The organism is Pollutimonas subterranea (assembly GCF_002849655.1).
Taxonomy (GTDB): domain Bacteria; phylum Pseudomonadota; class Gammaproteobacteria; order Burkholderiales; family Burkholderiaceae_B; genus Pollutimonas; species Pollutimonas subterranea.
In genome coordinates this window covers 1-114,033 of record NZ_PDNW01000009.1, presented here as the reverse complement: position 1 = coordinate 114,033, position 114,033 = coordinate 1, and the positions used below count along the sequence as shown (strand labels likewise).

112 protein-coding genes, 3 tRNA genes and 2 pseudogenes (1 of these 117 only partly in view) are annotated in these 114,033 nt (G+C 57.1%); 51 read left to right on the top strand and 66 right to left on the bottom strand.

What is annotated here, in order from left to right:
- Both CR159_RS12090 and CR159_RS12085 read left to right on the top strand, forming a co-directional pair.
- Positions 1–63 carry the end of a PepSY-associated TM helix domain-containing protein gene (locus CR159_RS12090; protein WP_102074204.1) on the top strand. The gene continues 1,188 nt to the left of window position 1, outside the view, so only the last 63 of its 1,251 coding nucleotides appear in the window; its start codon lies off the left edge, out of view; it ends in the stop codon at positions 61–63.
- A complete protein-coding gene (locus CR159_RS12085) occupies positions 60–290 on the top strand; it encodes a DUF3820 family protein (protein ID WP_102074203.1) in 231 nt (76 codons plus the stop codon). Before CR159_RS12090 ends, CR159_RS12085 begins: the two co-directional genes overlap by 4 nt.
- A gap of 43 nt (positions 291–333) precedes the next feature.
- On the opposite strand, the gene CR159_RS12080 is transcribed toward CR159_RS12085, so the two are convergent.
- From CR159_RS12080 to CR159_RS12070, 3 genes are all read right to left on the bottom strand, one after another.
- Complete coding sequence (locus CR159_RS12080) at positions 334–720, bottom strand: flagellar protein FlhE (RefSeq protein ID WP_102074202.1); 387 nt, start codon at positions 718–720, stop codon at positions 334–336.
- Between the two features lie 125 nt (positions 721–845).
- Positions 846–1,010, bottom strand: a complete 165-nt coding sequence (locus CR159_RS12075; protein ID WP_102074201.1) for a DUF1328 domain-containing protein — start codon at positions 1,008–1,010, stop codon at positions 846–848.
- Positions 1,011–1,081: 71 nt separating this feature from the next.
- Entirely contained in the window at positions 1,082–1,282 is a 201-nt protein-coding gene (locus CR159_RS12070; protein ID WP_102074200.1) for a CsbD family protein, read from the bottom strand.
- A gap of 404 nt (positions 1,283–1,686) precedes the next feature.
- On the opposite strand from CR159_RS12070, the gene CR159_RS12065 reads away from it, so the two are divergent.
- The 6 genes from CR159_RS12065 to CR159_RS12040 all read left to right on the top strand — a co-directional run bounded on the left by CR159_RS12065 (position 1,687) and on the right by CR159_RS12040 (position 8,894).
- The gene (locus CR159_RS12065) at positions 1,687–3,408 is read left to right on the top strand and encodes a VRR-NUC domain-containing protein (RefSeq protein ID WP_102074199.1); all 1,722 of its coding nucleotides are present in this window, start codon (positions 1,687–1,689) and stop codon (positions 3,406–3,408) included.
- Entirely contained in the window at positions 3,405–5,678 is a 2,274-nt protein-coding gene (locus CR159_RS12060) for an ATP-dependent DNA helicase (protein ID WP_102074274.1), read from the top strand. The genes CR159_RS12065 and CR159_RS12060 overlap by 4 nt, the downstream gene beginning before the upstream one ends.
- 109 nt (positions 5,679–5,787) lie before the next feature.
- Entirely contained in the window at positions 5,788–6,048 is a 261-nt protein-coding gene (locus CR159_RS12055; RefSeq protein WP_102074198.1) for a DUF2249 domain-containing protein, read from the top strand.
- Positions 6,049–6,240: 192 nt separating this feature from the next.
- On the top strand, positions 6,241–7,959 hold the full coding sequence (locus CR159_RS12050) for a ribonucleoside triphosphate reductase (protein WP_102074197.1): 1,719 nt from the start codon (positions 6,241–6,243) through the stop codon (positions 7,957–7,959).
- A 31-nt stretch (positions 7,960–7,990) separates the two neighbouring features.
- Positions 7,991–8,182 carry an anaerobic ribonucleoside-triphosphate reductase gene (gene nrdD / locus CR159_RS12045; protein WP_102074196.1) on the top strand — a complete coding sequence of 64 codons (192 nt, stop codon included), beginning with the start codon at positions 7,991–7,993 and terminating at the stop codon, positions 8,180–8,182.
- The gene (locus CR159_RS12040) at positions 8,172–8,894 is read left to right on the top strand and encodes an anaerobic ribonucleoside-triphosphate reductase activating protein (RefSeq protein WP_439650534.1); all 723 of its coding nucleotides are present in this window, start codon (positions 8,172–8,174) and stop codon (positions 8,892–8,894) included. Before nrdD ends, CR159_RS12040 begins: the two co-directional genes overlap by 11 nt.
- A gap of 95 nt (positions 8,895–8,989) precedes the next feature.
- Here the strand turns inward: CR159_RS12040 and ubiT are convergent, their stop codons facing one another.
- From ubiT to CR159_RS12015, 5 genes are all read right to left on the bottom strand, one after another.
- On the bottom strand, positions 8,990–9,448 hold the full coding sequence (gene ubiT / locus CR159_RS12035; protein WP_102074195.1) for a ubiquinone anaerobic biosynthesis accessory factor UbiT: 459 nt from the start codon (positions 9,446–9,448) through the stop codon (positions 8,990–8,992).
- Between the two features lie 27 nt (positions 9,449–9,475).
- Entirely contained in the window at positions 9,476–10,093 is a 618-nt protein-coding gene (gene trhA / locus CR159_RS12030; protein WP_102074194.1) for a PAQR family membrane homeostasis protein TrhA, read from the bottom strand.
- Positions 10,094–10,110: 17 nt separating this feature from the next.
- Positions 10,111–10,998 carry a ubiquinone anaerobic biosynthesis protein UbiV gene (gene ubiV, locus CR159_RS12025; protein ID WP_102074193.1) on the bottom strand — a complete coding sequence of 296 codons (888 nt, stop codon included), beginning with the start codon at positions 10,996–10,998 and terminating at the stop codon, positions 10,111–10,113.
- A 61-nt stretch (positions 10,999–11,059) separates the two neighbouring features.
- A complete protein-coding gene (ubiU, locus tag CR159_RS12020; RefSeq protein WP_102074272.1) occupies positions 11,060–12,109 on the bottom strand; it encodes a ubiquinone anaerobic biosynthesis protein UbiU in 1,050 nt (349 codons plus the stop codon).
- 135 nt (positions 12,110–12,244) lie between these two features.
- Positions 12,245–13,450 (bottom strand): NAD(P)H-dependent flavin oxidoreductase, encoded by a 1,206-nt coding sequence (locus tag CR159_RS12015; RefSeq protein ID WP_199173306.1) that lies wholly within the window; start codon positions 13,448–13,450, stop codon positions 12,245–12,247.
- A 162-nt stretch (positions 13,451–13,612) separates the two neighbouring features.
- Here CR159_RS12015 and CR159_RS12010 point away from each other — a divergent pair, with 162 nt between their 5' ends.
- Positions 13,613–13,852 carry a DUF2249 domain-containing protein gene (locus tag CR159_RS12010; RefSeq protein WP_102074191.1) on the top strand — a complete coding sequence of 80 codons (240 nt, stop codon included), beginning with the start codon at positions 13,613–13,615 and terminating at the stop codon, positions 13,850–13,852.
- Positions 13,852–15,198 (top strand): hypothetical protein, encoded by a 1,347-nt coding sequence (locus CR159_RS12005; RefSeq protein WP_102074190.1) that lies wholly within the window; start codon positions 13,852–13,854, stop codon positions 15,196–15,198. Before CR159_RS12010 ends, CR159_RS12005 begins: the two co-directional genes overlap by 1 nt.
- A 28-nt stretch (positions 15,199–15,226) precedes the next feature.
- Here the strand turns inward: CR159_RS12005 and CR159_RS12000 are convergent, their stop codons facing one another.
- Positions 15,227–15,907 (bottom strand): Crp/Fnr family transcriptional regulator, encoded by a 681-nt coding sequence (locus tag CR159_RS12000; RefSeq protein WP_102074189.1) that lies wholly within the window; start codon positions 15,905–15,907, stop codon positions 15,227–15,229.
- 68 nt (positions 15,908–15,975) lie between these two features.
- Here CR159_RS12000 and CR159_RS11995 point away from each other — a divergent pair, with 68 nt between their 5' ends.
- On the top strand, positions 15,976–16,374 hold the full coding sequence (locus CR159_RS11995; protein ID WP_102074188.1) for a YbaN family protein: 399 nt from the start codon (positions 15,976–15,978) through the stop codon (positions 16,372–16,374).
- On the opposite strand, the gene hemN is transcribed toward CR159_RS11995, so the two are convergent.
- Complete coding sequence (hemN, locus tag CR159_RS11990) at positions 16,367–17,800, bottom strand: oxygen-independent coproporphyrinogen III oxidase (RefSeq protein WP_102074187.1); 1,434 nt, start codon at positions 17,798–17,800, stop codon at positions 16,367–16,369. The two genes, CR159_RS11995 and hemN, sit on opposite strands and share 8 nt — an antisense overlap.
- Positions 17,801–18,038: 238 nt before the next feature.
- Between hemN and CR159_RS11985 the strand changes: the two genes are divergently transcribed.
- From CR159_RS11985 to CR159_RS11955, 7 genes are all read left to right on the top strand, one after another.
- On the top strand, positions 18,039–20,969 hold the full coding sequence (locus CR159_RS11985) for a monovalent cation/H+ antiporter subunit A (protein ID WP_102074186.1): 2,931 nt from the start codon (positions 18,039–18,041) through the stop codon (positions 20,967–20,969).
- A complete protein-coding gene (locus CR159_RS11980; RefSeq protein ID WP_102074185.1) occupies positions 20,969–21,313 on the top strand; it encodes a Na+/H+ antiporter subunit C in 345 nt (114 codons plus the stop codon). Before CR159_RS11985 ends, CR159_RS11980 begins: the two co-directional genes overlap by 1 nt.
- Positions 21,310–22,947, top strand: coding sequence for a monovalent cation/H+ antiporter subunit D (locus tag CR159_RS11975; protein WP_102074184.1), 1,638 nt, complete (start codon positions 21,310–21,312; stop codon positions 22,945–22,947). The genes CR159_RS11980 and CR159_RS11975 overlap by 4 nt, the downstream gene beginning before the upstream one ends.
- Complete coding sequence (locus CR159_RS11970; RefSeq protein WP_102074183.1) at positions 22,944–23,432, top strand: Na+/H+ antiporter subunit E; 489 nt, start codon at positions 22,944–22,946, stop codon at positions 23,430–23,432. The genes CR159_RS11975 and CR159_RS11970 overlap by 4 nt, the downstream gene beginning before the upstream one ends.
- Positions 23,429–23,710: a K+/H+ antiporter subunit F gene (locus CR159_RS11965; protein ID WP_102074182.1), complete on the top strand. Its 282-nt coding sequence runs from the start codon at positions 23,429–23,431 to the stop codon at positions 23,708–23,710. The genes CR159_RS11970 and CR159_RS11965 overlap by 4 nt, the downstream gene beginning before the upstream one ends.
- Positions 23,707–24,042: a monovalent cation/H(+) antiporter subunit G gene (gene mnhG / locus CR159_RS11960; RefSeq protein ID WP_102074181.1), complete on the top strand. Its 336-nt coding sequence runs from the start codon at positions 23,707–23,709 to the stop codon at positions 24,040–24,042. Before CR159_RS11965 ends, mnhG begins: the two co-directional genes overlap by 4 nt.
- A gap of 164 nt (positions 24,043–24,206) precedes the next feature.
- Complete coding sequence (locus tag CR159_RS11955) at positions 24,207–24,755, top strand: hypothetical protein (protein ID WP_199173305.1); 549 nt, start codon at positions 24,207–24,209, stop codon at positions 24,753–24,755.
- A 6-nt stretch (positions 24,756–24,761) separates the two neighbouring features.
- On the opposite strand, the gene CR159_RS11950 is transcribed toward CR159_RS11955, so the two are convergent.
- The 12 genes from CR159_RS11950 to rnr all read right to left on the bottom strand — a co-directional run bounded on the left by CR159_RS11950 (position 24,762) and on the right by rnr (position 36,750).
- Positions 24,762–26,666, bottom strand: coding sequence for a potassium transporter Kup (locus CR159_RS11950; protein WP_102074180.1), 1,905 nt, complete (start codon positions 26,664–26,666; stop codon positions 24,762–24,764).
- The gene (locus tag CR159_RS11945) at positions 26,663–27,727 is read right to left on the bottom strand and encodes a sensor histidine kinase (RefSeq protein WP_102074179.1); all 1,065 of its coding nucleotides are present in this window, start codon (positions 27,725–27,727) and stop codon (positions 26,663–26,665) included. Before CR159_RS11945 ends, CR159_RS11950 begins: the two co-directional genes overlap by 4 nt.
- Before the next feature lie 16 nt (positions 27,728–27,743).
- Positions 27,744–28,418, bottom strand: coding sequence for a response regulator transcription factor (locus CR159_RS11940; protein ID WP_102074178.1), 675 nt, complete (start codon positions 28,416–28,418; stop codon positions 27,744–27,746).
- A 107-nt stretch (positions 28,419–28,525) separates the two neighbouring features.
- Positions 28,526–29,002, bottom strand: coding sequence for an ExbD/TolR family protein (locus tag CR159_RS11935; RefSeq protein WP_102074177.1), 477 nt, complete (start codon positions 29,000–29,002; stop codon positions 28,526–28,528).
- On the bottom strand, positions 29,002–29,808 hold the full coding sequence (locus CR159_RS11930) for a MotA/TolQ/ExbB proton channel family protein (protein WP_439650535.1): 807 nt from the start codon (positions 29,806–29,808) through the stop codon (positions 29,002–29,004). The genes CR159_RS11935 and CR159_RS11930 overlap by 1 nt, the downstream gene beginning before the upstream one ends.
- Positions 29,809–29,842: 34 nt before the next feature.
- Positions 29,843–30,760, bottom strand: a complete 918-nt coding sequence (locus tag CR159_RS11925) for an energy transducer TonB (RefSeq protein WP_233208286.1) — start codon at positions 30,758–30,760, stop codon at positions 29,843–29,845.
- Between the two features lie 126 nt (positions 30,761–30,886).
- Entirely contained in the window at positions 30,887–31,255 is a 369-nt protein-coding gene (locus CR159_RS11920; RefSeq protein WP_102074174.1) for an RNA-binding S4 domain-containing protein, read from the bottom strand.
- Between the two features lie 86 nt (positions 31,256–31,341).
- Positions 31,342–31,417 (bottom strand) — tRNA-Val (locus CR159_RS11915).
- Between the two features lie 85 nt (positions 31,418–31,502).
- Positions 31,503–31,775, bottom strand: a complete 273-nt coding sequence (locus tag CR159_RS11910) for an HU family DNA-binding protein (RefSeq protein ID WP_102074173.1) — start codon at positions 31,773–31,775, stop codon at positions 31,503–31,505.
- 351 nt (positions 31,776–32,126) lie between these two features.
- On the bottom strand, positions 32,127–33,356 hold the full coding sequence (locus tag CR159_RS11905; RefSeq protein ID WP_102074172.1) for a cystathionine gamma-synthase family protein: 1,230 nt from the start codon (positions 33,354–33,356) through the stop codon (positions 32,127–32,129).
- A 108-nt stretch (positions 33,357–33,464) separates the two neighbouring features.
- On the bottom strand, positions 33,465–34,211 hold the full coding sequence (gene rlmB, locus CR159_RS11900; protein ID WP_102074171.1) for a 23S rRNA (guanosine(2251)-2'-O)-methyltransferase RlmB: 747 nt from the start codon (positions 34,209–34,211) through the stop codon (positions 33,465–33,467).
- 103 nt (positions 34,212–34,314) lie between these two features.
- A complete protein-coding gene (gene rnr / locus CR159_RS11895; protein WP_102074170.1) occupies positions 34,315–36,750 on the bottom strand; it encodes a ribonuclease R in 2,436 nt (811 codons plus the stop codon).
- 102 nt (positions 36,751–36,852) lie between these two features.
- Between rnr and CR159_RS11890 the strand changes: the two genes are divergently transcribed.
- Positions 36,853–36,937: transfer RNA gene (locus tag CR159_RS11890), tRNA-Leu, on the top strand.
- 68 nt (positions 36,938–37,005) lie between these two features.
- Here the strand turns inward: CR159_RS11890 and CR159_RS11885 are convergent.
- Positions 37,006–37,437, bottom strand: coding sequence for a GNAT family N-acetyltransferase (locus tag CR159_RS11885; protein ID WP_233208285.1), 432 nt, complete (start codon positions 37,435–37,437; stop codon positions 37,006–37,008).
- 66 nt (positions 37,438–37,503) lie between these two features.
- Entirely contained in the window at positions 37,504–37,830 is a 327-nt protein-coding gene (gene sugE / locus CR159_RS11880; protein ID WP_102074169.1) for a quaternary ammonium compound efflux SMR transporter SugE, read from the bottom strand.
- Between the two features lie 138 nt (positions 37,831–37,968).
- Between sugE and CR159_RS11875 the strand changes: the two genes are divergently transcribed.
- From CR159_RS11875 to CR159_RS11865, 3 genes are all read left to right on the top strand, one after another.
- Positions 37,969–39,666 (top strand): FMN-binding glutamate synthase family protein, encoded by a 1,698-nt coding sequence (locus CR159_RS11875; RefSeq protein WP_102074168.1) that lies wholly within the window; start codon positions 37,969–37,971, stop codon positions 39,664–39,666.
- Positions 39,667–40,054: 388 nt separating this feature from the next.
- Positions 40,055–40,131, top strand: a tRNA-Met gene (locus tag CR159_RS11870).
- A gap of 447 nt (positions 40,132–40,578) precedes the next feature.
- Entirely contained in the window at positions 40,579–41,589 is a 1,011-nt protein-coding gene (locus CR159_RS11865) for a virulence RhuM family protein/type II toxin-antitoxin system death-on-curing family toxin (RefSeq protein ID WP_102074167.1), read from the top strand.
- A 224-nt stretch (positions 41,590–41,813) separates the two neighbouring features.
- Here CR159_RS11865 and CR159_RS11860 read toward each other — a convergent pair whose 3' ends face one another.
- A complete protein-coding gene (locus tag CR159_RS11860; RefSeq protein ID WP_102074166.1) occupies positions 41,814–43,316 on the bottom strand; it encodes a Fic family protein in 1,503 nt (500 codons plus the stop codon).
- A gap of 452 nt (positions 43,317–43,768) precedes the next feature.
- Here CR159_RS11860 and CR159_RS11855 point away from each other — a divergent pair, with 452 nt between their 5' ends.
- The 3 genes from CR159_RS11855 to CR159_RS11845 all read left to right on the top strand — a co-directional run bounded on the left by CR159_RS11855 (position 43,769) and on the right by CR159_RS11845 (position 45,734).
- Positions 43,769–44,683: an ion transporter gene (locus CR159_RS11855; RefSeq protein WP_102074165.1), complete on the top strand. Its 915-nt coding sequence runs from the start codon at positions 43,769–43,771 to the stop codon at positions 44,681–44,683.
- Positions 44,684–44,804: 121 nt separating this feature from the next.
- Positions 44,805–45,287, top strand: a complete 483-nt coding sequence (locus tag CR159_RS11850) for a hypothetical protein (RefSeq protein WP_102074164.1) — start codon at positions 44,805–44,807, stop codon at positions 45,285–45,287.
- Between the two features lie 45 nt (positions 45,288–45,332).
- Positions 45,333–45,734, top strand: a complete 402-nt coding sequence (locus tag CR159_RS11845) for a YkvA family protein (RefSeq protein ID WP_102074163.1) — start codon at positions 45,333–45,335, stop codon at positions 45,732–45,734.
- A 115-nt stretch (positions 45,735–45,849) separates the two neighbouring features.
- Here CR159_RS11845 and betT read toward each other — a convergent pair.
- Both betT and CR159_RS11835 read right to left on the bottom strand, forming a co-directional pair.
- Positions 45,850–48,060 (bottom strand): annotated as a pseudogene (gene betT / locus CR159_RS11840) (choline BCCT transporter BetT); the annotation flags it as partial.
- Positions 48,061–48,209: 149 nt separating this feature from the next.
- Positions 48,210–49,316 carry an alpha/beta fold hydrolase gene (locus tag CR159_RS11835; RefSeq protein ID WP_199173304.1) on the bottom strand — a complete coding sequence of 369 codons (1,107 nt, stop codon included), beginning with the start codon at positions 49,314–49,316 and terminating at the stop codon, positions 48,210–48,212.
- A 351-nt stretch (positions 49,317–49,667) separates the two neighbouring features.
- Between CR159_RS11835 and CR159_RS11830 the strand changes: the two genes are divergently transcribed.
- Entirely contained in the window at positions 49,668–51,647 is a 1,980-nt protein-coding gene (locus CR159_RS11830) for a metallophosphoesterase family protein (RefSeq protein ID WP_233208284.1), read from the top strand.
- An 11-nt stretch (positions 51,648–51,658) separates the two neighbouring features.
- Here the strand turns inward: CR159_RS11830 and CR159_RS11825 are convergent, their stop codons facing one another.
- From CR159_RS11825 to CR159_RS11780, 10 genes are all read right to left on the bottom strand, one after another.
- Positions 51,659–52,636 (bottom strand): META domain-containing protein, encoded by a 978-nt coding sequence (locus CR159_RS11825; protein ID WP_158238537.1) that lies wholly within the window; start codon positions 52,634–52,636, stop codon positions 51,659–51,661.
- A gap of 352 nt (positions 52,637–52,988) precedes the next feature.
- Entirely contained in the window at positions 52,989–53,885 is an 897-nt protein-coding gene (locus CR159_RS11820) for a TIR domain-containing protein (protein WP_102074159.1), read from the bottom strand.
- 186 nt (positions 53,886–54,071) lie between these two features.
- Positions 54,072–54,908, bottom strand: coding sequence for a hypothetical protein (locus tag CR159_RS11815; RefSeq protein ID WP_102074158.1), 837 nt, complete (start codon positions 54,906–54,908; stop codon positions 54,072–54,074).
- Complete coding sequence (locus tag CR159_RS11810; protein WP_102074157.1) at positions 54,905–56,095, bottom strand: toll/interleukin-1 receptor domain-containing protein; 1,191 nt, start codon at positions 56,093–56,095, stop codon at positions 54,905–54,907. Before CR159_RS11810 ends, CR159_RS11815 begins: the two co-directional genes overlap by 4 nt.
- Positions 56,096–56,101: 6 nt before the next feature.
- Positions 56,102–56,644, bottom strand: a complete 543-nt coding sequence (locus CR159_RS11805) for a TIR domain-containing protein (RefSeq protein WP_102074156.1) — start codon at positions 56,642–56,644, stop codon at positions 56,102–56,104.
- A 225-nt stretch (positions 56,645–56,869) separates the two neighbouring features.
- Positions 56,870–57,634, bottom strand: a complete 765-nt coding sequence (locus CR159_RS11800; RefSeq protein WP_102074155.1) for a DUF1883 domain-containing protein — start codon at positions 57,632–57,634, stop codon at positions 56,870–56,872.
- 460 nt (positions 57,635–58,094) lie between these two features.
- Positions 58,095–58,835 (bottom strand): dienelactone hydrolase family protein, encoded by a 741-nt coding sequence (locus CR159_RS11795; protein WP_102074154.1) that lies wholly within the window; start codon positions 58,833–58,835, stop codon positions 58,095–58,097.
- Between the two features lie 114 nt (positions 58,836–58,949).
- On the bottom strand, positions 58,950–60,368 hold the full coding sequence (locus tag CR159_RS11790) for a 3-deoxy-D-arabino-heptulosonate 7-phosphate synthase (protein ID WP_102074153.1): 1,419 nt from the start codon (positions 60,366–60,368) through the stop codon (positions 58,950–58,952).
- Positions 60,369–60,401: 33 nt separating this feature from the next.
- On the bottom strand, positions 60,402–61,190 hold the full coding sequence (locus CR159_RS11785) for an alpha/beta fold hydrolase (protein ID WP_102074152.1): 789 nt from the start codon (positions 61,188–61,190) through the stop codon (positions 60,402–60,404).
- Between the two features lie 68 nt (positions 61,191–61,258).
- Positions 61,259–62,146, bottom strand: coding sequence for a LysR family transcriptional regulator (locus CR159_RS11780; RefSeq protein ID WP_102074269.1), 888 nt, complete (start codon positions 62,144–62,146; stop codon positions 61,259–61,261).
- 209 nt (positions 62,147–62,355) lie between these two features.
- Between CR159_RS11780 and CR159_RS11775 the strand changes: the two genes are divergently transcribed.
- Positions 62,356–63,291 (top strand): Bug family tripartite tricarboxylate transporter substrate binding protein, encoded by a 936-nt coding sequence (locus CR159_RS11775; protein WP_102074268.1) that lies wholly within the window; start codon positions 62,356–62,358, stop codon positions 63,289–63,291.
- A 108-nt stretch (positions 63,292–63,399) separates the two neighbouring features.
- On the opposite strand, the gene CR159_RS11770 is transcribed toward CR159_RS11775, so the two are convergent.
- Both CR159_RS11770 and CR159_RS11765 read right to left on the bottom strand, forming a co-directional pair.
- Positions 63,400–64,518, bottom strand: coding sequence for a muconate/chloromuconate family cycloisomerase (locus CR159_RS11770; protein WP_102074151.1), 1,119 nt, complete (start codon positions 64,516–64,518; stop codon positions 63,400–63,402).
- Positions 64,519–64,723: 205 nt separating this feature from the next.
- A complete protein-coding gene (locus tag CR159_RS11765) occupies positions 64,724–65,773 on the bottom strand; it encodes an asparaginase (protein ID WP_102074150.1) in 1,050 nt (349 codons plus the stop codon).
- Between the two features lie 306 nt (positions 65,774–66,079).
- Between CR159_RS11765 and CR159_RS11760 the strand changes: the two genes are divergently transcribed.
- Both CR159_RS11760 and CR159_RS11755 read left to right on the top strand, forming a co-directional pair.
- The gene (locus CR159_RS11760; protein ID WP_233208283.1) at positions 66,080–67,591 is read left to right on the top strand and encodes an iron-containing redox enzyme family protein; all 1,512 of its coding nucleotides are present in this window, start codon (positions 66,080–66,082) and stop codon (positions 67,589–67,591) included.
- A 39-nt stretch (positions 67,592–67,630) separates the two neighbouring features.
- Complete coding sequence (locus tag CR159_RS11755) at positions 67,631–68,626, top strand: methyltransferase (protein ID WP_102074149.1); 996 nt, start codon at positions 67,631–67,633, stop codon at positions 68,624–68,626.
- A gap of 23 nt (positions 68,627–68,649) precedes the next feature.
- Here CR159_RS11755 and CR159_RS11750 read toward each other — a convergent pair whose 3' ends face one another.
- Positions 68,650–70,227, bottom strand: coding sequence for an FAD-dependent oxidoreductase (locus CR159_RS11750; protein WP_102074148.1), 1,578 nt, complete (start codon positions 70,225–70,227; stop codon positions 68,650–68,652).
- A 117-nt stretch (positions 70,228–70,344) separates the two neighbouring features.
- Between CR159_RS11750 and CR159_RS11745 the strand changes: the two genes are divergently transcribed.
- Positions 70,345–71,214, top strand: a complete 870-nt coding sequence (locus CR159_RS11745; protein WP_233208282.1) for a cyanophycinase — start codon at positions 70,345–70,347, stop codon at positions 71,212–71,214.
- Positions 71,215–71,217: 3 nt separating this feature from the next.
- Positions 71,218–74,010: a cyanophycin synthetase gene (gene cphA, locus CR159_RS11740; RefSeq protein WP_102074146.1), complete on the top strand. Its 2,793-nt coding sequence runs from the start codon at positions 71,218–71,220 to the stop codon at positions 74,008–74,010.
- Here the strand turns inward: cphA and CR159_RS11735 are convergent.
- Complete coding sequence (locus tag CR159_RS11735; RefSeq protein ID WP_102074145.1) at positions 73,904–74,974, bottom strand: PA0069 family radical SAM protein; 1,071 nt, start codon at positions 74,972–74,974, stop codon at positions 73,904–73,906. The genes cphA and CR159_RS11735 overlap by 107 nt on opposite strands.
- Before the next feature lie 42 nt (positions 74,975–75,016).
- A complete protein-coding gene (locus tag CR159_RS11730) occupies positions 75,017–76,573 on the bottom strand; it encodes a sensor domain-containing diguanylate cyclase (protein WP_102074144.1) in 1,557 nt (518 codons plus the stop codon).
- A 266-nt stretch (positions 76,574–76,839) separates the two neighbouring features.
- Here CR159_RS11730 and CR159_RS11725 point away from each other — a divergent pair, with 266 nt between their 5' ends.
- The 6 genes from CR159_RS11725 to CR159_RS11700 all read left to right on the top strand — a co-directional run bounded on the left by CR159_RS11725 (position 76,840) and on the right by CR159_RS11700 (position 82,719).
- Positions 76,840–77,970, top strand: a complete 1,131-nt coding sequence (locus CR159_RS11725; protein ID WP_102074143.1) for an aminotransferase class V-fold PLP-dependent enzyme — start codon at positions 76,840–76,842, stop codon at positions 77,968–77,970.
- A gap of 3 nt (positions 77,971–77,973) precedes the next feature.
- Positions 77,974–78,318 (top strand): hypothetical protein, encoded by a 345-nt coding sequence (locus CR159_RS11720; RefSeq protein WP_102074142.1) that lies wholly within the window; start codon positions 77,974–77,976, stop codon positions 78,316–78,318.
- A gap of 70 nt (positions 78,319–78,388) precedes the next feature.
- Complete coding sequence (locus CR159_RS11715) at positions 78,389–78,577, top strand: hypothetical protein (RefSeq protein ID WP_102074141.1); 189 nt, start codon at positions 78,389–78,391, stop codon at positions 78,575–78,577.
- 383 nt (positions 78,578–78,960) lie between these two features.
- The gene (locus tag CR159_RS11710; RefSeq protein WP_102074140.1) at positions 78,961–80,124 is read left to right on the top strand and encodes a TRAP transporter substrate-binding protein; all 1,164 of its coding nucleotides are present in this window, start codon (positions 78,961–78,963) and stop codon (positions 80,122–80,124) included.
- Between the two features lie 82 nt (positions 80,125–80,206).
- Positions 80,207–80,833, top strand: coding sequence for a TRAP transporter small permease subunit (locus tag CR159_RS11705; protein ID WP_102074139.1), 627 nt, complete (start codon positions 80,207–80,209; stop codon positions 80,831–80,833).
- Entirely contained in the window at positions 80,830–82,719 is a 1,890-nt protein-coding gene (locus tag CR159_RS11700) for a TRAP transporter large permease (RefSeq protein ID WP_102074138.1), read from the top strand. Before CR159_RS11705 ends, CR159_RS11700 begins: the two co-directional genes overlap by 4 nt.
- A 19-nt stretch (positions 82,720–82,738) precedes the next feature.
- Here CR159_RS11700 and CR159_RS11695 read toward each other — a convergent pair whose 3' ends face one another.
- On the bottom strand, positions 82,739–83,491 hold the full coding sequence (locus tag CR159_RS11695) for a MetQ/NlpA family ABC transporter substrate-binding protein (protein WP_102074266.1): 753 nt from the start codon (positions 83,489–83,491) through the stop codon (positions 82,739–82,741).
- Positions 83,492–83,747: 256 nt separating this feature from the next.
- Between CR159_RS11695 and CR159_RS11690 the strand changes: the two genes are divergently transcribed.
- The 3 genes and pseudogenes from CR159_RS11690 (at position 83,748) to CR159_RS11680 (ending at position 85,349) form a co-directional block, all read left to right on the top strand.
- Complete coding sequence (locus CR159_RS11690) at positions 83,748–84,821, top strand: DUF6817 domain-containing protein (protein ID WP_102074265.1); 1,074 nt, start codon at positions 83,748–83,750, stop codon at positions 84,819–84,821.
- Positions 84,822–84,845: 24 nt separating this feature from the next.
- A pseudogene (locus CR159_RS11685) lies at positions 84,846–84,947 on the top strand (type II toxin-antitoxin system HicA family toxin); the annotation flags it as partial.
- Positions 84,948–84,956: 9 nt separating this feature from the next.
- A complete protein-coding gene (locus CR159_RS11680) occupies positions 84,957–85,349 on the top strand; it encodes a type II toxin-antitoxin system HicB family antitoxin (RefSeq protein ID WP_102074137.1) in 393 nt (130 codons plus the stop codon).
- 52 nt (positions 85,350–85,401) lie between these two features.
- Here CR159_RS11680 and CR159_RS11675 read toward each other — a convergent pair whose 3' ends face one another.
- Positions 85,402–86,541, bottom strand: coding sequence for a hypothetical protein (locus CR159_RS11675; RefSeq protein ID WP_102074136.1), 1,140 nt, complete (start codon positions 86,539–86,541; stop codon positions 85,402–85,404).
- Positions 86,542–86,862: 321 nt separating this feature from the next.
- Between CR159_RS11675 and CR159_RS11670 the strand changes: the two genes are divergently transcribed.
- Positions 86,863–88,515 (top strand): methyl-accepting chemotaxis protein, encoded by a 1,653-nt coding sequence (locus CR159_RS11670; RefSeq protein WP_102074135.1) that lies wholly within the window; start codon positions 86,863–86,865, stop codon positions 88,513–88,515.
- Positions 88,516–88,567: 52 nt separating this feature from the next.
- Here CR159_RS11670 and CR159_RS11665 read toward each other — a convergent pair whose 3' ends face one another.
- Positions 88,568–90,313 (bottom strand): methyl-accepting chemotaxis protein, encoded by a 1,746-nt coding sequence (locus tag CR159_RS11665; RefSeq protein ID WP_102074134.1) that lies wholly within the window; start codon positions 90,311–90,313, stop codon positions 88,568–88,570.
- Positions 90,314–90,539: 226 nt separating this feature from the next.
- Between CR159_RS11665 and CR159_RS11660 the strand changes: the two genes are divergently transcribed.
- Entirely contained in the window at positions 90,540–90,953 is a 414-nt protein-coding gene (locus CR159_RS11660; protein ID WP_102074133.1) for a hemerythrin domain-containing protein, read from the top strand.
- A 19-nt stretch (positions 90,954–90,972) separates the two neighbouring features.
- Here CR159_RS11660 and CR159_RS11655 read toward each other — a convergent pair whose 3' ends face one another.
- From CR159_RS11655 to CR159_RS11620, 8 genes are all read right to left on the bottom strand, one after another.
- Complete coding sequence (locus CR159_RS11655) at positions 90,973–92,256, bottom strand: DUF445 domain-containing protein (RefSeq protein ID WP_102074132.1); 1,284 nt, start codon at positions 92,254–92,256, stop codon at positions 90,973–90,975.
- Positions 92,257–92,658 (bottom strand): GNAT family N-acetyltransferase, encoded by a 402-nt coding sequence (locus CR159_RS11650; protein ID WP_102074131.1) that lies wholly within the window; start codon positions 92,656–92,658, stop codon positions 92,257–92,259.
- Positions 92,659–92,852: 194 nt separating this feature from the next.
- Complete coding sequence (locus CR159_RS11645; protein WP_369406252.1) at positions 92,853–93,101, bottom strand: type II toxin-antitoxin system VapC family toxin; 249 nt, start codon at positions 93,099–93,101, stop codon at positions 92,853–92,855.
- A complete protein-coding gene (locus CR159_RS11640) occupies positions 93,098–93,343 on the bottom strand; it encodes a type II toxin-antitoxin system Phd/YefM family antitoxin (RefSeq protein WP_102074130.1) in 246 nt (81 codons plus the stop codon). Before CR159_RS11640 ends, CR159_RS11645 begins: the two co-directional genes overlap by 4 nt.
- 155 nt (positions 93,344–93,498) lie before the next feature.
- Positions 93,499–93,975, bottom strand: a complete 477-nt coding sequence (locus CR159_RS11635; protein WP_102074129.1) for an RES family NAD+ phosphorylase — start codon at positions 93,973–93,975, stop codon at positions 93,499–93,501.
- Positions 93,975–94,415, bottom strand: a complete 441-nt coding sequence (locus CR159_RS11630; RefSeq protein WP_102074128.1) for an Xre family toxin-antitoxin system antitoxin — start codon at positions 94,413–94,415, stop codon at positions 93,975–93,977. The genes CR159_RS11635 and CR159_RS11630 overlap by 1 nt, the downstream gene beginning before the upstream one ends.
- 330 nt (positions 94,416–94,745) lie before the next feature.
- On the bottom strand, positions 94,746–95,660 hold the full coding sequence (locus CR159_RS11625) for a beta-keto acid cleavage family enzyme (protein WP_102074127.1): 915 nt from the start codon (positions 95,658–95,660) through the stop codon (positions 94,746–94,748).
- A gap of 35 nt (positions 95,661–95,695) precedes the next feature.
- The gene (locus CR159_RS11620) at positions 95,696–96,910 is read right to left on the bottom strand and encodes an ABC transporter substrate-binding protein (RefSeq protein ID WP_102074126.1); all 1,215 of its coding nucleotides are present in this window, start codon (positions 96,908–96,910) and stop codon (positions 95,696–95,698) included.
- A gap of 191 nt (positions 96,911–97,101) precedes the next feature.
- Here CR159_RS11620 and CR159_RS11615 point away from each other — a divergent pair, with 191 nt between their 5' ends.
- The 3 genes from CR159_RS11615 (at position 97,102) to CR159_RS11605 (ending at position 98,868) form a co-directional block, all read left to right on the top strand.
- Complete coding sequence (locus CR159_RS11615; protein ID WP_102074125.1) at positions 97,102–98,049, top strand: 3-hydroxyacyl-CoA dehydrogenase NAD-binding domain-containing protein; 948 nt, start codon at positions 97,102–97,104, stop codon at positions 98,047–98,049.
- 181 nt (positions 98,050–98,230) lie between these two features.
- Positions 98,231–98,572, top strand: coding sequence for a type II toxin-antitoxin system RelE/ParE family toxin (locus CR159_RS11610; protein WP_102074124.1), 342 nt, complete (start codon positions 98,231–98,233; stop codon positions 98,570–98,572).
- A 2-nt stretch (positions 98,573–98,574) separates the two neighbouring features.
- Positions 98,575–98,868, top strand: coding sequence for a helix-turn-helix domain-containing protein (locus CR159_RS11605; protein WP_102074123.1), 294 nt, complete (start codon positions 98,575–98,577; stop codon positions 98,866–98,868).
- Between the two features lie 120 nt (positions 98,869–98,988).
- On the opposite strand, the gene CR159_RS11600 is transcribed toward CR159_RS11605, so the two are convergent.
- From CR159_RS11600 to CR159_RS11580, 5 genes are read right to left on the bottom strand one after another with little or no spacing between them, the layout of a single operon-like run.
- On the bottom strand, positions 98,989–100,131 hold the full coding sequence (locus CR159_RS11600) for a mandelate racemase/muconate lactonizing enzyme family protein (RefSeq protein ID WP_102074122.1): 1,143 nt from the start codon (positions 100,129–100,131) through the stop codon (positions 98,989–98,991).
- A gap of 18 nt (positions 100,132–100,149) precedes the next feature.
- The gene (locus tag CR159_RS11595; RefSeq protein ID WP_102074121.1) at positions 100,150–101,109 is read right to left on the bottom strand and encodes an NAD(P)-dependent oxidoreductase; all 960 of its coding nucleotides are present in this window, start codon (positions 101,107–101,109) and stop codon (positions 100,150–100,152) included.
- Entirely contained in the window at positions 101,110–101,994 is an 885-nt protein-coding gene (locus CR159_RS11590) for a fumarylacetoacetate hydrolase family protein (protein WP_233208281.1), read from the bottom strand.
- A gap of 6 nt (positions 101,995–102,000) precedes the next feature.
- Positions 102,001–103,140, bottom strand: a complete 1,140-nt coding sequence (locus CR159_RS11585) for a mandelate racemase/muconate lactonizing enzyme family protein (protein WP_102074120.1) — start codon at positions 103,138–103,140, stop codon at positions 102,001–102,003.
- The gene (locus CR159_RS11580; protein ID WP_102074119.1) at positions 103,137–104,120 is read right to left on the bottom strand and encodes a Bug family tripartite tricarboxylate transporter substrate binding protein; all 984 of its coding nucleotides are present in this window, start codon (positions 104,118–104,120) and stop codon (positions 103,137–103,139) included. The genes CR159_RS11585 and CR159_RS11580 overlap by 4 nt, the downstream gene beginning before the upstream one ends.
- A gap of 165 nt (positions 104,121–104,285) precedes the next feature.
- Between CR159_RS11580 and CR159_RS11575 the strand changes: the two genes are divergently transcribed.
- Genes CR159_RS11575 through CR159_RS11565 form a run of 3 tightly spaced genes read left to right on the top strand, consistent with a single transcriptional unit; the run spans position 104,286 to position 105,662 of the window.
- Complete coding sequence (locus CR159_RS11575) at positions 104,286–104,984, top strand: GntR family transcriptional regulator (RefSeq protein WP_233208280.1); 699 nt, start codon at positions 104,286–104,288, stop codon at positions 104,982–104,984.
- Between the two features lie 39 nt (positions 104,985–105,023).
- Positions 105,024–105,314: a nucleotidyltransferase family protein gene (locus tag CR159_RS11570; RefSeq protein WP_102074118.1), complete on the top strand. Its 291-nt coding sequence runs from the start codon at positions 105,024–105,026 to the stop codon at positions 105,312–105,314.
- A gap of 60 nt (positions 105,315–105,374) precedes the next feature.
- Positions 105,375–105,662, top strand: a complete 288-nt coding sequence (locus CR159_RS11565) for a helix-turn-helix domain-containing protein (RefSeq protein WP_102074117.1) — start codon at positions 105,375–105,377, stop codon at positions 105,660–105,662.
- A 107-nt stretch (positions 105,663–105,769) separates the two neighbouring features.
- On the opposite strand, the gene CR159_RS11560 is transcribed toward CR159_RS11565, so the two are convergent.
- Together CR159_RS11560 and CR159_RS11555 are read right to left on the bottom strand one after the other, a co-directional pair.
- The gene (locus CR159_RS11560; protein ID WP_199173302.1) at positions 105,770–106,093 is read right to left on the bottom strand and encodes a type II toxin-antitoxin system PemK/MazF family toxin; all 324 of its coding nucleotides are present in this window, start codon (positions 106,091–106,093) and stop codon (positions 105,770–105,772) included.
- The gene (locus CR159_RS11555) at positions 106,090–106,305 is read right to left on the bottom strand and encodes an antitoxin MazE family protein (protein WP_102074116.1); all 216 of its coding nucleotides are present in this window, start codon (positions 106,303–106,305) and stop codon (positions 106,090–106,092) included. The genes CR159_RS11560 and CR159_RS11555 overlap by 4 nt, the downstream gene beginning before the upstream one ends.
- Positions 106,306–106,514: 209 nt before the next feature.
- On the opposite strand from CR159_RS11555, the gene CR159_RS11550 reads away from it, so the two are divergent.
- Both CR159_RS11550 and CR159_RS11545 read left to right on the top strand, forming a co-directional pair.
- Positions 106,515–107,162 carry a hypothetical protein gene (locus tag CR159_RS11550; RefSeq protein ID WP_102074115.1) on the top strand — a complete coding sequence of 216 codons (648 nt, stop codon included), beginning with the start codon at positions 106,515–106,517 and terminating at the stop codon, positions 107,160–107,162.
- Between the two features lie 44 nt (positions 107,163–107,206).
- Positions 107,207–107,866, top strand: a complete 660-nt coding sequence (locus CR159_RS11545; protein WP_102074114.1) for an RES family NAD+ phosphorylase — start codon at positions 107,207–107,209, stop codon at positions 107,864–107,866.
- 289 nt (positions 107,867–108,155) lie between these two features.
- Here the strand turns inward: CR159_RS11545 and CR159_RS21420 are convergent, their stop codons facing one another.
- Positions 108,156–108,371, bottom strand: a complete 216-nt coding sequence (locus tag CR159_RS21420; protein WP_143705460.1) for a hypothetical protein — start codon at positions 108,369–108,371, stop codon at positions 108,156–108,158.
- A 181-nt stretch (positions 108,372–108,552) separates the two neighbouring features.
- Here CR159_RS21420 and CR159_RS11535 point away from each other — a divergent pair, with 181 nt between their 5' ends.
- Positions 108,553–108,849, top strand: a complete 297-nt coding sequence (locus CR159_RS11535; protein ID WP_102074112.1) for a HigA family addiction module antitoxin — start codon at positions 108,553–108,555, stop codon at positions 108,847–108,849.
- Positions 108,850–109,038: 189 nt separating this feature from the next.
- On the opposite strand, the gene CR159_RS11530 is transcribed toward CR159_RS11535, so the two are convergent.
- The 5 genes from CR159_RS11530 to CR159_RS11510 form a co-directional block, all read right to left on the bottom strand.
- Positions 109,039–109,920, bottom strand: a complete 882-nt coding sequence (locus CR159_RS11530; protein WP_102074111.1) for an amidohydrolase family protein — start codon at positions 109,918–109,920, stop codon at positions 109,039–109,041.
- 5 nt (positions 109,921–109,925) lie between these two features.
- Positions 109,926–111,083, bottom strand: coding sequence for an iron-containing alcohol dehydrogenase (locus tag CR159_RS11525; RefSeq protein WP_102074110.1), 1,158 nt, complete (start codon positions 111,081–111,083; stop codon positions 109,926–109,928).
- Between the two features lie 24 nt (positions 111,084–111,107).
- On the bottom strand, positions 111,108–112,925 hold the full coding sequence (locus tag CR159_RS21870; protein ID WP_199173301.1) for a tripartite tricarboxylate transporter substrate-binding protein: 1,818 nt from the start codon (positions 112,923–112,925) through the stop codon (positions 111,108–111,110).
- Positions 112,926–112,977: 52 nt separating this feature from the next.
- Complete coding sequence (locus CR159_RS11515; RefSeq protein ID WP_233208279.1) at positions 112,978–113,709, bottom strand: enoyl-CoA hydratase/isomerase family protein; 732 nt, start codon at positions 113,707–113,709, stop codon at positions 112,978–112,980.
- 48 nt (positions 113,710–113,757) lie between these two features.
- On the bottom strand, positions 113,758–114,033 hold a 276-nt coding region (locus CR159_RS11510; RefSeq protein WP_158238536.1), incomplete at its 5' end, for an ATP-binding protein.

Sequence of the window (114,033 nt, the reverse complement as noted above, 5' to 3'; positions counted from 1 at the left end):
ATCGTAATTTGGGAACGCAAGCGCCGCTCCCGTCGACTGCGTGGGCACACGCCTGCATCATGAAACCCGAAGACCTTGAACTGCTCGTCAGTCGCACAATGCCTTACGGAAAGTACAAGGGCAGGATCATCGCAGACCTGCCCGGAAACTATCTGAATTGGTTCGCACGGGAAGGATTCCCGTCCGGTGAAATCGGCCGGTTATTGATGCTGATGCAGGAAATCGATCACAATGGGCTGGGCAAATTGCTGGATCCGTTGCGCAAGCGCGGAGATTCCAGCAAACACTGATTGCCGTACGGCTCTTGTGTTGCTTGGCGCCCACTGAACCATTCTAGGGTTCGTACCACACTACCACGCTGCCCTTTACAAACACAGGTGACGGCAGTGGCCCTGGCCGGGCATCCACTGCGGTGTGCACCAGGTACATGGACTTGTCAGCATCGAGGCCGTCAAACTCATGTGTACTGACGCTGGCGCCGGTCAAGTTGACACAGCGCTCGCTGCCGTTCCAGCACAAGCGGGTCTGTATCCGCGCATTCCCGTGGTAAGAACGCGTTGCCTGGACGCGGGTGATTCGCGATGCCGGTGTCAGGGTTGCAGAAGCTTTCGGCGTGTACCGCGCAGCGACGGCCACGTTCTTATAGTTGATGGCCGGACTGACCGCATCTTGCGTCCATGCGCGATCACCCGCGTGCACCGGCCGCCAGCATAACAACATGGCGAGCCCACCAGCAGCGACTAGTCTTCGATATCCTGTTGACTGCACGTTTTACTCATTGAATTCGACAAAAAGGCCCGCAAGCCGAAAGCCTGCGGACCTCATAGTACACCTGCCGACAAGCGCTATTTCTTTCGGAAAAAACCGCTTAACAAAGCAAGCACGGCAAGCACGATGAAGATGAAAAACAGGATTTGTGCGATGGACGCAGCCCCGGCCGCGATACCGCCGAACCCCAGAACACCGGCAATGATGGCGATAATGAAAAAGACTACAGCATAGTAAAGCATATTATTTCCCCTTCTTCTTTTAGTCTTCCAGCGACATTCAGCACTTCGTTGTTCTCGTGGATAGTGGGCCCTTAACGATTATTGTCGAAGAACTCGTTGACTTCGCGCTCTGCCTCTTCGCGCGTGCGGCCGTATCGCTCCTGGATCAGGCCGGCCAGTTGTTCCGCGTTACCATTGACCCGGGTAAGTTCGTCGTCGGTCAGGTCGCCCCATGCCGCCTTTGCCTTGCCCGACAACTGCTTCCATTGGCCTTCGAGTGTATCTTTATTCATGGCTTACTCCCTTGATTGACAACACGGTTCGACGCTCAAGCAACGCGCCGACCAGAAGGCGTGAAAACATAATGAATGTGTTCACGCTTGGTACTAGCCTATCTGCTTGCGTTGATTCTGGTCAAGGCGCCAAAGCCGGGAATGTAAGTGGGAGATTACAGACGCTTGAGGTTTCCCCTCGCAGCCGAGACGCTGTTGAATGTCGTCTTTTTCCTTACGCAGCGGGGCCGGAGCCTGTCTTACCGTAGTGCTTCACAAGGCGATGGCTCCGGCCTGCAATCCCGGCGCCGGTAACAATCACTTAAGCTAAAGGCGTTCCGGTAACAAGCGCGCCTGGCTCGCAAACTGATAAACTGTATATATACCCAGTTCATCCGGCGCTTGTCTCTGCATTCCTACTTCCCATGTTTTCTACAAATACACTGGCGGATCCCTGGTACTATCTGGAAAATTTCGAGTTCGTCCTTCGATGGATCGAAAAACGCTACAGTGACCTGCTTCTTCCCGCAGAGCAGGACCAGATCTCACGTTATTTGCTGTTGCCGCGCGCCGCCCGCGGTCTGCTGGTGCGCATGGTCATGCGCAAAGGCAGCCTGTTCAGGGCGTCCAAGCTGAACTATGCCGAGATCGGCGACACGCTTCCGGCTGCGCAAGCCCTGGTCGACCAGGGATGGATAAACCAGGACCCGGCCCTTACGCTTGACGAACTGTTCGGGCTGCTCAGCAAGGCGGAGATCTCGACGATATTCCGGCCGCAACTGGTAGCGGGCAAGGCCACCACGGCCGTGAAAAGTGCACAACTGGCGTACCTGCGCACGAGCTTTCCAGATTCCCACCAACTTTCACAATGGATCAGCCTGGGCGCATCCGCGGGATGCCAGGCAGACGAACTGCTGCGCGAGGTGATATACCAGGAAAACATGAACGCGCTGGCAGATCGCTTTCGGCTGATGTTTTTTGGAAATATGAGGCAGGACTGGAGCGAGTTCGTGCTGGCCGACCTGGGTCGCTATGTCTACGAGAAAGTGGATTTCTCCAGGACTTCACGCGCTTTCCAGTCGCGTGGAGACATTGACGCTTATTTGCAGCTGCACCACAGCAAAGAACGGTTCGCTGCCGGGGTTGCGGCGGATGACGCCGCCGTCATCGCCGAAATCACCGGGTCCATGGCGCTACGCCATGACAACGACTGGATCGAGACGAGACGCGGAAAACTGCTGTTTCACATCGGCCGCTACCATGAGCGCCTGGGCAACTGGGCCGACGCGCTAGGCTGCTATGCATCGTGCGCCTATCCGCTGGCGCGAGCGCGCCGCATACGTGTTCTTGAACGCGCGGGCCGCTACGACGAAGCACTGGACATCGGAAAGCTCGCCATACAAGCACCCGAAAGCGAAGCCGAGCAACAGCTTTTGGCACGCATGATGCCGCGCTTGCTGCGCCGTACAGGCAAGCCACCGCCGTGCCGCCCGCGCGCACGTCCCGCGCCGCACACCCGCCTGCTCCTGCCGGCACCTGACCCATGTGTTCGCGTGGAGCAGCAGATTCGCGATCATCTACGGACCCAGGAACCCGACACACTGGTTTTCTATGTCGAGAACACGCTCATCAATGCCTTGTTCGGGCTGTTGTGCTGGGAGGCGATTTTCGCGGCCATCCCCGGTGCCTTTTTTCATCCCTTCCAGCCAGGCCCGGCCGACCTGCTGCATGCCGATTTCCATCATCGTCGCGCGCCTCATTTCAACAGCAGCATGGCCCAGCTCGGCTCCGGCCAGTACAAAGACACCATTCTGCAGAATTTCGCTTGCAAAGCCGGCATACAGTCACCCTTTGTCGCCTGGGATGTCGTCACCACCGATGTCCTGAACCATGCCCTGGCCTGCATCCCAGCCGGACATCTGGACATTGCGTTCAAGCGGCTGATGCACGACGTGCGCAGCAATCGATCCGGCTTGCCGGACCTGATCCAGTTCTGGCCGGCGGAACAACGCTACCAGATGATAGAGGTCAAAGGGCCCGGCGACCGTCTTCAAGACAACCAGATACGCTGGCTGGATTATTTTCACAGTCACGATCTGCCGGTATCCGTGTGCTATGTGCAGCACGAGCCATGTGCCGTGCCATGAACTATACCGTTGCCGTACGGACCCTGTGCGAATTCACCGCCAAGCGCGGCGACCTCGACCTGCGTTTCACGCCTTCACCCACCGCGCAGGAGGGAATCGAAGGCCACGCGGTGGTACGCGCGGGGCGGGCACCGGGTTACCAGTCCGAAATAAGCCTTTCTGGCGAGTTTGCCAATTTACGCGTGCGCGGGCGCGCTGACGGCTATGACCCCGGCCTTAATCAGCTGGAGGAAATCAAGACATTCCGCGGCGACCTGGACGCCATGCCGTCTAACCATCGCGCCTTGCATTGGGCGCAGGCCAAGATCTACGGCCATCTGCTTTGTCAAAAGTACGGCCTCGACGATATCAAGGTGGCGCTGGTCTATTACGACATCATCCAGCGCAAGGAAACCACAATGGTGCAGGATTGCCCTGCGACCATGCTGGAAGATTACTTCCAGCAACAGTGCCGCCTGTTCATCGACTGGGCCCAACAGGAAATGAGCCATCGATCCAGCCGTGACCTGAAACTGGAAGCATTGCCGTTCCCGCATGCATCGTTTCGCCGCGGCCAGCGGCCGCTATCGGAAAGCGTTTACAAGGCGGCCAGGCAGAATCGATGCCTGATGGCCCAAGCTCCTACAGGCATCGGCAAGACCATCGGCACCCTGTTCCCCCTGCTCAAGGCCGCGCCCGGCGTGCAGCTGGACAAGATATTTTTCCTGACCGCCAAGACCTCGGGGCGACAGCTTGCCCTGGATGCCCTGGCCACGCTGGAGCAAAGCCCGTCAGCCGGCAGCTTGCGCGTCCTGGAATTGACCGCCAAGGAAAAGACCTGCGAGTATCCCGGGCAAGCCTGCCACGGTGAGGCCTGCCCTCTGGCCCAGGGCTTTTACGATCGCCTTCCGGCTGCCCGCCAGGCCGCCGTAACGGCCGGCGCGCTTCATAGAGGCAGGCTGCGCGAAATTGCCTTGCAACACCAGGTTTGCCCGTATTGGCTGGGACAAGACCTTGCCCGATGGAGCGATGTCATCGTCTGTGACTACAACTATTTTTTCGATGGCTCCGCGTTGCTGTACAGCCTGGCGACGAACAATCAATGGACGGTAGGCGTGCTTGTCGACGAGGCGCACAACCTGCTGGAACGCGCACGAAAAATGTACAGCAGCGAACTGAACGAATACGACCTCAAGACGCTGCGACAAACTGCGCCCCCTGCCCTGAAGAAAACATTGACCAGTCTTGCCCGATGCTGGCGTGATACCTGGCGGGACCAAACTGCCAGCTACCAGGCCTACGACGAGGTCCCGTTCAAGTTCCAGGCCGCACTGCTGCGGACCGGCAGCGCCATGGCCGAGTACCTGGCCGCCCATCCGCAAGACACCAACAGCGCGCTGCAGCGCTTTCACTTCGACATCCTGCATTTTTCGCGGCTTGCCGAAGTCTTTGGAAGCCATTCGCTCTTCGATATCACCCTGCGCGGTGGCGATATTTCGTCAGGCGCGGCCAGCTCGGTGATGTGCCTGCGCAATGTCGTGCCCGCGCCCTTCCTCGAGCCGCGCTTCGCCGCCAGCCGGGCCACGACGCTGTTTTCCGCGACCCTGAGCCCCTGGACGTTCTATCGAGATACTCTCGGCTTGCCCGACAACACCGCATGGGTGGACGTGGAATCGCCGTTCGAGGCCAGCCAGCTGCACGTACGCGTGGTCCCGCAAATATCTACACGCTATCAGCACCGCGCGCAGTCCCTGGTTCCAATCGCCGAGCTCATGGCCGCACAGTATCGCGACCAGCCCGGGAACTATCTGAGCTACTTCAGCAGCTTCGAATACCTTCAGCAAGTGCTCGGCGAATTCGCCCGGCGGTTTCCAGAAATACCCGTCTGGGAGCAGGCGCGCAGCATGAGCGAAGCGGCAAAAGGCGAATTCCTGGAACGCTTCAAGGTGGACGGCGCCGGTATCGGGTTCGCCGTGCTGGGTGGTGCATTCGCCGAAGGCATAGACTTGCCGGGCCGCCAGTTGATCGGGGCATTCGTGTCCACATTGGGGCTGGCGCAAACCAATCCCGTCAATGAAGGGCTACGCCGGCGTATGGCGGCGGCCTTCGGCCAGGACAAGGGCTATGACTACACCTACCTCTACCCTGGCATCCAGAAAGTCGTACAGGCGGCAGGCCGCGTAATCCGCAGCCATAGCGACCAGGGTGTGGTCTACCTGATCGATGATCGTTTCGCCCAGGCGCGCGTGCGCCGACTGCTGCCGGCATGGTGGCACGTGCAGTCGGTTTAAGACAGCTTTTTGCCCTTATTCGGAATGTGGTTCCCAGGGGTTTTTCGGCTTGGCCTTCCTATAATCCACGGCACCGGTTGATTCAACCCGGACCTACCAGGAGCTTACTGTGACCGATACCACCCTCCCCATCCTTGCACATAACGTTCATCCCTTCGACGCCCGTGGCGTCGCGAAGCGATTCCGTCACGCTGCCATTTTCGGCGCGCTTTCCGCTCTGCAACCCGGGGAAACCATGCGGTTCTGCAACGATCACGATCCCTTGCCGTTGCTAGCGCAGCTCCAGGGCCATTTTGGCGACCAGATCGAATTCGAGTACCTGTCACGCCAGCCGGGGGAGATCATCATCGACTTCCATATCGTCGCCTGATACCAGAGCGACGCGCCTAACCGCGTCGACTCCAGGCAATACAGAAACGCGCGCTTCCTTCACGGAGCGCGTTTTTTATCTGCGCTTAACTTGAATCAAGTATTCCACAATTCTAGCCGCATTCGGCTTGACCATACTATATATAGTATTTATTCTTCGCATAACCACAACATATAGTTATACGGAGTTTTTATGCCACATATCGACGTCGCGTCGTCCATCAACGAATATCTCGAACAAGTGGATTGGCGGGTCAATGCCAACGCCAACCAGGGATACTCGCTAGGTGGCCTGATCCTGAACGTCTCCGGCAAGGTCATTGCCAATTACTGGCTCAGTCATGTGTACCCCCCCGCCGTGGGCCAGGCGCATCGCGATGCCGACCTGCATGTGCATGACCTGGACATGCTGTCAGGCTATTGCGCAGGATGGTCGTTGCGCACACTGTTAAATGAAGGCCTCAATGGCGTGCCCGGCAAGGTCGAGTCCGGCCCGCCCAAGCATATGTCCAGCGCGGTCGGACAAATCGTTAACTTCCTGGGAACGCTGCAAAACGAATGGGCGGGCGCGCAAGCCTTCAGCTCCTTCGATACCTACATGGCGCCCTTCATTCGCCAGGACCAGCTCAGTTACGCCGAGGTCAAGCAGTACATGCAGGAACTGATTTTCAATCTGAATGTGCCCTCGCGCTGGGGCACACAGACACCTTTTACCAACCTCACCTTCGATTGGGTATGCCCTGAAGACCTGCGCCAGCAGGTACCCTGCATTGGCGGTAAAGAAGTCGACTACACCTACGGCGAGTTGCAGGCCGAGATGGATATGATCAACCGCGCTTACATTGAAGTCATGATGGCGGGTGACGCCAAGGGCCGTGTCTTCACATTCCCCATCCCCACTTACAACATCACCGACGACTTCGATTGGCACAGCCCCAATGCCGAGCTCCTGTTCCAGATGACAGCCAAGTACGGCCTGCCCTACTTCCAGAATTTCATTAATTCAGAACTGAAACCCAACATGATCCGGTCCATGTGCTGCCGCCTGCAGCTGGACCTGCGTGAACTCCTCAAGCGCGGCAACGGCTTGTTCGGCTCGGCGGAACAAACCGGTTCACTGGGCGTGGTGACCATCAATTGCGCCCGGCTGGGCTACCTGCATGCGGGCGACGAAAGCGCCCTGTTCCAGCGCCTGGACGAGCTGCTGGAGCTGGGCAAGATCAGCCTTGAGATCAAGCGGCAAGTCATACAGCGGTATATGGATAACGGCTTGTTCCCTTATACCAAGCGATACCTTGGCACGCTGCGCAACCACTTTTCCACCCTGGGCGTGAATGGCGTGAACGAAATGATCCGCAATTTCAGCCATGGCCAGCACGACATCACCACTGTGTCGGGCTACGAGCTGGCCGTGAGGCTTCTTGATCACGTCCGGGCACGCATGGTGGCCTTCCAGGAAGAGACTGGCCATATGTACAACCTTGAGGCAACGCCCGCTGAAGGAACGACCTACCGCTTTGCCAAGGAAGACCGAAAGCGCTATCCGGACATCCTGCAAGCCGGAACCGCGCACATGCCTTACTACACCAACTCCTCACAGCTGCCGGTCGGCTACACCGACGACCCCTTCGAGGCGCTGGAGCGCCAGGACGACCTGCAGCGCAAGTATACCGGCGGCACCGTGCTGCACTTGTACATGAACGAGCCACTGTCCTCGGCCGATGCATGCCGCAAACTGGTACAGCGCGCATTAGGTCGTTTCAAGCTGCCCTATATCACCGTCACGCCCACCTTTTCCATCTGTCCGGTCCACGGCTATCTGGGCGGAAGCCATCACTTCTGCCCCAAGTGCGACGATGAACTGATCGCGCGCAAAGCCATTACTGAACGACCCAGCGCCGTGGCCGCGTAATCGTTTTTTTTCAACCAAGGAGAAACCCACCATGAAATCCACCCAAACACCTACTTTCCCCGCGCCAACTCACATAGCGTTATCCGACGACGAACGCCAGGCTTGCGAAATCTGGACCCGCGTCATGGGCTATCACCGCCCCATGTCATCATTCAATATCGGAAAGAAAGGCGAATTCCACGAACGCAAGTACTTCACTGAAGAGGTCCAGCTTGTCGCCTGAGGTCGTGCATCACAGGCGTACCCTGAAGGTGGGCGGCGTAACGCCGTTCACGGCCACCGATTATCCCGGCCAGTTGGCAGCAGCGGTATTCGTACAGGGGTGTCCGTGGCGCTGCGGCTATTGCCACAATCCGCATTTGCAAACACGCACTGCCGGCAGCCCCATTGCCTGGTCCAACGTAATCGGATTGCTCAAACGCCGGGTCGGCCTTATTGACGCGGTGGTATTTAGTGGCGGCGAGCCGTCCATGGATCCTTTACTGGGCGATGCTATCGCACAAGTGCAGGCGCTGGGCTACAAAGTCGGCATGCACAGTGGGGGCACGCATCCAGTGCGCCTGAAAAGCGTGCTTCCTTCCCTGGACTGGATAGGCTTGGATATAAAAGCCGAGTTTGCCGATTACTCCACCGTCACGCGCGTGGCAAACAGCGGACTTCAAGCAAGGGCAAGCCTGGAGGCAGTGCTGGCCAGTGGCGTTGCATATGAATGCCGTACGACCGCGCATCCGGCTTTGCTGCCGGAGCCTGTATTGCTGCGGTTGGCGCGTACCCTGGCCGATATGCGCGTCACGAACTACGCCCTACAGGTGTTTCGCACACAAGGCTGCAGCGACGTCGCCTTGAACACCAGCATGTCAAACACCTACCCCAGCGTTGGCGTCATTGAACAGATTGCCGGATTGTTCCCGAGCTTTCAGCTGCGCCGCAGTTAACCCGCTCACGCCGCGCCATTCAACCAGCATGGGGGAATGGCGCGGCTCTTTTTCCGACAGGTGGCGCGTTAAACAGAGCTGCGCGACGACGCTGACTAGCCGGCCTTGCGCCCAAACAACCTGGCTGGCAGTAAATTGCTTGGCGAAAACACTGACAGGTCTATGGAGTCGAGCGTGTTCTTTACCAGCAAGCCAAGCTCGGTATCGCCCTCCATGATAAGCCGCCGGCTGAAAAACAAGGTGTCCGGATCTTCCTTGCGTTGCACCAGCAAGAGGAAATCATGGACGCTGGCGCTGATGGCCAGGTCAGTCGCGCCAGTATGACGGGCAGCCGAAAATGAACCATCGCGCCAGATGAAGTCGAACCCCACGCCGGCATCCTTTGCCTGGATACGCAGCTTCTTGCCATCGAGCAGGCGCAAAGTGTCCGGAGGCAGATGGCGCGCCAGCGCCAGGTTAAGCCCTGCTACAAAAAGGACGGAGCCCGGGTAAGGCGGCAACTTCGACAGCACCTTTTGCAACGGGGCTGGAAACGAGTAGGCAGAGGGGCTCATTGATAATTCCTTATGAAGACCCATGGCTCAAGCGACATAGGACACAACCGTAAAATAGTGGCATACGCTGCCGCCCAGCACGAACAAATGCCATACGCCATGACCGTGGCGCCACTTTTCGTCGAAGACATAGAAAACAATACCGATGGTGTAGACCAGGCCGCCGGCGGCCAGCCACAAAAAACCTTCCCACGAGAGCGCCTGCACCAATGGGACTGCGGCAACGACCGCCAGCCAGCCCATGAGTACGTAGATGACCAACGAAAGAATGCGGTGTCCTTTGGCCAGCCAGATTTCCTGGACGATGCCAAACACGGCCAAGCCCCAGACGGCGCCAAACAGCGACCAGCCCCAGGCGCCGCGCAAACTGACCAGCGCAAAAGGGGTATAACTGCCCGCAATAAGCAAGTAGATAGCGCAGTGGTCGAATTTGCACCAGATCTTCTTTGCCCGGCCCCGCAGGCTGTGATAAAGCGTGGACGCCAGGTATAGGCAAATCAGCATGGCGCCGTAGACACTAAAGCTTACGATCTTCCAGGGGTCGCCCGCCCGCGCGGCAAGGACAATGAGCGCCACCGCGCCGACCGTCGCCAGCGCCGCGCCTGCCAAATGACTGATGCTGTTGAATTTTTCGCCGTAATACATGACTTATTACCTTGCTTTCAAGCCACCAATAATTCCAGGCCGGGCTTGCCGTGCCAGTAGCCATTACAGGGGGCGGCCGGCATTAGGGGCAGGAGACGATCGTAAGCCTGGGCTATGGTTTGCGTCCCGTGGATTACGCTGTGAAACATGTCCACGACATTGGCGGTGTGTTCAGCTTGCGGACTTAGCCGCAGGATATCCACGCCCATATCGCCCATGGTAGCTATTTCATGCAGCAAGGTATAGACCAGGGCCGATTGCGTTTGCGTGCCGTTGAGCACCAGGAACGGCTGCCCTTCGCGTGTTTCAAGCAGTAGCCCATTGGGGTGGTCCATGCACACGTACTGACAGTTGTCCTTGGGTATATTGCGGTTGCGCGCCGTAAAACAGCGCGCGGAAAATGCCAACGGCATACGCCCGTAGGCGAAAATTTCCGTCTCCATGCCGGACGGGCGATCGTGTTGCATTTGCGCCAGGCCTTCCCGGCCCATCTCCAGGGGCATCACCCAGCGACGCGCGCCCAGGCCTGCAAGGAGGTTCAGGGTGGGCCCGCTGTAGACATTCAAGTAAGGCCCGGCAATGAACGGCTTGCCTTCAAGGCAATGCACGGCTCCCATATCGTTGGCCTCGACGGCGTAGCGGCCGTTCTCTGTGATTTTCCGCAGCGTGGCCAGGTCGTTGCCGGACTCCAGCAGCACCTGCGTGGACAGAACGACTTCTTTTCCGGCATCGGCAAGCATGCCGGCGACATCCAGCCAATCGGGCAGACGCAATTCGTGGCGGCGGGAACAAACCGTTTCACCCAAGTAGACAATATCGACCGGCGTATCAATCATGGATTCGTAGAATTGCATGACGGTCGAGCGCGACCAATAATATTGCACGGGTCCCAAAGCGATTTTCACAGTCCTGCCTCCTGCATGTTGACGCTTGTTCCTTGTGAGCGACTTATAACCATATGGGTTTTCATTTCCATGGGCGGTGATAGGCACCGAGCGTATGCTGCTGGCCTTCGGCGACCTTGTTGAGTTCTGCCATCCAGGAAGGTTTCACCGAGTAGCGTTGTTGGCTGGCCAGGCACTGATCGATGGCATCGCGCCACACCCGCGTAACCTGGGCCACATAGGCCGGGCTGCGCTGCCGTCCTTCAATCTTTATGGCTCGCACGCCCATTTTCATCAGCTTGGGAAGGAGTTCGAGTGTATTCAGGCTGGTGGGCTCTTCGAGCGCGTAGTAGTTTTCATCGGCGACGTCGAAACGGCCTTTGCACAAGGTGGGATAGCCCGCATTTTCTCCGTCGGCATAGCGGTCGATAAGCACGCCGTTCAAGCGCGATTCCAGGCCTTGCGGCGTTTGTTGCCAGCGTACCGACTTGGCCGGGGAACAGACCCCGTGGGTGTTGGGCGACTCGCCCGTCGCGTAGGAAGACAGGGCGCACCGCCCTTCCACCATGACGCACAGGCTGCCAAAGCCGAACACTTCGATTTCGACCGGAGTTTTTTCAGTGACCTGCTCGACCTGGGTCAGCGACAGCACCCGAGGCAACACCGCGCGAACCACCCCAAAATGCTCGCGGTAGAAATTGATGGCTTCGTAGTTCGTGGCCGAACCCTGTACGGACAGATGCAGGCGCAGCTGAGGGTGATGCTGGCTTGCGTACTGCATGAGGCCCGGGTCAGCGACGATCATTGCGTCGATCCCCGAATCGGCGGCACGATCGACTGCGGTCCGCCACAACGCCCAACCAGAAGGCTGAGGATAGGTGTTCAGTGCCACGAAGACCTTGCGCCGGTGCGCATGGGCATAACGTATGCCCTCGTTGATGGCGGCCTCATCGAAATTCAGTCCGGCAAAATTGCGCGCATTGGTGACGTCGCGAAAGCCAAGATACACGCAATCCGCGCCGTTATCGATGGCCGACTTAAGAGCGGGCAAGCTGCCGGCGGGACAGACCAGTTCCATGGGCGCCGCGGAGGACGTTGCGTGATCGGGCTGGGTAGAAAGCGTTAGCGTCATGGTGTCGCCTTGATACATGTAAAGCTATTCAAGATGTTGGGCACAACAGTGCCCGTCCCGAAGGAACGTCGCCGACGGATCTTTCCGGTGGCGTTCTTTGGGATACTGTTTACGGAGTACGGAAGTAAAGCGGAATCAGGCCGGGACGAGCGCCTGGTCGGACCTTACCGTGGGAGACGCGACTGCGGCCAATGCCGGCCTGATGCCGGTCAGCAGGTATTCGATCAGTTCGCGTACTGACCGTATGGAATTGCCGAAGGGAAGCTTTTCGGAACCGCGAAAGAACAGGCCGCGCCGGATATCGCCTGCCAAAGCAAAGGCAAGTTGGGTATCGATGCAGAATTGCCCGTGTTTGCTGATTCCGTCGCGCAAGCCACATTGGGCGAGGCAATCGAAGCCGACAGTGCAGGCCTTAGGCTTGGCCATGCGCTGCAGTTTTTCTTCTTTTTCGAGATAGTTGGCCAGCCAGGGCGTGCGTACCGCACGTGCCGGCAAACCCGCCACGCTCATGAAGGTGACAATATCTTCGGGACGGGCCTCGACCAGCACTTTCTTGAAATTGGGATGCGCATCGCCTTCTTCGGTTACCGCGAACGGTGTGCCCAACTGTACGGCATTGGCCCCCATGCCCATGAGCTTTACAACTTGTTCGTGGCTATGTATGCCACCGCCGGTGATGAGCGGAATGTTCTCGCGTTCCAGGCCCAGGTCCTTGAGCAACTGCAGCGTGCCCTCGAGCACAACGGGAAAAGCAAAGTTGGGATTGTTGACCGCGTCGGCGCTGGGTGCGCCCAGGTGACCGGCGGCGTAGCGGGGATTCTCGATGACGATGGCGTCGGGAAGGCGGTTCTTGCGCATCCATTTCTTGAGGATGACACCGATGCCCCGAACGTCGGACAGAATGGGCACCAGGGCCACTTTGGGAAAGTTGGTGGTGAGTTCAGGAAGGTCTAGCGGAAGACCTGCACCCACCACGACGGCATCGGCATTGCTTTCGCATGCCTGACGAACGTAGGCGGCATATTCGGCCACGGCTTTCATGATGTTGACTGCCACTACGCCGTTGCCGCGGGACATTTTCTTGGCCGCGTTGACTTCGCGGTCGAGAGCGACTAGATTGGCTGAGTCGATAAGGGCCTTATCGCGTGAACGACCCGTCTGGACCATGAGGTCGGGATGATGGCGGCGCAAGTCGACGCTGGAAATGGTACCGAAGGCACCCAGCGAGGCTACCGTTCCTGCCAATCGATGGGCGGATACACCCACACCCATTCCGCCCTGCACGATGGGTAACAGGGACTTGCCTTTCAGCTTGAGTAGTTCTAGAGCGGAGTGCAGCACGATAAGAGTCCTTCGTAAAATAGAGGCGTGAAAGCGCAGTAGCCACTATGCAGGCGAACGGCATCGTATTCCTTAATAAATATCAAGGTTAGGTCGTTTACGTAGATGTAAAAATGCTCTGTTTCAATATAGCGACGAGCAGCAACCTGAGCAGCGAAGCCCATGACTACCCCGCAATCCGAAAACGAAATCCTGCTCGATACACGCGGTCTTCCGCCTCCCGAACCCCTGGAATTAGTGCTGGAAGCACTTGGCGACCTTCAACCCCATCAATGCCTGCGCATGCTGGTCGACCGCGAGCCCCGGCCCCTGTACGCCATCCTCGACGACAACAACTTCCAGTACGAAACCACTACCTCTCCCGACTACCGCTACGAACTGCTGATCTGGCATAAACGCTGATGCGCCGCGCCCTGGCTTTCGACAATTCCCCGAGGCTTTCAGTACCTCTGCGCTTTTTCCTGACGGTACCCGTGTTCGCCCTGCTGGCAAGCATATTGTTGCTGGTGGCCGGTCCGCAGGCATTTGCATCGCGCTGGACGCCCTACACGTTGGCGCTGACCCATCTGTTCACGCTGGGCGTGCTGGCCAGCGCCATGGCCGGTGCGTTCATGCAGATCCTCCCTGTTGCAAGCGGCGTAAACGTCCTGGCCCCGCGCCTTACCTCGACCGTGGTGCACGCCATGCTTACGCTGGGCACGCTCTTGCTTGCAGCCGCTTTTCTGCTTGGATACCCGTTGCTTTTCAGTTTGGCCTTGGCGGCGCTGCTGCTGGCCTTCGCCTGGCTATTGGTGGCGTGCGCCGGGGGCTTATGGCTCCATCGGACCCTCGCGGCGAAAGGCGCCGAAGACGTGCTGCTGGCAAGCCGGCTCGCCCTTGCCGCACTATTCATTACGGTCGCACTCGGCGGCACGCTAGCCGCCGCCTTCGCGTGGCCCGGCCTGCCGGTGCAGCTGGTGCTGCTGACCAATATTCATGCCGCCTGGGGCTTGCTGGGCTGGGTGGGCCTGCTGGTCGCCGGCATGGCTTACCAGGTCGTACCCATATTCCAGGTAACCGAGCTCTATCCACGTCCAATTACGCGCTGGATGGCGCCCTCGATCTTTATCCTGCTGGCCGCCTGGACAGCCGGCCTGGCACTCGGCCTTTCGCATGCCGGAGGTATGGCTGCCACGCTCATTCTGCTTGGCTATGCGATATTTGCAGGCGCGACGCTTTACCTGCTTTATACGCGCAAGCGACCCAAGCCGGATGCCACGACCTTGTTCTGGCGCACGGCCATGTTAAGCCTGTCGGGATGTGCGCTGCTATGGCCTGTACAGCACGTCACAGGCACCGACTACTCAATTGCGCTCGGTATGCTGTTTATTGTGGGCTTTGCCTGGTCCGCCATCAACGGGATGCTCTACAAGATTTTCCCCTTCCTGCTCTGGTACCACGCGCAGAACAAGCTGCCGGTTGCACTGCGGGTGGTACCCAAGGTCAAAGACATCATTCCCAACCATGTCGCAACACGACAGTTCTACGCGCATGCTTGCGCCGTGCCTTTGCTGATCGCAGCGGCAGTCTGGCCGTACCCATTCACCCGCCCCGCTGCCCTGGCCATGGCAATATCGGTGTGCTGGCTGGGGTGGAACATAGCTGGCGCAATCCGCCTGTTCCTGAACGCGAAGAAGAAAATCGCCATAGGCCTTGAGGAGCATGCCGCGCAGCAAGCGCAAACGGCGGCAACACGGGCACCCGGGTAGAGAGCCGGTGAAAATCCGCCCCCATCCGCTAACTTTGATAAGCGCTTAGCTTGTCCGAATCGAGTATCGTGATTTCACGGCCTTTCACCTTGATCAGGCCGTTTGCGTTCAGGTCGTGGAGAATGCGTGAGAAATGCTCCGGCGTCAGGTTCAAACGCGACGCGATGACGGTCTTGCTGGTTTCCAGCCTTAACTGCTGACCGTCTTCGCAAGGCTCGCCTTTCAGCAGATAGCCGATCACGCGCTCGGTGCCGGAGCGCAATGAATAAGCCTCGACGTCGCTGATCAATGCGTGCAGCCGCTGGCTCAGGCCGGCCAACATTTTGCGAGCCAGACCGGGACGTCGATCAAGTTCGCCGTACAACACTCCTTTGTCGACATGCAGCAGTAAAGTGTCGGCCAAGGCTTGCGCCGTGACGATATAGGTCTTGTCCATGAACATGAGGGCTTCGCCGAAGCTGTCGCCGGGCCCGATAAGCCGCACCACCTTCTCGCCCCCCATGGGTGAGACAAACATCAGCTTGATCTGTCCATAGACCACGGTATGGAAGCCCACGCAAGGATCGCCGCGGTGGAAAACGATTTCGCCGCGCGCCGCCTGCACCTCTGTCGTGCCTAGCGCGATGTTGTCGAGTTCTTCGGCGCCCAGCTCGTTGAACAATGGCACCCGGGACAGAAAATCCTGGATACGTATCTTGTTTGTACTCATATTGCTAGAATCCCATAACGGTGCTGTGTTTGCCCAGTCACAGCTAAAACCTGAAGCAGAACAACATAGTGATCAAAATCCTGTTCAATATTGCGGGAACAGTGGCGTTGACGCTTGCCGTACTTGGCATATTTCTTCCACTGCTACCCACCACACCTTTCCTGCTTCTAGCATCGGCCTGCTATGTGCGCGGCTCGGAACGTCTACACCGGTGGCTGATGCGTAACAAGTTATTCGGCCCCTACCTCGTCAATCTGCAAAATGGCGCCGGCATCCCGCTGCGCGCGAAAATCGTTGCCATGATTTTCCTTTGGACGTCGCTGGCCATATCGGCCTGGTTCGTCCCGTATGCATGGGTACGCGCCTTCCTGCTGGTCCCGGGCGTGGGCGTGACCATCTACCTGTTACGCGCCAAGACGCTGGTTCGCGCCAATGGGACCGTCGACCAGCGCCCGCACCCTAGATAAGCTTGGAATAGGTAGATACCGTAGGCTGGCCCATGAACTTGTCGAACACCATGCCGATGGCGCGTACAAACAGGCGACCTTTGGGCGTGATGGTAATGCCTTGTTCATTGGTCTGCATAAGGCCGGCTTCTTCGTATTGCTGGAGCCGGGCAAGCTCTGGCGCGAAATATTCGGTGAATTCAATACCATGCCGGGCGTTGATCGCAGCAAAATCCAGGGGCATGCTGCACATCAGGGTCATGATGATCTGACGACGCAGGACGTCGTCGGGCGTCAGGTCGTAACCCTTTTCCGTCGGCAAGCGCCCCTGGTCGAGGTACTGGTAGTAGGCGTTAAGCGTGCGCACCGACTGGCTGTACGAATTGCCGACCTTGCCAATGGCGGAAACCCCCAGTCCGACCAAGTCGCATTCCGCGCGGGTGGTATACCCCTGGAAGTTGCGGTGCAGGCTGCCGTCCAGACGTGCCTTGTTCAATTCGTCGTCGGGCTTGGCGAAGTGATCCAGGCCAATATAGACATAGCCGGCCTCGAGCAATCGACGGGTGGACATCAGGAAAATCTGCAGACGGTCTTCGGCCGTGGGCAGATCGCTGGCGATAATCAGCCGTTGCGCCTTGAACCGGCTGGGCAAGTGTGCGTAGTTATATAAGGCGATGCGATCTGGAGAAAGACGGATCACCTGGTCCAGCGTGCGATTGAAACTGGCCAGCGACTGCTTGGGCAGGCCATAGATAAGGTCTACATTCACCGACTGGAAGCCGGCGCTGCGGCTGGCGACAAGCGCTTTCTCGACCATTTCAAGCGGCTGTATGCGGTTTACGGCCGCCTGGACCGCGGGATCGAAATCCTGCACTCCAAAGCTCGTACGGTTGAAACCCAGCCCGGCCAACATGGACAAGGTGGCGTCGGTGACCGTGCGCGGGTCGATCTCTACCCCCAGCTCTGCATCGGGCGCCATATCGAAATGCCCGCGCAATGATTCCATCAGCTGGGTAAGTTCGGCTGCGCTGAGGAATGTAGGCGTCCCGCCGCCAAGATGCAGTTGCACGGTTTTTCGGTCGGGGCCAAGATGCTGGGCCGTCAGGGCGATTTCCTTGTCCAGATAGCGCAGGTATTCGGCGGCACGGCTGTGATCCTGGGTAATGATCTTGTTGCAGCCACAGAAATAACAGAGCGACTCACAGAAAGGCAGGTGCACGTAGACGGATAACGGCGGATTGCCGGCGGCTGTCGCACGCTCGGCCAGGTAGCGGGTGTAAGCGGGTTCGGTGAAATCGGCCTTGAAACGGTCAGCCGTGGGATAGGACGTATAGCGCGGACCGGAACTATCGAAACGGCGTATCAGTGCTTCTGAAATTTCAATGTCGGGAAAGGCGACAGTACCCGAGCTTTCAGGCATGGTATCAACGTTATTGGTGGCACTCATTACTTACTCCGTTTATGGCTGCGACGCCGTTGGAGGCGTCCATGCATGCCAATGAATATGCGGCTTGCATCACTCTGACATTGTCATGACATAGATCAAAACCGTTCTTGATCTACGTCAAGCGGGAGAGCAAACCCCGAATTAAGCCAGTAAAACAGAAAAACCGGCCAGCTGTCGCAGAGCTGAAAGCAACATATCGTATTATTAGGGCTTAGTTTCATTCAAGCTTCCTGCCCTGATGCTCTTAGCACTTATTCTCGCACTGCCTTTTGCAGGCAGCATTATCGCTGCGCTGCTACCTGCGAACGCCCGAAACCTGGAGGCCTGGCTGGCCGGATCCGTCGCTATTGTCAGCGCAATACTCGTGATCTGGCAACTGCCCGACGTCGTTGATGGCAATGTAGTCAAGACCACCGTTCCCTGGATACCGAGCCTGGGCGTAGACCTGACCCTGCGCATGGATGGCTATGCATGGCTGTTTGCGACGATCATTACCACCATGGGTGCATTGATTGTGCTGTACGCCCGCTATTATCTTTCGCCTCAAGATCCGGTACCCCGGTTTTTTGCATTCTTCCAGGCCTTCATGGGATCGATGCTTGGCGTGGTGCTGTCGGGCAACCTGATCCAGCTTGTTGTCTTCTGGGAACTGACCAGTCTTTCGTCCTTCATGCTGATTGCGTATTGGCATCACAGGCTCGATGCGCGCCGCGGGGCACGCATGTCGCTGGTCATTACCGGTGCCGGGGGCTTGTGCCTGTTGGGCGGCATGCTGATGCTGGGCCATGTGGTGGGCAGCTATGACCTCGACGTCGTGCTGGCCTCTGGCGACCTGATCCGCAACCACCCCTGGTACACCATCATGCTGGTGCTGGTGGCGCTGGGCGCGTTGACCAAAAGTGCACAATTCCCCTTCCACGTCTGGCTCCCCAATGCAATGGCGGCGCCCACTCCAGTGTCGGCATACCTGCACTCGGCCACCATGGTCAAGGCAGGCGTCTTCCTGCTGGCGCGTTTCTGGCCCGTCCTGGCGGGTACGCCGGAATGGGCCTGGATCATAGGCGGAGCGGGATTGTGTTCGTTGATGCTGGGTGCTTATGCGGCCACCTTCCAGCTGGACATGAAAGGAGTGCTGGCCTACTCCACCATCAGTCACTTGGGCCTGATCACGCTGCTGCTCGGCATGAACAGCGACCTCGCCCTGGTGGCGGCGGTATTTCACATGATCAACCATGCGACGTTCAAGGCCTCGCTGTTCATGGCGGCAGGCGTGGTCGATCACGAAACAGGAACCCGCGACCTCACCCGCCTGTCCGGCCTGTATCGAAGCATGCCGATTACCGCCACACTGGCCATCGTAGCGGCGGCCTCCATGGCAGGCGTTCCTTTGCTTAATGGTTTCATCTCCAAGGAAATGTTCTTTGCCGAAACCATATTCGCGAGCGGCGATTGGTTCACCAGCTATGGCCTGCCCATCGCGGCAGTCGTGGCCGGCGCCTTCAGCGTAGCCTATTCACTTCGATTCATTATGCAGGTCTTCTTTGGCCCGGAGCCACACGATCTGCCTCGCGCCCCCCACGAGCCCCAGCTGCTGATGCTCATTCCCAGCGGCATTCTGGTGCTGATTTGCCTCGTTGTGGGCATCATGCCCAGCGTTACGCTCGGTCCGTTTCTGCACAGCGCAACCGTCGCCATCCTGGGCGCCGATACACCCCAGTACGATCTTCGCGTCTGGCATGGCTTCAATCTGCCGCTGGCCATGAGCTTCCTGGCATTGGGCGGGGGCATCGGACTGCTATGGCTGCTGCGCAGCCGCCACCGTAACCGGCCTGGAAAGACCCCACTCATATACCGGTTCGACGGCCGGCATACATTCGAATCCATGCTGGAAGGCCTGGACATATTGGCCTCCTTCCTGCTTGACTGGGCACGCTCGCCGCGACTGCAGCCGCAACTACTGCTTATCGTGGTAGCTACCTTTGTGGTTGCCATGTTGCCGCTGCTGGGAGGCTCCTGGTTTCAGCCCGAGTTCACGACGCCGATCAACCCGTACTTCGTACTGATGTGGGTGGCCGGCGGCGCCTGTGCCATAGGGGCCGCAAACCAGGCGAAATACCATCGCGCGGCGTCGCTGCTTATGGCCGGCGGCGCCGGTCTTGCCACCGCACTGACCTTTGCCTGGCTGTCGGCACCCGATCTGGCGCTTACACAACTTGCTGTTGAAGTCGTCACCACCGTGCTGATTTTGCTTGGTTTAAGGTGGTTGCCGCCGCGCGTCATGACGGAAGACGAACCTCCCGTCCAGAGCGTGGTGCGCGCATTTATACGCCGATTCCGCGACTTGATCATTGCCATTGTGACCGGCGCCGGACTCTCGGCCATCGCCTATGCTGTCCTGACACGCACCCATCCCGAGGGAATCTCGTCGTTCTTTGTCGAGCAATCCGTGCCTATGGGCGGCGGCGCCAATGTCGTCAATGTAATCCTGGTGGACTTCCGCGGCTTCGACACCTTCGGCGAAATCACCGTGCTGGCCATCGTGGCACTGACCGTCTATGCCTTGCTGCGGCGCTTCCGTCCGCCACCAGAGAGCATGAGTTTGCCCAACGCACGCACACTACTGCCCAGTAACGGCAAATTACTGGATCACTTTGGCGAGCCCGACCCCAAGGCCCTGATCCCGGAAGGCGTCATGAAGCTGCCGGCCGTGTTGGTGCGCTTGTTGCTGCCCATCGCCACCCTGATCTCGCTTTATTTCCTGCTTCGCGGCCACAACTTGCCGGGCGGCGGTTTCGTGGGCGGGCTCATCATGGCCACGGCTATCATCCTGCAGTACATGGTGGGCGGGGTTATCTGGGTCGAGGCACGCCAGAGCCTGCACCCGCAAAACCTGATTGCCATCGGCCTCTTATCGGCAGGAACCGCGGCAATGGGGGTATGGTGGGCGTCCAAGCCTTTCCTCTCCGCCGTGAGTTTGGATATATCGCTACCGGTCATCGGCCATGTGCATCTATCCACCGTGCTGTTATTCGACCTGGGCGTTTATTTGCTGGTGGTCGGGGCGACGGTGCTGATACTGGTCGCCCTGGCCCACCAATCTCTAAGGCTCCATCGCAAATATTCACAGGGCGCTGTCCCGTCTGTATCGCCAGAACAAGGAGCCCATTAATGGAAGCTGTACTTTCAATTGCCATTGGGGTGCTTGCCGGATCCGGCATCTGGCTGCTGCTGCGTCCCCGAACGTTCCAGGTCATCATGGGCCTGACCCTGATCTCATATGCGGTCAATCTGTTCATTTTCGCCATGGGCCGCGTTACGCTGGGCGCCCCGCCCGTCATCAACCCGGAATGGGGCGCGGACGCCGCCCACTATGCCGATCCACTACCGCAGGTATTAGTGCTTACCGCCATCGTCATCGCCTTTGCGACAACGGCATTGTTCCTCGTTGTGATGTTGGCTTCGCGCGGCCTGTCTGACACTGACCATGTCGATGGACGGGAGACCAGGTCGTGAATCAGTGGTTTCAGCATTTCCCTATTCTTCCGGTCGCGATCCCCTTGCTGGCCGGTGCGTCCATGCTCATGCTGCGCGATTCGCGGCGGCGCACGCGCCTGACCTTCGGCTTCATCTCCATCGTCGCACAGTTGGCCGTTGCGATTGTCCTTCTCTGTCTGGCGGCGGGATACATTCCCAACAACTGGCCCAATGGCGTGGGCGTCTACCTGCTGGGCGACTGGCCTGCGCCATTCGGTATCGTGGCGGTCGTCGATCGCTTGTCCACCATTATGTTGCTGTTGACGGCCATACTGGGCTGCGCGGCATGGATTTACTCGACGGCACGCTGGGACCGGGCCGGGGTGCACTACCACCCCCTGTTCCAATTCCTTTTAATGGGACTCAACGGCGCTTTCCTTACCGGCGATCTATTCAACCTTTTCGTGTTCTTCGAAGTCCTGCTGGCCGCCTCCTACGGACTCACGCTACATGGATCGGGCAAGGCGCGCGTAGCTGCCGGGTTGCATTACATTGTGGTAAACCTGCTGGCCTCCTTCCTGCTGCTTATTGCCATGGCACTTATCTATGGCGTGACCGGAACCCTGAACATGGCCGACCTGGCGGCACGCGCCGGCGAGCTGAGTGGCCCCGATCGTGTGTTGTTCGAGGCGGGTGCCGCCGTTCTTGGCATAGCCTTCCTGATAAAGGCCGCCGCCTGGCCTCTGAACTTTTGGCTTCCGGCCACCTATGCCAATGCCTGTCCGCCGGTCGCCGGGCTTTTCGTGATCATGACGAAAGTGGGCATTTACGCGCTGCTGCGTATCGGTTCGCTGCTGGTGCCGACCGGCGCACCGGCGGCGTTCGGCGGCGAATGGATGTTTCCACTCGGCATGTTGACCCTGGGATTTGGCGCGATCGGACTCCTGGCCGCTCCCCAGGTTGAACGACAGGCAGGCTATTGCGTGATCCTTTCGTCCGGAACGCTACTGGCGGCCCTGGGCATGCCAGGCGTGACGCTTACCGGCCCCGCCCTGTTTTACCTGATCAGCTCGGTTCTGGCGTTGGGTGCCTTTTTCATGCTGCTGGAAATGATCGAACGAACCCAGTCCTTTGGCGCCGATCTGCTGGCGGTAAGCCTTGAAGCGTTCGACCTTGAAGATCCGGAGCCTGCCGACCGTTCCGACGATGTGGTGGGTATTGCCATTCCGGCCGCCCTGGCATTCCTGGGCATGGCCTTTATTGCATGTGCCTTGCTTATCATAGGATTGCCGCCCCTATCGGGTTTTGTGGCCAAGTTCTCTTTATTGTCCGCCGCCCTGCAAACCTCTGCCACCGACACGCCTTCCCCTGCGGCATGGATGCTGGTGGCCGGTGTGCTGATATCGGGACTGGCGGGTATTATTGCGCTTAGCCGTACGGGTATGCGCCTGTTCTGGAGCGCCGAAGACTCCGTCACGCCGCGCCTGCGTGTAAGCGAAGCGGGCCCGGTCGGTGTTCTTATACTCGCCTGCGTTGCCTTGGCTTTCTGGGCCGGTCCGGTCATGAGCTACATGGAAGAAACGGCCAACTATCTTGACCAGCCCTCCGCATACATCAATGCCGTGCTCACGCAGAATCCCATGCGGGGCATCGCACCGGGAGCGCTCCCATGAAGCGATACCTGAATCAACTGGTCTTGCCCCTGGTGCTCCTGGCCCTGTGGCTGTTTCTCAACGATTCCCTATCGCCCGGCCAGATTGCACTCGGCGCCGCGTTGGCGCTATTGCTGGCATGGGCTGCAAAGCGACTGCGTCCCATGCAGGCCTATCCGAAAAAACCACTGACCGCCGCCAGGCTGATAGGCCATGTCGTGAAGGACATCGTGCGATCCAACATCGCCGTCGCCCTCATCATCTGCAAGGGCAATAAGGTCGACGACTTCTCGGGATTCCTGAAGATTCCGCTGCGCATGCGCGATCCTCATGGGCTGGCTGCGCTGGCCTGCATCGTGACCTACACCCCAGGGACGGTATGGTCCGACTATTCTGAACAAGACGGCATCCTGACTCTGCATGTGCTTGATCTCAAGGACGAAGACCACTGGCGCCACATTATTCAGGATCGTTATGAAAGTCCCTTGATGGAGATATTTGAATGAGCAATCTTATCTATTGGGCCGCGGACTTCGCGCTGGGGTGCTTCGTGCTGTCCCTGGGATGCGCCACCCTGCGTCTATTGCGCGGCCCCACCGCCTCTGACCGGGTACTGGCTTTAGATACCATGTATATCAATGGCATGCTGACCCTGCTTGTCCTTGGCCTGCAGTTCAATTCCAGCTCCTATTTCGATATTGCCCTGCTGATCAGTATCTTTGGCTTTGTCAGTACAGTGGCCATGGCGAAGTTCCTGCTGCGCGGGGAGGTCATCGAGCCATGATGGATACCTTGCCCATTTGGATCGCCATTCCGGCGTCACTATTCCTTGTCATCAGCGGTCTGCTTACACTGATAGGTTCGGTGGGGCTGTTGCGCCTGAAGCAGTTTTACTGCCGCATCCACGCCCCGACGCTGGGCAATACGCTAGGCGTCTTCGGCATGGTAATGGCCTCGATCCTGGTGAGCTCAACGCTTGAAGAGCGCGTTGTCGTGCACCAAATACTGCTTACCGTTTTCCTGGTTATTACCGCTCCCGTCTCCACCATGCTTCTTATGCGCGCCGCCATCCGGCGAAAGCTCCGCGTGGAGCAGAAAGGAAACGATGGCGAGTGACACGCGAACGTTTTGCGCTAGTGCTGCAGGTACGCCGCTTGCTGTAACACGTTGTCGTCGTCCGCATGGCGTCTGTTTTGGTATGCGCCGACAGGTAGGTCGATATACTGTCCGCATTGGCAGTTCCCCCGCGATTCGACATTTAACAAAGGAGTACATCCACGATGCATACTCGATCAACAATATTGTCTTCCCGCATGTTGGCGGCATATGCCCTGGGGGCATGCCTGGCCGCCCCATTGGCAATGGCCGCAAGTTCCGTCGCAACCATGAGTGCCGCCGACATCGAAGCGCGGTACAAGACAGATGTTGCACGTTGCAATGCAGGCCAAACCAATCAGGATAAGCCCACTTGCATACGGGAAGCCGGCGCGGCGCGCGAAGAGGCCAACCGTAATCGTTTGAACAATGGCAACCCGCAAGCCTATGACACAAACGAGAAGGCCAGGTGCGATGCCCTGCCTATGGACCAACGCGACGAATGCATGTTGCAAATGTCCGGCGTCGGCACCACTACCCAGGGCAGCGTCGGCGGTGGCGGCGTCCTGCGTGAAACCACCATCACTACCACTGAAACGCCCGCGCCGGCGCCTGGAACAGTTCCTGGAATGGCACCGGCGCCCGGGCTCACTCCCAATCCGCCTGCCGTCGTACCCGCACCTTCACTGACGCCCGTTCCACCCGGCACGGTTCCCGGCACCGGCCCGAAATAAAGCCGGCTATAACTCCATCTGCATGCCCATTTCCACCACCCGGTTCGGCGGGATGCGGTAGAAACGGGTACTGCGGCTGGCGTTGCGCGCCATAAAGGCGAACAAATAGCGGCGCCATGCCGTATACCACGGCAGTGTGCGTCGCACTATGACCGTTTGCCGCGACAGGAAGTAAGAGGTCTGCATCGGATCCAGATTCAATTCGGGATGCGCTTCAGCGATCTGCTCCAAGACTTGCGGCACGTTCGGCTCCTGTTTGAAGCCCCAGCGCGCCACGGCCTGCCAGCCACTGCGACTCAGCCGCTCGAGCTGATAGCGCTCGCTGGCCGGCACATACGGCACGTCCGCGCTTTCAACCGTCAGGAATATAGCCTGCTCATGCAGAATCTTGTTATGTTTGAGGTTATGCAGCAAGGCGGGCGGGACCGTATTGACGATCATGCTCATGAAGACCGCGGTGCCGGGCACACGCGTCGGCGGATACTCTTCCAGCCCTTCCATGAAGGTCTTCAGCGGCTGCTGGTCGCCGGCCAGCTTGTCGTGCATCGTCTGCCTGCCCTGCTTCCACGTAATCATCAAGGTCAAGAGGCACGCGCCGACCAGCAACGGCACCCAGCCTCCGTCATGGATCTTCAATGTATTGGACGAGAAAAGCAGAACATCAATCACCAGGAAGACACTGATCAGGCATAGCCAAAGCCAGCGCCTGGATCCATGCGCGTAGCGCGGCACGACCGCGAACGCCAGCAACGACGTCATCAGCATGGTCCCCGTTACGGCAAAACCGTAAGCATGGGCCAGCCCCTCCGAGGTCCTGAACGCCAGGACAAGCACCAGCACCGCGATGAACAACAATATGTTCACGCGCGGAAGGTATATTTGCCCCTCTTCGCGGGCCGACGTATGCAGGATGACCATGCGCGGCCAGAAGCCCAGCTGCACCGCCTGGCGCGTAACCGAAAACGCCCCGGAAATTACCGATTGCGACGCAATGATGGTAGCCATCGTGGCAAGACCCACCAAAGGCACGAGCGCCCACCCGGGAGCCAAATGAAAGAAGGGGTTCTTCGCGGTCAGCGGGTCCGCCAGAATCACGGCCCCCTGGCCAAAGTAGCAAAGGACTAATGCGGGAAGCACCGCTGCGAACCATACACGCCGTATGGCGGAGCGGCCAAAATGGCCCATGTCGGCATAGATGGTTTCAGCGCCTGTGAGCGCCAGCACGATAGCGCCCAGCAGCAGGAAAATTTCCCACGGTGCGTTGGCAATGAAAGCAAAGGCCCACATTGGATTGATCGCCCGCAGGACGCCGGGTTCGAGCGCAATGCGCCAGGCGCCCAGGCCACCGAGTGTGAGGAACCAGACCAGCATGACGGGACCGAACAGCTTGCCCACAGCACCGGTTCCACGCGACTGGATCATGAAAAGTCCGGCCAGGACGACAATGGCCAAGGGCACGACCCATCGCTCCAGCGCAGGAGAAATCAGTTCAATGCCTTCCATGGCCGACAATACGGAGATCGCCGGCGTGACCATGCTGTCGCCATAGAACAGACAGGCGCCGATAAGGCCCAATACGATCAACCGCCATCGTCGGGGACCGGTCACACCCCGGAGCGCGAGCTCCATCAATGCCAGGGTACCGCCCTCGCCCCGATTATCGGAACGCAGCATGATGATCATGTACTTGAGCGAGACAACCATCATCAGCATCCAGAACAACAACGACAGCAGTCCCAGGACCTCCGCCTCGCCGGGATTGTTCAACTGCGCAAGGGCGGCCTTGATGGTATACAGCGGGCTGGTCCCGATGTCGCCATAGACCACGCCCAACGCGCCAAGCATCATGGCGGCAGTAGGTGTCGCGGGCAGTTTGGCATGCCCTTCCTGGTTCACTGGAGCGTGGTTCATTGTGGATCTTGTCTTCTAAGCTTGGCGCCAATGCGCGGACCGGGGAACACCACGGCTATACGAGTACCCGGAAACGCCGGGCGGCTTGCGAGATTCCACCAACCGCCGTGGGCCCGTGCAATCTCGCGGACAATCGCCAGCCCAAGCCCCGAGCCGCCGGCTCCGGCCCGCGGCGAGCGGTAGAAGGCTCCAAACACACGATTCCCATCTTGCGGATCAATGCCTGGACCGTCATCCTCCACCGTCAAGGTCGGGGGATTGGGCGCCACCCGCAGCGTGATGCTGCGGGCTCCTACGCCGTAGCGCAGCGAATTGTCGATCAGGTTGCTCAACAGCTCTTCGAGCAACAAGGTGTCGGCGTCCACCCATACCGGCTCATCAGGCGCCACCAACTGGATATCGACGTGCCGGGCTCGGGCTGCGGGTATCCATTCGGCCCCGCTGTTGCGAACCCACTCGCACAGGTCGGTGCGCAGGAAGCTGTCTTGTGGACGAATCGTGGAATCAGCGCGCGCCAGCACAAGCAATTGCTGGCCCAGTCGTATCATGCGATCGGTGACTGTCTTGATGCGCTCGGCCCGCTCCCGCACGTCGTCGGGCAACTGCCTGGTGAGCATAAGCTCGGATTCCATCTTCAGGCCGGCCAGCGGCGTGCGCAACTGGTGCGCCGCATGCCCGATGAAGCGCTTCTGCGCCTGCATGGAATCGTCCAGGCGAAGCAGCAGGTCATTCACGTGATTCACCATGGGCGCCACTTCGGCCGGCAAACCAGTGGTATCCAGAACCTGCAGGTCGTCGATGGAACGTTGGCTGATCTCTAGGGAAAGGCGATTGACTGAGGCCAGGCCGGAGCGCACGCCAGAGATCAGGACCCATGCAAAGACAGAAACCAGGATGACCTGGCTAAGTACCATCGTCCAGAAAATATCCCGCAACAGCCATTCTTCCATGGTCATCTTGCGTGTCATCACCCAGGTCGCGCTCAGGTCAAGCAGCACCAGTACGATGATGGCCGGGAGCAAGCGAAGAACCAGATGCCGCGCCAGTGAGCCGGGCGGCATCAGTTTGCCGTTCAAGTCAGGCGGCACTTTCAACTTCTAGCAGATAACCGAAGCCCCGTACGGTTTGTATGGCAGTGCCGGTGCCTTCCAGCCTTTTTCTCAGGCGATAGACATAGACTTCGACCGCATTTTCGCTGAAGTCAGCATCCCAGGCCGAGAGCGAATTAACGATTTGTCGCTTGGTGACCACTCGCCCCACACGGGCCATGAGCATTTCAAGCACGGATAATTCACGTACCGACAGTGAGATGCGCTCGCCGTTGACGCGGACTTCGCGGCCCACCGTATCGAACTGCAAGGGTCCCGCTTCGATATAAGGTTGCGCCTGACCGGTACGCCGGCGACCGAACGCCCGGACACGTGCGGCGAGCTCGGGTAATTCGAAAGGCTTGGTGACGTAGTCGTCGGCGCCGGCATCGAGGCCGGCTACGCGGTCTTCGACGCCGTCGCGTGCGGTAAGAATGAGAACGGGAACCTGATGATTGCCGGATCGCAGCTTTTGCAGTACATCCAGGCCGCTTTGGCCGGGTAGATTCAGGTCCAGCAAAAGCAGGTCGTAATTCTGGCCAGTCACGGCGCCGAGCACCTGATCGCCGTCTTGCAGCCAGTCGACCGCATACCCTTGTTCGACAAGGAATTCCTGCAAGGCATGGCCCAAGGTTGTGTCGTCTTCGATTACTAGAACTCTCATACCTCAATTCTATATCGAAGCGCCTTGCAAGGCACCGTCGCCCGGCGATTTAACCGCAGCCGTTACAACCCTGACAAACGGCTTAGCAAGGCATGCACACCCCCTACCTAATTCGCCGGGAGCGTTGCTCCGCCTTCCGCGCCAGCCGGGCCGGCTTCCTTTGCATCGCTGGAGCCGGGTCGCGTGATGAAGCCCAGGCGCTTGAGACCAGCCGCCTTGGCACTGCTCATCACTTGCGCAAGCGTTTCATAGCGCGTATTCAGGTCGGCCCTGATACGCAATTCCGGCTGTGGGTCGAGAGCCGCTTCGGCCGCGAATTTGCGGGTCAGATCATCGCTGGTTACCGGTTGCTCGTTCCAGAACATCTGCCCCTGTGCATCCACCGCTAAGTCGATAGTCTTGGGTTCTTGCTCGACCGGTTGGGAGGATGCCTGCGGCACATTGATCTTGATGGAATGGCTGAGCAGCGGCGCCGTGATGATGAAGATCACCAGCAGCACCAGCATCACGTCGATAAGCGGGACCATATTGATCTCGGAGACCGTATGGCTTGCCCCTTTGTTGTCAAAGCTGCCGAATGCCATTATTCACCCTTGCCGGCGGCGAGCACGACGCGACGTGCCTTATTGGACGAGTCAGACACTTGCTGGCCCGTGCTCAGGAAAGTAAAAAGATCATGCGCGAAGACATCGAGTCGAGCCAGATAGACGCGATTGCTGCGCACGAAACCGTTATATGCCAATACCGCTGGAATTGCCACGGCCAGGCCCAATCCTGTCATGATCAGCGCTTCGCCGACCGGGCCGGCAATGCGATTCACCGTCACGCCGTCGGACAAGCCGATTCCAACCAAAGCATGATAAACACCCCACACCGTGCCGAACAAGCCGACAAATGGTGCGGTTGAGCCGATGGAGGCCAATATGGTGAGTCCGTTTTCAAGACGTGCCGTTTCTTCGTCGATCACCTTGCGTATGGTGCGCGTCACGAAGGCGCCGGTGGAGCCTTTCTCTTCCAGCTTCACCGCGCCATACTTGGCATGATGGTTACGCGCGTGAATGGCATGGATGGCCAAGTGTGCGAAGGGCTCGTTGGCGCCGTGCGTCGCAATCTCGTTCTCGACCTGTTCCAGTGAGCTGGCCGCCCAGAATTCCGTCAGGAATTTCTTCGATCGCATACCGATGCGGATATTGATGAACGTCTTGACGAAGATGAGATACCAACTGGTCAGCGACATGACGATCAGAAAGCCGAACAAGGTCTTGCCGACAATATCGCTTTGTGAAATGAAGTGCAGCATGCCGTCACCACCCGCCGCTTCCGCCGCCGTGACACCCATGGCCGCCCCGGCCGCAGGCGGGACATCGCCGAGCTGGGCAATCACTTGCATGGTGCTATCGAGAAAATCCAACATTCGTTATGTCCTATAAAACAAAATCAAAAGGAATATCGGCCATAGCCTGGTAGGCGATACCGTTTTCCGTATAAGGTTTGAAGCGAGCACTGCTGGCCGCTTTTACCGCAGCCATATCCAGGCGTTCATGACCGGAAGAGGACCTTACCGATGCGTTGAGCACACTGCCCTGGGCGGAAATCAAAACGCGCACCACAACCCGTCCTTGCTCGCCCCGACGCTCGGAAACGCGCGGATAAACCGGGTTAGGCCGTTTCCCAAGGTAATCCACTTTTCCTATCATGCGCGGACGATTCGGGTCTACCGGTGCCGTGGGCGCCTTGGGCACTGCCGGCGCAGCCGCCTTGCCTACCGGCGCCGCCGCGACAACCGGCGCGACGGGCTTCGCAGGCGCCTTGACCACTGGCTTGGGCTTGGGTTTAGGCTTAGGTTTCGGCTTGGGTTCCGGTTTCGGTTCGGGCTTAGGCTCCGGCTTCGGTTCCGGCTTGGGCTCGGGAGGAGGCTCCGGCGTTATGGCCTCGGGTTCCGGTTCTACGACAGGCTCGGGTTCGGGTTCGGGTTCCGGTACCGGCTCAGGTTCGGGCTCGACAACTGGCTCTGGTTCCGGTTCCGGTTCTATCACGGGTTCTGGTTCAGGCTCTGGTTCTATTACTGGTTCGGGCTCGGGAGGCTCCGGTTCGACGACAGGCTCCGGCTCTGGTATGGGTTCCGCGACGGCCACCTCTTGAACAGGCTCAAGATCGGTGTCGACATTGACCGCGGCATCGACGACTTCGTCGGCGATCTCGACAAAACGCACCTCTACCGTTTCCGGCAAGTCTATTTCGGGCTTGACGGGGGGCGAAGACAATACAGCGCCAAGCACGGCCAGATGCAATCCCACTGCAACGGCAACCCCGGCCACTTTGATAAGCACGGGTCGGGACATCGGTTCAACTTGGGAACGCGGCATTAGTGGGCAATTGAAATATGGACAACGCAAAGCCGGACCGGCACCACGCTGCGGATTGAAACAAGAGCAAAATATTAGCAGAAATGCGAACTATTCGCAATATCAGTCTTCGTGAAACGAAGCCAGCTGTCGCCTGTCCCGCTTGGTGGGGCGTCCCTTTCGTTCGCCCAACGGCATAGGAGCCAGTTTCATGAGCTCTGCTTGACGGGCGCGCTCGACAATACTGGCTGGAGTCTCGGCATATAGCAGCCGGGCTTCTGTTGCAGGGCGACGCTGGTCATTCAATGCTTGCACGATGACTTCCCAGTCTTGGTCGCCGGCGCGAATATGCAGGCGATCGCCTGGCTTGATGGCCTTTGCAGGCTTGGCGGTAGCGCCATTGACCTTGACCTTGCTCCCGTCTATGGCGGCGCCGGCCATACCGCGCGTCTTAAAGAAACGTGCCGCCCAGAGCCACTTGTCTAGCCGCATAAACCCTCCTTGGGTGAGCGCAAGCGAAAAAAAAGCACCTAAGTTGCCTTAGGTGCTTGATTTTACTGCTATCTGCGACCAATGAGTGGTGGGTGCTACAGGGTTCGAACCTGTGACCTACGCCTTGTAAGGGCGCCGCTCTACCAACTGAGCTAAGCACCCGTTGCTCGGGTACCACCTACTTGGTGCAAAACGCGAAGACAGAATTATAGCCTAGCGCGTTTGCCAATGCAACTGGACGCAAGTCTTAGTTAACCGCATCTTTCAGGGCCTTGCCTGGACGGAACTTGGGCACGCGGGCCTTCTTGATCTTGATCTCTTCGCCGGTGCGTGGATTACGGCCGGTACGTGCGGCGCGTTCGGAAACGGCAAAGGTGCCAAAGCCAACCAGAGTCACGGAGCCTTTCTTTTTTAGTGTAGTTTTTACGGCCCCGATGAATGCCTCGAGCGCGCGGCCCGCATCTGCTTTCGATAAATCTGCTTTGGTGGAAATGTGTTCGATTAGCTCTGTTTTGTTCATTAAGGATTACCCCTAAAAATTATTGTAGCCAAGTTGATCCCGGTGAGGACTGACTTGGCGCTTGATGGAAACATACGTGACGCGTTTTTGTGCGAATCGTATTGCCAGCCGATATGAGGGTGGCGCAACCGGGTGGCGTTGCTGCTTCTGAAAGCACACTCAGCTGACTACCGCGTATTAAGCCTTTGAAAGACTGGCCTGTCAAGCGGAAAGGCCTGAAAACCCGCATCATTGCTGACTTTTTCAAATCTGTACGACAACGTTAACAAATGTGGAAAAGTTGGCGCCAGGACTATCGGCGAGCCAAAATCTATGGTAATTGTAACGTCGCCTGATATTCAAACACGGACTCTACTCAAGCGCCTGCATAAAGTCGTCGATCAGATCTTGCGTATCTTCGATGCCCACCGACACGCGTAGAAAATTATCCGAAATACCCATCAACGCCCTGCGTTCAGCGCCCATCTCATGGTATATGGTTTGGGCCATGGGCAACACCAGGGTGCGATTATCGCCAAGATGAGTGGCCAATATCAGGACTTTCAGACGATTCAGGAAATCAAACAGATCGACGTCGTCGATAAGCTCAATGCCCATCAGCGCGCCGAAACGATGGCCAAACAGCTGCGTGGCCCGCACATGCTGCGGGTGCTCGGGCAGACCAGGGTAATGGATGCTGGCAACCTTGGGGTGTTGGCTAAGAAACCTCGCCAAGGCAAGTGCGTTTGAGCATGCCCGATCCATGCGCAAAGCCAATGTTTCGGCACCTGCCGCAATACGATGAGCGGCTTCCGCGGCAAGTGTGCCGCCCATGTCGCGCAAACCCTTCTTCTTTATTTGTGTCAATCCCCAGGAACTGGGTTTGCCATTGCGGTAAGGCTGCGCAATGTTGGCATACTCGCTCCAGTCGTACAGTCCGGTATCGGTCACCGCTCCGCCCAGGGCGTTGCCGTGTCCGCCTATGTGCTTGGACAGCGAGTTGACAACCAGCGACGCGCCGACCGATATACCCTGGCATAACCAGGGCGTTGCGAGGGTATTGTCGACGACATAGACCAGGTTTTTTTCCTTGCACCATGCGCCGATGGCAACCAGGTCGGCCACCTGTGTACCCGGATTGGCAAGCGTCTCGGTAAAGACCATTTTGGTTTCAGGCCGTAAGGCGGCGACGACGTTATCAACATCGGTCGCATCCACGACGGTAACAATCACGCCAAGGTCGGCAAGGGTGCCAAGCAGGCTATTGGTATTGCCAAAAATGTGCTGGCTGCTGATCAAGTGGTCGCCCGCCTTGAGCAGTGCAAAAAAAGTTGCCGCCAGGGCCGCCATACCGGTGGCGAAACTGACGGTTGCGACCCCACCCTCCATCTGCGTGATTTTTGCCTCAAGAGCTGTCGTGGTGGGCGTTCCCTGCCGCGCATAGGTAAACCCAGGCTTGCCCTGGAACACAGCCGCCAGTTCACGCGCATCGGAAAACGCGTACTGCGACGAGGGATGCATGGGCTTGTGTATGGCGCCGTGTTCCACCGACGCACGGCGGTCTGAATGAAGAATCGTAGTGGTAAAACCGTTTTTAGCCATGGTCAGGAATAGAAGAAGTAGAGGGCAAACAAGATTGGGACCACGAAGCAGCGATCATGGCCCTGAAGGACGTCCATGCCCGACGTCACAGGACATGGCCTTGCGGGTTCAGGATCGGCGCTGGCGCACTGTTTCGTACAAACACACGGCGCTGGCTACGCTGACATTCAAGCTCTCGACCGAACCCAGCATTGGAATATGCACGAGTTCGTCGCAGGTCTCGCGGGTAAGCCGGCGCATGCCTTCGCCTTCAGCACCCATCACCCATGCCATGGGGCGGCGCGCGTCGACCTGATGGATGGTGGAGGTAGCCTGATCGTCGGTACCGATGATCCACACATTGCGCTCCTTGAGCTGACGCATCGTACGTGCCAGATTGGTCACCATGATGTATGGCACCGTTTCTGCGGCGCCGCTGGCAACCCGTTGCACCGTGGTGTTCAAGCCCACTGCCTTGTCGCGCGGAGCAATCACGGCGTGCACGCCCGCGGCATCGGCGGTGCGCAGGCATGCGCCAAGGTTGTGCGGGTCGGTGACGCCGTCCAGAAGCAAGAACAGTGGCGGTTCTGGTTTGTCCTCCAGCCAGTCGAGTACCTCGTCGACGTCGGCCGCCAATGTGTGGGGTTCGGCCAGCGCAACGACACCCTGGTGACGAGTGCCACGAGCCAGCCCGTCAAGGCGGTCGACAGCCACCGGATGAACCCGGATATTGGCCGACTGCGCCTGCTCGATAAACGTCTGCATGCGCTTGTCGCGCCGCGACGCTTCGACGTAGAGTTCTTTGATGGATCCCGGGGCGTGGCGCAAGCGGGCGATCACGGCGTGAAAGCCGGCCAAAACCTGATGAGACGACATGTATATCCTTATGGGGTTTATTGACAGCAAGCGTCGCACTAGCCCGCTACACATGCATTTTAACCCCCAGGACCACCATCGCCGCGCCGGGCACGTACTGGCGCTAGCGTCTTCGCACCGTCTTGCCCGGAGACACCGCCTTGGCTCCGCGTTTGGCCGCCGCGCGCCGCTGCCGGGAAGTCGTGCCTTTGAGGGCCTCGGGCTTGGTGGCGGCCGCCTTCTTCTTACGGGGTATGACCTCTTCGGTTTCGATGGATGCCTTCAATGCCTTGAACGTGGTTCCTTTTACCAACCGGAATTCAATACGCCGGGCTTCGAGGTCGACACGCGCCACCTGCACCTGCACCGCGTCAGTCAGGCGATAGCGTATGCCCGTGCGCTCACCGCGCAACTCGTTCATGGCTTCGTTGTACTGGAAGTAGTCCGAACCCAATTCGGACACATGAACCATGCCTTCCACGAAAAGCGTATCGAGCGTAATAAATATGCCAAATGGCGCCACTCCGGTTACGCGGCCGCTGAACTCTTCGCCGACATGTTCCTTGACAAACCAGCACTTGAGCCATGCCTCGACATCGCGCGAGGCATCGTCCGCACGGCGCTCGCGGGCCGACAGCAGCACCCCCAGCTTTTCCCAGATGGCATGTTCGCGTTCATCTTTGGGCAGTGCGGCAAGACTGCCGATATCGGCGACCTGCGGTACGTACTTCTTGCTGTGGAGAATGCCTTTGATGACCCGGTGCGTAAGGAGGTCAGGATAGCGGCGTATGGGCGAGGTGAAATGCGCATAATGATCGTAAGACAAGCCAAAGTGGCCCACCTGCTCAGGACTATAGATGGCCTGTTGCAGGGACCGCAGACACATGGTCTGGATAATGGCAAAGTCGGGACGATTGCGCGCCGCCTGTACCAGTTTGGCGTAATCGTCGGTAGACGGATCTTCACCGCCTTCGAGCGTCAGGCCAAGATTGCGCAAGTAATCACGCAAGTTCTTAAGCTTTTCAGGCGTCGGGCCTTCGTGCACCCGGTATAGTCCCGAGCGTCTGTTGCGCGTCATGAATTCAGCCGCACAGGTATTGGCGGCCAACATACATTCTTCAATCAGCTTGTGCGCGTCGTTGCGCGTATAGGCCTCGATCTTTTCGATACGGCCCAGCGGGTTGCAGACAATCCGCGTTTCCAGGGTGTCGAAGTCAATGGCACCGCGCTTCTTGCGCGCCTGCGCGAATAATTGATAGAGCTCGTACAGGTTTTGTACGTGCGGAAGCACCGCCAGCATGGCTTGTCCCGCAGGCCCCGTAGGCTGTTGCAGTGCCGACCAGACATCGGTGTAAGTCGTACGTGCGTGCGAGTGGATGACGGCATCGTAAAACTGGTATGCAGTGATGCTACCGGCCTTCGCGCCGGTGGCGGCAATGACCATATCGCAGACCAGCACCAATCGGTCAACGTCGGGGTTCAGCGAACATATGCCGTTGGAAAGTGCTTCCGGCAGCATGGGAATGACCCGCCGCGGAAAGTAAACGCTGGTGCCGCGCTCGATGGCGTCATTATCGAGCGCATCGCCCGGACGCACATAATGGCTGACATCGGCAATGGCCACCAGCAGGCGCCAGCCGGGCTTCTTGCGTTTTTCCGTACCCAGTTCGACCGGCGTGCAAAACACGGCGTCGTCGAAATCACGCGCGTCTTCGCCGTCTATCGTCACGAACGGCACTTCCCGCAGATCGATGCGCCCCTTGATGTCGGCGGGCCTGACGGTGGCGGGAAGCTTTTCGGCTTGCTGCAAGGTAGCGGCTGAGAATTCATGCGGGACATCGAACTTGCGCACGGCAATTTCGATTTCCATGCCCGGGTCATCAATTTCGCCCAGTACTTCCACGACGCGGCCCAATGGCTGAGTATGGCGCGTAGGCTGCTGGACGATTTCGACGGTGACCACTTGGCCGGGTTCGGCCTCGCCGATATCGGACGCGGGAATAAGAATGTCGTGCTTGATGCGCTGATCTTCCGGCACCACGATATACGACGCCCGCTCTTTCAGAAAACGTCCCACCAGCTTGTTGGTGCGCCGTTCGATGACTTCAACGATAGTGGCTTCGGCTTTGCCCCGATACTCGCCGTCGGGCTTGGCCAAAACGCGGTCGCCATGCAGCACTTTAAGCATCTCGCGTGGCGACAGGAACAAATCAGGTCCGCCATCGTCGCGCAACAAAAAGCCGAATCCGTCGCGATGGCCTTGAACACGTCCAGCGATAAACTCCAGTTTGTTGTTCAGCACCACCTGCCCTTGTGGGTTGAAGAAAATCTGGCCGTCGCGCTCCATGGCGTTCAGACGACGATCGAAGCCTACGGATAAAGGCACGGAGGTACCCAGTGCTTTTGCCAAGTCTTCAGACGACATGGGCGTTTCCGAGGATCGAAGATACTGCATGATTACTTCGCGGCTAGGCACTTCGGGGTCGAAATCCGGTGGCAAATTGTGCGTGCCAGCGGAGCTTCCTTTGCCTGTCGAGTCGTTTTTGGAACGTTTGTTCAAAAGTGATTTCCGTTAGATTAAAAAATACGTTATACTTTGCGCCTCTTAAAGATGTAATGCAAAACGCAGCAGTAGTTCGTAAAGCGATAGCATACACTTTATGCCCAGGTGGCGGAATTGGTAGACGCGCATGGTTCAGGTCCATGTGCCTTCGGGTGTGGAGGTTCGAGTCCTCTCCTGGGCACCATACAATTCTGGCGAAAGGCCCGTGAATTCTTATTCACGGGCCTTTTTTCATACGGCGCAGCATTGTGGTCAAGCAGTCAGTACATGACGCATGGTTACATGCTCAATACCGGCATCCATATACGTGTCGCCTTCAGCCACAAAGCCATGTGCCATATAGAACGCGAGCGCATGCAATTGGGCCGCCAACACGACTTCAAGATAATGCTGACGCCGCGCTTCATCCACCAGCGCCGTCAACAACTGCGATCCAACCCCCTGCCCCCGGTACGGCGCCCGCACTGCAAGACGCCCGATATGCGCGTTGCGTAGCAGCCGCCCTGTTCCGATTACCACGCCATTGTTGTCATAAGCCAGCGCATGGATGCAATATTGATCCTCCATATCCAGCTCAAGTTCGGTCGGAACATTTTGCTCCTGCACGAATACCTCGTGCCGAATTACCATTGCATCCTGCATGCAGGATGCCCAATCTCCCAGAATGACCTTGATGAGGCTCAACGCAAGACTCCGAAAATTAAATGTGTGGACCGGTACGCCGGAACAATGACGAACTGCCAGTAGGCGTCATGCCGCCAGTTTCAAGCCGATGATCCCTGCAATGATGAGCCCGACGCTGATCAAGCGCGCAGGACTCGCGGAATCTCCGAACAGGAAAATACCTAATATAACTGTTCCCACCGCGCCAACACCTACCCAAACGGCGTAAGCCGTACCGACCGGCAACTGCCTCATCGCCAAACCCAATAGCAACACGCTGACCACCATAGCGAGGATGGTCCCCACACTAGGCCATAACCGGGTGAAACCGACGGTGTATTTAAGGCCAATGGCCCAGCCGACTTCCAATAGACCCGCAATGAACAGCACTATCCACGACGTTGACACTGACATGATGATTGCTCTCCTATTTTATCAACCTGGTTACGACCGCCGGCAAGCATATTCGCGTCTACATGAGAAGATGAATGCTGGTGTGACCGCAGCCACCTCTGGTATCGTCCCCAATCGCAACCGAAACTAGGATATTCCATGGACCGCTGGTTAACGCGTTATTCGGCATTTTATTTTGTCATTGCCTGTACCATTGCCTGCTTCGCCTTCAGCCTGTTCATTAACGACTGGTGGCTCATCCCGGCGTTGATTTTCGCTGCGCTTACCGCGCTGGGCATCTGGGATTTGCGTCAAACGCGTCATGCAATTCGCCGCAACTATCCGGTCATCGGCAACTTACGGTTTTTCTTCGAGTCCATACGGCCGGAAATGCGCCAGTATTTCATCGAAGACGACAATGATGCCCTGCCGTTTTCTCGCGTGGACCGCTCACTGGTGTACCAACGCGCCAAACAAGAGATCGACAAGAGACCGTTCGGCACACAGCATGACGTATACCAGAGGGATTACGAATGGATCAATCATTCGATGGAACCTTCCCACCCGCAGGGCAGCGACTTTCGCATCACCGTGGGTGGCCCCGACTGCACCCGTCCCCATTCCTTGTCGGTGTTGAATATTTCCGCCATGAGCTTTGGCGCGCTGTCAGCCAATGCCGTCCTCGCTCTGAATAAAGGAGCTTCCCTGGGAAATTTTGCCCACGACACCGGAGAAGGCGGCATAAGCACCTATCACCTGGAGCACAACGGCTCGCTGATCTGGAATATTGGCTCCGGCTATTTCGGTTGCGGCGACGCCAAGGGTCAGTTCTCCGACGAAGCCTTTGCCCAACGAGCCCGGCAAGACAGCGTCAAAATGATAGAAATAAAGCTATCACAAGGGGCAAAGCCCGGCCACGGCGGCATATTGCCCGGCCCAAAAGTGACGCCCGAAATCGCTCATGCTCGAGGTGTTCCAGCCTGGCAGGACTGCAACTCGCCAGCCCGGCACAGCGCATTCACGACGCCTATCGAGCTGATGCATTTCATCACGCGATTGCGCAACCTGTCAGGCGGCAAGCCGGTCGGGTTCAAATTGTGCATCGGCCACCCATGGGAATGGTTTGCCATCGCCAAAGCCATGCTGAAGACCGGTATAACGCCTGATTTCATCGTCGTGGACGGCGCGGAAGGCGGAACAGGTGCCGCTCCTATCGAGTTTGTGGACCATGTGGGCACGCCCTTGCGCGAAGCACTGCGCCTGGTGCACAACACCCTGGTCGGGATCGGTTTGCGCGACCGCATCAAGCTGGGTGCCTCTGGAAAAATAATCAGCGCATTCGATATGGCGCGCGTCATGGCCCTGGGCGCGGACTGGTGCAACAGCGCCCGTGGCTTCATGTTTGCGATCGGCTGCATACAGGCCCAGGCATGCCATACCGGCAAATGCCCCACTGGCGTCACCACCCAGGATCCCAAGCGTCAAAAAGCCTTGGTCGTCGAAGATAAATCAGTGCGGGTCGCGAGCTTTCATGCCAACACCCTGAAAGCTCTGGCCGAGATGCTCGGTGCCGCCGGGCTGGAACACCCCGGTGAACTGCGGCCACACCATATTGCCAAGCGCATTTCCAACGGTGAAGTCAGGGTGCTGTCCGCTTTGTTTCCAGACCTGGAAGATGGCGAGCTGCTGGAAGGAAAATTCCGCCTGACCATCTTCCGCACCGCCTGGCCCATGGCGCAAGCCGAATCGTTCGCACCCCTGTATAGCCTTAGCGCCGCCTTGTCAGGCAATACCAATAGCCCCATGCCGGAAGATGCAAGCGAAGCGAACAAGACTCACGCCGCACTATCAGCGTGAAATGCTTTGTGAACCGACACCGGCGTCGATGGTGCCGTAAACCTGCACACCAGAACGTGTAGAGGTCGATGAGCCATCGTTAGCCGGACCGCCTGCGCAGGCGCCAAGCAAGAAAACAAGAGAAGTAATACCCAGCACACGCCTCATTAGTAATAACCCTTATTTCAAAGTTGGAAACTCGGAACTATTATGACTTCACTGCCTCACGGCAGCGCAACTATCTTCCGAGGTAGTTCATTTGACATCACCACACTCGGTAATGTCCACTGCCTTCGCGGCAGTAAGGCCCCGCCAAAAGGCGGGGCCTTTACGTTGGTGCTTGCCGTGGTGATTTAATGTCTGGAACTTGCACACGCGTTTAAAAATTTATGCTATAGTTTCGTGCTTTGGCGCATTAGCTCAGCCGGTTAGAGCGACGGAATCATAATCCGCAGGTCCCCTGTTCGAATCAGGGATGCGCCACCAGAATTTCTGATTTTTATCAGGCATTTACGCCAACCTCTTACCAGGTTGGCGTTGTTGTTTTTGGCATATCTGTCAACCAAGTGTCGGCAGCCTAAACGCGAGATCATCTCCATCTTCGTATGGAACTCGCAGTGATCCCGTTGGATTCGCGGGCTCTTCCCCATAGACGGGGGGCGTGCACTCATCACACTCGGTTAATCACACCGTCCCAACCGCATAGGGCCGCCGCTTCTTCATTACCCAGGCTGCAGATGTAAGCAAGCAGCTTTCTTCGGCACCGCCCGTGTACTAATCTATTGACTCAGCTGCCCAGGCTAGTAAGTAAAGAGATGCCATGCCATTGCGTCAGACCAAAAGATATCAAAATGATTGGTAGCCTATGATGCGAGCAGAGGCCGTTTCAAATGCATAATAATGGCTTGAAATAGATACGCATAGGCAGTACTGATGATTGATCAACAAATCCAGATATTTGTTAGCCAAGACGGCAAGGCTCAGCTTGAAGTAGCGCTGAATCAGGATACCGTCTGGCTTAGTCAGGGCCAAATGGCCACTCTTTTTGATACCTCTGCCGACAATATCAGCCTGCACCTGAGGAACATCTATCAGGAGGAGGAACTGAATGTAGCGGCAACTACCGAGGAATCCTCGGTAGTTCGCCAGGAGGGCCGACGCAATGTCCGCAGACAGATCAAGCATTACAACTTAGACGCCATTGTTTCGGTCGGCTACCGAGTCAGTTCGAAACGAGCAACACAATTCCGCCAGTGGGCCACCCAAGTGCTTAAAGACCATCTGGTACAAGGCTACAGCGTGAATCAGCACCGGTTGATCGAACGTGGCGCTGAGTTTCAACAGGCGGTAAATCTGCTCAGTCGTACGCTCACCAACCAGGGATTGATGTCCGCCGAAGGTGAGGCAGTGGCCAGAGTCATCAGCGACTATGCACGTTCATGGAGCTTGTTGCAGGGCTACGATGAACAGGCGCTTGAGGAAATATCCCTCAGCCAGGCGGACATGCGCCCCTTGATTCTGGGCGAGGCGCTGGCCGCAATTGCCGAACTAAAACAGGCCTTGATTACTAAAGGCGAAGCGACCGAACTATTTGGGCTGGTGCGCGGCGATGGCCTGGCCTCCGCGCTGGCAACGATTGAGCAGGGTTTTGCCGACGAGCTGTTTTACCCCAATGTTGCTAGCCGTGCTGCCCATTTGCTATATTTTTTAGTGAAAAACCATGCACTAGCTGATGGCAATAAGCGTTGTGGTTCTTTCCTGTTTCTTTGGTATCTGCGCCGTAATCAGCATTTGCTGGCCCACCCCGTGGAGCGGCTAATCAACGACAACACCCTTGTCGCCCTGGCGCTTCTGGTGGCTGAAAGCCTGCCTGAACAAAAGGCGTTGATGATCCGACTGATTGAGCACTTTATCCTGTTAGGAGAACCGAAGAATAAAGACTAGAGTCTGTAGCAAGATGGTGTCAATCAAATGTCAACGGCATGGCGAAATAAAGCACCCTTATAGCGAGCCATTCAATACGTAAACCATTGATTCGCAAAGTAAAGCATAACCAATCGTGATTACATATCGCTTGCCTGTGAGCCTACGGAAGGTCTACAGGATAGCAAGCTAATGACAAGCATCACGCAATGGCTGAAAGCTCAGTAAGCCGGGGCGAGGCCGCATTAAGCCCCTTCTGCGTTGACCTCGGGGAACACCAGTCGGTAGTTTCGTAGGTCTTCTTCAAAGGCATTGCACCTCTTGAGCACCTCATAGAGGTCGGGCCGGGGCTGGGTGTAATCAAAGGCCACCGTCCAGGCATAGATGCGAGTCATGGCTCGGATGTAGGGTGTCGCGTCGGCATGATTCGATAGGCTCTTCAGCGGCAACAGATAGTCCTCGCGATAGACCGTCGGCACAATGATGCGCGACAGTCCGGCAGCGCTTAGTACGCTGTTCATGGCCAGTCGCGCTGTTCTGCCGTTGCCATCTTTGAAGGGGTGAACCTCGGAGACAACAAACATAGTCATCAGCGCACGGGCAAGGGGGTCCTCCAGCGCTTGAATCCGCTCGAAGCCTTCCCGCAGCGTGCCCTGTACAAGTTCATGGGCCACGAATAGCGTCGCCCCGGCCTGGTTGTTCTGGTTCTTCCATTCGCCTGGGCTCTTGTCCAACCTGGACTGCATCACCAGCGCGTTGACGCTCTTGAGCCAATGCAGGAAGTCGTCCGCCGAGCTTGCCGGTTGGTCGCGCCAAGGGGCTTGCATCGCGGCCTGGAAGGTACCCAGAATGTCGTGAGAGTCCTCCGTCCGGTTCGGTATGAGCTTGCCTTCAAACACGATTTCCTCGGCCTCGCTGACCAGGAATGTGGTGCCTTCGATATAGTTCGAGAAGTAGGACTCAAAAAAAGCGAAGTTCTCGCGTGCGACTCCTGTTTCCGCTGTGGCGGTCACCTCCGGCAAGGCCCGGGCCCGTAGGCCGCTGAACAGGGTGTCGAACAGCACTAGACGGTCGGAGTCATAGGGACGGCCGGCGGCGCGTGCGAGCGCCTGCTTACCGTGTAACTTTTTGCTTTCGTGGGTACCCAGCAAGGCGCCCATGATGCCATCCAGACGCTTGAACTCCTTTTCCCGGCCAATCTTGTTCGCTAACGTGCGGCAGGCATCCCTGAGCTGGTTGAACCGATGCTCCCCCCGAATCGAAAGAAGTTTGTCGAGCTCGACCTCGAGCGTCTCCTGGGGAAGCACTCTTACACTCACACCACGGCCAGTCGCCATGTTCTCCAACAACCAGCGGGATTGGCTGGCCAGGAAAAGGTTCTTGTAGGGCATGTCGCCATCGACCGCGCCGGGTCCCGGAATAACCTTGATGGTGAGTCCGGGCAGCTCGAGCGTTCGTGGTCGATTTCCGCGTGTTATATAGAGGCGTCCTTCGACGGGCTTCGCGTCATACCCGCTCCGATAGCTGAGGACGCCACCAGGCAGCAGGTGGCTAACGATGGTCAACCAATGGCGCAGCACAACCATTTCCGGGGGGCTGGCCAGGTTGCTGGTGTAGATTCCCTGGTAGAGTTTGCGTAATTGCCCCGCGCTGGCTAACCGGAGAACTTTGCGGTCTGCTGCAGGGTCACCCTCACCAGTAAAGACAGTCTCTGGCAATGAAAGGTCGGTTTTCTGTTTGATTCCCATGCCACACTCAACATATCTGTCTGAAAACCCTTTTATTGTCTCACTATTTGTCTAAAAAATGTATTAATCGACAGATATAAGGTTTGTCGGCCTACAGGTTGATTCAGCATACACCCCTGGCCAAATTGTCTTAAAAACGTATGATTCAATCACTGCTTGTCGGATTTATGTCTTACTCTTCTTAAGAATGTTCATTTTGCCCATTTTTAGCACCCATCAATACATCACATAGAGGCTAAGTTTCGTAATCGAAATTATCGGAAAATATCCTAAGCGTCAGGGATGCGCCACCAAGAATACCGGTAACCGTACCCTGCTCCTTACATCCGGCATAAGCGACCTTGATCGGCTGTTACGGCACGGCGATACTGTGGAATGCAACAGGAAATATAGCCGCGCACTGACGCCTTCGGGGTATTGCAATGGTGCGTATTGTTAATGGAAATGCGTAAATGAAAACCCAAGCACCGAAAGATAGTCCGCCACGCACGCTGGCCAGGTCAGATGGCGCCACATATTTTGGCAAGCCGGAGTCACCATTCCGCGACCGTTTGTTCGTGATTATTTTTGAAGCCGATACGAGAGCCGGTCGGTGGTTCGATTTTGTGCTGATCGCAGCCATATTGCTCAGTGTGGCAGTAGTGATGCTGGATAGCGTTGCCACAATAAACATACGATATGGCGCGAGCCTGCGCGCTTTCGAGTGGATTTTTACTGTAGCTTTCACTTTTGAATATATCGCCCGCCTGGCATGCGTGAAGCACCCATTCAGGTACGCAAAAAGCTTTTACGGAATAGTGGATCTGTTGGCCATTCTGCCCAGTTATGCCGCTTTTTTTATTCCGGAACTACATGCTCTCTTCGACCTGCGTCTATTGCGGTTACTACGGATCTTCCGGCTTCTGAAGCTCGCTGCTTACATGGAGGAGTACGCGATGTTAGGCAGCGCCCTCTTGGCCAGTAAGCGCAAGATCATTATTTTTTTATCGGTCGTTGCAATAATCGTGATTGTTAATGGTACGTTGCTTTACGTGATAGAAGGCGGTCCGGGCTCTGCCTTCAGCAGCATTCCCACTTCGGTTTATTTTGCCATTACGGCAGTCACGACTGTGGGTTTTGGAGATATAACGCCACAAACGGATCTCGGGAGAGCAATCACCTCAATTAATATGCTCGTGGGCTGGAGCATTCTGGCTGTTCCTACCGGAATCATCAGTTCAGAAATGACCGCCCAACGATTTATTATCCGGCCGAATACTCGTACCTGCCCGGAATGCCTTACGACTGGGCTCGATGAAACAGCAAAGTTTTGTCGAAACTGTGGCACAAAGCTGCCTCCGTTCGCGCAAGACCTCAATGAGCGCTAACTCTCGCTTGTTGGGGGACACGGCATTATCAGGATCTCGGCTGCCTCGGAATAAAGAAATAATACACCATGGCCTTCGATCAATCCTATCATCGCAGCGAGCTGCTATAAGGGAACGCACCTTGAAATTCAAACGGGAAGCCTGGCGAGCCCTGCAACCGTCGCCCGTCCATGAAGGCGAGTATGAGGTCAAACTGGACACCGGCGACGTCATCCGCGCCGTGTACCAGCAACAACAATGGACGCAAGATGCCAGTCGCTTTACCCGGTGGCGCGGGCGACTACTCAAAGGCCTGAACAAACCCAAGCTGCGCCGCAGCGCCCTGGACCGGTATCGTGCCGATGCGTCACCAACATACGCTCCAGCGGCGGACGGCGCCCACTTTCTCGCGCGCCGCGCCGTCTCGCTCGATGTTCCACTACGCGCCTATCAGTATTACCTTGTCCTGCAGACCCTGGATCCTACCCTTCTAGACAAGGTCGATAGGCAATGGATCGAGCGTTTCCTGGCCGCCCCTTCACTGTCGAAAGAAAAACTTCAGGCCAGGCACCATAAGGTGGACGTATTTTTCAAGAAGCGTGGCGGGCATCCCGCGCGAGGCTGACGCCGATAATCTCCACCACGCGCCAGCCGATATCAAACAAACCCCATGACCCTTCTTGAAACGCTTCGCGCCTGGGCGCACCGCCTCAAGCGCGACGGCGTAACGCTGTGGTTTGCCTACCGGCATCCAAATACTCCTCTGCTCGCCAAGGCGTTGTGCGTAATCGTCGTGGCGTATGCCCTCAGCCCCATCGACCTGATTCCAGACTTCATCCCCGTCTTGGGTTATCTGGACGACGTCATCCTACTGCCAATGCTGATCTGGCCGGCCATCCAACTCGTTCCAGAACAAGTGCTAGCAGAGTGCCGGCTCAAGGCAGCCGAATGGATGGAACGCGAGGGACGCAAACCACGCAGCCAGTGGGGCGTCGTTTTCGTCGTTGTGGTATGGGCGGCCGTCGCCTGGGCTGTGTGGCACTACGCGATAGAGCCGTTTCGCGGCCTGTAGCGCTATATAGATGCCCCCCGATTCGCCCGCAGCGTCACTTCTTCGTTTCACCCAGATTCTGGATATCTCCCGCGTCTTTAGGCACGGCAGACTGTTGGTCTTTGGGCAACACCGACGGTGTGAGCACTGACGCCGTGGCGGTTTCCGTGGAGAAGGTCAGGAACGCAAGATGAGCCTCATATCGCTCCAGCACATCATCAATCACTTGCTGCTTGGTGAGGCCCATCAAGTCATAGCCGCCTGAACCGGTCTGCGTGAACACCTCGAGCCGGTAATAGACGTCAGTCTCACGCGTCATCCGCCCACCGTACATCGGCACCGGCGCCTCGACGATGGCGACCTGGTAGTGAAAGGCGCGGAACGTATCCATCAACACCTGCAACAGAGGCTCTTCGATACCGTTCGCGTTCAGCATGGCGCTGCGCTCGACTTTGTAGCCCTGGTTCCGGAACTCGGCGGCGACGTCGTCGAGCGCCGGACGCACCGTGCGCTCGAGAAACTGGGTGGCCTGCCGCAGCGTCGGGAACGCACGTAGCTGTTCAAGCCGCTGCTTCCAGGACCGCTCGGGCACATGGCCGCCGGTCGCGGCCATGGACGGCTTTCGCAACACCTGCCCCTCGCGCTCGGCCCGCTCCATCCGCAGTACCTTGTAGAAGGACGCCATTGTCAGGTAGGCGATGATAGTTACCGGCAATGCGAAGATAAGCGTCGCGTACTCCATCGTCGTTACGCCGCCTGCGAACAGCATCGCCACGGTGAGTACCGCGGTAAGCATGGCCCAGAAGATGCGCAGCCACTTCGGCCCGTCGTGCGAGGGATCCGGAATCGAGGCCGAGAAATTGGACATGACCATCGCACCTGAGTTAGCGCTCGTGAGATAAAAAAGCAAGCCTGACAAGGTCGCCAGCGCGATAAGAAACATGGCGCCCGGAAACATCTCCAGCAGCGCATACCAACCGCGTTCCGGGCTCTGGATCGCCAGCTCGGCGAACATCGTGTTGCCCTGGAGCACGTGATACAAGGCCGAATTGCCGAACAGCGAGACGATGATGAAGTCGCACAGCACCGGTGCGGTGATCGCCGCAATCACAAACTCGCGCAGCGTTCGCCCCCTCGAGATGCGTGCAAGAAACACCCCGACGAAAGGTCCCCACGCAAGCCAGAACGCCCAGAAGAACAGCGTCCATCCGCCCATCCACTCGGCGCCGCCGGGCTCATAGGCAAAGGTCTGCATTGTGCGTTCAGGAAGCGTAACAATGAACCGGCCGATGTTCTCGGCTAGAGCATTCAAGAGAAATGCCGTCTGTCCGGTAACGAGGATGTAGATCATCATTGCCACGGCGCTCCAGAGATTGAGTTCGGAGATCCAGCGGATGCCGCGGTCCACGCCCGACGTGGTGGCCGCGATGGTCAGGACCACCGCGCCGATGACCAGCGCGATCTGCAGCGTCAGACCCTGTTCCAGGCCAAAAAGTAGCGAGAAACCGACGCTCAGCAGTACGACGCCGATGCCCATCGAAGTGGCGACGCCGAATACGGTACCGACCAGGGCGATGATGCTGATACCGTCGCCCAAGGGGCCTCGCACGCGCTTGCCGAGCAGCGGGTACAGGGCGGCCCGAATCGACAGGGGCATACCCCATCGATAAGCGAAATACCCCATGGCCATGCCAAGCAGTGCATACACCGACCAGCCCGCGATGCCATAGTGAAACATCGTCCAGACAACCGCGTCCCGCATCGCGGCCGATGTACCGCCCTCACCGGAAGGCGGATACAGATACTGCGCGACTGGACCTGTCACCGAGTAGAACAGCATGTCGATTCCGACACCTGCGGCGAACAGCATTGCGACCCAGGTCCCAAGCTTGTACTGCGGTCGGGAATGGTCGGGCCCGAGCCGCACGTCGCCTTCCTTGGAAAACGCGACCCAGAGCACGAACCCTGTCACAAGAGTCATCGTGAGCACGTAGTACCATCCGAGGCTTGACGCGATCCAATCGACGGCCATCTTCATCGTCGTGCGGGCCTCGTTGGGCACGCGGATGGCCCAGATCGAAAAGGCCAGGATCACTATCGACGAAATCAGCAAAACGCCCCAGTTGATATGGGCCGTGCGGTGCTCAAGCAGCTCTTGGGGACCCTTGCTGAGATCACTGCGCGACACCGGCGCATCGTCGTCGATTTGCCGCTCATGCCGGCGTTGCGTGCCACCGAATCGGTCGCGCACCAGCGGCGGATGTGGCGTCCCGGTCCCGGCATCCGGCGCTTGCGCCTTGGGTTGCGAGGCGTTGGAGCTTTCTTCGTCGGATGGCTCGATCGGCATGGGTTTACCCCTCTGTGCGAGTTACTTATGAATATGCATTATGAGCCCAGCAGGCTTAGCGCACACCTCTTGAACGTCAGCTGTAAATCCTGATGTTGCAAAACCGGCGGCTTTGGCGAAATTACGCCACAACCGTCAATCGGCTAGCTTTACGATGGGAAGCGTCGTTCCAGCCATGAGGTGACCAGTTGGGTGAATTCCTGTGGTTTTTCCTCCGGGGTCCAATGCCAGCAGTCGGCAATAACATGCTTCTCCAGATCGTTTACGTAGGCGTCCATGCCATTTGTCATGCTTGGCCTGAGTACCACGTCATGAGCCGCCGAAATCATCATGGACGGGACGCGAATGGTCTGATCGACATCGAGCCCTGCCTTCCAGTTGCGCGACAGGTTGCGATACCAGTTGATGGCAGGTGTAAAACCAGTGCGCTCGAAGTGCTCGACGTAGAATTCCAGCTCCCCGGCATTCAAGACATCTCGCCCTGGCAACTTGGCAGGCAGGGGTTGTCCGTAATATTCCATGTGCGCGACTGCTGGTGGCAGCTTGCCCCACTCCGCAGACGTGATGAGATCTTTACGCATTGAACCGCGCACGGTGCCACGCGGATCGCGATTCATCACGGTGTCGGCCGTTTTGCCATTCAGAAACTTCAGTACGTACATTTCCGAGCTGTAAATTTCCCGCATCTGCACGATTGGATCGACATTGGGGTCCGCGACGAAAGTCTTGCCTTCGGGCAACGCAGGATTAACAAGATCCGGGTGCAGCCACAGCATCCAGTGCGGAATGAAAGGCGTATTGGCGCTGATCACCCCTGCAACCCGCACTTCATGAAATAGCGGCATCTGCCAAGCCAGCAATCCTCCCCAGTCATGCCCGACGAAGACTGCTTTCTTGACATCAAGTGCGTCCAGCAGACCCACAATGTCTCCCGTCAGGTGAGCAATATCATAAGACTCAACGTCCTTCGGTGTATCGCTGAGCCCGTAGCCGCGCAGGTCGGGCACGATGACGCGATAACCGGCGGCGGCAAGTGCCGGAATCTGATGGCGCCAGGAAAACGCCAATCCAGGAAATCCGTGCAGCAGGACCACGGCCGGACCGGACCCTGCCTCATAAACCGCCAGGTTGATGCCGTTGGTCTTGACCATACGTACGGGTGGCATTGTTGCCTGCTGGGCAAACACTGGCATCATCGAAGTCGCAGCGGCTGCACCGAACCCCAAAAGTAATCTTCTACGGGATATATCGATCATCAAATCACCTTTGCATTTCACGAGGAGTTGAATGGCGGATCGTCTGTAGCGAAATGGGATGCAATAACAGTGCCGGATTTTCTAGCATCATGCCCGAAATCTACCAAAGGTAGCTAGCAACAATACTAATACCCTGCGCCTCACCTGCGTGCGGTGCGACACCATTGCAGTGCGACGACATGCCGTCCTGAAACTTAATGCCGTGAATGGGGTCCATTGATAATGGTCATCGACGCCGAAGCATATTCCATGTCGATACGCACGGATGTACTCGGCCGTGCGCCTTTATACGCCCCGGGGCATCCGTTTACACTAGCTCAGTCTTTCTCGCAATAGATTGCCATACTCCGATTGATTCAAACTCCGACTTCCAGTTCCCTGCCGCCGGTACTTGCCGGCCCCATCTTGCGACGCCTTGAGCCAGGCCGCCTCGTGCTGTGGCTCGTCGGCAGCGCACCGCTGCGCCTGACGCTGCAGCTCGAGCCCACCGGTGAGCCAGCCAGGCAATTGGCCCTTGACGCCACATGCTGCCGGGTCCTTCCTATCGGCCGCCATGCCTATTTGCACTTAATCGACGTGAGCCTGCCCGAGCCGCTGCCGCAGGATACGGTGATTCATTACGACCTGATCGCCGCGCTGGACGGCGGCGTCGACGCCAACATCGCCCAATGGGCGCCGCACCTGCTGCATGATGGCGCGACGCGGCCCAGCCTGGTGCTGCGCAGCCGCGCCGACGACATACTTTTTGGCTCGTGCCGCAAGCCGCATCATCCCTCGCGCGACGGGCTCGCACGCGCCGACGATTTGTTGGCCGAACGTATCGACCGGGCCGACGCGCGGCCTGCCATGCTCATGATGTGTGGCGACCAGGTCTATGCCGATGACGTGGCCGGTCCCATGCTGGCTGCAATCCATGCACTGATCCGTCGTCTTGGCCTATATGGCGAGTGCCTTGAAGGCGCTGTCGTCGCGGACAGCGTAGCGCTTTACGCCCACCCTGCGAGCTATTACCGCCGCGAAGACCTGTTGCCCGCATTCAAGTCCAACGAGGCGCTGCGCGAGCGTTTCTTCGGCGGCGTGGAGAAGCCGATCTTCACCACGGCCAATGCGCACAACCACCTTGTCACGCTGGCCGAGGTGATGGCTATGTATCTGCTGGTCTGGTCACCGGTGCCATGGCAACTGGTGCCCCAGCCACCGATTCCCGTACTGGACGCCGAGCATGCGCGCCGCTGGCGCAACGAAGCCAAAGCCCTGCAAGGCTTCCGTAGCGATCTGCCGAACGCCGCACGCCTGCTCGCCCACGTTCAAACCCTGATGATCTTTGACGATCACGACATCACCGACGACTGGAATCTTTCGGCCAAGTGGGAAACCACCGCCTATGAGCATCCATTTTCGCGGCGCATCGTGGGCAATGCCCTGATGGCCTACATGCTGTGCCAAGGCTGGGGAAACCGTCCCGATGTCTTTGGCGCGCTGCTTGACGACATGGACGCACTGACAGCCGCGCCAGACGCCGTTGACCGGCTCGACGCCGCCGCGCAGGACGCGCTGATCGGTCGGCTGCTATCGTTTGGCCAGTGGGACTACGTGTTGCGCACGCAACCGACTGTCATCGTGCTCGATACACGCACGCGTCGCTGGCGCAGCCGACGATTGCCCAGCCGCCCCTCGGGACTCATGGACTGGGAGTCGCTGACCGATCTGCAGCATGAATTGCTTGATGAAACGGCGGCCGTAATTGTTTCGCCAACGCCCATGTTTGGCGTCAAGCTGATCGAGGTCGTACAACGGGTATTCGCCTTCGGGGGTCAGGCACTGACCGTCGATGCCGAAAATTGGATGGCACATCGCGGCGCAGCCAGTGTCATGCTCAACATATTTCGCCATTCCCGCACTCCGGGCAATTACGTTATTTTGTCGGGCGACGTGCACTACTCCTTCGCCTACGATGTGCAGGTTCGCGACCGGGACCGCACGCCGCATATCTGGCAGATCACAAGCAGCGGCATCAAGAACGAATTTCCGCGAAGGCTGCTCGACTGGCTGGATCGCCTCAACCGTTGGCTTTACGCACCGCGCTCACCGCTGAACTGGTTTACCCAGCGCCGGGACCTCAAAATTCTTCCGCGCCTGCCTGACCAACGCCATCGTGGCGAACGCTTATGGAACAGTGCGGGAATCGGCCAAGTGTGGCTTGACACGCAAGGCCGGCCCGCCCGCATCGTGCAGCACAATGCCGATGGCCGCCCTTCCACTCACTTCCTTGAGCCCAACCAGCCCGCCTCCGCAACGGCGACTACCGAGCAACCAAGCGCCAGCGCCTAGCGACGCCAGGCTCACATCGCTTGTGCTTCTACCCGAATATCGGCGCCGTCCGAATGCAAAAGCAGCTGCTGTGCGTCTGAGTCCTCAAACGAGAACCTGCTGACGGACGCCAGCATTTTCAAGAAACCAGACTCTTGCGCCATCAGTTCGGGAGGACACGCCCTGCGGGTGCTGCCCATGTCCTTAAGGCGTAATACTTCTCCGGTCAGGGTGTACTGACCAAAAAAGAGGTTACATCCGCTGCTGCCCGCAATTTTATTGTTTGCAAGAAAGCGAATATGCGCCAATGTGGCGTCGTTGATCACTTGCTGGCCGATATGTGTGACGCGCCAAGTCACACCCTGCAGAAGGCGCTCGGGATCGCCGCCGCAACCGCGCAGAGTCTTCGATTGATAATGCAGCGTTGTTTGCTGCGGATATGGCATACCGCTCATGCTGTCGACACACAGCCCATCGCTTGCTTCGAGCCGCCAGGCGTCTGTTCCTTCACCCGCTACCAGCGTTTGCCCTTGCACAGACGTTGCGGCAATTTCCGCGTCGCGCACCAAGTCGGGCTCTTCGGGGCGCTTAAGCGTTGCACGCCAACCGTCGTACGCCACGGCCCAGAACGGTTCATTACCCGAAGCTCGATAAGGCGGAATAATGGCGCCTGACGGAGCGCATAATGGTAGCTCCTGGCCTGACCAGGTGACGGTAGCGAACGAGCCCTTGCTCCAAAACACTGTGGTGTCGTCTCCGGGAGCGACATAGCGCGCGCCGGACGCCGACATGGCTTGCATCAGCGTGCGCGTTTCATTATTGACGACAATTTCTGCCAGCTTGCCAATAAAGCGCACCTGGAGAGGCTGGCGAGCGCAATACAGGGCCTCGAAGGGATGACTGGTTTCAGTAACTTCGGTAATGCGAAGTTGCGAGGTTGCACCATTGTTGTCTGCGGCGACTGCAGGCGCCGAGATCAGGGCGATAGGGAGGGCTAAAGCAAGCAACATCTTCATTGTTGGGCTGGATATTGGCATTTTCCGTGGATCGATCCGTTCAATGATTGGCGTGGTTGGAGGCGAGCCGTCGACGATGTTGCGATTGAGGTTCCATGTTCGAATAGGTCAATCATAGCAAGCAGGTCTGTCAGGAGGTCGGGACGGTGAAGGCAAGAAAATGAGTTGAGGGCCGCTTGCGACCCAAAGCGGACTATGGCGTCAAGCAGAAATCGCCCAGAACCTGCTTTATCCGACTGTCCGGTCACACCGGATGGCACTGTGGCTGCTGAGAACTATTGCCCGGTGCGCTTAACGATTGCACAGTAGGGTCACGGCGGTCGCGTAATCGATCCGCTCATTGAGCTTACCGTTCCAGCACTACTTCCGCTAGCTCCGTAGCAATTTCCTCGATCGTCATAAGCGACGAATTGAGCGCAACCTTGTCGGCCAGGGTGGGGCTGAATTTGATAACTTCGCTTTTGGACGTTTTGTGCCAAATAGGGAGGATCATCTTCCTGCCATTCATTTCCAGAGCGGTCATCCCGTCCAATTCATACTGAGGCCACTGCTTAGCGAAGAACGCTGACGACAAGACCAAGGTGCCAAAACGAGAGTTCGATAGCCCCTGGTCGATCTTCTTGCGCAGGCTGTCTCCGACTCTGAGAGTGAATTTGTCGTACCAAACCTTCACGTCCAGTGCTTGTAGGGCTTTTACAAGCGGCTCGACCAAGTCGTCTTTATCGTCAGAAGCGTGAGAAATAAACAGGTCGTACTGAATCTCTGGTTCATCATCTAGAGAGGCTACTGAGGAAAGGTCCTCAGTAAGCTTGCTGCTCACAGCGTGCTCTGCATTGAGCTGACGTTGCAAAAGCAATTGAGCTGCTTGCCCTTGTCGAACAAGGTCGTTCTCCTTTCGGATTTCGCGTTCCCTTGCTGTTGAAATGCGTTTGCGTTCACGCTCTTCCTCCTTTGCTAGATCCAGCTTCGCTTTCAATAGCTGGCTGTTCTTGTCAGCCTCCTTTTTTGCAAGTGTTGCTTTTTTGCTCGCAACCGAAGCCACATCTTTTTGTTTGCGCTCAATTTCACTGAGCTTGCTATTCAAGGTACTTGGTGACGTGTTCTTTGTTATTGAACGCCGGACCTGGCCAATACGACCGATCAGGTCGGCTTCTTTTTTTACCTCCTGACTAATGCCCCGGGAAATGTCCGCCAGCTGCCGTTGTAAGCGGTTGATAGTGGTTGTAAGCGAGGAAATTGACATCCCTGACCTCAATGTGGTGCCTCTGTCCGCAGCAAAGTGACGGGAGAAACTGAAAAATGGAAAAAATAACCGTGTGTAAGTTGTCGCCACGCATCATCTGGAAGCAAGCTAATTTTTTGCGCTGTTTTCGTCCTAGCAATGAGACGGGGGATCGGCACCGCTGAAACGCGCTCCCTCAGCTGCTGGCTAGGTTGCGATATCTGATCCTTTTGCTTTGACCAATTGCATCATCCCGCGCAGGATTAGGGTTATGGCTTGGTCGACGTGCGGGGTACATGCGAGCGTTGCATTTTCCTCGTCGGTCAAACCGTTGTTCAGGTCCGCAGTGGTGAACACGGCAAATTCACTACGATGAGCCCATCCAAGATTGGATGTAGGTCGAGGCTGTATTAGACCTAAGGTTCCGGCGATATCACGAGTACACCCTCCAAAACCACCGATCAGGAAAGTCGGCATACCTGCCCTCAAAGAAAGAAGCGCCTCTTCGGCAATACCCGGCATAGTCCCCTTGTAGCCTTCTACTCGACCACCAACAACGATTCTTGCGTCAGAGTTCGACATCATGGTGATACGCATAGACGTAAGTCCGTCTGCCCAATCTTGCTCTGTAGGTACTTGAGGCGGAATGCCGCGACGCTCTTCAATGGGTAACCCGCTACCGTCAATTCGCAGGCAAATGAGCTCCGCTGAATCCTCAATCTCGGTGATTTGCGTTTCCAGGTCAGCCATTGCCTGCTGGATGTGGACCGGCCAAGCGAGATAGTTTGTCACTCCGCTACGGCTATCACCTTCGTTTGCGTCTCGGCGATGCCGGGCAACAAGTTCGAATAGTAGGTCGCTGAATCCATGTTGTCGTAGATCCCCTCCATAGATCAGCCTCGCTCCGAGCGCGAGCAAATGACGGGCTATTTCGACCATGGCATCTTGCAAATGTTCGTCGCCCAGGCCTAAGACAGACATGTCTGGGCTTTCCGAAATGGAGATCGCTATGGTCTTCTGTCCTAGAGTCTCTTGGTAGCTCATCGCACAGCCCCCGCTTTCCATTCCGTCAGGCTACGTAGCTGGACCCGAGGTGATATCTCTGCGAATAGCCGCTCTTCTTCTGCACTGAGTGGTGGATCCGGATAAACAATCACCGGATGCGGTACATCCGCCTCGGATGGCAGGCTCGCAAGCGAAATGAGCTCTGGGGGTCTGGGCACGAAAATGACTGTGGGATCGAGGTCTTCCTCGGATAGCTCAAGCGCAATACGGCAACGCCATAGGAAGTTTTTCAGAACCTCGTCGAGCAGCCGGGCAATTACGAAGTCTATGCGATTGGCACCGCCTGGTTCCAGCCGGACCACCGGAACGTTGCCCATATAGGGAAAGCCGCGCTCGTCGATGTCGCTAATACTATTGGCTACAACAAGAGGTACGTGCCAGCGCTTCGCCTCAATAATCTCTTTGCGACACCATTCACGTGACGAGTAAGAATCAGTGTGGATGGCGACCATCGCGCTCACTCGCACCTTGTGGATCAGTACTTTCTGAAAATGAAGACCGGCTGGAATGTCATAGACATCGAAGAAGCTGTCCATCCCTGGCATGTTGTAGAGCCTGCTTCGAACGTTTCGGGCAATCTCTTCGCCATGCTGGTCGTGTTTTGAATGGCTAAGGAATATTTGCACCTTCTTTAAGTAGGCCTCAAGTGCTTCCTCTTCCTCTTCGGGACGCGCGAGGTGTTCTAGGTAGTGTCGTAACAAACGGCAAAATGCATATGTCAATGCAGCAGTCAATCGACGACCACGTTCGGCAAGTTCGCCCTCCCAGCGCGCCCAGAGCAACGCTTGCTCATTAGTTCCTAGGCGCGCTAGCACACCGGTATCAATTTCGACGGGGAAGACCCTCGTTCCTAAGCCCGCCGCCTCAGTGCGATGGCAGAGTTCTTGGACGTAGGCCGTCCAGGCAGTATCGCCGACGAGGTTGTTGTCCGCGAGGACTACAATGGCCGCAGTGTCCGCGTCCGCGAGGTCAATTGGCAGAGGTTGGGTGGATTCCGGTACCACAACATATCTGTATATGACGCTGAGTCCAGTACCACCTGCGATATTTTCGTACAGCTTTCGGCGAAAATGTTGCCGAAGGATTTCGGCGATTGCAAGGCCGTCAGAAAAAGCCGGGTGCCATACGACGTACACCACTAGGAACGGGCGGGTTGAGTCAGTCATCTGCGCTCATCCGTTGCGAACCCGGCGTGCCCGAGTGTTATTGATTTTTGAAGCACTTCGGTTTTTTGCCTCTGCAATGTACTGTCCAAGCCGGGTTGTGCTAGCTGTGATTTGCTCCCACGTAAGCCATGACGCGAAGCCGGAGTTGATATTGTCAAGGAGCCGATCAGGGACAAGGACATATTGATTGTCAGGGGTTAAGCGGGCAGTGGGTAGGCGTACGCCAATGAGCGCGTGGCCTTTTTCAAGTGTCGCCGAGATTTCCCAGTCGATGTACTTCCGCTTCGGGCTTTCCGCCCCAACAAGCACGATCGTACAAGAGGTACCTATGATGTGGTTTTCCCGAATACGGCGCATCACGTAATTGACGTCATCGCTATCGATGCTGCGTTCAAGGGAGTTGTCGTAGATCACGTTGTAGGTATCGTGAAATGCTGTTGAAAAAGCGTCGTAGTAAGCTTGGTCACCCTGATGGTGATAGCTCACGAATATTTTGTGTTTCACCAGTGCCTGGGGGCGGGAAACGCCACCGAAAATCCCATAATTCATCAGCTTTCCTTCGAAATTACCGTCGATTGAAGTGCTATTCCGCACGTTATTGGCCCGTGCTCAGTTTGTCCAGCATGATAGGTCACGTCTTGGATGATTAGGTGAATCCGCCCCAGTAACACGTAATCAACGAATGACTGCTACGAAGCGGTCTTTTACACCAATGCTTTGCGAAAGCCGTAATGGACGGCAGCATTTGACTGATCCTGCAGCGCTTAGCCACGTTCATCTCCGGCTCTCGATAAGCTCGCTAATTTCGCCCGCAATTTCGTCGATGGTGTATGTTGCAGTACTCCGAGCGACCTTGTCGGCGAGAGATGGGCTGTAGTCAATCACCTGCTGTTTGGTGATGTTGTGCCAGATGGGTAGCAATATTTGCTCGCCCGATACGGTGCGAGTGACGATGCCATCCAATTCGTAGTTCGTCCAGCCTTTGGAAATGAAAGAGGGTGACAGAACAACAAGCCCTACCTTGCTCGTTGCAAGCCCTCTGTCAATTTTTTGCCTCAGGCTATCCCCTATACGCAGCGTGAATTCGTCATACCAGACTTTCAGCCCCTCTGCAGTCAAGGCATTTGCGAGCGGCCTCACGATATCATCTTTGTCTTCAGAGGCATGTGAGATGAAAACATCGTGAGACTCCCCGCCACTTTCTATCGATGGTGGCGTATCGCGGACCAGTGATGGTAATGACGATAGTGGCGCTTCTCGTAACTCCGGTAGCGGGCCGGGAAGCACTCGGACCGATGCCCGAGTGCTTCCTCGTAGGCCTTGCATGTCAATTGCCACATGCCAGCGACCCGCCCTTGGAATTTGCAACCGCAGCGGTGATCGTTTGGCTAGTCCACCAATGAATCTGTGCTGCCGACCAGACTTGTAGCTTGAGAAGTTGGAACTATCCAGAAGTCGCACGTTGGCGCCATTCGTTAATGTGACTTCGACAATTTCGCCACCCTGGAGGTGACCAAGGTCGTTGTGGATGAATTGCATTTCTCACGTCTCCTCGTTGAGTATTTGGATGGGCAGCACGAAAGCAAGAGCGCGGATAAGCGATTGACGGAGGCAGACGTGCAACCTTGTTGGAGGGGCGTCCTTGGGGGTGTATCGTGCCTCGGCGTGGGAGCATGTTGCCCAGCCGCTTTTCTTGCGCTACCGTAACTGCCCTTGTTAGCAACCAAGGAATCTCATGTTACGTCAGATTGCAGATTTTGTAATGATCAGTGACGTTTTGTTTTGTCGTCTGATAAATTGGCTGAGTGGGGGCAAGGTCGGTGAGCCCCGTAAATTACGAGCTGATATAGGCTCAGTAGCAGTGCAGAATTAAGCAGCCCACCCAGCAAAGCTCAAGGATGCGGCGATATGTCGTATGTCCGCTCTTGGCCGATTTCCGCCACTATTTGCTCCGAAAGCAAATACTCAAAGCCGGCGACTGGCCTCCAAAATTATCGCGTCATTCCCGTAAATTCCGGTTGAACAGTGCAAGCATTGACGTCCAGCCACGCTCGGCCGACACCTGATCATAGACAGGAAAATCCGGCATCATCCAGCCATGCGCGGCGCCGGGATAGATTTCAGCAAAGTAGTGCACGCCGGCTTCATTTAACGCTGCTTCAAGCCGCTCGGCCATTGCCAGTGGGTAGCTTCCATCGTTGTCAGCGCCAGCCACATAAAGCTCGGCTTTCAACTTTGGCGCTAAGAGGTGCGGGCTGCTCGGCGCGTCGTTAGCGAGATTTCCACCATGGAAGCTGGCAACCGCCGCGAAATGATCCGAATGGGTGGCTGCCGAGGTGATTGCCATACCCCCACCCATACAAAAACCTACTGCACCGACCTTATCGCCAGCGACATCTGTGCGTGTGTCGAGATAGGCGAGGAACGCCTCGGAGTCCTCTGCCGCCTTAACGTTACCGGTCGTAGCCATGAGGGGGCCTAGTATCGCCCCTACGTCACCTTTGAAAACCTCCATTGGCACCAACGGTCCATAGGGGCCATAACGATAAAAAAGGTCCGGCAATAACACTATGTAGCCTGCGTCTGCAAGGCGCTGCGCCATTTCGACTACCGCTGGCCGAATTCCACCAGCATCCGCGTAGAAGATCGTCGCTGGCCAAGGCCCCCCGCCACCAGGCGATAAGATATGCGCCTGGCATTCCCCGTCGCTAGTTCGGATAGCTACTTGTTCGTGGGTCATAATTTCCCTTGTTGTTCTTGATCGGGACGCAGTCTTTCTCGTTAGCGACAGCTCCTGGCCGATTCTCGACACGACGACATTAATCCATGCGCAGCAAGGGTCTCTATCGTAAGGTTAGCCCCCATCGCACGGATTACCTTGAACAGCCTCGGGCCTTGCATCAACCGTCAACAACAGATCCTCAGTATGCACCATCAATTCCCGCACGCGCTGCAGAGTCGGATATTGATTGAGCACAGCACCCCACCGGGGCGACGCCAATAAATCATGCCAAACCGGGTCGAGGTCGTGCGTATCGACATGCTCCTTCTGCGCCAGGGCGCTGGCAAACGCCATACTGGCCGGGGCGGACAGAAGCTGCATCCGGCTGGCGGCACTAAGCATACGCGGTATCACTTCGACAGGCGCATCGCAGCAATAAAGAACGACTTCCGGCACACCGGCCTCATCAGTCGACAACGACCTTAACGTGGCGCCGCGCAGGTTCACCATCCCTTGCTTGGTCTTGAACGGATAAACGACACCCTCTTCCGCGTGCGCGAGCAGACGCAAGCCGCGCAGCAATCTTGGAAGGTCGGTTGTTGCGGCATCCACCGAGGCCTTGGCTTCGACCAGCAAGCAAACATCCCATTCTGTTGAAGCGTCGGCAGTCTGCGCACGCCGGAGCAGGACCACGTCCCATTCACTTTTAGCCCGATCAGAACTGCCGGGTATTGAAGCCGGCACGCGCATCGAGGTTACGACGCGGTATGTCGCCTCGGCGCCGTCCCTGTCGTTGAGCCGCCGTGCTAGCGCCTCAATAGCTTGTGTCGCTAATGTCTCTACAGCGGCGCCACGCTGCTGCGAGGCAGAGCCTTGTGCTATCGCTCCAGCGCTTCCCGAACGGGGACCGTTCCTGCCCCAGAGCGACTGATACTGAATCACGTGCTCATCAGTTCCCAGAGCGTCGAGTCGACGCAGGCGTTCCAGTGCAGGACTCTCCAACAGTCGCGTTAAGCCGCGCTTCAAGGACGACTCGTCCCCGAGCTCCGGCATGGCAAGTAGACGCCCTGCGGCATCGGATAGCGCCGACCACGATGCAGAGGATGCAAGCCGGTGCAGGTGAGACATCTCCTCGCGTTGCCGTCCCGGCGCTAGACGATGCTGTTTGCCCGGATGGGCAATCGCATTGACGACAGTGTGAACCGAACGACGATCCTGGTCAGCCTGCGCGGACAGCGACGCGTATTCGCGCACTGATGGCGTCCGATGCCGCAGTACCATGGCCTGAAAGCCCGGGTCGCCAAAGTCTTCGCGCATCGCCTCACGAATCATGCGCGCGAGCGCTTCGATGAATTGACGCTTTAGTCCAGCGTCCGCCGCTGCACCACGGACGACTGCCCGGCGTGCTTGCTCAATTGTAAAGGCGAGGATCGCGGCAGCACCGGCATCTGAAACTTGAAAAGATGAGAGGTCCATCGCCGGCAAGCGGTAACGGCGAGCGACGACGCGTAGCGTTTCGTCGAGCAAGGGCGATGATGGCAGCAATGACATGACAACAGTCAGTACCTGTGCAAGTTGCGATTGCTACGCATCAATAAAGTCCAACACCAGTTTGACGAATTCATCGGGACACTCAAACGGCGCCAGATGGCCGCTATCCAGTTCCGCATAACGGGAACCGGTAATGGTGGCCGCGAGTGCCCGCGAATGTTCAACAGGAACCATCTGGTCATGTCCGCAGCCAATTACCAGGGTGGGCCGGTTTATTTTCTGGACCTGTGCGCTGATATCCAGCCTCCGGTCAAGATCGATCTGGCGCGCGATGCCGTCCCATCGGTTTACCGTGCAGATGGCGTCGATCCATTCGTCGACCTGCCGGTCATCAAGCCCGGATAAGAATGGGGGACTGAATCCGGCCAGCAAGATAAGCCGCGCAAACGCGCGGGGTTCAAGGCGAATAAGATCGAGCCAGAGTTCAGATTGCAGCTTCAACCTGGTTTCCTGGCCCGACGCAAAGCCAGCCAACAGCACCAAGGACCGCACGAGCTCAGGATACTCCGCTGCAATATATATGGCGACGCCGGCCCCGAGCGAATAGCCCACCAAGTCGAAAGGCACCGCTCCCGAAGCCTTGGCCGCGGCGACGACCTGCTCGGCGAGTATCTGGACAGACAAGCTCTCGTGAGTATCAAGGGTCTCGCCCGAGCCGGAGTAGTCCACGCGCACGACACTGCGTTGCGGCGTTAACTGATCAATCAGATGGTCCCAGTTGCTCTGTAGATTACCGCCGGTACCGGACACGAGGACCAACCCTGGGCCATTGCCATCTACACGGTATGACACCGTTGCACCAAAGACTTCGACTTTTTTCATTGCACCGTATCCGTAGTCCAAAGGGAGGATCCGATCTTTTACCCGGCCACTCCTATGAGGTCAACCGATTATTTTCCCGATGCCATCGACCGCGCCAGGGCCACAACCTGCTTCAAGAACACCGAATCATCATTCTTGCGCCAGCTGAGCATAACGGGCGAGGTAAAGCCCGGTTCGTCCAGGTCGACATAAGCCACATCGGCGCGATGCAGGCCACGCACGGATTCCGGCACCAGGGCGGCGCCCACGCCGGCCGCAACAAGACCGATAGCGGTCTGCAACTCGTTCACTTCCTGTATTACATTGGGTGTATACCCCTTGACCCTGAACAGATCGTATACATGGTCGGCGTAGCTGGGACGTGGCCGGGCGGGATAAAGAATGAGCGCTTGGGGCACGACGTCCTCCAGGGTCAAGGCCGAGCGATTGGCCAGCGCATGCTGCGCGGGCAACGCCACGACGATACGTTCGTCGCGCAGGACAAGACGCTCAACCTCGTCATCGTGCAGCATGATGCGGCCGACGCCCACATCGATACGCCCTGTTTTCAGCGCGTCGAATTGCTGCAAGGTGATCATTTCGATAAGGCCGATGTCGACCTGGCTATCCAGTTCACGCAGCCTGGCAATGAACTGGGGCATGAAGCCATAGAGCGTGGATGGCACAAAGCCAAGGCCAAACCAGCGCTTGTCCTTGCGCCCGATACGCTGCGTCGCCTTGACGACTTCCTCCAGCTTCTGCGTCAGGTTTTCGGTATGGTCCAGGAAGTACCGGCCGGCATCGGTCAACCGTATGCCCCGCCCTACCCGATCGAAGAGGTCCACACCCAGTTCTTCTTCCAGCAGCTTGATCTGGCGGCTCAAGGGCGGCTGTGCCATATGCAGCGATCGGGCAGCACGGGTGAAGCTAAGCTCGGTCGCCACTTGGCGAAAGTATCGTATCTGTCGGAGTTCCACGTTGATACCCAAAAAGTATTGTTGGCGACAAATATAGTCTTAGACATGCCTTTGTCACAACAAGGATAATCGAGCCATACACGTCGTCCATGACGACGTACCTATACCGAAAGGAGATGACTTTGGAAAAGAATCGCTTTTACTCGCAAGTCCAGCGCGGCACGCGCACCGGGATCGCCAAGACGGTGTTTTCCGTAGCCGCCGCGTCGATGCTGGCGCTGGGTGCCACAACAGTCCAGGCGCAGACCTACCCCGAACGCAGCATCAACTGGATCGTGCCTTTCCCCCCCGGCGGCGCAATGGACGCCATTGCGCGTGTGGTGGGCGAGACAATGAGCAAAGATCTCGGGCAAAGCATCGTAGTCGAGAACAAACCAGGCGCCGGCGGTAATATCGGCGCCGCGTATGTGGCGAAGGCCAAGCCTGACGGCTATACGATCATGATCGTCGCCAACGGCATGGCCGTAAATCCTTCGCTCTACAAAACGCTGCATTACGATCCCATTGAAGGGTTCGAACCCATCTCGCTGCTGGCCGCCGTGCCGAATATCCTGGTCACCCAATCGACCCGCAAGGACGTCAATTCCCTGCAGGACGTAATCACGCAGGCCAAGGCGGATCCCGGCAAGTATACGTATGCATCGGCCGGAGTGGGAACGTCGATCCACCTGGCGGGCGCCCTGTTCACCTATATGGGCAAGCTGGATATGCTGCACGTGCCTTACAAAGGCAGCGGCCCGGCCGTATCCGACTTGCTGGGCGGGCAGGTCGACTACATGTTCGACAGCATCACGTCAGCCAAGCCGCATATCGATGCCGGCAAGCTCAAGGCCCTGGCCATCACCACCGCCAAGCGCTCGACGGCCTTGCCCGATGTACCTACTGTGGCGGAAAGCGGGATCGAGGGTTACGAATTGACCCCATGGTTTGCCACGTTCGCCCCGGCCGGCACACCGCCCGAGGTCATCAAGACGCTCAATGCTTCCATGCTGAAAGCCATGAAGTCCGAGAAGGTGCAGCAGATATTCGCCGGCATAGGCGCAGAGGAAATCGGCAGCACACCTGAGGAACTCAAAACCTACCTGGCTGAAGAAACCGCCAAGTGGTCCAAGATCATCAAGGAAACCGGCATTTCGCCCAACTAAGCGCGAGGCGCGTATCGGATGAGTGCCCATCGTTGATGGGCGTATCGATAAAAAGCCGGCCTGTTGGTTTACCAACAGGCCGGCTTTTTCACGCCTTACCGGACAGTGCTATTTGCGCGTGTAATGCCGAACCTTGTCTTCGTCCAGCGTCACGCCCAGCCCAGGGCCTTTGGGCAGCTTCAAGGTGAAATCACTGTAATCCATGCGCTCGACCAGGATGTCGTCCTGGAGCAATAGCGGGCCGAACATCTCGGTTCCCCACTCCAGCTTATCGACCGTCGCAAACAAGTGCGCCGCCGCCAGGGTAGAGATGGATCCTTCGAGCATTGTGCCGCCATAAAGCGCAATATCGGCCGCCTGGGCAATGCCGATCAGGTCGCGGGCGCGCAGCAGGCCACCGGCCTGCTCGATCTTGATGGCAAACACATCGGCGCACTGGTTGGCTGCCAGCGCAAAGCCGTCTTCCCTGCCCTTGAGCGCCTCGTCGGCCATGATGGGCACAATGCCCAGGGCCGTCAAACGCGCCATGCCCGCCAGGTTTTTCTCGTGGATCGGCTGCTCGACCAGTTCAACGCCTATATCGGCAAGGGGACGCAGCATCCGCAGCGCCTGGGTTTCAGACCATCCCTGGTTCACATCAATACGCACGCTGATGTCGTCGCCCAGGGCGGACTTGATGGCGGCGATGTGGCGCAGGTCGTCTTTCAGAGGGCGCATCCCCACCTTCAACTTGAAGATGTTGTGCCGCCGCGCATCCAGCATCTGCCGCGCTTCGGCGATATCCTTGTCGGTGTCGCCGCTGGCCAGGGTCCAGGCCACGCTGATCTCGTCATGCACCGCGCCACCAAACAAGGCACTGAGCGGAACACCCAACCGCCTGGCACACGCGTCGTAGATCGCGGATTCGACTGCGCTCTTGGCGAAGTGGTTGGCCTTGATGGCCTTGTCGATGCGCACCCGCAACGCGGCCGGCTTGTCGGCCGGCTGTCCCACGATGAGCGGGGCAAAATACGCGTCGATGTTGGTCTTGATGCTTTCCGGGCTTTCGCCCCCATAGTTGAGTCCGCCTATCGTCGTGGCCTCGCCGATGCCTTCAATGCCGTCCGACGTTTTGATCCGGACCAGGACCATTGTTTGGCATTGCATCGTCGCGACCGACATCTTGTGCGGCCTGATGGTGGGGATGTCAAGAATATGGGTGCTTACGTCTACTATGGTGGGTTGCATCGCGGCTCTGATCTACACAAGTTAATCGGACTTCTCGAGTATAGGTTTCAGCAGTGCGCCGGTCTAATATGGATTGAGTCGGCAATGATACCCGCAGGGTATTGGTATAGTCAGCTACTCGGTCGATTTCACAGAGTAGCCAAAATAGCTGGGAAGCGACATGACGGCCCGGCACGCAAGCGTGTAGCGCCGGGCGGCCATGAGCTTACTTATCGAAAGCCGCCTGCAGGTCGGCCTTGCTGCTTACACCGCTTTGCAGAGCCAGCATCAAGAGTATGCGGGCCTTGGGCGGACTAAGATCATCCGCCATGACGGCGCCGGCGTCCGCAAGGGTTTTGCCGCCGCCTTCGAATCCATAATTGGGTAATACGCGTCCGTTGTAGACCCGCGTGGAAATGACGACAGGAACCTGCTTGGAGATCGCATACTTGACCGCCTCGAACATGGACTGATTCATATTGCCCATGCCGAGCGCCTGCACGACAATACCTTTTACGCCGCGGTCGACCGCATTACGCAGCCCCGTGCCTTCCGCACCGCCGTACACGGGAAATATTTCCACCGCGGGCATCGTGTCCGTACTCAAGGCAATGTGCTGGCGGCGAACCGGCGAGTTGGCATACATGACGCGATCAGGATAGACCTCACCGAGAAAACCGAATTCGCCTGAGTTGAACGTTTCTACATTCCCCGTATGCGTTTTCCTGACATAACGGGCCGAGTTGATCTGGTTGTTCATGGCCAGCATGACACCCTTGTTCTTCGATTGCTCATCCACCGAAATCCTGACCGCATTCAACAAATTGCGCGGGCCATCGAAGTCGGACGACGATGCATTGCGCTGCGCGCCGATCAGGGTGACCGGCTTGTCGGACTTGACGGTAAGGTCCAGCCAAAAAGCGGTTTCCTCGAGCGTATCAGTGCCATGGGAAACGATCACACCAGCCACGTCGGGCTGGTCCAGGGCTTCCTGGACGACTTTGGTCAGCTCCACCCAGCGCGGCGGGTCCATGTAGTCGGACGGAACATTGGAAAGGCTTTTAACGCGGATCGTGGCGTATTTGGCCACATCGGGCACCGTAGCGAGCAGATCTTCACCGGAAATGGCCGGCACGGGCGCGTTCTTGACGGGATCAATCTTCATCGCGATCGTCCCCCCGGTCGCGAAGAACTGCACGACGGGCTTTTCTTGTGCCACGGCGGTGGATGCGGCCATCATGCAACAAAGACTTAATAGCGATAGCTTGAACTTCATTTTGGTCTCCTTTGGCTCGAACGCCTGCTTATAGTTGGATAAAGTCAAATCCTGGCGACTGTTGTAATGTCGACGAGTGTCGCACCTTCCCGCGAATTATGTCCAGCCTTAACCCGTCACTCCGCGCACGCGCAGGACAGCGGACTCAGTAAAAAATTCTCGGCGTGCATGACAGCGCAGCGCGCGCAAGAAATCGAACGCCTGGATTGATCCATGGCCGACTACCTTAGCCCTATCCCGCAGGCATGCCGCTTGCTCAAGCTCTCACACTTACCGTTCCGGTGACAGAACAAAGAGGAATGAGCCATGGCGCTTACAGAAGAAGGTTTAATGGAGCGGTTGCGAAATTGTGATGCCCAACTGCAATACGAGAGGCAAGTTCCGCATGGGCGTAGCTCACCAAGGCTGCAGACCGACAACGCTGAGCCGAATATCGAAGCCAGGCAGATCTATTTTGGCTTGTTGGAAGAAAGTCCTGACGATCTGGCTGTCGCCCGGTCGCGCCTGTATTTGACACGTCTGCTCGCAGAAGTCGAACCCTGCAGTTCGGATTTGCCCGATGATCTGAACAAGCTGCAAACCTGGAGCGATACCCACACCGCAAAGGTCGGTGCGAAGTACCGCCAATATTTGAAAGCGCGCCGAGCCGGCGACGCCCGGCAATACTTCACCAACAAATCGCATGCGCTGTACTTTCTAAAAGGAGTCGCTCCGACCAAGTTGGTGGATGGCGCCTGGCTGTATGGCTTACTCAAACACTGGCGCGATCCGCGCTTTTTAACGCTGATACAGACCTATCTGGAAGAACTGGGTGAAGGTGCAGCCGATAAGAACCACGTCGTCATCTACAAAAAACTGTTGACCACTCACGGCTGCCAAAAGTGGCATTCCCTAAGCGATGCGCACTTCACCCAGGGCGCCATTCAATTGGCGCTGGCCCAGCACACGGCTCATTTCCTGCCCGAAGTGATCGGCTACAACCTGGGTTACGAACAACTTCCCCTGCATCTGCTGATCAGCGCGTACGAGCTGAACGAATTGGGCATCGATCCTTATTACTTCACCTTGCATGTCACGGTGGATAACGCCGGCACTGGCCACGCCATGCAGGCGGTGCAGGCCGTGTTCGACGCCCTACCTCAGGTAGCGGATAAAAAAGATTTCTATCGACGTATCGTCAATGGCTACAAGCTCAATGACTTGGGCGCCAGCACCAACTCGGTCATCGCGCAATTCGATCTGGACGAAGAGCTGGTGGCTATCTTGACGGCCAAGGCCAAGGTGGGCGCCCAGCTACATTCAGACTACTGCAAAATCTCGGGAAAAACGGTGAATGAATGGCTGGCCGAACCGGCGCAACTGCCCTCGTTTCTTGAGGCCTTGCAAGAGCATGGATGGATCAAGCGTCATCAAGACCCCGAAGCCAGCCGGTTCTGGACATTGATCCAGGGCGAGCATGCACACATGTTTGGCGTATTCAATGCGTATGAAAAGCAAGTCATACACGACTGGATCGCGGGTGACAGTGCCGGAGGGCCCGGATCACGCCCTATCAGTTTCAGGGCGCGTCAACGCCTGGCGGCACCGGAAGGTCCAGGCGGCGGCACCTCGAAGGCCTGGCGCTACATGGGCGAGGGTCCGAAACAGCACGATGATTTCGACACAGACCTGCATCTCCTGGAACAAAAACTGGCTGGCGCGCCTGGTAAGGACGATGCCATGGACTTGCTCGTCCCGTTGCTGTCGCCGGTTCACCATCATACGGCCCCGGGGTTGATGGCCACGCGCCTCTATACGCGTAAGCTTCATGGTGCATAAAAAACGCAACGACTATTCGTAACCAGGAGCTGGAGCATTATGAACGCCTTGCAAGCCGGGCTTACCGCCCGTCCCCTACAGGCCGGCTCGCCCGGCGGATCACCGGAAGATGCCGCTTTGGTTGAACTGGGCATGGCGTTAAAGAACCAGGGGTATCGTTACACCGCGGTGACCCCGGCCACCCATACCCTCGTCAACAAGCGCCAAGGCAATGAATGGGCCAAAAGCGTGGAAGACGTCTTTGGCTGGAGCCGGCCGTTCCGCGCCGGCGTCATGCCCGCGGCACTGATGACGCTTATGCGCGAGGCAGGTGTCATAACGCCGCACGATGAGGGCTGGCGGTGCAGGCTGCGTGCATCGACGATAAAAGACTCCCTGTTCTTTCACTCGGCCTATCCCACCGACGATACCGACGCCGTATTCTTCGGCCCGGATACTTACCGCTTTATCGGCGCCATTGACCAGCATTTGACGACGGCATCCGGTCCGCTGCGGCGCGTGGCCGATATTGGTTGCGGCGCGGGACCAGGTGCCATCACCGTCGCGCTGCGACATCCGCACGCTGAGGTCTCGGCAATTGACATCAACGACCAGGCCCTGCGCCTGACGAACATCAATGCCGTGCTGGGCGCCGCGAATAATGTCCGACCCCTACACAGCAATTTATTGAACGCCGCCGATGGCATGTTCGATCTTATTATTGCCAACCCGCCTTATATGATCGACCCCACCCGTCGGGCATACCGGCACGGTGGAGGTGCGTTGGGCGAGGGACTGTCTCTTGCCATTGTGGACGCAGCCGTGCAGCGCTTGAGCCCGCAGGGCGTCTTGTTGCTCTACACGGGAGTCGCCATAGAACAAGGCATCGATGCATTCCGGGACACGGTCATCCAAATGCTTCGAGACGCGGGATTCCAATGGAGCTATAGGGAAATCGACCCCGATGTATTCGGCGAAGAGCTGCTTGCCAATCCTGCTTATTCCCGTGCCGAACGCATCGCAGCTATTGTGCTGACGGCAACCCGTGGGGGCTGAAGGCGGTTACCGCTCTTCACGCGCTACGTAGTATCGCCGGGCGATTCCGCTTTCAGCGCAGAGGTGGCGGGGCCGTGCACAACGGTGCCGTCAGGCGCGAAGCGCGAGCCGTGACACGGACAGTCCCACGTCCGGTCGGTCGCGTTCCAGCCCACGACACAGCCCATATGTGTACACAATGCCGATACAGCGTGCAAGACTCCCGAATCGTCGCGGTACGCCGCGAGGGTTTTGTCTCCTTGCTTGACAATCCGCGCCTGGCCGGCCGGCAAGTTCAAATCTTTGTCGTGGCCCGTCAAAAAGCGATCTTGGACAAAGTGTTTTGCGGTCTGCAGGTTCGACTTTACGAACTCGCCACCGCCCACCAGCGGCTTGACCCGAGTCGCATCAAACAAGTCCGCGACGCTATTTTCGCGACCTAGTATCAGGTCTGCAATCAGGCACGCGGCCATGGTGCCGTTGGTAATACCCCATGCATTGAAGCCGGTGGCAACATACAGGTTCTTCGACCCTGAACTGGCTGAACCGATAAAGGGCAGGCCATCCATGGATTGGAAGTCTTCATTAGTCCAGCGATAGGCAATGTTCCCGACGGTGAATTTTTCCTGCAAAAAGCGCTCAAGCTCCTGGAAGCTCTTCGCCTCTTCGTCCGGAACCCCGGTCTTGTAAGTGGCCCCCACTGCAATGACATGCGGCGTACCGCTGGAGTCATCCATGCGAAAGGAATGGCCGGGCGTGCCGGTATCCAGAAACATTCCGTCCAGAGTCTGGCCGGACTCGACAGGAGCGGCCACCATGGGATGGCTGATGGTGTAGGCTTTGGCGAAGAACATGCCATCGGGGACGATAGGTAGATGAGTGGCAATGATCACCTCTTTCGCCCGTACCGAGCCCCCTGCTTCGGTATGCACACGATAATGAGCGCCGTCGCCTTCCTTTTCAACCTTGGTAACGCGCGTCATTTCGAACAGTTTGGCGGTTTTTGCCACCATCGACGCCAAACCGCGCAGATATTGAACCGGATGGAACTGGGCTTGATTATCGAAGCGAAGCGCACCTTCCACGGTAAACGCCTTGCCAAGTGCGCCGCCCACCTGCGACCCGAAAGGCAAGGCGCCGTCCGTGCACAGGTGCGCCGGCAAGCCCAGCTTAATGGCAGCGGCTATCTCGTTCTGGAGGTCTTTGAAGCCTTGCTTGGTAGACGTGTACAAATACGCCGACTTGCGTTCAAACGAACAGGCGATGTTTCCGCTGCTGACCAGCTCGGCAATATATGCAATGGCGGCCTCGTTGGCCTGGGCATATTTACGCGCATCGGCGACGCCGAAGTCGCGGATCAGGCTGCTGTAGATCAGGCCATGTTGGGATGTTATCTTCGCCGTCGAGCGCCCGGTGACTTGCTCGCCTACGCGTAGGGCTTCCAGCACGACGACCGATTTGCCCGCCCGCGAGAGCGACTCGGCGGCGGTCAAACCCACAATCCCCGCGCCGACAACTAGCACGTCGGCGTCCAACTGCTCAACCAAACCTGGATAGGCTACCGGGCTTTCACCGGACGTGGCTGCCCAGTACGAACCCGTAAACGCTTGATTTGTTTGCATAGTATGCCTCCGTCATTACGAAGTCTGCAGCAACTTGCATGCCTTCGTGCGCCGAGGGCCCGGGCACGACTATTGCTATAAGCTCCAGACTCACCGATGGCCGGCAGACCGGGACATATGGAACAAATAAACACGGGGGCATCGATGCAAGAGGAGCACGCCGGAGCACTACTCATCGTGGGTGGCAGTGAGGAACGCCATGGAGACATGCAGGTCCTGTCTAAATTCGTCGAACTATGCGGTGGCCCGGACAGTGCGATTGTTGTGCTGACCGCAGCCACCTCGGTGCCTGACAAGATATGGGCCATATATGACGCGGCTTTTGCCGAGCTAGGCGTTTCAAACCGAGCTGCGATCCACATAGGCAACCGTCGCGAAGCCGACGATGCCGACGCTGTTGCACAAATACTGCGCGCCGACGGAATTTTCATCTCGGGCGGCGAACAACAACGGCTATTGGCATCGATCGGCGGCTCCAAAGTCCATGAAACGATGCATCGGGCATTTCGCGAGCGCGGTGCCTGCATAGGGGGCACAAGCGCAGGCGCCTCGGCCATATCGCGCCATATGATGGCCTACGGTACCAAAGACATGTTGCCGAACAAAAATTCCGCGCAACTCGATGTCGGACTAGGATTTTTGCAGCACGTAGTGATCGACCAGCATTTTTCGGAGCGGCATCGCCTGGCACGCCTGCTTTCCGCGGTGGCACAAGACCCTGATGTCATCGGCTTGGGCATCGACGAAGATACCGCCGTGGTGATCCGCGACCGGGGCTGGCTGGAAGTCGTGGGCACGGGCGCCGTGACCATACTGGACGGTCGCCGGATGACGTCTAATTTCGACGAGGCCAACCCACACCAACAACTCGAGCTGATCGACGTCCGGCTCCATCTCCTTCCCGCCGGCAGCCATTACAACATTGGCCGGACCGCCGATGCGCCAGCCGCCCTACGCAACGTCCTTGCACTCGTTACCGAGATCTGACCCATGAAACTGATCGAAAAATGCCTGTTGCGCGGCCCTAATTTATACACCCGGCGAACATGTATCAGGGCCATCATTGACCTTGAAGATCTGGACGGCGTGTCATCGGCCGATTTACCGGGATTTACAGACAGGCTCTGTGCCCTTCTGCCCTCACTGCAACGCCATCGGTGCTCGGTCGGAACGGCGGGAGGATTCATCCAGCGACTGCGCGACGGCACCTACATGGCACATATCGTCGAACATGTGACGCTGGAGCTTCAATGCCTGGCCGGCAGCCAGGCGGGATTCGGGCGTGCGCGCCGGGTCAAGGGCATGCCGCGCTGTTATCGCGTCGTCTGCGCGTATCAGATCGAACCGCTAATCGAACCCGCACTCGACACCGCCATCGGGCTGGTTGGCGCTGTTGCCCGAGGGGAGAATCCGTCCATCGAAGCCGTACTCAGCCCCTTGCGCGATTTGGTCAGACGCCATGGCGTCGGCCCAAGCACCCAGGCGATTCTCGATGCGGCAAACGCCCGCGGCATTCCAGTCATGCGCCTGACACATGACGCCAGCTTGTACCAATTGGGCTTCGGTGCGCGGCAGAAACGCATACAAGCAACGATCACCAGCCAGACCAGCCACATGGGCGCGGCTATCGCCAAAGACAAGCAGCTAACCCGGAACCTGCTCGAACAAGCCGCTATTCCGGTGCCCCGGGGCAGCGTGGTACGGGATGCCAGCGAAGCACTGCACGCGGCATCCCGCCTGCGAAGGCCGGTGGTCGTGAAGCCTGCCGACGCCAACCATGGCAAGGGAGTACGCACTTGCCTGAATGATCCGCAAGACATCAGCCAAGCCTACGCCGACGCACGCCAGTACAGCACGCGCGTCATCGTCGAGGAATTCATCGAGGGCGACGACTATCGAATACTGGTCGTCGGCGGAAAGATGGTCGCCGCCTCGCGACGGGATCCACCTTGCGCTATCGGAGATGGCCAAACAACAGTGTCCGGTCTGATCGAGCAGATGAATAGAGACCCAAACCGCGGCGAAGGCCACAGCAAAGGCCTGACCAAAGTACCTATCGACCCCCATACGATTGCGCATCTGGAACGCAGGGGAATGACACTGGCCACCGTACCGCGTGTGGGCGAACGCGTCGTGTTGCGCGACAACGCCAACCTGTCGACCGGCGGCACCGCGCGCGATGTCACTCACCTGGTGCATCCCGACACGGTACGCACGTGCGAGCGCGCGGCCCACCAGATTGGACTGGATGTGGCGGGGATCGACCTGTTATGCCGCGACATCAGTTTGCCCCTGCGGCAACAGGGTGCAATCGTTGAAATCAACGCGGCACCCGGCTTACGCATGCATGAACAGCCCAGCCATGGCATGAGCCAGGCGGCTGGATCGGCCATCGTGAAATCGCTTTTCGCCGACGGCGATGACGGCCGCATTCCCCTTATCGCCGTCACAGGGACCAACGGTAAAACGACGACCACGCTACTGATCGGAAACGTACTGCGCGCTGCCGGCCACACCACGGGCGTGGCAACGACTCAGGGACTATTTATCGACGGCCATTGCATCCATGAGGGTGACTGCACCGGCTTTTGGTCAGCCCGCGCGATACTGGGGTCCCCCAACGTCAGCGCGGCCGTACTGGAGACCGCAAGAGGCGGAATACTTAAGCGGGGCCTGGGTTTTGACCGTTGCGACATCGCGGTTGTCCTGAACATAAGCGCGGATCACCTGGGGCTCGACGGGGTGGACACCGTGGATGATATGGCGAAGGTCAAAGCCATTGTGGCCAAAACTGCAAGCCGCGCCGTCGTACTTAACGCCGACGACGCACTCTGTGTGGCCATGGCTTCACAACTGCGCGAGGGCGTCGAGGTCGTCTATTTTTCGTGTACTGACCACAACCCGGTAATGCAGGAGCATCTGCAGCAAGGCGGGCGGGCGGTGTTCCTGCGCGAAGGCGATATCGTCATTGCAGGCGCTGCCGGCCAGCGCACGCTTATGCGCGCCGACAGCCTTGCGGTGACCTTGTACGGGCAAGCCATGCACAATATTGCGAACACGCTGGCCGCTGTCGCCGCACTGGAGGTCCAGGGCGGCTGCCCCGCCGCGTCCATCATTGAAGGACTGCAGTCGTTTCGTTGCTCAACCGAGACCAATCCCCTTCGGCTGAATATTTCCCATATTGGCGGAGTGACCATACTGCACGACTATGCCCATAATGCCGCCGCGTACCAGGCGATCCTGGATACAGCCCGCGCAATGAAATGCCGACGCATCATCGGCGTCATCACTGCTCCCGACGATCGGCGCGACGCCGACCTGCAGCAGATTGCCCAGCTTTGCGCGGCCCGCGTGGATGAGCTGATCGTCTATGAAATTGCGGCCAGTCGCCGCCGGGAGCCTGGCCACACCCTGCGTCTTTTGTACGAAAGCGCCCTGGCCGCAGCGCCGTCCCGCGTTCCGGTGAGTGCCGTAATGGGTGCTCAAGAGGCGGTATGGGCGGGATTCCAGCGATGCGCCGAAGGCGACCTGCTGCTGGTTGGCGGCGCTACGCAGTTGCAAGACCTTGATCGTCTGCGGGCCCACGTGAAAAGCACCCCCGAAAACGCAATAAGACCTGCATCCGCGGGCGACTTGCATGACGCTGCATTCGGTTCACAGCCCGACACCGGGGTCATCAGAACAAATCCAACTGAGGATTATTTTTTGGCGGTCGGCGAAACAAATCGGTCGTCAGCGACGGTCGGGCCTGGTTCAGGCCTGCCTTCGCACACGCCTTTCTAAACCGTTGCTCGATCAGTTCGGCAAAAACGCCGCTGCCTTTCATTCGTGTCTTGAAGTCTGAATCATAGATTTTGCCGCCTCGCATCTGCTTGACCAGATTCATGACGTGTGCCTGCTTTAGGGGATAGTGCGCATCCAGCCATTCGCGAAAAAGATCGGCCACCTCTAGCGGAAGACGCAGCAAGACGTAGGCGGCGTTCAAGGCTCCCGCATCGCGGGCGCTGAACAAGACTCTTTCCATGTCGTGGTCGGTCAGCGAAGGAATGACCGGGGCCACCATGACGCCGGTTGGAATGCCGGCTTGGCTGAGCGTGCGGACCGCTTCCATGCGGGCCCCCGGCGCGCTGGCGCGGGGTTCGAGCGTTCGGGCGATTTCCTTGTCCAGTGACCCTATCGACATGAAGACGCGAACCAGGTTCTTGTGCGCCATGCGCTCGAGCAGCTGGATGTCGCGCGTGACCGATGCCGATTTGGTGGTGATGGCCACGGGATGGTTGAATTCTTCCAGAACTGCAAGGATGTCGGCGGTAATACCTAGCCGCCGCTCGATGGGCTGGTAGGGATCGGTGTTGGCGCCCAGTGCAATCAACTTGGGGACGTAAGAGGGGCTGGATAACGTCGCGCGAAGCAGCTGGGCGGCGTTGCCCTTGGCATACAGCCTGGTTTCGAAATCGAGGCCTGCAGAATGATTCAGGTAGGCATGCGTGGGCCGTGCATAGCAGTAAATGCAACCGTGTTCGCAGCCCCGGTACGGGTTGATGGATTGTTCGAAAGGAATGTCGGGCGAATCGTTACGCGAAATAATTGATTTGGCCGCTTCCATGGAAACCGTAGTCGCCGGCCTTGCCGGTGCCTGGTCGTCGTCAGTGGACCATTCATCGTCAAACGCTACGCGCTGGAGCTGGTCGAAGCGCGACGTTTTATTCGAGACACTGCCCCGTCCTTTGATTGGTGTCGGTCGCATAATGCTAAACTCGAAATACTGTACATAAAACCAGTATACACGCTATGCGACCACGCTGCGATTCCTGCCGGTACGCTTTGCCTCATACAGCGCATGATCGGCCAACTTCAATACCGACTCGATGGTGTCCGAGCTGCCGGGCCTATGGGCAATGCCCAGCGAGATGGTGATCGAACCCACAAGCGGTATCGCGCGTTCGGCCACCTGGAGGCGCAGGCGCTCCGCGACTTCCTTGGCCATATCCAAATTGGTATCGGGCAATATGAGCAGAAACTCTTCACCCCCCGCCCTGCAAAGCGTGTCGCCTTTCCGTGCACTGGTCCGGATAATATTCGCGAGCTCCTTGATGACATCGTCGCCAACGTCGTGCCCGAACGTATCGTTGACGTTCTTGAAGTGATCGATATCTACGGAAATCGCGGAGAACGACTGGCCGGAAGATTCGTAGCGTTCAAGGGCTTCCTGAAGGCCGCGGCGGTTCAGCAGCCGCGTCATTGGGTCTGTACTGCTGTCCAGCCGAAGCTGGTTGATCTTGCCGTGCATAAGCCGGACACCTTTCAATAGCGCCAGCTTGAGCTGCTCAGCCTCGAAATACCAGGATCGCGTACCCGAAATGGTGGCTTCCGAGTTTCCATCGTCCATATTTCCCGCGCCATGTGCCAGCTGCCGCAGCGGTTTCGATATGGAGCCCGCAGTGAGCCAGATCAGGACCAGCGTCAATAACTCGATGGGCAAGATCTTCGAGACTACGCTAAAGACGTAATTGTCCAGTCCCGCCAACGTCGCCTCTTTTGGACGCTGCGCAACCACACCCCAGCCAGCTTCCCCAATCGCCGCGTAGCCCGCCAGCATGGCTTTCCCCTGCGAATTGGTCACCGCTTGCGCCCCACTTTGCCCGAGAATGACCGCCTCGATTACAGAATTGCCGGATATTCTTTCCCCGATACGGTGCTTCTGAGGGTGATAAATAAGTGTCCTGCTGCGGTCGACAACATAAATGTACGACCCGTCATCGTGATAATGCTTGCCAAGAATATCGTTAAGAATATTGGTGGCTTGCAAATAGATGGTACCTGCGACATAGCCAAGGTAGGAGCCGTCGGCAGCCACCACCGGGTGCGATATGCTGATTACGAGGTTTCCGGAAGGAGCCACAAAGGGTTCGGTTATGAGGGGCCGCTTGGCCTCGAGCGATTGTCGTTCACTCGGCGTTACGAGCTGCCTTCCCTTTACTTGCAAGGTTTCGGGCGAGGTACTGATGATCACTCCGGCGGCATTCACAATAACGACTGAATTAAAAGATTCCGTTTGCGTGAGCAGGCGTTTTGCCTCGTTCGCCAGTCCGGCTTCATTCTCCATGAGCGGCGCGAGCACCCCCGCGCTGTAGGCCAGCTGACTTTGCGCCGAACGCAGAAACCCGCCGCTTGTTTCCGCCAATTTGCCTGCGTAGACGCGGTTGGCGTTAAGCGCCCCGGCGATAAGTTCTTCGCGTTGCACAGCATAAATGGCGTGCAAACTGTTTATCAGAGTGATCGATGTAGCCGCTATCGCCAGCGTCAAAATCAGCCGCCGAAGGTCAATCAGGTTATGAAATGCCATAGATAGAATAGTTGAAGTTCGCCGAGTCTGACATTGCCCGGTCAGTATCGTTGCAGCGGGTATATTGCGTTCAGGCCATTAAGTGCTGGGCCTGCATCGTGGCGACACGAATGGTAACCCGAAGCCGTGCCTGCACACCGCATTTTGCCTCGACTTAATGTTGGCCTATGATGGTCTAAAATCAAATAACAACACTTCAAGCTTGACACTACTACGATCGTGACGGAATGATCGCGCCGACTTAATCCTTTCTTCTTGGAGAAGAAATGCCCAGCCTACTGCCTGATAATGATCCCGACGGACTCCTGGAGTATTCGGTCGTTTATACCGACCGCGCACTGAACCACATGTCGCAGGCCTTCCAGGGGGTGATGAAAGACATTTCCAGAACGCTGAAACAAGTCTATAAGGCCGACACCGCGATCATCGTTCCAGGCAGCGGCACCTTCGGCATGGAAGCCGTGGCGCGGCAGTTCGCAACGGATAAACAATGCCTGGTCATTCGAACCGGCTGGTTCAGCTATCGTTGGACCCAGATTTTCGATATGGGGCGCATTCCTTCCGGGGTTACGGTGCTCAAGGCCGCGCCGGTGGCGCAAGACCGACAAGCCGCCTTTGCTCCGCCCCCCATTGCCGACGTGGTCGACGCCATCAAGGCGAACAAGCCTGCGGTCGTGTTTGCGCCACACGTCGAGACCTCCTCGGGCATCATGCTGCCGGATGACTATATGCGCCAAGTGGCTGACGCGGTGCATGCCGAAGGCGGCTTATTCGTGCTGGACTGCATTGCCTCAGGCACCCTCTGGGTCGACATGCAGGACATCGGAGTCGATGTACTGATCAGTGCGCCGCAAAAAGGCTGGACGGCCTCGGCGTGTTGCGGCCTGGTCATGCTAAGCGCCCTGGCCCGCGAAAAAATCGATTCCACCACCAGCACCAGCTTCTCCTGCGACTTGCGCAAATGGATGCAGATCATGCAAGCCTACGAGCAAGGCGGCTTTGCCTACCATGCCACCATGCCCACTGATTCGCTTACCGTGCTGCGCGACGTCATGGCCGAGACCGAAGCCTATGGCTTTGACAAAGTGCGGGCCGAACAGCAAGAGCTGGGCACCAAAGTGCGCGCGCTACTGCGCGACAAAGGTTTCAAGAGCGTGGCGGCGCAAGGCTACGAAGCGCCCGGGGTCGTGGTCAGCTACACCGACGATGACGCCATACAGTCTGCCAAGAAGTTCGCAGAAGCCGGTGTGCAGGCCGCCGCGGGCGTTCCCCTGCAATGCGATGAACCGGCCGACTTCAAGACCTTTCGCATAGGCTTGTTCGGGCTGGACAAGCTGCATAACGTGGACCGCACGGTCGACACCCTGGATAAAGCATTGAAGACAATAGGTTACTAAGACATGGCCAACAAGCACCGCATTGAAGGACCCGACGCCATCATCGCTTTTGTCGACGACACCCGGCTACCCTTCAGCCCCGAGCAAAGCGCGCGAGCCGACCTGTTGGTTTCAGCAAAAGCCGGCGACAAATGGAGGCTGACACGGGCGAAACTGCCTGTGTCCTTCGCTTACGGCGACGACACGCCGGAAGTCGTGATCGAGTCGATCGGTACCCCTTTCTATCGAAAATACCGCCACATGCCGGGAACGCAATTTGTCTATGACACGCTCAAATCGAAGCTGTTCATCGAGGGCCACCTGAACAAGGGGCGCGGCGACCCTTACGTCATCTGCCTGTCGCGTTGAAGCATGCCGCTTTGGCACAGGCATGCTAATTGCCGTCAAGTCGTGACCGCCAACTGAACTAGGAGCTGTCATGGCCACAAAGCAAACCGACAATACCGGCAAGGAAAACCTCCAGGAAGACGACTTGGCTCGCGAAGACCAGGCAAGCCACGGCGATCAACAGAATCGCAGCAAAAAGGATGGCCACACCAGCCAGGTGGGATCCAGCCAGGACCAACACAGCCAGCGCAATCGCGGTGAAGGCGCCCGCCGCAACTGACGGTGTCGCCAATACGGGATCCGTGCCATCGGCCGGATCCCGTATTGCCGTCTGCTCCATCGCAACGGTAACAAATAGGCGTTTACCGTCCACTTAGGCCGAGAAATCTTGCATTGATTTCTACGGAATAACCCTGCCACCTGGCATGCTCAACATGTCGTCCGCCGCATCCAAATACATTTGCACTGTCCTCCGAGAGCCGCATGGATGCTCGCTTTCCACTTCAAAACCCCCAATCGACGCCGCTGCTTGACGTGTGCTTCCGTGCTCGTTGAACGTGTTGACGCCCGTATTCGGATCGCCTATAAATGCGACGGCAGTTGAGCGTTTGTACCTTGTTGCAACCTACGACACACAGCATATAAAAAGCCAGGAGACACACAATGAAGAGCAGTTCGAAAGAAGTCAGCCCAATCGCCACGGGCAAATCGTCACGCCGCCAATTTTTGGGTGGTGCCGCCGCCGGAACCGCGGCCGTGGTATCAATGGGATTCCCCTCCATCGTCAGCGCGCAATCGCCCGTGAACATGCGCTTCCAAAGCACGTGGCCAACGGTCGACATCTTCCACGAGTTCGCCCTTGACTTCGCCAAGAAAATCAACGACATGACAGGCGGCGAACTGAAGATCGAAGTCTTGCCCGCGGGCGCCGTCGTGCCGGCTTTCGCATTGCTCGACGCCGTGTCCAAGGGCACGCTGGACGGCGGCCACGGCGTACTGGGCTACAACTACGGCAAACAGAACGCCTTGGCGCTTTTCTCGTCGGGTCCGGCATTCGGCATGGATGCCAACATGATCCTCGCATGGCACAAGTACGGCGGCGGCAAAGAGCTCCTGGCCAAGTTGTACACGTCCATCGGCGGCAATGTGGAATCGTTCCTAAGCGGCCCGATGCCCACGCAGCCCTTTGGCTGGTTTAAGAAGCCGGTCACCAAGACCGAAGACCTGAAAGGCCTGAAGTTCCGTACCAACGGCCTGGCCATTGACCTGTTCACCGCCATGGGCGCTGCCGTGAACGCCTTGCCCGGCGGCGAAATCGTACCGGCCCTGGACCGCGGCCTGCTGGATGGCGCCGAGTTCAACAACGCCACCTCCGACCGCCTATTGGGCTTCCCCGACGTGTCCAAGGTTTGCATGCTGCAAAGCTTCCACCAGTCGTCGGAAACCTTCGAAATCATCTTCAATAAAGATAAATACGCCGCACTGCCGGACAAGATGAAAGCCATCATCGCCAACGGCGTCGAAGCCGCATCGGCCGACATGTCGTGGAAAGCGGTGGATCGCTACTCACAAGACTACATCAAGCTGCAAAAAGAAGACGGCGTGAAGTTCTACAAGACGCCTGACGCCATCTTGCAGCAACAGCTCACGGTATGGGACGAGATCGTCACCGAGAAAGGCAAGACCAACCCCATGTTCAAGGAAATCGAGACCTCGCAACGCGAATTTGCCGCGCGCGCCCTGGCATGGGACATGGACACCAACAATAATCGGCGCATGGCCTACAACCATTACTTTGGCCGTAAAGCGGCTCCCAAGAAGAGCTAAGCCGTAGCGCAGTTGCACTCAACACCACCCTCTTCTCGGGTGGTGTTTTTAATCGGCTTACTGCAAGCAAGGTGAATCTACCATGCAAAGAATTTTGCTAACTATCGACCGGGTCAACACCTGGATCGGACAGCTGTTCGGCTGGTTCGTCCTGGTCCTGACCCTGTTCATTACCTACGAAGTGTTCTCACGGTACGTGCTGGGTGCGCCGCACGCGTGGTCCTTCGACGCCATGAACATGATGTACGGCGCGCTGTTCATGATGGCCGGCGCCTACACCTTGTCCAAGAACGGGCACGTGCGCGGCGACGTGCTGTACGGTTTTTTCCCGCCCCGGCTGCAAGCCGGGTTGGACCTGACGCTTTACATTATCTTTTTCTTCCCGGGCGTAATCGCCTTGTGTTGGGCTGGCTACAACTATGCCGCCGAGTCCTGGATGATCAACGAACACTCCACCATCACCGCCGATGGCCCCCCCATCTATCCCTTCAAGGCGATCATTCCCCTGGCCGGCATCACATTGCTGTTCCAGGGTTTCGTCGAAGTCGTCTATTGCATACAGTGCCTTAAGCAAGGCAACTGGCCCAAGCGCGAAAAAGACGTGGAAGAAGTCGATGTCGACAAGCTCAAGGAAATGGTCAGCGTCGATGATGACATGACCGAGCTCGACAAGCTTGTCGTCCAGCAACAAAAGGGTAGCCATTCATGAGAAAAGAAGTATGGTTTGGCCTCTCCATATTGGCCGCAGTTATTATCGCGCTGGTTATATTCATGCCGGCCCCGGCCGACATCACCAACGGACACCTGGGCCTGCTGATGCTCGGCCTGATCGTCGTAACCATCATGCTGGGATTCCCCACCGCCTTTACCCTCATGGGCATGGGCGTCATGTTCACCTACATCGCCTATCGAAACATGGGCCCACAGCTGGCCATCCAGCAAACGCTCGACTTGATGGTGCTGCGGGCCTATTCGGTCATGACCAGCGACGTCCTTATTGCCGTGCCACTGTTCATTTTCATGGGCTATCTGGTTGAACGTGCGAACCTGATCGAACGCCTGTTCAAAAGCCTGCACCTGGCTATGGCGCGGGTACCCGGTTCATTGGCCGTGGCCACGGTCATTACTTGCGCTGTGTTCGCGACCGCGACGGGCATTGTCGGCGCGGTCGTCACCTTGATGGGATTGCTGGCAATGCCCGCCATGCTCAAGGCGGGATACAGCGTGAAGCTATCGGCGGGTGCCATTACCGCAGGCGGGTGTCTGGGCATCATGATTCCGCCGTCAGTGCTGTTGATCGTATACGGTGCCGTGGCGGGGGTTTCAGTCGTCAAGCTGTACGCCGGCGCATTCTTTCCGGGGATCATGCTTGCCTTGCTGTATGTCCTCTACATCATGATCGTCGCCAAGATCAACCCCAAGGCCGCACCGCCGTTGTCGCCCGAAGAGCGCCGGGTCACCCTTCCGGAATTCGCGGAAACTGTCAAGCGCACGATCAGCAACCGTGCTGTGCCGGGACTGATCGGCGCCATTAAGGGCAAGCGCAACGTCAATGTACCCATGCGCACCCTGGTCAACCATTTGTTCATTGCTCTTCTTCCGGCGCTGGCTTTCGTGGCCATCATGGGCCTGAGCTATAAGATGGTTACGGCCCCTCTTCCCCAGGAAGCTTCAGGATTGGTTGCAATGGGCTTCGCGTCCGATTCGGGGTTCGATTCGTATGCCGACAGTGGCGGCCTGCAAGAGCCTGAAGTCGAGGGCGGACTGGCAGAGCCTGCCGGCGCCGAAGCAGTAGCCGAAACGGCGCCCGAAGAGGCCGAGCCAGAAAGCGTTAATGAAAGCCGACCAGCCCCCATGGCGTTCTGGATATTGCTCGCCATTGGCACGGTGATATTCGCGCTCTTCTACACGATCTTTACCTTTGCGCGACTTGAAATTTTCAAGATGCTGCTCAGCTCGTTCTTTCCGCTGGCTATCATGATTCTGGCGGTGCTGGGCAGTATTGTGTTCGGTCTGGCTACACCTTCAGAAGCGGCCGCAATGGGATCATTCGGGGGGCTGCTGCTCGCCCTGGCCTACCGAAGGCTGAATCTTCCAATGCTGAGGGAATCGGTCTACCTGGCGGCCAAGACCAGCGCCATGGTGTGCTGGCTATTCGTGGGTTCCAGCATATTCTCTGCCGCATTTGCGCTGCTGGGCGGACAGGAAATCATCAATACCTGGGTATTGGGTATGGACCTTACCCCCATGCAGTTCCTGATTTTGGCGCAAATCGTGATCTTCCTGCTGGGCTGGCCGCTGGAATGGACAGAAATCATCGTGATTTTCATGCCCATTTTCCTGCCGCTATTGGCGCATTACCAGATTGATCCCTTGTTCTTCGGTCTGCTGGTCGCCCTGAACCTGCAAACCGCGTTCTTGTCTCCCCCTGTTGCCATGTCGGCGTTCTATCTAAAAGGTGTCTCACCGCCCCATGTGACGCTGAACCAGATATTTGCCGGTATGCTGCCTTTCATGGGAATACAGATCATTGCGATCGTGCTGATGTATATGTTCCCAGCCATCGGCTTGTGGCTACCTGAAGTCTTGTACTAGAACAGCGTCAGTCAAGACCTTACCAGGCAACCGTATAGGCGCCCGGGAAGGTCTTCTCCACAAACTGTTTTAGCGCATCAGACTGATAGGCTTTGATAAACCGGGCGATCCTAGGATCGCCCTTATTGTCTTCTCTTGCGGCAATCACCACTACGGCAAACTCTGCGTTCTGGTCTTCAAGCGCCAGCGAATCTTTCGATGGGGACAGTCCCGCAGGAATGGCATACGCCGAATTCACCGCGGCGGCATCGACATCAGCCAATGAATGTGACAACTGCGCGGCTTCCACTTCGACGAACTTCAATTTCTTGGGATTGTCCTCAATATCGAACAACGATGCCGTCACGGTTACGCCATCCTTCAAGGTGATCAGCTTGGCCGCCTGCAATACCAATAAGGCACGCGCGCCATTGGTCGGGTCATTCGGAATGGCAATAAGCGCTCCATCCGGCAGATCGGTCAAAGCCTTATGCCGCCGGGAATAAATACCCATCTGCTGCACCACTCCATTGGCCACCGGCACCAGCCTGTAGCCGCGCATGGCGTTTTGCGACTCCAGAAACGGACGGTGCTGATAAACATTGATATCCAAATCGCCGGCATCCAGGGCGGCATTCGGCTGGATAAAGTCGCTGAATTCAATCAGTTCTACCGACAGCCCTTGCTCTTGGGCCACTTTTTTAACCACGTCACCCATTTGCGCATGGGGGCCTGCCGTCACGCCCACGCGCAGGGCGCCGTCTTGCGCCGCCGTCGCTGCCATGCCGGCCATAAGGGTGACGCTCGCCAAGCCGATTTGCAAGGGGCGAAGAACGCGGCGGACTGATATTTTCATGGAGACTCTCTATAGACGTAAAACGGCGGAATGCCCGAGCCCGAGCGCCGCCGCGAAAAATTGACCTAGGGATAGTACCTAGTAATCGTTAAAACCTGAAGGAATGCGTTGGCATATGCTTACAACCGACAGGCATAACGCTGCGGCTAGAATGAGGCTTATCGGCGCCGCGCGCCCTATTCTTGTCAAACTCATGCACCCAATTTCCGCGCTACACCCCCATACCCCAGCCTTGCTGGCCGATCATTACAGCGGCATCGATGCCGACTTCCCCGTCCTGATGGATCTGCTCTTTACCCGCAGCGCGGGCGAAGCTTGGCATAAAGCAGGCACATTCAAGCACCATCTGCTGGGGGTGTACCGCAGCCTTGCACTGTGGGACCAGCCCCGTGAAGTACGCCTACTGGGCCTGTTTCACAGTGTGTACGGTAACGAGTACGTCAATTTGACACTGTTCGATCGGGACCGTGAACGACAGGTATTGCGCACCGCCCTTGGTGACGAGGCGGAGTCATGGGTGAACCTGTTTTGCGCCATGCCGCGCACGCAATTCGTGCAAGCCATTCTCGACGGACGGGGTGCGGGCACTGACGGCCTAATCCTGCACGGCAACGATGAACAGGTATTTCATCTGACGCCACAGCAAGTAGCCGCCTTCATTGTCGTTACCGTCGCCGACGTCGGCGAGCAATGGCACAGCTGGCAGGACGAGATCTTTGCCGGCTATCCGTATCAGCAGAAACGCGAGTTGGACAGCAACTGGGCGGCGTCCTTATGGCCGGGCCCGCTCAAGCCTCCCAGCAATATCCTGCACATGTTGTCGCGCCTGCTGCATGCCTTGCATGCGCTTCCCGCCGATACCGGCATTCCCATTCCGCCAGCCTTCGACCATGGCAAAGCGATACTGTCAGCCAAAAACGAAGCAGCGGCCGCCGCACTGTACTGGCAGGTCGTCACCCGCATGCATCCGCTTACTGAAAGCGACACCGCAACGCAGCTGTTGGAATCGGCGGTCGAGCATAATCCATGGGTGGGTGAGCCCCGCCTGCTTTTGGCCCAACTGGCGTTGACCAAAGGCGACTTTGATGTCGCGCAGACACACGCGATAGAAGGGCTCCGCGCGATGCAAGCCTGGGGAACCGCTTGGGACAAGCGTATTGCCTGGGAAGGCTGGATAGCATGGGGCCGCGTACTGCTGCAGAGCGCATGCCGACGTGAATGGCCGGACAGCCTGGGCGCACTGAATGGTCTAGGATTGGTGGAATAAGGGCCACCGCTTGTGTGCGCACTCTACAAGCACTCAACCAAGCCTGGCAAGGTCACGGTACCACACCCAAAAAAGGATTTGCCAAGACCGACAGTGCGCAGCATTCTTAAACAAGCCGGTCTATAGGAGGTCAATATGCTATATCCAATCTATGTACATAAGGACCCAGACAGCTCTTATGGCGTCACTTTCCCGGATTTTCCCGGTTGCTTTTCGGGCGCTGATGAAGCCCGGGATATCCCGCGATACGCCCAAGAAGCCGTAGAAGTCCACTTCTTCGGGAACAGTGATGCCATTCCAGCGGCCAGCACCCCGGATCAATGGATAGCAAGCGAGGAATACCAGGGCGGGTTCTGGATGCTGGTCGATATCGATCTGTCCAAAGTAAACACCAAGGCAGTGCGCTTGAATATCAGCCTGCCCGAGAATCTTGTACATCGCATTGACGCGTCAGCACGCGAACGGCACATGTCCCGCTCGGCCTTTTTGGCAAAGGCTGCCGAGCGGGAAATGTCAGCAGTGGAATAGCGTATCACTGAGCATGGCCCGCTGCATACGGCCTCAGCCAGCTGGCGACGCATCAAATATAGTCAAAAACGTCTTCCTGGAAAAACATATCGCGGCGCAATTCCAGATACGGTTTAAGCCTGTTCACGCTGGTTATATCGTGCCTCATATCCCTTAAAGCATTGGTCAGCGCGTGGATTTCTTTCAGATGCTTGTTGACGGCGCGCTGGCTTGCTGCGGGAGTGCTTTTGTGGAATCGTCGATATAGCGCGCCGGCCAGCGGGTTTTCATCCAGGATGTCATCTTTTTGTTCGCGCAGGTAAAGCAGGTGCCGATCAAGCAATTGTGCGGCGCCATCCAGGTCGCCCCCCAGTTCTTGCAATGGGGACTCGCCCACGTATTCAGCATAGAACGCGAACAATCTTGGAATGTCGTTGCTGTCTCGCGCCCGAATCAACTCGCTCATCAAACGGTTCTTCTCCATCCGAACCGTTTCATCGCGCTCTTTATCGGGATGCAAAATGCCGGCAAGCTTGCGAAATAGTTTATTGACAGACGAAGACCTGATCAGTTGCTTCAATGCCAGGTTCTCGTCCCGAACTTGCTGTTCATGGGCCTGCTGGCGCTGGGAAAACTCATTAAAAAACGAATGTTCCGAATGCGGGTCGTCGTGCTCTGCAAATGGGTTACCTGCCGCATCGGCACGTTCAAATTCGTCGAACAAATCCTGGAACATATCCTGAATAGAAGGGTCTTCGTCGCCCCCTATGTCGTGCCCGTTGTCATCGAAATCAAAGTCGCCCGCGCCGGCTTCGAGTTGCGGTTCGGGATACGCGACAGCAAAAGCATCCGCCATACGCCGTTGCAAAGCGGACATATCCAGATGCTGGCTAAAAGGATTGTTCTCCATCGCTTGCACGTATTCAGCCGCCCATTCGAGCAGCATTTCGCGGTGCCACTGTGCAAGAGACTTTCGAGTACAAAACGAAAGCAAGTGCAGGCAAGCGAAATACATGGCGTCCATATAGGCTTTTTCTTTATCCTGGATACGGCTTTGAATATCCTGGGCGAACGCCTGGGCATCGGCCCGTAGACCGTCATTTCTCTTCTGCTGATTGATGACGCGCTGCCATGCATCATTGAATTTCTTTTCGCTGTTGCCTTGCGCATCCGATGGGGCCTGATGGGCGAATTTTGTGGTGCTTACTTCCATAAAGTACTTCTTCCTCCATCATTGAGCTGTAATGTCGTTTCCCAGGCCGACTACCCGGCTATCCGTCCGCGTGGACGACTTAGGCTTTAGCCGACGAGCACGGACGTCAGCGCGCTCACAATATTGTATCGAACCAAAATCACAGATAAATAGCCATCCTATGGGTAGGGCTATAATAGACATATCTAATAATTTGTAACTTTTTAACAAAAAACATAACTATATATCGAGACGCCGCATTTCATCGGCCTTGCGCTTATCCTGACTTTTACCCGACGCACGTGTGCCACTACAGCAGCCGCCGCGAGCGATTCATCACCTATGCAAAAAAAATTACCCATTACAGCTATAGAAACCAAAGTACGTCCCGACCAATACCTTATCTCGAAGACCGACATCCGCGGCAACATCGTTTATGCCAATGCCGCTTTCATCGAAATCAGCGGCTACAGTCGTGCTGAACTGATCGGCCAACCTCATAATATCGTCCGCCATCCTGACATGCCGCCGGAGGCGTTTCAAGATTTTTGGGCTACCTTGCAGGCCGAGAAGCCTTGGTTGGGCCTCGTCAAGAACCGACGCAAGGACGGTGGTTACTACTGGGTGCTGGCCAACGCCATGCCCATATTCGAACATGGCCAGATCACCGGCTACGCATCCGTACGCGTCAAGCCCAGCGCCAGCCAGATCGAAGACGCGCAAGCTTTCTATGACGATATCAATTCCGGCAATGCGGGCGGTTATATCGTCAAAGCAGGACAACGGGTACGGGGTGGGTGGCGCAGCGCCCTGGATATTGCTGCCCGGCCGTTCCATAACACCTTGAGCGCCGGTATGTTCCGCATGGCGGTGGCCACTACCGCAACCATCGCCGCCTCGCTATGGTTTGCCGTAAACGGCGCAGCCTATGCCGATTATCAATGGTGGGTAATTGGCGGCCTTAGCTTGATTACCGCAGCAAACCTGGCCTACGGCTGGCATATCGCCCAGCACATCATCACGCCGCTGAACGGCGCCAGCAAGATAGCGCGTCAGATCGCAGCCGGCAACCTGCAGATCGAGATCGATACCGATCAGCCCGGTGAAGTAGGCGGCCTGTTCTTTTACCTGGACATGATGCGCAAGAGCCTGATGGGTATCGCCAACGATGTACACCAGGGCGTCTACGCCACCTCCCGCAGTGCGGGGATCCTGGACGTAAACAATACCAATCTGTCGGCGCGCACCGATGAGCAGGCATCTTCGCTGCAGGAAACCGCCGCGAGCATGGAACAGCTTACGGTTACGGTGCGACAGAATGCCGACAATGCCAATATCGCGCGGGACTTGGCCGATACCAGCATGCAAACCGCCCAGCGCGGCGGTACGGTCGTCAGCGACGTGGTCACCACCATGCAAGGCATACACGATAGCTCACGCAAGATCGGGGATATCGTCTCGCTGATCGACACCATTGCGTTCCAGACCAATATCCTTGCCTTGAATGCGGCGGTCGAAGCGGCGCGCGCCGGCGAGGCCGGACGCGGCTTTGCCGTCGTGGCGGGCGAAGTGCGGAGCCTGGCACAAAAAAGCGCCCAGGCCGCCAAGGAAATCAAGACATTGATCGACGACTCGGTCAGCCGCATGCAAGTCGGTGCCGAGCAAGCCGAGCGCGCCGGCCAGACCATGCAAGACATCGTGGAATCGGTCCGCCGCGTCACGGACATCATGGGCGAGATATCCACGGCATCGGTCGAACAGTCCTGCGGCCTGGACCAGATCAACCAGGCCATCTCGCAAATGGATGGCGTTACGCATCAGAATGCCGCGCTGGTCCAGGACTTGGGTAACACGGTAAAGGGCCTGACCGGCGATGCGCAAACCTTGCAATTGGCCATTGAAGTGCTGAATACCGGTAGCGGGAATATCCAATACGCGGGCAAAACGAAAAAAGCCCAGGACAATGTCCTGAGCTTATCGCCGACCTATTCATGATGGCCGTCTGGCCCAGCCTGGATCGACACGAGTTCAGGCTGTGCCGACGCGCCTAGAACTCTTCCCATTCGTCGCTTTTCGATCCCTGCGGTCCAGCGGCGGCCAGGCGCATGCGCGCGGCCGGTGCGGTAGGACGCGCCGATGGCGATTCGCCACGGCCCCGACTCGTTGCGGTCATCTGCGGGGCCATGCGCTGGTTGACCAGTACAGGTGCAGCGGCACTGGCCACGTTCTGATCGACCTTGAAGAAGCTGACAACATCCACCAGCATACCGGCCTGTTCACTCAGGCTGCTCGACGCGGTGGCCGATTCCTCGACCAGGGCCGCATTCTGCTGCGTGACATCGCTAAGCTGCAAGACGGCGTCGTTGATCTGGCTCAGGCCCGATGTCTGTTCATCCGTCGCCGCGCTGATCTCGCTGATCAAGTCAGTGACCTGCTTGACCTCTTCCACGATACCTTGCATTGCCGCGCCGGCTTCGTCGACCAGCTTGCTGCCGAGATCCACCTTGACGACACTGTCGTCGATCAGGGTCTTGATGTCTTTGGCAGCGGCCGCACTCTTTTGTGCAAGACTGCGTACTTCAGACGCCACCACGGCAAAGCCGCGCCCTTGCTCACCCGCCCGCGCCGCTTCAACCGCCGCGTTCAGCGCCAGGATATTGGTCTGGAACGCAATGGTATCGATCACGCCGATGATGTCCACGATGCGCTTGGATGAGTCATTGATGCCGGCCATGGTCGCCACCACATTACTGACCACTTCGCCCCCCTTGGATGCCGACGCGCTGGCCGTTGTAGCCCGCTGCGCGGCCTGCCTGGCCACGTCGGCATTGCTGTGAACCGTGCTGGACAATTCTTCCATCGCTGCCGCGGTTTCGGTCAAATTGGCCGCCTGCTCTTCCGTGCGCTGCGACAAGTCGGCGTTGCCTGAGGCAATTTGGCCCGCGCCTGTGGCAATACTGTCGCTGCTTGCCAACACCGACATCACCAACTTGCGCAATCCCTCTTGCATGGTGCTCATTGCCGCGATGACGCTACCCTCGGCTGCACGCGATGTATCGATATGGTTCATCAGGTTGCCGCCGGCAATGGAATCGGCAATGGCTGCGACCTGTACCGGCTCGCCACCCAACTGACGCGTGATCACTCGCGTGATGATCCAGCCCAGCAACATGGCTAAAATTGCGCCAACGATGGTCAATACGCTTAACGAAATGACTGTGTCGGAATAAACAACAGCAATTTCGCCTGCGAAGCGCTCCGCGTTCATGCGCTTCTCGTTGACCAACTTGATCATGAGATCTTCGGCGGCATCTCCAAGCGGCCTCGCGTTCTCAAGCAGCTCTATCGTTGAATTGTTCGCCTGACCGGGTGCTTCAGGCTTCAGCAATACCAAGACCTTATCAATGCCGGCCTCATACGCAGCAATAGCGGCACGTGTTGACTGCACCGCTTTCTTACCCGCTTCGGTCACAAATAAAACGTCCAGCTGATCCAGTGCGGCTTTGACGCCAACAAAGTGTTCGGCGACTCGCTTCACTTCGACGTCGCGCGCTCCGAACGTTTGTGCCAACAGTGCCGTGCGAGCGGATCGTCCCGCGCCAATCAATTGGGCATTGGCCGTTTCCGCATGATATAAACCCACCAGCTCAACGTCGTACATCCTGGTGGCCATGGTGTTGACCTCCCCCGTTGCCCGAACTCCCAGCCATCCAATAAGGGCAGCAATGATGGCAACGATCAGGAAGGCTCCGGTCAGCTTAGTTCTGACAGTAAGGGTAGCAATCCGACTCATGAAACTCTCCAGGTTTTTGATAGAACTACCAATATGCGTTCGTTGGGAATTTCCCCGATGAACAGTGTAGGCGGAGGCGTTGACAAGGAAAGAGACGAACTGACGATATTCCATGGCTTAATTAGACGTAAGCAATTGTGTTACTACTCGTTTGCATTCGTTATAAGATATATATAATATGTATCTTATAACGAATGCAAACTATTAATCACGACCGGAAATCACCATGGACATCGATCGCTTCAAACATCAGCACGTAGAAATCCTTGACGGCATCGCTACGCTACGCAAATTTGCACACGCGGGCGTGAAAGAACACGCTCACGAGATTGCGCACGCCATCGTCTCGCTCAGCACCGTCGTCAAATTGCACTTGGCCATTGAAGACCGCATCTTATACCCCGCCCTTCAGAATGGAAGCAATCCGCAACTATCAGAAATGGGCAAAGCCTACCAGGAAGACATGAAGGGCATCGCGTCCGGCTATATCGCTTTCTCGCGACAGTGGAGCTCGCCCGCAACCATCGCGGCACAAGCCGAACAGTTTCGCACTGAAGCCAATACCGTTCTGAAGACTCTTTTTTCTCGCATGCAGAAGGAAAACAGCGAGTTTTATCCTGCCATCGAATCAATGTCGTAGAGAAGCGCTTGAGCACCAGTCAGCCTGCCGGGGTCGCACTCCACAAACCCGGCAGCATGGAAAGCAGGTACAGGATCAGTCCGACGCATCCGCCCACAAACGTGCCGTTGATGCGAATGTATTGCAAGTCCTTGCCAATATTCAGTTCGATCTGGCGCGACATTTCTTCGGTATCCCAGCCTCTCACCGTATCGCTGATGTGTCGCGTCAGAAACTTAGCAAAGTCGGGCGCCATGCGTTGCGCGGCATATTCCATATGCGCGTTCAGCGAATCACGAAGGTTCTGGTCCTGCGCCACGGCCAGTCCTATCCATCGACCGGATGCCGCCACCTTGGCATGCAGCACAGAATCGGGGCGATCGAGGTCTGCCTTGAGCCAGGTTCTTAAACCACCCCACAGTTGATTGATGTAGGTGTTAAGCGCGACATCGTTCTTCAGGTACAGCTTGATCTCTTCGGCCTTGCGCGCGGTATCCGGGTCGTGCTTGAGTCGTTCGATCAATTTATACACATAATCGTCGAACTCCTTGCGCAACGCGTGCTTGTCATCGTTCACGATGTCGTCAAGCACGGCATTCACGGTCTCGGAGATCAGCTCGGCCCCGTGTTCGCCCAGCCAAGCGGTAGGCAGCAGTTTCTCTTTGCGGGGATGTTCGCGCTTGATCCACTGGATGATCTGCTGGCAGATAAAGTCACGTGTCGCCGGCTTGTTCAGAAGCGTCGTCAATTGCGCAATGCTCTGGTCCAGAAGCTCCTGGTGACGGCCATCCTTGGTCAGCCCATCCAATATAGTCCCCGCCGATTGAGATAAATCGATCTTGTCTATTGCCGCGTGGATGGCATCTTTCATGAAAATCTGGATTCGCACATCGTCGATAAAGTCCAGGACGGTGCGCAACAAGCTTGCGACATGTACGCTAAGCCTTTGCGTATTCGCAGGCGCCGTCAACCAGTCTGCAATCAATTGCGCAGGATTATGCTTGCGAATCAGGCTCACAATGGAGGACGCGTCCAGGAACTTTTCCTGGACGAAAGCGGCAAGGTTATCACCTATTCGATCCTTGTTACGCGGGATGATGGCCGTGTGTCGGGAGATGAACGGAATGGGAATCCGCCTGAAAAGCGCGGCAACCGCAAACCAGTCGGCCAAGGCGCCGACCATTGCCGCTTCGGCCATCGCCTTGATGCCCAGTGTCCAGACGTTATGCGGCGCAAGAAGCATTGCTACAAACAAGACAGCGGCCACCATCAGCCATGCAAGGGCACGCCGCTTCGCTTTCCTTAAATCTGCTTCCTTATCCATTCATGCCAGGACAGTATCGTCGTTGATCTGGACCATTTCATCGTTGCAAGAGCGCGCGCCCCTGCGCAGCAGGCGTTCGTAGAAGCCGGGCGTCATGTCGGTGACAAAGACCTCGTAGCCATGTGCCTTGGCTGGAATATAGATGGCACGGATCAACTTCTTCCCCAGGCCCTGCCCCTTCATGATGCCCGGCGTGCTAATGCAGCTTATCTGCACCTGCTTGCCTTCGGGGCTAATCGTTAGCCGCAACAGCGTAGCCCAGGTAAGCTCGCTGTCGTCTTGCTGGCACTTCACTTCAAGCTCATCGGGTTGGACATCGAATTTGTGATTGACCAGCTTATCGAGATAAGGGGTCAGCAAAGGTTTTATGCCGTCTTGGATTTCTGTTACGAGTTCAGTCATGACGTGTGTGTATCCTCATTACCGTTTTCATTGATGTGCCGGGGTGTGAAACTGGGCTGCTACCGTTTTCACGATAGGAAGAAACGTGAATGCCGTCAAGAACAAATATGATGCGCTAGGGTTTACGCTGGGTAGAGGGCAGGTCTCGCTCTACACCTGTCGCATCGGCCCTGGGTATTGGGCGACCACCCCGTCTACTGTGAGCAAGGTGATCCCCTCAATTCCTGATAACCGTTATCCAACAGCCCGCGCCGTAACACTCTTGCGTCCACCTGGAAATCGGCGCGGCCCAGACCGCATTTGATTGCGATTTCCCAAAGACTTGCAGCACTGAAAAGCAGTTCGTTTTGCGGGTCTTCCAGCAATGTCCGTGCAGCTTGCGACAACTTGTCAGGTGAACCGGCCGCCCAAAGCAGCACGTGGGTGTCCAGTAAAAACTTCATTCCTTGCCGCCGAAGAGCAATTCAATTTCCGGATCGCCCATGCGATCAAAGTCGTCAGGAACCGAAATTTGCCCCGTCATAAAACCAAGCCTGCGCCTCTGCCCGGTCGCCGGCGCATCAAGCCGGGTTACCTTGACCAATGGATTTCCTGCCTTGGCGATAATGAAGGGCTCGCCCTTTACGGCCTGTTCTATTAGGCGTGATAAATGGGTCTTCCCTTCGTGGATATTAATAATTTGCATAGCAGGCTAAGTAAACTTAGTTCGGTTAGTTTAGGTTAGCATAACGGCCATTAAACAAGCGCTCCCAGCGAGCCAGCGAGCGAACGGCTATAACCGAAGTTAGCCGCAGCAGCCTAGTGCAAGTGAGTTCGCTTACGATGCGCTAGGACTTACGCTCAAGTTCCCTGGAAAATACGTTTGTTGTATAAATCAGTTTTGATATCTACCAGCGTTAATTGTCGGCAATCCGGATGACGGGGGTTAACCACAGCGATTTGCTCCAGCCCAGCGGGAACCGCCGCACTGGGCACTCGTAATACCAGGGCACCGCATTTTTTCAACCATTCGGTTCCGATTGACTGAGTCGATTCTGGATACGGATATTGCGGCCAATCATCGGGTAATTGATCCCTGTCCAAGCTTTCGCATAAAGCAGAATCAGGCAGTTCGTAAATACCCAGACGATAGCTTTTTGGTACCAGCCGTGGAGACGGCAGGTAGTTTCCCATTTCCAGCAGCGCTACTGCGGGGGTCAACGCAAAATAAAGCACAGGAATGCCTGCTTTGTTCCAGCGGGCGCCATCTCGATAGCTGGCACCCAGTCCTGAATAGTTTTCTATATATTGCTCAGGACATATCCGAAACAACTGCATCAACTGAACTCTCCGTGCTCCAGTTTGCGCAGGGCCGTCCGGACCAGAGTGCGTCCTTCAAAGGTGTCAAAAAGATCCAACGGGGGGACACCGGCCAGCGCAGGTATAGGTGTGGCCAACCATTCCCGCGCAAGGTTCTCGTCTCCGAAAATTCGCAATGCATATCTGTAGACCCGTAGCGTATCCAAAACCTCTTCACTATCGCTACGGTTTAATACTTTCTTGTGATAGTAGCGGTTCAGATTGGCCGATGTCGTGTTCAGCAATCGGATGAACAATTCTCGATTACCGCCCAGCGCCTCAATGGCTTGCTTTACAACCCTACCGGAGATTCCTTCACGGACGGTCTGGATGTAGACCGCCTGATCAGTGAATGCCTTGGCTGGAACAGCAATGTTTTTGAAAGCATTGTCATTTTGCTGCGTTGTTTGAGTCGTCATAAGACTCTCCGTACGGAAATTAGGCTGCTTAATAATGGTACATCATATTGATGATGAGCCGTCATTATTCTGACTGATTCAAAGATGCCCAGGTCAGTGGTCAAGCAGACCGACCACCACCAACATGGCACTGCTTGCTACAGTCCCATATTGGGACTGTAGTTCGTGCATGCAAGTGATAGCGATCAGTACGTTACGTCAATTTTAAGAAATCCATCCGGCCGCCGACCAGCCGAGATGGAGACAGATCCGGAACTAGGACCGCTTGAAGCCGATGATTGGTCAGCGTAACTGCGTGTACGAAATCCCGAACCGTAAGCTTGCCGTTCTCTATACCGAAAACTCCGGTCGTACTGGACCATTTCGTGGCAGACCCATCATTTCGCGGGCTTCCTTTGGCGTTGCCGGTTCATAGCCCATATCGCGAATCAAGCGCACAACCCGTTCAGTAAGTTGAACGTTGGTGGCCAGCTCGCCTTGAGAGTAGTACAAGTTATCTTCCAGCCCTACCCTAACGTGCCCACCAAGCAACAAGGAATTCATGGCGCACGGTAACTGTGCCGAGCCAATACCGCTGACACCGAAAATGCTACCTTTAGGCAATAGGTTGACCATGGACTGCAGTATTTCAGGGGTATAAGGCATGGCGTTCTGAAAGCCGCGGTGCACGCCCATGACCAGGTTGATGTAATAGGGTTCATCGTCCAGGCCGTCGGCGATCAGCGTGGCGGTATCCTGAAGAATATGGGTGGGGCTGAAAACCTCCCATTCCGGTTTGATGCCGCGTTTCTTCATTTCCTGAGCCAGTTCCCGAGACCGGGAAGGTGACGTGTTCATCAGGATTTCTTTATTATCGAAGCTCGCGATAATGGTTGTGGCATCCAGCGTGCACATCTCGGCGCCAGCATCCATGCCTTTGATGCGCTCTTCCCACAGGATTTCCCAGTAGCCGTTGGCTGCCTGCCCGATCATTTCGCCATGCACGCCACCGCCGGTCGAGTTGTTGATGACGATGTCGCATTTGGCGCGTATACGGGTATTGATGTCATGATAAATGCTGGCATTGCACGTGGCGCCGTCATCCGGATTACGGGCATGCACCGCCACCACACTGGCACCAGCGTTATAGCAATCGTAGGTATCTTGCGCAATTTCGCCGGGCTGGGTCGGAAGATGCGGATTCTGGCTTTTAAACGCCATGCCGCCGGTAGGAGCGATGGTTACGATGATTTTTTTCTTGGTCATGTTGGTTGGCTGCAAAATTAAAAGAATCAGTTGAATCAGCTTTTGGCGACAAACTTGCACGTCGATTCGGACAGCGACCCGTAGAGTGCTTCCGGCGCCAGCGTGTCGATAGTCTTGTGATAATCCCAGGGACCCGAGCTTTCCGCGGGGGTCTTCACTTGCAGCAGCGTCATGGCGTTCATCATGCGGCCATCTTCGCGCACCACACCGTTTTTAACGAAGAAATCGTTAACGGGGTTGGCCTTGAACCATTTCATGATGGTGGCGCCATCATCGGTCTTGGTTTCAGCCACGCCTTTCAGGTACGCCTGCACGGCGGAATAGTCGCTGGCCTGGATGTATGAAGGTTTGCGCTTGATTTTCTCTTCCATGCGGGCCGACCACTTACTGGCTTCCTCCGACTGGTTCCAGTACCACGGCGACGTAAAATACATGCCCTGCGTTGCCGCGAGACCCAACGTATGGATGTCCAGCATGAATACGGTCAAGCCCACCATATTCATGGTTTTATTCAAGCCAAAATCGGCGGCAGTCTTGACGGCGTTGACAAAATCGCCGCCGGCGTTGGCCAGGCCAAGTATTTTTGCGCCCGACGACTGCGCTTGCAGAATAAACGACGAAAAGTCGGCGGCGCCCAAGGGCACGCGTACCGTGCCGGCGACTTCGCCCCCGGCTTTCTTGACGACTTCGGACGTCTCTTTTTCCAGGGCGTGACCAAACGTATAGTCGGTAGTAATGAAGAACCATTTCTTCCCGCCATTCTTGACCACTGCGGCGCCGGTGCCGGCAGCCAGTGCGCTGGTGGAATAGGTATATTGAATGGTGAACGGTGAGCAATGTTCGTTGACCAATGCCGATGAGCCCGCGCCGGTGGAAATGAACAACTTGTTCTTTTCGGCGGCTACTGCCGACATGGCCAGACTGGCCGCGGAGTTCGTGCCCCCCAGAAGGACATCCAGTTTTCCGCTATCGAACCATTCGCGCGCTTTGGCCGACGCAATATCGGCCTTGTTCTGGTGATCTGCCACGAAAAACTCAATTTTCTTGCCGTCGATGGCGCCACCGGCATCGGCGATGGCAAGCCGTATGGCTTCGGCCCCACCCGGGCCATCGTAGTCGGCGTATACGCCCGACATATCAGTGATGAACCCAATGCGTATAGTATCGTCGGAGATTGTGTTTGCAGAGGCGCTGCTGCCCATTGCGGCAAGCGCGCCGACTACCGTTGCCCATAAAAAGGGGTGTTTCATGAATCCGTCTCCGTGGCTGAAAAGCCTGTATTTTTGGTGTTGAGGTAATGCGTGGTAGCGTACGCGACATGAGTCGACGCGCGGGCTGGCTGCCTGCCTTTGCGTTTAACAATAGAAAGAATCGATGGTGCCGTCAAGGGTAAATACCGTGCTCTCGGGTTAACCCCATCCATCGCAGAAAGGAGAAACTAATGAGCGGAAACGAATTACGAATTGATCACGTCGCGGTTGTCGGCTGCGGCGTTATCGGCGCCAGCTGGGCGGCATACTTCCTGGCGCGAGGCCTGTCTGTGACTGCCACGGATCCCGGCGAAAATGCCGAGGCTGAGCTTCACCGGCTGGTGCGATCATTCTGGCCCGCCTTGCAGCCGGGTCTAAGTAACGAAGCATCGCTCGACAAGCTGCGTTTCTGCACAGACATCGGCGACGCGGTGCGCGACGCGCAATTCATTCAGGAAAACGGTCCCGAGCGGCTGGATGTCAAGCATGCCATTATTGCCAAGATAGAAGCGGCGACCAGCGCCAACACGCTGATTGCATCGAGCTCGTCAGGCTTGTTGGTCAGCCAGATGCAGCAAGGCGCTTTGCATCCTGAACGTATCGTACTGGGGCATCCGTTTAATCCACCGCACCTGATTCCATTGGTGGAGGTAGTCGGGGGTGAGCATACTTCCGACGAGACCGTACAGCGCACCATGGCGTTTTATCACGCTATCGGCAAAAAGCCGATTCATATCCGGGTAGAAGTGAAAGGCCACGTGGCCAATCGCCTGCAAGCGGCATTATGGAAGGAAGCGTGTTATCTGGTCGACCAAGGCGTGGTCTCGGTGGCGGATCTGGACACCGCAATATCGCAGGGGCCGGGCTTGCGGTGGGCATTGCTGGGTCCGTTCATGAACCTGCATTTTTCGGGTGGCGTAGGCGGTATTGAACACTTGCTCGAACATTTGGGGCCGCCCATTGAGGACTGGTGGGCCGACCTGGGCCATGCCCCGCTGACTACCGAAACAAAGAAGAAAATTTCGCAAGGCGTGAGGGACGAGCTCAAGGAACACGATGAAGCCGCTTTGATTCAAAAGCGGGATGCGTTGCTGATGGCGTTGCTGGATGCCAAGGAACGGGCTGGGAAGTTGCCATAGGTGCTGGCTAGCAATGGTGCTGCGGCAAGGATGGCCGATACACTGGTCATCATAAACGGCAAGCAACTGTGTTAGCTGGGGCTAGGACATGGAATATTGCCCCGGGAGGGGCGGCTCACTGGCCCGCCACCTGCCTAGTGTCAGACGTTGCATTTTATACAAACACTTGTATAATTTCCGCATGGAACAACCGCCGATCCTGAAACCCATAGATTTTTGCGGTAGCGCTCTAGACGACTTGCGGTCTTTCCCCGCTACTGCAAAGCGCGAAGCTGGTGTACAGCTGGATCGCGTTCAACGCGGACTGGACCCGGACGACTGGAAACCCATGAAAATCGTTGGGCAAGGAACCAAAGGGATTCGAATTAAAGATCAGGATGGTGCGTTCCGCGTGATTTATGTAGCAAAGTTCGAAGACGCGGTGTACGTCTTGCATTGTTTTCAAAAAACCAGCCAAAGAACAGAACAACCTGATATCAATCTTGCCAAGATGCGATACAAGGCACTTATCAAGGACTATTAAAAATGAGCAAACAGCGATTCGAAAGCGTATGGGATGCCATCTCTGACACTCCTGGCGAAGCGGCGAATTTAAAAGCCCGGTCTGCTCTAATTATTATCTTGATCGAAATGATCAAACGCCATGGGCTTACCCAAGCCGAGGCCGCCAAGCAGCTTGGCGTGACCCAACCCCGCATTTCAGACCTCATGCGCGGAAAAATCGACCTATTCAGTCTCGATACGCTCGTCAACATGCTTGCCGCAGGAGGACTACACATCGAGCTGCGCGTTCATGAGAATGAGCCAGCGCACGTATAAAAGACTGCCGCCATCGCGGCGCGCTGGAACAGCCATCGACAATACTGCGGCCAATACGGTGCCCTGCACAATCTTAACTTGTTGACGATGTAGACTTGAATGTGCACCGGCAAAATCCTCCTACACGTAGCAAGGCCCTTCAATCAAGGGATGGGCATCGATAAACGCTTGATCGAGTTTCAAGCCAATACCGACCTCGTCGTACGCCGTGACGCATCCGTCTTTATCAAGAACATAGGGCAGCGTGTTTGCGAGCTGATCACGAAACGGGTTATAGGCGGTAAGGTCCGCTTCGAAGTAGCCCGGATTATCGATACCACATAAGAACTGAAGCGTAGTGGCCATGTTTATGGCCGTGGCCGAGGTATGCGGATGGACCCGCAATTTATAACAGCTGGCCATCGCGGCAATCTTCAACGATTCAGTGACGCCTCCGGCCTTGGACAGGTCTGGCTGCACGTGGGCCACTGCCTCAGAGGCCAACAAAGGTGCAAATTCGTACCTTGTGTAGTGATTTTCGCCCGCAGCAAAAGGCGTGCGTCCCAACAGAGAGGCGCGCTGGTAGACGCTCAGATCGTGCGCCGGAAAAGGTTCTTCCAGCCAACCCACATTCAGTTCATCATAGGCAGGCAACACCCGCCGCACATCATCGAGTGAATAATTGGTGTTGGCATCGACCAGAATGTCGATCTCCGGCCCCACCGCAGCGCGGACTGCACTCACTCGCTCGATATCGCGCAGCACCGTGTCACCCACCCGCAACTTGAGCGCCCGGTATCCTTGGCCGACATAGTCCAGCGCTTCATCAACGAGCGAGGTCGTTGCCTGCCAGCCCAGAGAAATGCCGCCGGCATACGCCTTGATGGGTTTACGTTTACCCCCAATCAGCGCATGCAGCGGCATATCGGCGACCTGGCACCGAATATCCCATAGGGCCAGATCGAGCCCGCTTAGGGCCAGGGCGGCGGCTGAGCCCATGCCGTGACTGGAAATCTGCATTTTATGAACATGGGCCCATACGCCGGACACGTCGATCGGATCCATGCCCAGCACCAATTCCCTGATGGTCGTGTCGATGAGTTTGGCGATCGCCCCCGGGCACCTGCCATGGTGTGCTTCGCCCCACCCGGTCAAGCCTGCGTCGGTTTCGACTTTCACCAGGACGGCATCCCGCTTGACGCTTTTACCTATGCCCAGACGCACTGACTTATCTTCCGGAACCGGAAACGAGATTGGATAGGCCTGGATATTACTTATCTTCATAGTGACCGCCTTGTATGATTATTGGTAGATCTCGGGGTTTACCAAGTTGACCGGTACCTGGCCTTGCAGAATACGGATCAACTCGTCGACGGCTCCGGTGCTCATCCGGGCCATGCTGGAGCGGGTAATTCCCGCGATGTGCGGCGTGAGCACCAAGTTGCCGAGTGTGGCGGGGTACATGCCCGGCGTGATCGGCTGATTATCGTGTACGTCCAGAACCGCGCCGCCAAGACGATTTTCCTGCAAGGCTTGCACCAAGGCCTGCGTCTCGATGACCGGGCCGCGCGACACATTGATCAGCATGGCCGTGGGCTTCATGAGCGCCAAGGCGGCGGCATCGACGAGATGCCGCGTTTCCGGCGTAAGCGGGCAAGACAATACGATGATATCTGCACTCGAAAACAGCTGCTCTTTGTCGCGAGCCTCCACGTACTCGGGCAGGTTTTCTTTGCGTCGCGTGTATCCAACGACACGCATGCCCAAGGCATCGGCCACCTTGGCCAAGGCGCCGCCGATGGCGCCCACGCCGACAATGCCCAGCGTCTGCCCCGCCAACTCGGAAGTATCGTTGGCCCGCGGCCGGACGGCGTCCCAGTCCAGCGCTTGATTGTCCAGAGCCAGACGGCCCATATCGCGACGCAAACGGAACATGGCATTCAGGCAGTACTCCACCACCGACGCGGTATTCGAGCCAGGGACATTGGCCACGGGAAGCTTTTTCTTTGTGGCCTGCTCCATGGGAATCATGTCAAGCCCCACCCCATGACGGACCACTCCCTTAAGCCGGGTCTGGTGATCGAAAATATCATCCGGCAGCTTGGCCCGGACAATCAGGCCGTCAGCGTCGCCTACCAGGGCACGCAGTGTGTCGTCGTCGGTACTTCTGGCGATGACAACTTCGGCGTACTGTGCCAGCCGCTCGTGTTCTTCTTTCAGGATCGGGTTGGTAAGCAATACCTTTAACGTTGATGCGGACATCTATAACTCCCTTTTTGCCACGATATTATTGAGTTGGCCCAGGCCTTCCAGCCGGGCGGACACTCTCATTCCGGGCATCAGCCATGCGGGCGGTTCATGATTGGCGGCCACGCCAACCGGCGTTCCAGTGGCAATGATATCGCCCAGATCCAGCGGCATGCGTGCCGACGCGTATTCGATCAATTCATCAATGCGATAAAGCATCTGCGAGGTGTTTGAGTCCTGCAGGCGCCGGCCGTCGACATCCAGCGTCACGGCAAGCGCATAGGGATCGCTGATGTCATCGCAAGACCGTATCCAGGGCCCAAGCGGCCCAGAGGTCGGCTGGTTTTTTCCGCGCACAAAGCCGCCGTCTTCACGCACATAATTCGTGGTGCTTACGTCATTAAAGATCACATATCCCGACACGTAGTCCATGGCGTCGTCGCGCGATACCTTCAGCGCTTGGCGCCCAATGACGACCGCCAGTTCGGCCTCATAGGTGACCTGGTTTACCGTATCGATCTCGATGATGTCATCCGGGCCGATAACGGTGGACATGGACTTGACGAAAATCACCGGCTCGGCGGGGAACTCGCGCTTGCCAAACACGAGTCCATCCTTGTAGTTGAAGGCCGCACCAACGATCTTCCCCGGGTTCCGCAAGGGCGCCAACAGCTTGACCGCCGACAAAGGCAGCAGGCATTCGGGAGCGATCTCGGTGGCCGACAGCTCATGCGATAGCCGCTCCAGGCCAAAACGTATCCAGGCCATCATGTCCGGTTCAAGGCCTTGGAGCGCAGCCGGCCTTGAAGGATGGCCGCCATCTATCAACCGATCACCACTGTCCTGGTGGATCACCCCTGCCCTAGCCTTGCCTTCATGTAGAAACGTGACAAAACGCATAGGGCCTCAGACCGAATATTTTTTCAGGACGGCGCGGTCAATCTCGATTCCCAGTCCCGCGCCGGTAGGTATCACCACTACACCCTTGGACTGCGTGATCGGTTCCAATGCCAGGTGATCGCGAAATGGGTTTTCGCACTGTTCAAACTCGAAAAGCGGTGGCGTGGGACGGAAACTTGGCGGTTGGTCGGGCAACGCGGCAAGGAAGTGCAAGGTCGCCGCCACCCCAATAACAGATCCCCACGCATGCGGAACGCATTCCACGCCGTGCGCGGTCGCCAAGGCCGCGATTTTCCTGCACTCACTGATGCCCCCGGCTGCGCATACGTCGGGCTGGATAATGTCCATGGCCTTGCGGGTGACAATATCCCTGAAACCCCAGCGGGTGTACTCGTTCTCGCCGCCTGCGACGGCCATATCCAGAGCGCGCGTGACTTCGACATAGCCGTCGAGATCTTCGGGGGAGATCGGTTCTTCGAACCACTCAACATCAAGCTGCTCCAACTGGCGGCCCAAGCGTATGGCCGCCGGGACGGTAAAGCAATGATTGGCGTCAACCATGAGGCGCACGTCGTCGCCAATGGCCTTGCGCACGGCCTCGACGCGTGCAATGTCCAGCTTGGGCGAGCCCAGCCCAATCTTCATCTTGACCGCGGTGAATCCGTCTTCAACATAGCCTTGTGCTTCATCGACCGCTTCTTCGATGAGGCGATCCATGTCGATGAAGTAAAGACCGGTCGCATAGGCATTGACCTGTTCACGGTAGGCGCCGCCGATAAGCTTGTGGACGGGCTTGCCGCATACCTTGCCGATGATGTCCCACAAGGCAATATCAATGCCGCTTATGGCGGCAATGGCCATGCCCTTGGAACCGTAGTCCTTAATTCGGTTATAGAGATCCTCCCATATAACCTCGACATCGAAAGCATCCCGGCCCAGGATGCGCGGTCCATACTGGGTATCGATGAAGGCTTTGGCGACGTGGGCCGGGCCGTAGCATTCGCCCCAGCCCACCACTCCATCCGCCGTTTCAATCTCGACAATGCACGAGCCCCGGGTCTTGTACAGCCAGCCTCGCGACGAGGTAAAAGGTTTCTCGATGGCCGCGCTGACGACGTGGCAGGTCACTTTTTTGATTGGGCTCATTTCTTCTCTTCCACTTTTTTGAAAACTTTATCGCTCACGCTGTTCAGGGTCGTTTGCACGCTGTCGATTTCTTTCGTCAGTTCGTCGCCGGTCAAAGGACTGATCAGCACGCCGTTAGCGTCGGCAAATTTCTTGAACTCAGGACTGTTGATGGCATTGGCAAACAGCTTGATCAAACCGGCACGGGCTTCATCGGAGATGCCGGCTGGCGCCACGATATAGGCCATCTGCACCAGTTTTCCGTAGGGGAAGACGTCGTAGCCAAGCTCTTTGAAGGTCGGAACGTCGGGCATGATATCGAGCCGTTGATCGGCAAAGATGCCCAGCGGTTTGACTTTGCCGGCGTCGACCTGACCTTTGCTCTCGGATGGCTTGAGTACGGCCGCGTCAATTTGCTTTCCAGCAAGATCCAAGATGACTTTGGCCCCACCCGTATACGGGACACCGATGTAAGGTACGCCCGCGGCCCTGGATGTCATTTCAGCAAAGATATGGTTCAGGTTGTGCGTGCCGGGGGTGCCGATCGAGACCTTGCCAGGGTTATCGCTCATGTACTTAATGAAGCTCTTCAAATCGGTGGCGGGGGCATCAGACGGCACCAACAGCATCAGGGGGTCAACCGACACACGAGCGATAGGCGTGAACTGGTCGTTTCGCAAAGGCGTCATGTTCTGGGCGATTTGAGCCAGCGTCGAGCTGGTCCCCATGGCGACGGTATAACCATTGGGGGCAGCGCGAGCGACTTTCGTCATGCCGATAGATCCGGTCGCCCCCGGCAAATTCTCCACAATTACCGTGGTACCTGTTTGATCGGCAATAATTTTCTGCAGTTGTCTTGCCGCGATATCGTTGGAACCACCCGCATTCCATGGGATTACGAGCTGGATATCTTTTTCAGGAAATTTATCGGCGGCGGCCCAGCCAACCAGAGGCGTAGCAGCGATCACAAGGCTTAAGGCGATTTTTTTGATGTGCTTCATGTTTTGTCTCCAGACCACATTAGTCATCGTTGTAAGGAACCACGAAATAATTCTATCTTAGTTTGTTATAACAAACAACGAATAACAAACAATGAATAACAAATGCATATGAACGAGGGCAATCAGTTAACATATCAAAATCCGCATTTTTCCTCTCGGAACCGCATGGCCACCGCCCTCTCTCCTATTGACAAAAATACCCTATGGGATCTCGCCTATTCCGAACTTAAGAAGGCCTTGCTATCGGGAAAGTTCGAGCCCGGCCAGCGCATCATCCTGCGCGAAGTTGCAGGTGAACTCGGAATCAGCCTGACTCCGGTGCGCGACGCGGTCAATCACTTGATTGCGGAGCGCGTTTTAGACCGCGGCCCCGGCGGCCAAAAGGGCGGCGCCTCGGTGCCCCACCTCGATGCGGGGCAATTTCAGCAGCTCATGTTTTTGCGCGCCGATCTTGAATCGCGGTTGGCCTATGCGGCCACGGCCAACATAAGCGACACACAGATACACCGGCTTGAGCAGTTGGTCGAACAAATGAAAAAAAGCATCGACAAGAGCAATAAAAACACCTATCTGGACTTGCACCGCCGCTTTCATTTTTCTTTGTACGAGCATGCGCACATGGATGTGGTGACCGATATCACCGAGATACTTTGGTTACGTTGCGGGCCGGCACTTAATGCGGTGTTGCGGGACTACGTCCCGAACCTGAAGCAAACCGACCATCACAGCCTTACGATTAGCGGTTTACAGGCTCGCAATGCGACGCAAGTGGCACAGTCGATTCGGAATGACATCACCGAGGCAGGAGAGTATATTTTTGCCCAGTTGAGCAGGGGTGCGAGCGATAGACGGTCCATCGTATAGCGGTTTTTCATCCCGAGCTGAGAAAGGAACTGAATCGATATGAGACCTTCTCTGGCCCTTGCATCCCATCGGGAAGCTATTAGAGATATAGTGCAATCGCATCGAGCACCAAATGCTCGTGTTTTTGGATCAACAGCCCTGGGGAACGACACCGAAAGTAGCGACCTGGATCTATTGATAGATCCCGCTCCGGGCATGACGCTTTTTGACATAGGTGCCATTCGCCATGAGTTGCTTGAATTACTTGGTGTACCTGTGGACGTTGTAACCCCAAAGGCGCTTCCAGAGAAGTTTCGAGCATCAGTTCTGGCCAACGCAATACCTATATGACCGACAAGACGCCGCTCAAAGAGCGACGACTTGCGGAACGTCGTCTGAAGGAGGTGAAAGATGCAAACGCATGAACAATTTATCCAGGAAATGTTGAAAGACCCTGCCGTGCGCGCAGAATACGAACGGATTGAGCGTGAGGAAATGCCGATGCTTGATGCGATCCTGAACGCACGAGCCGAGGCTGGCCTGACGCAGGCCCAGGTGGCTGAACGCATGGGCACACAGGCCCCTGCTGTGGCCCGCCTGGAAAATGCCCTGGTGACCGGCAAACACTCGCCCTCAATGGCCACCCTTCAAAAATACGCCGCAGCACTCGGAAAGCGCTTGGAAGTCCGATTCATTTGAGTAGTTGGAAAGATTACTATTTAAGCAGGCATTCCGTGACCGGGATAGGTTGCTTTTGGCATTTCTAGGATGCCAGGGAACGGGCTGGGAAGTTGCCATGAGAGCCATCAGGCAATGCCTACTACCACCAACAAGGCCCGTTCGACCGCCCGCATTTTGTCAGCATCCAATCGTCCGAAAGCTGCGCCGACCTTTATGCGAGGCAGCGTGAATACTTTATCGACCATGACCTGAGAGAGTACTTGCAAGCCGTTGAATGCGTCAGGTTCCACGACGACACGAAACATGGCATCCCTGATTTCACTTGTCACTGGACAGATGATCACGCTGTTGAGCTCGCTTAACAAATCGGACTGGATGACTAGTGCAGGCCGTGGCTTACCATAGTCACCTTGTAACGACACGACTACGAAATCACCCCGGTGAATCATTTCCAGCCTTCGATATCGGCAGCAGCGGCCTCGGAGAAGGCCAACACGTCAATCTCGGCTCGGTCATTGCGCAATGCCAGACACTGGCGTTCGATCCGAGCTGCGTATTCAGAGGTGCGCGTATCAGGTACCCAAAGCTGTATCGGCCTCATCCCACTGGCGCGTAAGCGGTCGCGATGTCGTATAACCTTCTCCGTTGACGAGTTGCGCATGATCTGCTCCGAATCTGTGCCGCGAAGGTTTCATGTTACTTGACATGTACTTGCACAGCAACCAGTCCGGCATGACTTAAATCGACTGGGAGATCGTCGGCAGTGAAAAAGCACCGAGTAAAAAAAGTTTCGTGAGTTTTGCGAGATGCGGTAGTAAACTAACGATACTACCGGAGCAGAATCCGGCACGTCTCATTGAGGAAGATATCATGGCTCATGATCACGACTCTATCGCCCTGCGATCCAGCGCTGTCAATATCGGCGTGGCCATCGTTGATACCGCCCGCAAAGAGAGCGATCGCTCCGTGCAACGCCTGTCGTCCAGCCTTGCACAAGAGAGCGGCACTGCGGATATCCAGGTAGCCCGCTATGCGCTGGAGATGCGCACCGTATTGAATAGTATTGAAGAAGCCGCCCTGCAGACAGTGGTCGATGCGACTCCCATGCGACGCGCCGTGGCATCTCGCGCCTCCCTAGAGAGTCGAGCCATTGAAATCGTGCTTAACGCCACAGAATGGTATAGCGCCGAAGAGATTGGCTTGAAGCGCAACGCGCAAGCAAAGAATCCCCATGGGATCGTCAGTCGTTGGCATAGTGAAGGCAAGCTCTTTGCCATCGAGCGCGAAGGTAAGCGCTTTTACCCGGCGTACGCGTTTGATGAATTCTGGCAGCCACGTCCGGTTATTGGCGATGTGATTTCTACGTTGGAGGGGGCCTCTCCATTTCGAATCGCCTCCTGGTTCAGCTCTGACTGCAGCTACCTGGGCAGCAGGCGCCCCATGGACTTAGTGGCCAGTCAGCCTGATGAGGTCGTCGCCGCCGCCATGGATCATGCCGTGGGTCCGGTCCATGGTTAGCCAATCGGGACATCACTATTTAGACACCAAGCTGGAACGCGGTCATGCATGATCTGCCCGACCCACCGTTGACGCCCCCAGGTGACTTTCAACTCATAGAGAGACAGCCTCGTGTACTCTTTCGCATCCATTCCTATGACGGCGATAGCGGTAAGTATGCGGCCGACCAATTCAATGATTCAGGGCTCGGCAACGCCCGATTTAGTCCGCTTCGTTGTACAGACACGGGGGCAATTATTCCCACGCTCTATGCGGCTGACTCTGAGCGCGGCGCCATTGCAGAGGTGCTGCTGCATGACTTGCCTCGGCCCTCGGCCGGCTACATTCATGACCTGGAGCGTGACCTGCAAAGCACCCTGCACTTGAGTTCACTCTTTGTTCTGTGCCCACTACGCGTGATTAACTTGACTTCCTTAGGGATGTCTGCGGCGGGCTTGGCTCCTTTTGCGCTTAGTGATGGGCAAAAAACCATCTACCCTCGAACGCGAGCCTGGGCGCTCTGGATTTGGGAGCACTATCCCAACGCCCAGGGCCTGTATTGGACCTCGCAACGCGATTCCACGGCTCAAGCGTATATGCTCTTCGGTGACAGGGTGAACGTTGAAAGCTTGAAGCCCAACCGAACCCACCCCATCTCTGCCTACGAGAATGATATCGTCACACTACTGGCCGAGGCGGGCGCCGCGATCGCCCCCAACATTTGATTTGACTAAACCCATGTTCCTCGGTCGAACCGGAAGGCGAGAACCCGTTCATGCTCCTTAAAGTCGAGCTCGCCCAGGTCACTCAAGGCTACCCGCTTTAAATGACTTCGCCGGACATTTAGGGTTGCGATTTCAGCGTAGTGCATAACGAATTAAATCGTAATCGTGGGTTGATGCGTCCGTATCTGCAGACATTGACGTGAGCACCCGGTAATGAGCGAGCGCAATTCGGGCGTGTCGGTCCGCGCAAAACTGTTGAGCAAGGCCGAGACAGCCATCGGGGGTGACGCTAGACCGCCGTGCCGCAGCCGTCCCGCAAGGCGTTCCATTTGCCCTCACTGATTCTTTCGCTGCCGATGCGCAAAAACAAATGGGATGGGAGGGTTTTCTTAAAAAGAACAGGCTCGACGCTCCAGCGCTCGAGCAAACTGTGGCCGATTTTCGAGTTTTCTAATTCCGCCGTTGCAAGCGCTGTCGGGTGAACTTGAGTTTCGCGCAGAAGCAAGCATCGCCACACAGGACGCCAAGGGTATCAGGATGCTCGGTGGTAGAGTAACGGTTGACGTTATTAACGCCATGCGTCAATGTTTCAACATGATCAAATCCTTCAAATGCGCCGATACCCAATCACTGCACGAAGGCAGGCGAATTGCCCGTTTCGTTAACATTGTTAAAAGGAGTTGACCATGGGTCGTGAAATTGCGCCGGTAACGCCCGGGGAACTGTTGCAGGAAGAATTCCTGACACCAATGGGAGTCAGTCAGTACCGCTTAGCCAAAGAAATTGGTGTATCCGCTCGGCGCATTAACGAAATAGTAAAAGGGGTACGTGCTATTACTGCTGATACGGATCTACGCCTGCCACGTTTCTTTGGTCTTTCGGATGGCTACTGGTTGCGTGCCCAGGTAATGCACGATACAGAAGTTGCTCGTGAGAAAATACAGGACATACTGGCGAAAATTCAGCCACTGGAACACGTATAAAAGCAAAAATTCCGGCGAATCGAGGCTGAAGGCTGCCATCACCCGACCTTCCACAACTCGAACTCAGTCGGGCTGAATCCAGCCTAAACCAGACCGACTGCTACGGTCTCTACCGTCGGCCACCCAAGGTCGCACAACGTCACGCAAGGGAGAAATCCAGAGCGATAATATCCCCCCGCAATTGCTCAATCAAACAAACTGATATAGCCGCTGCGGATTATCGACCAAAATACGATTGCGGGTCGCCGCATCCGGCACCCACTGCTCGAGCTGATTGAGCAGGCGCCCCGTATTCGGCATTTGCGTAATAGCGACGTGGGGCCAATCGCTGCCCCACACGAGGCGGTCAGGTGCCGCATCGACCAAGGCATGGGCAAACTGCGTTACGTCGGCATATTGATCAAAATCGGTACTTAAACGATAGGCCCCGGACAGCTTCACCCACGTATCGCGATTCTTCACCAAATGAAGAAGCGCCTGGAAGCCTGGGTCGTCCACGCCAAGGGCGGCGGGCATATGGCCCATATGATCGATGACTATCGGGCATGGAAGCCCGGAAATGCGGGGCATGATTTCTGGAAGCTGCCTGGCATCCAGCAGAAACTGCATATGCCAGCCCAAAGGCGCAATACGGGCGGCCAGGGTTTCCATGGCATCGAAACCTATGCCGCCGCCAAACAGCACATTAATTCGTATGCCGCGCACACCTGCGGCATGCAGTTGGGCGAGCTCACTATCGGTGACTGCCGGGTCGACAACCGCAACACCGCGTAAACGCTCGGGATGGCGTTTCAATACCTCAAGCATATAGCGGTTGTCTGTGCCGTAGACGCTGACCTGCACCAATACGCCTCGGCTCATGCCGCAGCCTTCGAGCATGTGCAAGTAAGCATCTTCGGGCGCGGGCGCAGGCGTGTATGAGCGGGTCGCAACCAGTGGGTAAGTCGCCGTGTCGGCCGAGATGACATGGGCATGCGTGTCGCACGCCCCCGCCGGCACCTCGAACCGTGGGGGTTCGATGGTGAGCAAGGGTCCAAGGCAAGGATTGTTCAGATCACCGGGGATAGGCATGAGGATTACCAGGCATCTTGATACATGCGCAAAGCCGTGTCCAGCGTTACTTCGCGGGGGTTGTTTACAAGTAAGCGAGCTTGCTTCATGGCATCGCTGGCCAAATCAGGGCAGGCGCTTTCCGGGATATCCATGTCTTTCAGGCGGTTCGGCAGGCCAATATCAATGATCAACGTTTCAATGGCGGCAATCACTTGTTCGCACAGGCTCTCGACCGTGCCCTGCCTCAGCGCCGGCACGATGTATGGCGCAAGCTCGGCATAGGCGTCAGCGCACGCGGAGGCGTTAAAGCGCAAGACTTGCGGCAGCATGAGCGCGTTGGATAAACCGTGGGGTATGCCGTAGTGTCCGCCCAACGGGTAGGCTAGCGCATGTACGGCGGCAACCGGCGAATTGGCAAATGCTTGGCCGGCCAGCATCGAGCCCAGCAACATACCCGATCGCGCCTCGATATTGCCGGGTTCCTTGACCGCTGTACGGATGTTTGCGCTCAGCAACTGCAGCGCTTGAATGGCCAAGCCCTTAGAGACGGGATTGTTATTGGCGTTGATCGACGTATAGGATTCAATGGCATGAACCATGGCGTCTACGCCTGTTGCCGCCGTTACGTGCGGCGGCAGGCCCAGCGTCAGCACCGGGTCGAGCAAGGCAATGTCGGGTAAAAGCTTGGGCGATACCACGCCCTTCTTTTCATGCGTACCGGTCGTAATAATGGAAATGGGCGTAACTTCGGACCCCGTTCCCGCCGTGGTCGGTATAAGCAGCAAGGGCAAGCGTGAACCCCTTACCTGGTTGATGCCATAAAGGCTTTCCAGCGTCTGTTCACCACCCAGCAAAACTGCGACCAGCTTGGCGGCATCAAGGGACGACCCGCCGCCCATGCCAATCACCGCGGTCGCCCCGAACTGTCGCGCTTTTTCGACCGAGTCCAGGATAATGTGCTCCGCCGGATCGGCCTGTACGCCGTCGATGACGAGGCAGGCTAGCCCCTGGTTCTCAAGACTGGTGACTGCCTTGGCCACCAGGCCCGTTTTGACCAGGCCCGCGTCGGTAATGAGCGCAATGCGCTTGCCCAAGTGCTCGAGCGCCAGGGTGCCCAACTGTTGCAGCGTATCGGCGCCGAAAACAATCGAAGGAGTGGTGTTGAATTTAAATGGACTCATGATGGCTGTATGTTTATAACGTTATCAGGAAGCCGTCGGGCGAGGTTCAGCTACCACGCCCTGGCTTAGCAAATCCGTAATTTCACCGTCGCTGAAGTCGTATTCGCGAAGAATCTCGCGGGTGTTTTCTCCCAGCAATGGGGCCGGCCGCCTGATAGTAGCCGGAGTTTCGGAAAACTTGATGGGTAATGACAGCGCATGTCCCTTGCCTGCAATGGGGTGATCCACTTCAATGACCATGTTGCGGGCGCGGGTTTGCGGGTGGTTCAGCGCTTGTTCTATGGTATTGACAGGGCCTGCCGGAATGTTGGCGGCATCGAAGCGAGCCAGCCATTCATCAGTGGTATGCGCGCTGAGCTGCTCCGAAATGAGGCCGGCCAACTCGTCTTCGTTATTCTTGCGTTCGGCGTTCGTCGCGAATTTTGGGTCGGTCTTCCATTCCGGATGACCCAGCAAGTCGGCAATGCGCTCCCAGTTGGCCTGGTTAGCCCCGCCCAATACCAGCCAGCTGTCACGAGTCTTGAATGCCTGGTAAGGAGCGGCCAGTGGATGGCCGGAACCCGATGCGCTCAACGACTTTCCGGTCTGGAAGTACATCGCGGCAAACCAGTACATTTGCTGTAGTGATGCGTCGATCAGCGATGTCTCTATAAACTGTCCGCGCCCGCTATTGGCACGGTGCAGCAATGCCGACAAGACGCCTATGACGGCCAGGACACCAGAATTGATATCAGCCACCGAGTTCCCAGACTTAAGCGGCGCACCGCCCTTTTCGCCCGTCACGCTCATGATTCCGCTGAAGCCCTGAGCGATCAGTTCGAACCCACCTTTTTCCGCGTAAGGACCGGTTCTGCCATAGCCGGAGATCGAGCAATAGACCAGCCTTTTGTTAAGTTCGGAAAGCGCGTCCCAACCCAGGCCGAGCCGGTCCATGGCACCTTTTCGGTAATTCTCAAGCAGGACATCGCTTTGGGAGACCATGCGCTTGATGATGTCTTGCCCTGCCGGCGCTTTCAGGTCGATGGCCATGCCCCGCTTGTTGCGATTGAGCATGACGAACGGTGCGGGCAGTGCTTCCGTCGAGTTGCCGGTATAGACGCGGGAGTCATCGCCATAAGGCAGCTTTTCGACCTTGATGACGTCCGCGCCCAGATCGGCGAGCATCATGCCGCAGGTGGGGCCGGCCATGATTTGCGGAATGGCAGGTGCGAGGGTGGACATTCCTATGCCAATCTGCCCGCCCACCAGATCGGCCATGGCAGGGCCGCCGCCACGGTAGGCGATATGGTCCATCTTCGTGCCTGTTTCCATCTTCAACAGTTCGGCTGCGACATGCCCGCCGCCACCTACCCCGGAAGTGGCATAGTTGTAGTAATCCGGCTTTGCCTTGAGCAGTTTCAGCAATTCAGGAACCGTATTGGCGGGGATCGACGGGCTAACCGCCAGCGCCAGGCCTCCCTGCGCAGCCATGCCGATCAGGGCGAACGACTTGAGCGGCTCATACTTGACCTTGCGCACGTTGGGCAAGATGGCCATTGTTCCAGAGTCGATCAGATGCAATGTATAACCGTCGGGAGCGGCGCGCAGAATGTTGTCGGCCGCAATCGCCCCGCCCGCCCCGGCCTTGTATTCGACCACTACGGGCTGGCCCAGCAGCTCGCTCAGCTTCGGGGTAATGGATCGGGCGACGGCATCGGCGGCGCCCCCGGGTGTATAGCCGAGCAGCACCCGTATGGGCTGGCTCGGATAATCATCTGAAGCGCGGGCGGGTTGCGATGCCAGAATGGATGCAGTCGCTACCATGAGCACAGCATTAATTAAGCGATTGCGTTGAATACGCATTAACAGTCTCCTCTTCGTTTTATATGATGGTGGTGACGGCCGTGCGCAAAGCTCAGCGCGCCTGGAATTTGGGTGTTCGTTTTTCTTGCCAGGCGGTTACGCCTTCCTTGATGTCGCTTGAGCGCAGGCATGCCGTTTCATTGCGGGCGAATTCTTCGACGTTGAGCGTGTCGTGCGCCAAGCGATTGAGCGCCTGCTTCATGCCTTGAACGGCAAGGGGCGCAAACCCGGCTACTGCCAATGCGGCGTTGCGGGCTTCGGATTCCAGTTCTTCAGCGGCAACAATGCGGTCCACAAAACCCGTCTGCAACATCTGCTGGGCATCCATGTTTTCTGCAAACAGAAACAGTCGCTTGGCGGTGTTGAAACCGAGGCGCGACACATAGCGCTGCATGCCATGCAAGTAATAATGCAGACCTAGCCGGGCGGCAGGCATGAACATCTGGGTATGAGGCACGGCCAACCGTAAATCGCAGGCCAGCGCCAAGTCCGTTGCACCGCCGTAAACACCACCGTTCATGGCGCAAATAATGGGTTGCGGCAATGCCTCGAAGGCGTCGACCATGGTTCCGAACGGATTCACGGCCGTGGCTGCAGTAGGGTCCTCTTCAACAGTGGCCAGGATGGACGTGAGGTCGTAACCTGCGCTGAAGTGTTTGCCCGTCCCAGTGAGAATAATGGCGCGGACCTCCTTGTTTACGGCCAACTGATCGATATGACTATGCAAGACGGCCAAGTCATCAGGCTCTATCCGGTTTGCGCGCTTAGGGCTGTCAATGGCCATTACTTTTGACCCACTATTGGCCAATAAAATTGACCCACCCATTCTTTGCTAACTGGATGTTTTCTGCTTCAGTCGATAGCTCTCGCCGCCGAGCATAAAGATGTTTGAATGATGGATAACGCGGTCGATGATCGGGATGGCCACGTTATCGTGGTGGAAGAACTCGCCCCAGTCGGTGAAGTCCTTATTGGTGGTCAGGATGATGGATCGGTACTCGTACAGAACATTGACAAGCTGGAACAGATTGAACCGAGCCTGCGCCGTCATGGGCAGGTAGCCAAGTTCGTCAATGATGAGTACGTCGAATTTGGCCAACTGAGTGAT

Bases quoted from the DNA above. Each gene is read 5' to 3' on its own strand.
- CR159_RS12075 (WP_102074201.1), bottom strand. From the start codon at position 1,010: ATGCTTTACTATGCTGTAGTCTTTTTCATTATCGCCATCATTGCCGGT.
- CR159_RS11620 (WP_102074126.1), bottom strand. From the start codon at position 96,910: ATGAAACACCCCTTTTTATGGGCAACGGTAGTCGGCGCGCTTGCCGCA.
- CR159_RS11760 (WP_233208283.1), top strand. From the start codon at position 66,080: ATGGCGCTTACAGAAGAAGGTTTAATGGAGCGGTTGCGAAATTGTGAT.
- CR159_RS11800 (WP_102074155.1), bottom strand. From the start codon at position 57,634: ATGCAATTCATCCACAACGACCTTGGTCACCTCCAGGGTGGCGAAATT.
- CR159_RS11715 (WP_102074141.1), top strand. From the start codon at position 78,389: ATGGCCACAAAGCAAACCGACAATACCGGCAAGGAAAACCTCCAGGAA.
- CR159_RS11565 (WP_102074117.1), top strand. From the start codon at position 105,375: ATGCAAACGCATGAACAATTTATCCAGGAAATGTTGAAAGACCCTGCC.
- CR159_RS11920 (WP_102074174.1), bottom strand. From the start codon at position 31,255: ATGCGGCTAGACAAGTGGCTCTGGGCGGCACGTTTCTTTAAGACGCGC.
- CR159_RS11530 (WP_102074111.1), bottom strand. From the start codon at position 109,920: ATGCCTATCCCCGGTGATCTGAACAATCCTTGCCTTGGACCCTTGCTC.
- CR159_RS11935 (WP_102074177.1), bottom strand. From the start codon at position 29,002: ATGGCATTCGGCAGCTTTGACAACAAAGGGGCAAGCCATACGGTCTCC.
- CR159_RS11550 (WP_102074115.1), top strand. From the start codon at position 106,515: ATGGCTCATGATCACGACTCTATCGCCCTGCGATCCAGCGCTGTCAAT.
- CR159_RS11855 (WP_102074165.1), top strand. From the start codon at position 43,769: ATGAAAACCCAAGCACCGAAAGATAGTCCGCCACGCACGCTGGCCAGG.
- CR159_RS11625 (WP_102074127.1), bottom strand. From the start codon at position 95,660: ATGACCAAGAAAAAAATCATCGTAACCATCGCTCCTACCGGCGGCATG.
- CR159_RS12070 (WP_102074200.1), bottom strand. From the start codon at position 1,282: ATGAATAAAGATACACTCGAAGGCCAATGGAAGCAGTTGTCGGGCAAG.
- CR159_RS12000 (WP_102074189.1), bottom strand. From the start codon at position 15,907: ATGAGTACAAACAAGATACGTATCCAGGATTTTCTGTCCCGGGTGCCA.
- CR159_RS11745 (WP_233208282.1), top strand. From the start codon at position 70,345: ATGGAACAAATAAACACGGGGGCATCGATGCAAGAGGAGCACGCCGGA.
- CR159_RS11555 (WP_102074116.1), bottom strand. From the start codon at position 106,305: ATGCGCAACTCGTCAACGGAGAAGGTTATACGACATCGCGACCGCTTA.
- CR159_RS11560 (WP_199173302.1), bottom strand. From the start codon at position 106,093: ATGATTCACCGGGGTGATTTCGTAGTCGTGTCGTTACAAGGTGACTAT.
- cphA (WP_102074146.1), top strand. From the start codon at position 71,218: ATGAAACTGATCGAAAAATGCCTGTTGCGCGGCCCTAATTTATACACC.
- CR159_RS11905 (WP_102074172.1), bottom strand. From the start codon at position 33,356: ATGGCTAAAAACGGTTTTACCACTACGATTCTTCATTCAGACCGCCGT.
- CR159_RS11875 (WP_102074168.1), top strand. From the start codon at position 37,969: ATGGACCGCTGGTTAACGCGTTATTCGGCATTTTATTTTGTCATTGCC.
- CR159_RS11655 (WP_102074132.1), bottom strand. From the start codon at position 92,256: ATGGATAAGGAAGCAGATTTAAGGAAAGCGAAGCGGCGTGCCCTTGCA.
- rlmB (WP_102074171.1), bottom strand. From the start codon at position 34,211: ATGTCGTCTCATCAGGTTTTGGCCGGCTTTCACGCCGTGATCGCCCGC.
- CR159_RS11575 (WP_233208280.1), top strand. From the start codon at position 104,286: ATGGCCACCGCCCTCTCTCCTATTGACAAAAATACCCTATGGGATCTC.
- CR159_RS11570 (WP_102074118.1), top strand. From the start codon at position 105,024: ATGAGACCTTCTCTGGCCCTTGCATCCCATCGGGAAGCTATTAGAGAT.
- CR159_RS11640 (WP_102074130.1), bottom strand. From the start codon at position 93,343: ATGCAAATTATTAATATCCACGAAGGGAAGACCCATTTATCACGCCTA.
- CR159_RS11770 (WP_102074151.1), bottom strand. From the start codon at position 64,518: ATGCAACCCACCATAGTAGACGTAAGCACCCATATTCTTGACATCCCC.
- ubiT (WP_102074195.1), bottom strand. From the start codon at position 9,448: ATGAGCCCCTCTGCCTACTCGTTTCCAGCCCCGTTGCAAAAGGTGCTG.
- CR159_RS11945 (WP_102074179.1), bottom strand. From the start codon at position 27,727: ATGCCGCCCGGCTCACTGGCGCGGCATCTGGTTCTTCGCTTGCTCCCG.
- CR159_RS11750 (WP_102074148.1), bottom strand. From the start codon at position 70,227: ATGCAAACAAATCAAGCGTTTACGGGTTCGTACTGGGCAGCCACGTCC.
- CR159_RS11795 (WP_102074154.1), bottom strand. From the start codon at position 58,835: ATGACCCACGAACAAGTAGCTATCCGAACTAGCGACGGGGAATGCCAG.
- CR159_RS11660 (WP_102074133.1), top strand. From the start codon at position 90,540: ATGGACATCGATCGCTTCAAACATCAGCACGTAGAAATCCTTGACGGC.
- CR159_RS11585 (WP_102074120.1), bottom strand. From the start codon at position 103,140: ATGAGCCCAATCAAAAAAGTGACCTGCCACGTCGTCAGCGCGGCCATC.
- CR159_RS11985 (WP_102074186.1), top strand. From the start codon at position 18,039: ATGCTCTTAGCACTTATTCTCGCACTGCCTTTTGCAGGCAGCATTATC.
- CR159_RS11930 (WP_439650535.1), bottom strand. From the start codon at position 29,808: ATGCAAGTGATTGCCCAGCTCGGCGATGTCCCGCCTGCGGCCGGGGCG.
- ubiU (WP_102074272.1), bottom strand. From the start codon at position 12,109: ATGACGCTAACGCTTTCTACCCAGCCCGATCACGCAACGTCCTCCGCG.
- CR159_RS11590 (WP_233208281.1), bottom strand. From the start codon at position 101,994: ATGCGTTTTGTCACGTTTCTACATGAAGGCAAGGCTAGGGCAGGGGTG.
- CR159_RS11860 (WP_102074166.1), bottom strand. From the start codon at position 43,316: ATGGGAATCAAACAGAAAACCGACCTTTCATTGCCAGAGACTGTCTTT.
- CR159_RS11695 (WP_102074266.1), bottom strand. From the start codon at position 83,491: ATGGCCGGCATGGCAGCGACGGCGGCGCAAGACGGCGCCCTGCGCGTG.
- CR159_RS11725 (WP_102074143.1), top strand. From the start codon at position 76,840: ATGCCCAGCCTACTGCCTGATAATGATCCCGACGGACTCCTGGAGTAT.
- CR159_RS11765 (WP_102074150.1), bottom strand. From the start codon at position 65,773: ATGAAGTTCAAGCTATCGCTATTAAGTCTTTGTTGCATGATGGCCGCA.
- CR159_RS11755 (WP_102074149.1), top strand. From the start codon at position 67,631: ATGAACGCCTTGCAAGCCGGGCTTACCGCCCGTCCCCTACAGGCCGGC.
- trhA (WP_102074194.1), bottom strand. From the start codon at position 10,093: ATGTATTACGGCGAAAAATTCAACAGCATCAGTCATTTGGCAGGCGCG.
- CR159_RS11650 (WP_102074131.1), bottom strand. From the start codon at position 92,658: ATGACTGAACTCGTAACAGAAATCCAAGACGGCATAAAACCTTTGCTG.
- CR159_RS11980 (WP_102074185.1), top strand. From the start codon at position 20,969: ATGGAAGCTGTACTTTCAATTGCCATTGGGGTGCTTGCCGGATCCGGC.
- CR159_RS11805 (WP_102074156.1), bottom strand. From the start codon at position 56,644: ATGAATTATGGGATTTTCGGTGGCGTTTCCCGCCCCCAGGCACTGGTG.
- CR159_RS12080 (WP_102074202.1), bottom strand. From the start codon at position 720: ATGTTGTTATGCTGGCGGCCGGTGCACGCGGGTGATCGCGCATGGACG.
- CR159_RS12010 (WP_102074191.1), top strand. From the start codon at position 13,613: ATGACTACCCCGCAATCCGAAAACGAAATCCTGCTCGATACACGCGGT.
- CR159_RS12005 (WP_102074190.1), top strand. From the start codon at position 13,852: ATGCGCCGCGCCCTGGCTTTCGACAATTCCCCGAGGCTTTCAGTACCT.
- CR159_RS11970 (WP_102074183.1), top strand. From the start codon at position 22,944: ATGAAGCGATACCTGAATCAACTGGTCTTGCCCCTGGTGCTCCTGGCC.
- CR159_RS11690 (WP_102074265.1), top strand. From the start codon at position 83,748: ATGCACCCAATTTCCGCGCTACACCCCCATACCCCAGCCTTGCTGGCC.
- CR159_RS11700 (WP_102074138.1), top strand. From the start codon at position 80,830: ATGAGAAAAGAAGTATGGTTTGGCCTCTCCATATTGGCCGCAGTTATT.
- CR159_RS11600 (WP_102074122.1), bottom strand. From the start codon at position 100,131: ATGAAGATAAGTAATATCCAGGCCTATCCAATCTCGTTTCCGGTTCCG.
- CR159_RS12050 (WP_102074197.1), top strand. From the start codon at position 6,241: ATGCCACATATCGACGTCGCGTCGTCCATCAACGAATATCTCGAACAA.
- sugE (WP_102074169.1), bottom strand. From the start codon at position 37,830: ATGTCAGTGTCAACGTCGTGGATAGTGCTGTTCATTGCGGGTCTATTG.
- CR159_RS11595 (WP_102074121.1), bottom strand. From the start codon at position 101,109: ATGTCCGCATCAACGTTAAAGGTATTGCTTACCAACCCGATCCTGAAA.
- hemN (WP_102074187.1), bottom strand. From the start codon at position 17,800: ATGAGTGCCACCAATAACGTTGATACCATGCCTGAAAGCTCGGGTACT.
- CR159_RS11735 (WP_102074145.1), bottom strand. From the start codon at position 74,974: ATGCGACCGACACCAATCAAAGGACGGGGCAGTGTCTCGAATAAAACG.
- CR159_RS11635 (WP_102074129.1), bottom strand. From the start codon at position 93,975: ATGCAGTTGTTTCGGATATGTCCTGAGCAATATATAGAAAACTATTCA.
- CR159_RS12065 (WP_102074199.1), top strand. From the start codon at position 1,687: ATGTTTTCTACAAATACACTGGCGGATCCCTGGTACTATCTGGAAAAT.
- CR159_RS11965 (WP_102074182.1), top strand. From the start codon at position 23,429: ATGAGCAATCTTATCTATTGGGCCGCGGACTTCGCGCTGGGGTGCTTC.
- CR159_RS11820 (WP_102074159.1), bottom strand. From the start codon at position 53,885: ATGTCAATTTCCTCGCTTACAACCACTATCAACCGCTTACAACGGCAG.
- CR159_RS11785 (WP_102074152.1), bottom strand. From the start codon at position 61,190: ATGAAAAAAGTCGAAGTCTTTGGTGCAACGGTGTCATACCGTGTAGAT.
- mnhG (WP_102074181.1), top strand. From the start codon at position 23,707: ATGATGGATACCTTGCCCATTTGGATCGCCATTCCGGCGTCACTATTC.
- CR159_RS11670 (WP_102074135.1), top strand. From the start codon at position 86,863: ATGCAAAAAAAATTACCCATTACAGCTATAGAAACCAAAGTACGTCCC.
- CR159_RS11580 (WP_102074119.1), bottom strand. From the start codon at position 104,120: ATGAAGCACATCAAAAAAATCGCCTTAAGCCTTGTGATCGCTGCTACG.
- CR159_RS11910 (WP_102074173.1), bottom strand. From the start codon at position 31,775: ATGAACAAAACAGAGCTAATCGAACACATTTCCACCAAAGCAGATTTA.
- CR159_RS11535 (WP_102074112.1), top strand. From the start codon at position 108,553: ATGGGTCGTGAAATTGCGCCGGTAACGCCCGGGGAACTGTTGCAGGAA.
- CR159_RS12060 (WP_102074274.1), top strand. From the start codon at position 3,405: ATGAACTATACCGTTGCCGTACGGACCCTGTGCGAATTCACCGCCAAG.
- CR159_RS11730 (WP_102074144.1), bottom strand. From the start codon at position 76,573: ATGGCATTTCATAACCTGATTGACCTTCGGCGGCTGATTTTGACGCTG.
- CR159_RS21870 (WP_199173301.1), bottom strand. From the start codon at position 112,925: ATGCGTATTCAACGCAATCGCTTAATTAATGCTGTGCTCATGGTAGCG.
- CR159_RS11605 (WP_102074123.1), top strand. From the start codon at position 98,575: ATGAGCAAACAGCGATTCGAAAGCGTATGGGATGCCATCTCTGACACT.
- CR159_RS11825 (WP_158238537.1), bottom strand. From the start codon at position 52,636: ATGTTGCTTGCTTTAGCCCTCCCTATCGCCCTGATCTCGGCGCCTGCA.
- CR159_RS11720 (WP_102074142.1), top strand. From the start codon at position 77,974: ATGGCCAACAAGCACCGCATTGAAGGACCCGACGCCATCATCGCTTTT.
- CR159_RS11525 (WP_102074110.1), bottom strand. From the start codon at position 111,083: ATGAGTCCATTTAAATTCAACACCACTCCTTCGATTGTTTTCGGCGCC.
- CR159_RS11610 (WP_102074124.1), top strand. From the start codon at position 98,231: ATGGAACAACCGCCGATCCTGAAACCCATAGATTTTTGCGGTAGCGCT.
- CR159_RS11950 (WP_102074180.1), bottom strand. From the start codon at position 26,666: ATGAACCACGCTCCAGTGAACCAGGAAGGGCATGCCAAACTGCCCGCG.
- CR159_RS11545 (WP_102074114.1), top strand. From the start codon at position 107,207: ATGCATGATCTGCCCGACCCACCGTTGACGCCCCCAGGTGACTTTCAA.
- CR159_RS11680 (WP_102074137.1), top strand. From the start codon at position 84,957: ATGCTATATCCAATCTATGTACATAAGGACCCAGACAGCTCTTATGGC.
- CR159_RS11845 (WP_102074163.1), top strand. From the start codon at position 45,333: ATGACCCTTCTTGAAACGCTTCGCGCCTGGGCGCACCGCCTCAAGCGC.
- CR159_RS11775 (WP_102074268.1), top strand. From the start codon at position 62,356: ATGCTGGCGCTGGGTGCCACAACAGTCCAGGCGCAGACCTACCCCGAA.
- CR159_RS11925 (WP_233208286.1), bottom strand. From the start codon at position 30,760: ATGTCCCGACCCGTGCTTATCAAAGTGGCCGGGGTTGCCGTTGCAGTG.
- CR159_RS11645 (WP_369406252.1), bottom strand. From the start codon at position 93,101: ATGAAGTTTTTACTGGACACCCACGTGCTGCTTTGGGCGGCCGGTTCA.
- CR159_RS12085 (WP_102074203.1), top strand. From the start codon at position 60: ATGAAACCCGAAGACCTTGAACTGCTCGTCAGTCGCACAATGCCTTAC.
- CR159_RS11835 (WP_199173304.1), bottom strand. From the start codon at position 49,316: ATGATCGATATATCCCGTAGAAGATTACTTTTGGGGTTCGGTGCAGCC.
- CR159_RS11810 (WP_102074157.1), bottom strand. From the start codon at position 56,095: ATGACTGACTCAACCCGCCCGTTCCTAGTGGTGTACGTCGTATGGCAC.
- CR159_RS11675 (WP_102074136.1), bottom strand. From the start codon at position 86,541: ATGGAAGTAAGCACCACAAAATTCGCCCATCAGGCCCCATCGGATGCG.
- CR159_RS11710 (WP_102074140.1), top strand. From the start codon at position 78,961: ATGAAGAGCAGTTCGAAAGAAGTCAGCCCAATCGCCACGGGCAAATCG.
- CR159_RS11865 (WP_102074167.1), top strand. From the start codon at position 40,579: ATGATTGATCAACAAATCCAGATATTTGTTAGCCAAGACGGCAAGGCT.
- CR159_RS11615 (WP_102074125.1), top strand. From the start codon at position 97,102: ATGAGCGGAAACGAATTACGAATTGATCACGTCGCGGTTGTCGGCTGC.
- CR159_RS11940 (WP_102074178.1), bottom strand. From the start codon at position 28,418: ATGAGAGTTCTAGTAATCGAAGACGACACAACCTTGGGCCATGCCTTG.
- CR159_RS11790 (WP_102074153.1), bottom strand. From the start codon at position 60,368: ATGTCATTGCTGCCATCATCGCCCTTGCTCGACGAAACGCTACGCGTC.
- CR159_RS11665 (WP_102074134.1), bottom strand. From the start codon at position 90,313: ATGAGTCGGATTGCTACCCTTACTGTCAGAACTAAGCTGACCGGAGCC.
- CR159_RS11815 (WP_102074158.1), bottom strand. From the start codon at position 54,908: ATGAGCTACCAAGAGACTCTAGGACAGAAGACCATAGCGATCTCCATT.
- CR159_RS11630 (WP_102074128.1), bottom strand. From the start codon at position 94,415: ATGACGACTCAAACAACGCAGCAAAATGACAATGCTTTCAAAAACATT.
- CR159_RS11955 (WP_199173305.1), top strand. From the start codon at position 24,207: ATGCATACTCGATCAACAATATTGTCTTCCCGCATGTTGGCGGCATAT.
- CR159_RS11705 (WP_102074139.1), top strand. From the start codon at position 80,207: ATGCAAAGAATTTTGCTAACTATCGACCGGGTCAACACCTGGATCGGA.
- nrdD (WP_102074196.1), top strand. From the start codon at position 7,991: ATGAAATCCACCCAAACACCTACTTTCCCCGCGCCAACTCACATAGCG.
- CR159_RS11515 (WP_233208279.1), bottom strand. From the start codon at position 113,709: ATGGCCATTGACAGCCCTAAGCGCGCAAACCGGATAGAGCCTGATGAC.